Source organism: Pseudomonas sp. DCB_BI (genome assembly GCF_026240995.1).
Classification (GTDB): Bacteria; Pseudomonadota; Gammaproteobacteria; order Pseudomonadales; family Pseudomonadaceae; genus Aquipseudomonas.
Genome location: NZ_JAPFCG010000004.1, coordinates 57,672 through 170,567, shown reverse-complemented (window position 1 = coordinate 170,567; position 112,896 = coordinate 57,672). Strand labels below are relative to the sequence as shown.

Sequence of the window (112,896 nt, the reverse complement as noted above, 5' to 3'; positions counted from 1 at the left end):
CGCTGCGCTATACCGCCATAAACGCAGCATTGGCGGGCGTGAGCAATGTGTCCGTGGAGCCCAGTAACTTGCTCGACGGCGTTACTGGCACATTCGACCTGATCGTCGCCAATCCCCCCTACATGCTCGATGCTGGCGAGCGGACCTACCGGCATGGCGGTGGCACCCTGGGGGCCGAGCTGTCCCTGCGTATCGTCGAACAAGCACGTGAACGGCTCAGCCCAGGCGGGTCGTTGCTGTTGTATACCGGCGTGGCGGTGGTCGATGGGCGTGACGCCTTGCTTGAAGCCATCCGCCTACGCCTGGCCGGGCCTGATTGGTCGTGGGTGTATCGCGAAGTCGACCCGGACGTGTTCGGCGAGCAACTGGCCGAGCGCGGCTATGAGCAGGTCGAACGCATCGCTGCCGTTGCGCTCACCGTTACCCGTATCGGCTGAGCCCCATGGTTGAGCGCTGTACGTTCGGTATCGAGGAAGAATACCTGCTCGTCAGCTTGGCCTCCGGACGCGTAAAGGCCGCGCCCTCGCCAACGCTGATCGGCCGCTGTCGCGAAGTGATGGGGCAGTATTTTGCCCAGGAAATGTTCCGTAGCCAGATCGAGGTTGCATCGCCAGTGTTCGCCAACCTGTACGAGGCGCGCGAATTCTTCCAGCACGGCCGCTGCGCGCTGCGCTCGGCATTGGCCGAGGAGGGTTTGGGGCTGTACGCCGCAGCCAGCCACCCCAATGCCGACTGGCTAAGACAGCGGCCTGCTGCATCGGCCCACTACCAGCAGTTGTTCGATGACTACGGCCACGTGGCGCGGCGTAGCTTGCTCAATGGCCTGCATGTGCACGTGGGCGTAGGGCCCGGCTGCGACCGCATGCAGCTGATCAACCGGTTGCTGGGCTGGCTCCCGCTGTTGCTGGTGCTGAGTACCTCATCACCTTTATGGCAGGGTCGGAGCACCGGCTATATGAGCTATCGCCGGGTAATTTGCGGGGAGTGGCCGCACATGGGCTTGCCCGAAGCGCTGCCGGACTGGGGCGCATACCAACGTTACCGCGCACTGTTGCAACGCACAGGTGCGATGGCAGAGAAGGGCGATTTCTGGTGGGCGATTCGCCCCTCGCGACGCTACCCGACGGTTGAATTGCGCATTTGCGATGGCTGCCCTCACCTGGAAGATGCTTTATGCATCGCCGCACTTTTCCGCCACCTGGTGGAGCACAGCATCAACCACCGTCATCAACCGGCCGCCTGCAACCGCGAGTTGCGTTGGGTTGCCCAAGAAAATTATTGGCGCGCAATGCGTCATGGGCGCCGTGGGCAGTTCATCGGCACGCACGAGCAGCAGCCGGTCACAGCCGAGGGCTGGCTGGCCCAGTTGCAGGAGCAGGTTCCCATCGATAGCGCCGACGCCGAGCGCGCCTGCCAGCATGCCCGTGAACTGCTGCGCAATGGCACTCATGCCGACCTGCAGTTGCAGTGCCTGGCACAGGCCGGCGCTGACGGGCTGGGCAAGGCGCAGGCACTGCACGCCGTGGTGGCCGCCGGGGCTTGCAATTAGGCGGCGTTGGCCGACAATGACCGCGCCCATTGCAGCCATTCGGAAACACCTGCTCCATGATGCTGATCAAGCAATTCCCCGACATTTCCCTGGATGACACATTGTTCGTCTTCGCCCTCGAAGCCGAAGCAGGCGATGTTTTCCAGGCGCTCAACACCGTGTTCACCGGTATCGGCAAGGTCAATGCTGCCATCGCCCTGACCAAGGCCATCGCGGTTCACAAGCCCAGGCTGATCGTCAATTTGGGCTCTGCTGGCAGCCAGCGCCACGGTAAGGGTTCGGTGGTGTGCTGCAACCGTTTCGTGCAGCGCGACATGGATGTGACGCCTTTGGGCTTTGCCCGTTACGAGACGCCGCTGTCGGACATCCCGGTGGTGCTGGAACACGGCGCGGCCATTCCTGGCCTGGCCTTGGAGACCTGCGGCAGCGGCGACAGCTTCGAGGTCAACCATGGCGACGCCCCTTATGACGTGGTGGACATGGAAGCCTATGTGCTGGCGTTGATCGCACGCGGCGAAGGCATTCCGTTCGTGTGCCTGAAATACATTTCTGACGATGCCGGCAGCGAGGCGGCAGGGGATTGGGCGGTGCAGGTGCATCTGGCCGCCGAAGCGTTCAGGCGGGTGCTGTTCAGCGAGGTTTGATCACGGGCGGCGTTGCCGTAGGGCAGGGCAGCTAAACCTTCGTGGCTTGCCGCAGTCACTTCTGGTATCGGCAGGCAACCCTGGAGCAGCGTCATGGCTCGTGCAATCTGGAAAGGCGCCATCAGCTTTGGCCTCGTGCATATCCCCGTAGCCCTCAATACCGCCGTACGCAGCGAGCGTGTGGATTTCGACTGGCTCGACAAGCGCAGCATGGAGCCAGTGGGTTACAAACGGATCAACAAGGTGAGCGGCAAGGACATCGACAAGGACAACATCGTCAAAGGCGTGGAGTTCGAGAAAGGCCGCTATGTGGTGATCAGCGAGGAAGAAATCCGCAAGGCCCGGCCCGAAGCGACGCAAACGATCGATATCTTTTCCTTCGTCGACGCCAGCGAGATCCCGCTACAGCATTTCGATACGCCGTACTACCTGACGCCCGACCGGCGTGGCGGCAAGGTGTATGCCTTGCTCCGCGAAACATTGCAAAAGACCGGCAAGGTGGCGCTGGCCACCGTGGTGCTGCACACCCGCCAGCACCTGGCGCTGCTGCGGCCGCTGGAAGATGCGCTGGTGATGATTACCCTGCGCTGGCCGGACGAAGTGCGCGGGCTGGAGTCGTTGGAACTGGACAGTAGCGTGACCGACACCAAGGTGGAGAAGCGCGAGCTGGACATGGCCAAGCGACTGGTGGAGGACATGAGCGGGTCCTGGCAGCCCGAGAATTACCATGACGCTTTCCGCCAGACCATCATGGATCTGGTGGAAGAGAAGGCCAGCAAGGGCAAGATCGAGACCGTGGAGAAGGGCGAAGCGGGTGGCTCGGACAAAGGTGCGGATATCCTCGACCTCACCGAACTGCTCAAGCGCAGCCTCGGTGGCAAGAAACCGGCGAAGAAGGCCCGCAAGGCCTCCTAGTCCCCGGGCGATTACCGGGGCGCCTTGCGCTCCGGCTGACCTGTGGGCATCACTGGAGGTGCGCCTGTAATCCTTCGAGATAATCGCCGAAACCCTCCCGGGCACGGCTGTCTCGCCGGCTGCTGGTCACCACGCTGTGCCTGGCGGTCCAGACGATCTGCGCGCCACTGGCCTGCAGGTCGCTGACCAGTTGCACATCTTCGTGGGCCGCCAAGGGCTGAAAACCGCCCACGCGCTGGTAGGCGTCCGCGCAGATGCCCAGGTTGGCCCCGTGCACATGCCGGTGGCCTTCGCAGGCCGCGTAGCGGCTTTGGTACAACTTGCGCAACGCCGCGGTCTGCCACGGCTGCCAATATTCCACATGCACCGTGCCGCAAACCACCTCGGCGCTACAGCCCAGCTGGGACACCAACCAGTGCGCCGGCACACGGCTGTCGGCATCGGTGCACGCCAACCACTGCGCGCCGCGCTCGACCATGTGCGCGGCACCCACCCGCCGGGCCATGCCCACATTTCCCGCATCCACGGCCAGCACCTGCACGCCGAAGCGCCGCGCCACGGCCGCACTGCCATCGCTGCAGCGATCCAGCACCACCAGCACTTCCACCCGATGCCCCGCCTGCTGCGCCTGCGACGCGGCAATCAGCACCGCCCGCAAGCACCGGCCCAAGCGGCGCGCCTCGTTGTGCGCCGGAATGACGACGGCAATCATGGGCATGTCTCGTCGAGGTCGACCACGCTTGGCTGGCACGACCAGTATTCCAGCACGAAGTCCGCCTCCTCGTGCTTCAACTGCTGATACAACGGCAGGTGCCGGGCGAGCATGCGGTGCACTTCGCGGCCGTCCTGCGGGCAACCGGCAATGGGGTGCTTCCAGTGGCAGACCAGCAGCGCGCCATCGTAGGTCAGGCTGGCCACTGATTGTTCGATCACCTGCAGCCAGTCGGTGGAGTCCAGGTAGTAGCCTACTTCGCTGAGCACGATCAGGTCGAAGCGCCCGCCCGGCCAGTCAGCCGGTAGCCGGGCCAGTTCCACCGAAGCATTGCGCACCTCTGCCAGGCGCTCGCGGGCCAGGCGCGCGGCGGTGGGGTCGAGGTCCTGGCACAGCAGTTCTGCGCAGCGTTCGGCCAGCAACGCACTGAGTTCGCCATTGGCGCAGGCTGGCTCGAACACGCGCTGGTAGCACTGGCGCGGCAAGCAGGCCATGACCAGTTCGCGCTTGCGCTTCTCGTACCAGCGGGTGCGGAAGGCCCAAGGGTCCTCGCTGGTGGCGTAAAGGTCGGCAAAATATTGTGGGCTGAGGCTCATGACAACTCCATTCACAGGAACACCAGTTCGAAAGGTTGTAACAGGCAATCCAGTAGGTGCGGTGGGAGCACGGGCGGCTGGTCACCGTCTGCCTCCAGTTGGCTGGTATGCGCATTCAGTGCCTTGCGCTTGTCCGCCACCCGGGTTTCATCCAGTTGCAGGCGGTGCGCGCGGGGCCAGGGCAGGCGAGGGTCGTCGGGTTGTGCCCAGTGCCAGGCCCATACCGGCACTTCGGCCAGTTGCACCTGGCGGGCCTGCGCTGCGTGCGCGGCAGCTCGGCCTACGGCCTCGTGATCGCAATGGCCATCGCCTCGCCAGGTGGCCATCAACAGGTCCCCAGGGCGTAGCAACTGGGTGAGATGGCTGACCAGAAAGGCTTCTTCACGCGGCAACTGGCCGTCCTTTAGATGCAGCCGCCGCCAGTCCAGGCGGTTGGGGTCCAGGCCCAGCTGTTTCAGGGCCTGTCGGCTCTCCAGGGGGCGCTGGCGGCGCAAGCGGTGCTCGGTCCAGTGGCTGGAGCCCGGGTGGCTGCCTTCACCGTCAGTCGCGGAGATCAGCATCAGGTCTTGCTCGCGTCCCTTGAAACCCGCCAACAACCCACCCGCCATGAGAATTTCGTCATCTGGATGCGGCGCGATCATTACCAGCCGGCGCCCCGGCGGGCAGAGTTGACGCGGATCTAACCAGGTGGCGCGCGCCAGATGCGCGGCCTGCTGCCAGGCTGCCCAAGGCGTGCCGCGGGTGGACTGGATCAGGTTCGCACTCATAGCTGCCAGGCTCCTGCAGGCACTTGGGCCAGCTGTTGGCCCAACACTGCCAGGTCGCGCTCGGCATGGCTCTGACGCAGGAATACCGGCAGGTCGGCGTTCAGCCGGGCAAAATGGCTGCTGCGGCAGAAAGGGGTGGCACCCAAGGCACGGCCAACATGGCTGATGACTTGCTCAACAGCCTGCTCGACCTGAGCGCGGGTACGGCGCACTTGGAAACTGGCATCCACGCCCGGCTGCCGGTCGATCCAGGCGGCGCATTCGCGCAGTGCCGCCCGGGCACCGTACAAGGCTGCATCCACCGCGCCCAGGTGCGCATCGGCATGCGGGTCGGGGCGCGGCTTGCGGCAGTGCTCACGTAAGTAATCCGCCAGCGCCTCGGCCGCACCGTACCAGCAGGCGGCGATGCCGGCACCACCTTGCCAGAAGCCGGGGCGTGCGAGGTATTGCCCGGGCTTGCCGACAAGCGTGCCAGGCGTATCATTGAACGCCACTTCGACGCTGGCGGTGGTAGCCATGCCAACGGCCTGCCAATGTTCGATGTTCAACCCTTGACTGGGTTGCGACAATTCAATGGCCACGAGTTGCGGTCGCTCAGCCTCATCCCATGCCGTGATCAGCGCGCGGTCGATCTGCAAGGCACCTGAACACCAGGCTTTTCGGCCCCCCAAGCGGACCTGGTCGCCGTCCCGCGCCGTGATGTAGGCACGCGCATCGGGTGGCTCGGCGGCCCATACCCCCCAGATGCCGTCTTCAGCCTGGTGGGCCGCGCCACATTCAGCAAGAATCGCCAAGGCATCGGTGTGGCCCTCGTAGAGCTTGGCCAGTGCCAGGTCGCAGCCGGCCACCCGCGCCAAGGTCTGCCAGCGGCGCAAGGTGTTGCCTTGCCCTGGCAAGGGCAGCAGATCGAGGTGATCCGCCTGCAGCGCCTGGATCAGTTGCGGTAGCTGGGTGTCGAGGTTGAGCGGTTGCAGGCGTTCGCTGAAGGTACGTAGCAAGCGGTCAAGGGTGGTCAGGTTGAAGTCCTGGACGATGCTCATGGGCGTATCTCCCGGGTCATGGCCATCATTCGAGCCCCAGTTGCCTGCGCATGCGGGCGGTAATGGACTGGCGCACCTTGCTCATGTCCGCCCAGGGGTCTTCGACCTCTGCCAGGCGCTCGTGCAGATTGGCGATGTTCCACTGGTTGGCCGCCTTGATCTTGGGCAGTTCCTCGCGCCAGATCGGCACCGACACCGGCAAGCCGTCTCGGGCCCGCAAGGAATAAGCGCATGCCGTGGTTGCGCCCTTGCCGTTGCGCAGGTAGTCGATGAAAATCCGCCCGACCCGGTTCTTTGGCCCCGACACCGCACTCAGGCGCTCTGGGAACAGCCCGGCCAGGTGTTTGACGATGGCGTGACTGAAATCCTTGACCTCGTCCCAGCCCGCCCGCCGGGTCAACGGCACGACTACATGCATGCCCTTGCCGCCGCTGGTTTTCAGAAACACCTGCAAACCCAGTTCATCGAGCAGGGTGAGCGTGAGCTGGGTCGCCTCCAGCATGGCCTTCCACGGCAGTGCGGGGTCAGGGTCCAGGTCGAGCACAAAGCGGTCGGGCTTGTCGAAATCCTTGTCGGTGGCGTTCCAGGTGTGCAGTTCGAGCATGTTCATCTGCACCGCGCCGAGCAGCGTGTCGGCTCGATTGATGACCATCGCTGCCTGGCCGGCCTCGGCCTTCTCGTAGTTGAGCACGTGGGGTATGTGCAGCTGCTCCGCGTTTTTCTGAAAGAACAGCTCGCCGGCCAAGCCGTCTGGGGCACGCACCAGCGCTACCGGCCGATGCTTGAGCTGGGGCATGAGGTACGGGCTGACGGCGGCGTAGTATTCGGCCACCTCGCGCTTGGTTACCCCGCTAGTGGCGTCGATCACCCGGTCGGGGTGGGTCAGGCGCAGTTCGCCCAACGTATCAGGCGCCTTGGCCTGCTTGCGTTTGGCTACGGTCTTGGCGGGCATGGCGCGCATGGCGCGCTCCAGGTCAATGGCAGTTGGCGGCTTGTCATCACGCAGGCCGTGGAACACCGCATGGCGCACGATGCCGTCCCGGGTCATCTGGGCATAGGCCACTTCGGCCAGCAGTTGGGGCTGCAGCCAATGCACGCCACGGGCTTCGGCACCAGTGGGTGGCCTGGACAGGGCTGGCCCGGTGGTTTCCAGTGGTGTTAGCCGGGCATGGATGGTGGCCAGGGTGGTGGCACTGAACCCGGTGCCCACCTTGCCGGCATAACGCAGCTCGCCAGTGTCGTTGTCGTGCAAGGCCAGCAACAGGGCACCGAAGCCACTGCGGCTGCCTTTCGGGTCGGTGTAGCCGACGATCACGAACTCCTGGCGCTGCTTGCACTTGAGTTTGACCCAATCGGAGCTGCGGCGACCGCTGTAAGGGCTGTCGGCACGTTTGCCGATCAGGCCTTCAAGCGCCAGCCGGCAAGCGCTGTCGAGCAACGACTCGACGGGCTGGTCGAAGTCATCGGAGTACTTGAGAAGCTCCGATTCGTTGTGTTCCAGCAAACGCCGAAGGGCTTCACGGCGGTCCTGCAACGGCCGTTGGCGCAGGTCCTGGCCGCCGAGGAAGGGCAGGTCGAACAGGTAATAGGTCATGTTCTCGTCATGCTGGGTGTCAAAGGCGTTCTGCAACGCCTGGAAATCTGCGGCGCCATGTTCGTCAGCCACGACCATTTCACCGTCGAGCCAGGCCGAGTCGATGCCAAGCGCGCGCAGGGCAGCGACCTGGCCAGGCATCTTGCTGCTCCAGTCATGGCCGTTGCGGGTGAACAGGCGGATGTCTTCGCCGTCTATGCGGGCGAGGATCCGGTAGCCGTCGAACTTGACCTCGTAGCGCCAGTCGCCACTGGGGGGCGAATCCACCAGGGTGGCCAGTTGTGGCTGCAGCTGTGCCGGGAGTACCGCCTTGCGGGCATTACCAGCGCGTTTACGGCTGGCCCGCGGTGTGGCTGCTGCCGTGTTGGCAGTTTTGCGTGGGACCAGCGTGCGGTCGCTGAGTACGCTGTCGGGCTGGGCCTCGACAATACTGTAATCGGCTTCGCTACGGGCCTGGCTATCGTGCGATTTCACCAGCATCCATTGCTCTTTCTTGCCGGCCAGGTGTGTGCGAAACAAGTTCCACACGCCACTGAGCTTTTCGCCTTGCAGGCGAAAGCGCAGCTTGCCCTTGGCATAGGCCTCCCGCGCATCGCCTTCCGGCTCCCAGATACCACGATCCCAGACGATGACATCCCCGGCGCCATAATGGCCTTCGGGTATATGGCCCTCGAAGTCGGCGTAGTCCAGTGGGTGGTCCTCGACGTGTACGGCCAGGCGGCGGACCTTGGGGTCCAGTGAAGGGCCCTTGGGGATCGCCCAGCTTTTAAGCGTGCCGTCGAGCTCCAGGCGGAAGTCGTAGTGCAGGTGACTGGCGTCGTGTTTCTGAATGCAAAATTGCAGCGCGTGAGCCCGCTTGCCCCGACCGCGCTTGCCGCTGGGCTCGGGCGTTGCGTTGAAGTCGCGCTTGCGCGCGTATTCCTGCAGGGGCTTGGCCATGGCGGGCTCCGGGCGAATCACAGTCTGTAGAAATGGGAGGCAATGGCCCGGCGGGTAGTTCAAAAAACTCTGAATCTTCTGCAGTGCGACGTAGTCGACCACATGAAGCCACCTGATGGAGAACGCACATGGCCAGAGCAGATGAACCGAAGCCCTACACCCCCAGTGAAATCGACGACACTGAAGACCGCATGGGCAGCGTCCATGAGCTGGACTTCGACGAGCGCCTGGACGAGCGCGAAGGGCGCGTGGGTGACCTTCGCCCCGCCGACGAGGTCGCCCGCGAATTCCCGCCACGGCGCGTAGCTGAAAGTGGCATGACCGGGGGCGAGGCGTTGAGCGACAGCCTGCATGAGGACAACGTCACCTATGACGACCTGAGCCCGGACACCCTGCTGGACGAAACCGGCGCCCGCGACCCACACGAACCGGGTGGCAGTGGCGGCCCGGCAGACCAAGTGCTGCGGCGAGTGGATGCCGACGAGATTGGTGGCGGGATCGGCCTGGACGAGGCGGAGCTGGCACGGTCTGCACCGCTGGATGGCGAACCGTGGACCGATGACGTGATCGATGAAGAGGAGGGCAAGCCATGAACGAGCAGCGTTGCGCGTGTGCGCACTGTTCCTGCAGCGTAGATGCCAATGCCTTGCAGCGCGACGGCAAGGCCTACTGCTGCGAAGCCTGCGCGAGCGGGCATCGCCATGGTGAAGCGTGCCGGATGGGGGATTGCCATTGCGGTGAAAAGCCGGGGGAGAGTGCCGTGGACAATGCGCTGGATGAAACGTTTCCGGCGAGCGATCCGATTTCGCCCTGAAGCCTCCTGGTGCTCAGGGCAAACGAGTGCGCTGTAGCACGCTGCCTTGCGCTGCGATGACGCCATTATTGCCAGGGAAGGTCGTTGGCTTGACCGGCCTCTTCGCAGCACACGGCGCCTGACAGCGATTGGCATGCCAGATCAATGGGTTTGCCAGATGCCGTTGTTGCGTTCGCAATCGGTGCGGGCCTGGCCGAGGCTGGGGGTGTCGTAATAGTAGGTGATCACCCGGGCATCCTTGGGCATCGCGGGTTGCTCACCGCCGGTAGCCTTGGGGTTGGCCAGCGCTTCCTGGGTCAGTGGCGCAATACAGCTGCCGACACTGCCATCGGCACATCGCGCAACCTTGTGCTTCTCGCTGTTGAGCATGTCTTTGCTCTCGTTGCTGCATGACCAGTTGATCGCTTCGGCGGGCAGGTTGCTGTAGCTGTAGCAGGTGTGCCGCTCAACTGGCGTTACCGCGTCGCTGGAGGAGCGGGTCAGTACGTTGCAGGCTTCGGCCAAGGCCTGGCCGCTGGCCAGGCTGGCAACCATCAACAGCATCACTCGAATACGCACTTGCCACCTCCCGGGCCAATGGCCCTTGTCAGGTCTGGGCGGGCTTGTCGCGCCGGCGCATGGCCTTGGCGCGCTTTTCCAGGATCAGGTAGGTAACCACCGCCAGCAGCAGCGGCAGCAGGTAGTACAGCGTGCGGTAGCCCAACAGCGCAGCCACCAGGGTGCCTTGGGCCATTTGCCCGTGCAGCAGGGCGAGGAAGACCGCTTCAAGCACCCCCAGCCCCGCCGGGATATGGGCGACCACGCCTGCCACACAGCTGATCAGCAAAATGCCCAGAATCGAGGGGTAGAACGCGTCTCCCGGCAGTAGCCAGAAGATCAGCAACGCCATCAGGGCCCAGTTGCTGGCACCCAGTGCCACTTGGCACAGCGCCAGTCGCAACGAGGGCAGCGTCACTTCATGGTCACGCCAGCGCCAGGTCCGTTTTTTGGCCAGGCCACAGGCTAGCAGGTAGCCCGTGGCAACAGCCAGCAACACCAGGCCGATCAGGCGTAGACCGGTAGCGCCCACCGCCCAGCTGCTGGGCAGCTCGACCAAACCCAAGGCAAACACAGTACCGGCCAGCAGCATGTAGCCCATCCAGTTGGTCAGCAGGCCCAAGGTGAGGATGCGCGTAATGGTCGGCGTATCCAGGCCCAGGCGGCTGTACAGCCGGTAGCGCAAGGCAACACCGCCTACCCAGGTGGTGAAGTTGAGGTTGAAGGCATAGCAGACAAAAGCAATGGGCAATACTTGCCTTGCCGGCAGGTGGTGCCCGGTATACGCCCGCGCCAGCAGGTCGTAGCTGGCGAAGGTCAGGTAGCTGCACAGGGCGATTGCAAGGCCTATGGCCAGCGTCCCGGGCTTGTACGCCAGCAAGGACTGACGTACCTCATTCCAGTCCAGGTTACGCGCCAACAGGTATAACAGCACCGGAATGAAGACCAGAAAGGCCAGTGTGAGCAGGCGTTTGCCCCAGGTTTGCCAAGCTTTGCGCGCCATCAGGTATTGCCCTCATGCAAATCGCCCTGGGACGACGCCTCTGGTTGCACCGAGCGCAAACGCTGACGGTGCGCCGGGAACCAGCCGGCAATGCGGGGGAAGTGGCGGATTACATGGAAGCACACGAAGATCAGCGGTGCCCGCCACCAGTAGCCGCGGATCATGCGTTCCAGTGTGACCGGCTTGCACTGCTTGCTAGCCAGGGCTTGCAGATGCTCGTGCAGTTGCTGGTTGAACGCGGGGTCGCGGATGAACAGGTTGGCCTCCAGGTTGAACGACAAGCTCAGCGGGTCCAGGTTGCTGGAGCCGACGGTGGCCCACTGGTCGTCCACCAGGGCAACCTTGCCGTGCAAGGGCCGCTCGCAGTACTCGTGAATGGCCACACCGTCGCGCAACAGGTAGTTGTACAACAGCCGCGACAGCGCGCGGACCCAGCGCATGTCTGGCTGGCCTTGCAGGATCAGCCGCACCTCCACGCCACGCCGGGCCGCGTTGCGCAGTTCCCGCATCAGGCGATAACCCGGGAAGAAATAGGCATTGGCTACCACGATGCGCTGCTTGGCGGCGCGAAATGCCTGCAGGTAATGAGCCTCGATATCGGTACTGCGTACCCCGTTGTCGCGCTCGACCAGTACGGCACTGCTGGCGCCAGCCGGCTCAGTGACCGGCCTTACGGCGCTGGGCGGCTGCAGGACCGGCGACATCAGGCGCTTGCTGGCGGCGTGCACCTGCGCCACCACCGGGCCTGTGACTTCCACGGCGTAGTCCTGCTTGGCCATGGCGCCAAAGTCACCCAGATGGTCGGCGCTGTAGTTGATACCACCGATGAATGCCCGTTCACCGTCAACCACCACGATTTTGCGGTGCAGGCGACGAAACAGGTTGGTACGCATGCCCACCAGCCGCGGTTGCGGATCGAAGGCATGGAAGCTGACGCCGGCATCGGTCATCGCCGCGATGAAGGCTTCGGGCAAGTCAGCGGTGCCGTAGCCATCCACGGCCACCTCGACCCGCACGCCTCGGCGCGCCGCGTCTATCAACACCTGCTGTAGCTGCCGGCCGACCTTGTCATCGAAGATGATGAACGTTTCCAGCAGAATCTCTTCCCGTGCCTGGGCCATGGCCTCGAACACCCGGGGGTAATATTGTTCGCCGTTGATCAACAGCTCCACGTTGTTGCCATCTACCCAAGGTCGGTTCACAGGTTTATCTCCGCGGCCAATGGGGCGTGGTCGGAAAGGTGCGACCACGGATACGTGGACAACACCTTGGCATTGTCGGGTACGGCGTTGCGCAGGTAGATGCGGTCCAGGCGCAACAGCGGCAAGCGCGCCGGAAAACTCCGCGCGGGGGTGCCGGAACACGCGCCGAACGCTTCGACCAGGTGCTGGCTGAGCAGCGCGTCCGCCTTCAGCCGCCAGTCATTGAAATCCCCGGCAATGATGACGGGGGCTTCGGGCGGCAAGCTGGCCAGCAGATCGAGCAGCAGCTTCACCTGGCTTTGCCGGTGGGCCTCGCGCAGGCCCAGGTGCACGCACACTGCATGCACCTGGTCATGCCCGGGTACGTCCAGCCGGCAATGCAGCAAGCCGCGCTGCTCGTTACCCTGTACCGAAACATCGAGGTTGTTGAAGCGGGTAATCGGAAACTTCGACAGCAGCGCGTTGCCGTGGTCACCGTGTGGGTACACCGCATTACGCCCATAGGCGAACTGCGGCCACATGCTGTCGGCAAGGAACTCGTACTGCGGTGTTTCCGGCCAGGCTGGGTGCCGCAGGGCGTGTTGCTGGTGGCTGCCGTGCACTTCTTGCAAGAACACCAAATCAGCGCCGGTGGCGCGCACGGCCTCGCGCAGTTCAGGCAGGATGAAGCGCCGGTTGAAGAAGGTGAAGCCCTTGTGCACGTTCAGGGTCAACACATTGAGCCGGCGTACGGCGGTGACCTTGTCGATGGTGCGGCGCGGGGCGGGGAGGGTCTGGTTCACAGGGCCACCTCCGGCACCACGCCAGGCTCAGTCATCAGTTCATGGTCCAGCGACAGCTTCTGCAGCAGCCGCCGGGCGTCGTAGGGCGCATGCACTTTCTGGTCATTGTCGAAATAGCAGTAAACATCACGCGCGGCGCGCCTAGGTGGCGGCCCGGGCACGATCAAGCGGGCATCTTCCACTTGGCTACCCCGGCTCCAATGCTGGATGCGCTCCTTCCAGCGCCGCAACGCACGAGCGGTATAGCCGCTGCTGTACAGCTCCACATCCCCATGCAGGCGCATGTAGACGAAGTCGGCGGTCACGTCCTCGACATAGGGCCACTTGCCAGCGCTGTCGGCCACCACCAATGCCACCTGATGCTTGCGCAGCAATTTGACAAAGGCGTCGCAGACGAAGCTTTCGTGGCGGATCTCCACGGCGTGGCGCAAGCGCGCGTTGCCTTTGATCGCCAAGCCGCCATTGCCCTTCAGGCGCTCGGCGCAGCCCTGGGCACACTCGCGGGCGGCCTGGCGATTACGCGGCAACAACGCCAGGAACCGGGCAAAGCGCGCCTCATCGAACTTCATGTTCGGCGGAAACTGCCACAGGAACGGGCCGAGCTTGTTGCCTAGCAACAGCGGCCCCGAGGCAAAGAAATTGGCGACGGGCTCCTCGATGTCCTTCAACCGCCGCACATGGGTAATGTAGCGCGGCCCCTTCACTGCAAACACGAAACCCTCTGGTGTTTCGTCACGCCAGCCCAGATAGCGCTCGGGGGTTTGCAGGCTGTAGAACGAGCCATTTATCTCGATGCTGTTCACCGCCCGCGAAGCGAACGCCAGTTCGTCATCCTGGCGCAGGCCTTTGGGGTAGAAATCCTTGCGCCAGGGGCCATAACGCCACCCGGAGATACCGATGCGGATATCACTCACGCTGCCGCCCTCATTGCCGGTTCCTTGTTCGGTCGCTCTGAAAGTGCGACTCACAAAGGGCAGCGCGGGTTCAGCAGGATTGACCAACGGAAAACACCTACGGCAGGTTGAACTTTGCGGCCCCTTACGTTTCCACCGCATACCCGCGTCATGGAAGGGTACCAGGATGAAATTCGACCGTTTCGCCCACTGGCTGTCAAACTGGGCCGGCCGCCCGCTCAGCTTCGGCATCGCCTGCCTGCTGATCCTGACCTGGGCGGTTACCGGGCCGTTGTTCGGTTTCAATGATACCTGGCAGTTGGTGATCAACACCTCAACTACCATCATCACCTTCCTGATGGTGTTCCTGATCCAGAATACCCAGAACCGCGATAACGACGAACTGCACATCAAGATCGACGAGCTACTGCGCACCACGCGCCGGGCGCACAAGGCCCTGCTGGACCTGGAAGACATGGACCCGGCCGAGCTGCACGCCCTGCGCAAACACTACCAGCAGATGGCGGGGCAGGGTGACGATGGACAGAACGCCAAGGAATGACCTGCCAACCGTGGAGGCAAGCATGGCCAGACATATCATTCACTTCACCGGGCCGATCAACTCATCGACGTGTGGCAACCTGATCAACACCTGTTCGCGGGTATTGCAGCAAGGGCCCGAGGTGCTGCAATTGAACATCGCTACGATGGGCGGCGAATGCAGTTACGGGTTCACCCTGTACAACTTCCTGCGGTCCTTGCCGGTACCGGTGCATACCCACAACCTTGGCACGGTCGAGTCAATGGGCAATATTCTGTTCCTCGCCGGGGAGCGGCGGACGGCGTGCAGCCACAGCAAGTTCCTGTTCCATCCGTTCCACTGGACCTTGCATGGTTCGGTCGACCATGCGCGCATGGCCGAGTATGCAATGAGCCTGGATTACGACTTGCAGCTGTATGCACAGATCGTCGCCGAGCGGACCCAAGGCGCGACCCAGGTACTGGATGTGCCGCGGTATCTGATGGCCTATCCGCGGATACTGGGGCCTGCGGAGGCACTGGAGAACGGCATGATCCATGCCATTGACGAGATGCCGATCGAGTTGGAGGCGTGTCAGTGGAGTGTGCACGCCTAGTGCTTGCCTGTGCCGGCCCTTGCGCGGATGAACCTGCGTGAAAGGCCGGGACAGGCAACCCACCCGCCTTCAGTACGGTACCGTACCGCTCAACGCCTCGATGGCCTCGACCAGCTCGTCATAGCCGACCGGTTTGTTCAAGTGGCGATCGAACCCTGACTGCCGCGACTTGTGCTGGTCAGCGCTGGCGCCGTAGCCGGTGAGCGCAATGGCCGGTGTGTGGCGCAGGTGCACATGGCCGCGCAAGGCCTTGATCAAGGCATGTCCGTCCATGACCGGCATGCCGATGTCGGAGATGATGATGTCGAACTCTTCGCCCGCAGCCGCAGCAAGGGCCTCGAGCGGCTGACTGAAAGCGTTGACGCTGGCGCTCTCCATCTCCAGCAACTCCTGCATCACCTCGAGCACCGCCACGGAGTCATCCACCAACAGCACGCGGATGCCGTTCAAACGGCCTTCACTCTGCACTTCCACACCTGGCACCGCCTGTGGCCCCTGTACATCGCACAACGGCAAGCAGACGGTGAAGGTGCAGCCCAGGCCCAACCCAGGCGAACTGGCCTGAACGCTACCGCCCTGTGCTTCGGCCAGTTGCCGCACCAACGACAGACCGATGCCCAGGCCTTCACGGTTGTGGCTGGCCAGTTGCGGTGCAGCTTGGCTGAACAGGTCGAAGATATGGTCCAGGCTGTCGTGGCTCAAGCCCACGCCATGGTCGATCACCTGCAAACATGCCTGATGGTCGTCGTGGCTGAGCACCAGGCGTATCTCGCCGCCGGCCGGGCTGAACTTGATCGCGTTGTTCAGCAGGTTCCAGATGATCTGCTCCAGGCGCGTGACATCGCCTTCGATCATCACCGGTAGCCCGTCGGCGGGCATTTCCAGGTGCACCGGGCAGGCATGCTGCTCGTTCAACACCACGCCATGGATGCCTTGCAGGACGACGCCGAGGTCTACCGGTTCGGTCTTGAGCTTGAGCTTGCCGGTGCGAATACGGGCCACATCCAGCAGGTCGTCGATGATCCGCGCCTGGCTCGAGACCGCCTCGCAGATGGTGGCGACAGCCTTGCTGGCTGCCCCGATGTTCTTGATCGATGGCAAGCGACGCAGAATTTCGGCATTGAGCTGGATCAGGTTCAGCGGGTGCTTGAGCTCATGCGACATGACGGCGAAAAACTCATCTTTCATGTGGCTGGAGCTCTGCGACTCTGCCAGTTGCCTGCTCAGCTTTTCTTCACCCTGGCGCACCCGTTCCTCGGCAGCATGGCTGCTGCTGATGTCGATGAACGTCAGCACCGTGCCATCGATTTTTTGTTCGCTGGACCGATACGGCAGCAGGCGCGCCAGGTACCAGTGGTCGTTCTGGCCGCCGATTTCTCGTTCAATGATGGCTGCACCCTGGGCCACGGCGCGGGCATCGTCGGCCAGCGCGGGGTAATCCAGGCGGTGGGTGATGTCGAGCAGCGAGCGGCCGGTGTCGACGGCCAGGATATTGAACAGGTCGGTGGCGCGTGGGGTGAACCAGCGGATATGCAGGTTGCGGTCGACGAACACCGTGGCGATTTCGGTGCAGGCAATCAGGTTGCTGAGGTAGTCGTTGACCTTGTCGGTTTCCTCGACCTTGTTCTTCAGCTCGTAGTTGACCGTCAACAACTCCTCGTTGATCGACTGCAGCTCTTCCTTGCTGGTTTCCAGCTCTTCGCTGGCCGAACGCAGTTCTTCGTTGATCGCCTGCATTTCTTCGTTGGAGGCGGTCAGCTCTTCGCTGGAAACTTCCGACTGCTCGATGGTTTCCTGCAGTTGCAAGCGGGTGCGCTGCAGTTCGCGCTCAAGGTTGTGCAACACCATGCTGTCGGTCTGGCGAATGACCCCGGGCAGTGGCAAGGACGGGTCCGGCGCGCGCTGTTCAAACACTACCAGCAGGCAATCGCTGCCATGGAGGTCGTCCCTGTGGGGCTGAACGGTGATCTCTACCTGTAACCTGTGCTCGCTGTCGACCAGGTCGACCGGGCGGGAAGTCACTGCCTCGGTACCTTGGCGAGCCTGGAACAGCGTGCTACGCAGGGCCAGCCGCAAGCTGGGCAGTACCAGGCTGAGCAGGTTGCGGCTGGGCTCGCCACCGGCCAGCTGCAGGAAGCGACCGACGCCATCGCTCATGTGCAGGATATGGCCTTCGGTATCGACGATCAGGCTAGGCGGCATGCGCTGCGCCAGTGCCCGGTGGTGCAGTTCGGCATACGACGATCTGCGCCCGGGCTTGACCTTGACCACGGTGTCCAGGTTGGTACTGCTGACGGACTTGCCCGGTAGCTGGCGTTCAGCGCGGCGCCCGGCATTGCTGACATCGCGGGCACGGAAGATGCGGTTGCGCTTGTCGACGGGGGCGAACAGTTCGCCGGCCACATCGGCCGACTCGGAGGAGCCAAGGAACAGGTAACCCCCTGGGCGCAAGGCAAAGTGGAACATCTGCAAGATGTCGCGCTGCACCTCACGGTCCAGGTAAATCAGAAGGTTGCGACAGACAATCAGGTCGATCTGCGAAAACGGTGGGTCTGACAGCAGGTTATGGCGGGCGAACAACACCTTCTCGCGCACCTCCTTGCGAACCCGGTAATGCTGGTCTTCCTTGACGAAGAACGGGCGCAGGCGACTCGGCGGCACGTCGGTGACGATCGCCTCAGGGTATGAGCCAATGCGGGCGATGCCGATGGCACGCTCATCAAGGTCGGTGGCGAACACCTGTACCTTGCGTGCGCGCTGCTCCAGCGCCAGCTGTTCGCACACCAGCATGGCCACGCTGTACGCTTCTTCACCGGTGGAGCAACCGGCTGACCAGATGCGGATCTCGTCATTGCCGTCGGCGGGGTCACGCTCGCAGGCCAGTTGCGGCAACACATGCCGCTCCAGTGACTCGAAGGCTTCGCGGTCGCGGAAGAAATTGGTCACGCCGATCAGCATGTCGGCGAGCAATGCAGTGGATTCGGCCGGATGCTGCTCCAGATAACGCAGGTAGCCGGCCAGGTTGCTCTGCCCGGTCACATGCAAGCGTCGCTCGATGCGCCTTAACACGGTGGCGCGCTTGTAGTGCTGAAAATCATGGCCGGTGTTGCTGCGCAACTGCAGAAGAATCTCTTCGAGCAGTGGTTCGCTTGCCTGGGCGTCACCCGCGCGGGTGCCCAGGGCGGGTGGCAGGGTGTCGTCTTCGATTTCGGGCAGCTTTACCTGGCGTGCATTGCGCCACAGTTCAAGCAGCTTTTGCGGCATTTCCGCCGCTGGCAGCACCAGGTCGACCATGCCGGTTTCGATGGCTGCACGGGGCATGCTGTCGTACTGGGCGTCACCCGGGGTCTGCACCAGGGTCACGCCGCCCTGTTCCTTGATCCGCGACAGGCCCACCGCACCGTCGGCGCCCGTGCCGGACAACACCACACAAAAGGCGTGGTCCTTGTGCACGTCGGCCAGGTCACGGAAGAACAGGTCGATGGCGACGTGGTCGCCGCGCCGGCGGTTGGCCGGGGCCACGCGCAGGTAACCGTCGTTGGTGGACAGGCGATTGGCGGGTGAGATCACGTAGACGTGGTTGCGTTCGATCGGCACCGGCTCGGTTACCTGGCGCACCGGCATCTTCGTGGTGCCCTGGATGATGCGGTCGGCCACGCTCTGGTGGTCGGGCGAAAGGTGCAGGACCACGACAAACGCCATGCCGCAATCGCTGGGCATTTGCCGGAACAGCGTACAGATGGCTTCCAGTCCACCTGCCGAAGCACCGATGCCCACCACCGGAAAATTCAGGTGGCTTGGGCTGAGCGCCGGGTTGTGCGGTGAGGCGGGTTGCTTGGGAGACGTCATCGGCGGAGCCTTGTGCAAGAGCCTTTGGTACGGCCCGTGACAGCAGCGCCGGGCATGTGGTGTGGCGGGATTATAGGCCGTCACCCGGCAATTGTGACCGCGGCCCGCGGGCCAAAGTGCAATCCGCTTGCAGCCAACACGCAAACATTTTGCCTGCGTGAGTTTCGTGCCACTGGTCAGGTACTGGCAAAACCATTGAGCAGAGCCGGTGATCGGCGGTTCGGAAATAATGCATGGCACAGATCCATGCCACACGCGACCAGCCAAACCATCGCAAGGAGAAACGACATGGCGCAGGACCAAGAGCGTACCCGCCAGCGTGGCGGCACCAAGGAAACCAACCCAGGCAACTTCGCCAATGACCGGGAACGCGCCTCGCGCGCTGGCCACAAGGGTGGCCAGGCCTCGGGTGGGAATTTTGCCAACGACCGCCAACGGGCATCCGAAGCCGGCCGCAAAGGTGGGCAGAACAGCCACGGCGGGGGCCGCAGCCAGTGAAGGGCCCACTCGTTTGAGGTTGGGTACCCGATAGGTGCCGGGCCGCGATTCCGGGTGTGTCGACCCGGAATCGCGCCAGGACTTGCCAGGGAGATACAAGCATGCGCGCACTGACCTACCACGGCGCGGGCGATGTCCGCGTCGATACCGTTGCAGATCCCGACCTGCAGGAGGACGACGATATCCTGCTTCGGGTTACCGCAACTGCCATCTGCGGGTCCGATTTGCATCTTTACCGCGGCAAGATCCCGATGGTCGAGCAAGGGGACATTCTTGGCCATGAATTCATGGGCATCGTCGAAGAGGTTGGCAGCGCCGTTACTGCCGTGCGCCCGGGTGACCGGGTAGTGATCCCGTTCGTGATTGCCTGCGGGGATTGCTTCTTCTGCCAGCACGCACTCTTTGCGGCCTGCGAAACCACTAACACCGGTCGTGGCGCGTTGCTCAATAAAAAAGCGATCGCGCCGGGCGCTGCACTTTTCGGCTACAGCCACCTGTATGGCGGCATACCCGGTGGGCAGGCCGACTATGTGCGGGTACCGAAGGGCAACGTGGGACCATTCAAAGTGCCGGGGCACCTGGCCGACGACCAAGTGTTGTTCCTCTCGGACATTCTGCCCACAGCCTGGCAGGCATTGCTCAATGCCGAGGTCGGCCAGGGCTCGTCACTGGCGATCTACGGTGCCGGTCCGGTCGGGCTGCTGTCGGCGGCCTGCGCGCGCATGCTGGGCGTTGAACAGATCTTCATGGTCGATGAATGCGGCTACCGGCTGGACTACGCCCATCAGGCCTACGGTGTGATTCCAATCGACTTCGCCCACGACGATGACCCGGCCGATACCATCGTGCGCCAGACTGCCGGCATGCGCGGGGTGGATGCCGTGATTGATGCCGTGGGGTTCGAGGCCAAGGGCAGCACCGCCGAGGCCGTGTTGACCGCGCTCAAGCTCGAAGGCAGCAGCGGCAAGGCGCTGCGCCAGAGCATCGCGGCCGTGCGCAGGGGCGGGGTGGTCAGCGTGCCGGGGGTGTATGCCGGCTTCATTCACGGCTTCCTGTTTGGTGACGCCTTCGACAAGGGCCTGACGTTCCGCATGGGCCAAACTCACGTACAGCGGTACCTGCCGGAATTGCTGGCACACATAGACGCGGGCAGGCTCGACCCGCAAGCAATCGTTACTCACCGCATGGCCCTGGAAGACGCCGTGCGCGCCTATGAACTGTTCGACGAGCAGCAGGAGCGTTGCCGCAAGGTCATTCTGGTGCCTGGCGCGGCTGCGGACCCGCTGTATTAGCCCTGAATGGCCATTGGTACACATTGTTCGACAAAATTTTGAATCTTCTGACCATGGCCCGATCAATGAGGTGTCATCCATGGAGAAGAGGAGGCCCCTGCGATGCCTAGCCCACAGCTGTACATCATCGATTACCAACTGCATGGCCAGCCGCGCAGTTTCATCATTCGTCTTGAGCGCCTGGACAATGCCGAGGCCTGGCATTGGGCAAGTTGCGATGCGGGCATCGGCATCATCCCGAAGTTCGGGCGCGAGAAAATCAGGAAGGTCAGCCGGCCAATGGCCGAGCGCTACGGGATCACCGCCGTGAGCTGGCGAATTTCCGGGAGCAAGCCGAACCAGTCGGTGGGCGACCCAGCGGCGATGGTGTAATAACGCACCACGAACATTGCCCAACCCCCTGCTTCGTGGGTCCGCCCTGGCCTGCAGGGGGCTTGCCGGCCTGTCGGGTTGGCATCAATTGCCGGTGTACTTCACCGCCGCTGCCGTCCGCGAACTTACCCCCAGCGCCTTGAGCAACGACGATACATGGATGCGCACGGTAAACGGCGAGATAGCCAGTGCCTTGGCGATCTCCTTGTTGGTCTTGCCCAGGGCAATCAGCCGCAAAACGTCCTGCTGACGCTGAGTAAGCAGCTCCGCTGCGTATTCGCCGCCGAGGTTGGGCAGCAGCCCTGAGGGGGCGTACCTGACCAACACCTCGCCATCACGGATGGCAAGTATCGTTGCACCGAGCTCGTCGGCGGCGATGCTTTTGCCGATGAACCCGTCCACGCCTGTCGCCATGACCTGTTCGACAACACCGGGGTCATCGACCATCGACACGATGATCAGCGTGGTGCGCGACAGCTGGCGGCGCAAACGCGCCAGGCACTGGACATCGGACAGCCCCGGAAACCGCAGGTCGAGAATCAGGGTATCGGGCGCCTCACCGGCATCGGCCAGGGCCAGCACTTGCGCCAGGCTACCGGCTTCCTCCACGCGGGCATCCGGCAGCACGCGCTGTACGGTACGCGCCAGGGCCTCCCTGAATAGCGGATGGTCATCTGCGACAATGATCCGGCACGTCACGCCTGGCTACTCCCTGTGGCCGCGGGTGGTATGGAGCATGTTAATTTAGCAGCCACGGGCAAAGGGTGCTGCCTACGGATGGCGGTAATGCGACCCCGTGCACAAGGGAACCGGCCATGGAACTGGACAACAACAACGAGCTCGATCAAGCCAACCTGCGCGTTATCGTCGCCTGCTGTGCCATGGTCTACATCACCGTGCTGGGCTTTCTGCCAGGCAGCACGCATGGGCCTTACCTGCCCGTCATCTACTACATCAGCGGTTTCGTGCTGGTGTCCATCGCTTTTCGCCAGGCCATCGCCCACTGGCCTGGTCATTACCCTTGGCGCCGGGTGCTGGGCATGGTGCATGATTACACCGGCACCTGTTTCGGCCTGGTAGTTGGTGGCGAGGCAGCGCTGCCTATCTATGCGGTCATGGTGTGGGTGAACCTGGGCAATGGCATGCGCTTTGGCTCGCGTTACCTGGTGATTGCCACAGTGCTGGCGCTGGCGGCCTTGCTGGTGGTCTACCGGATTACCCCTTACTGGCAGGCCAACCCGTTCATGGTGCTGATGCTGCTCACCACCAGCACGGTCATCCCGATTTATGCGCATCTGTTGCTGGAGCGCACGCGCAAGGCTTCTGAGCAGGCTGCGGCAGCCAACCGCGAAAAGTCCCGCTTCCTGGCCCAGGCCAGCCACGACCTGCGCCAACCAATCCATTCCATCGGGCTGTTCACCGCCTGCCTGCGCGAATCCCGGCTGGGCCATGAAGAACGGCGGCTGGTGGACAGCATCGACCGCTCGCTGCTCAATGTATCGCAGCTGTTTCGCTCCATTCTCGACCTGTACACCCTGGACAACGGGCGCGTGCAACCGCGCAGTGAAACCTTCGCCTTGGCTGGGTTCCTGGCTGAACTGGTTCGCCAGAACGCCGAGGCGGCCCGCTGGGCCGGGGTGGAGATACGTTTGCGGCCCTGTGCGTACTGGACGTGTGCCGACCGCGGCATGCTGGCGACCATGGTGCAGAACGTATTGTCCAACAGTTTCAAGTATGCGGCCCATCGGCCACTGCTGCTGGGGGTACGGCGTCGGGGCCACGGCCTCGCGATCGTGGTCTACGACCAAGGGCGCGGCATAGATGAAACCCATCAGCGGCTGGTGTTCGAAGAGTTCTACCGGGTACGTCAGGTGCGGCACAAGGATGTCGAGGGTGTGGGCCTGGGGCTGTCGATCGTACGCCGGCTGGGCCACCTGATGGGGCTGGAGGTTCAGTTGCGCTCGCGACCCGGCCATGGCACGGCGGTGAGCCTGCAAGGGCTGCCACGGCTTGCGGCGCAACCGGCCCAGGCCACGGGTGAGCACTCGCCGGCAGCAGCGGGCTTGCTGGGTGGGGTGCGGGTGTGCCTGGTGGAAGACGACCGCAACGTGCTGCGGGCGACGTCGGCGTTGCTGCAGCGCTGGGGTTGCGAGGTGCAAGCCCACAGCTCGCCGGTTGGCCTGAGCAGCGATTGTGAGGTGATCGTCGCCGATTACGACCTTGGACAGGAGGAAACCGGGGTCGACTGCATCGACCGACTGCGGGCTCAGCGCGGTTGGGCTGTGCCGGCGTTGATCATGACCGGGCATGATCCGGAGAAAATTCAGGCAGTGGTGCATGGACGCAATATCACGGTGCTTTCCAAACCGGTGCGCCCCACCGAACTGCGGGCTGCCCTGCGCGCCTTGCGCGAGGAGCCTGCGGCGCCGGTCGGGTAGACCGGCAGGGCGCAAGGGTTGTGCGGGGGGTTATTGCAAGATGATGGCCTGGCCTTCTTTCATGCAGGAAGGCGTGGGCTGGTAAAGGCCCATGCTGCCGACCGCAACAATGGCGCCACTGGGCATCTGGCACTCGTACTGGCCTTTGGCGGTGGTGGCGGTGTAGTAGGTGAGGGTGCTGTCATTGCGCACGTCGGACACTTTCGAGACCTTGGTGTTGAGGATGAACGCTGTACGCTGCTTCAGGGTGTCTTCGGTAGGGTTGATGGTCTGGCAGCCGGCGATGCCGACCAGCAAGGTGGCGCTGAGGACAAGCTTGAAGGGTTGCATGGTGGGGGCTTCCTTGGCGTTGTTATCACTGGACTATAACGCCGAGGGGGTGAGGGGGCGATTAGGGCAGATGTACGAGATGGCCCTTGGCCTTTATGTTGCGGTCGCCAAGGTTCACTCGGGCCCATAGGCGCTCCGAAGAGGCTGTCACGGCATGGGATCGTCCATACCGACAATGACCTCTTCGCAGCAAGGGCCTGCTGCTACACAGGTATTGCACAGGTTCGGGACGCTGTGCATACCTGCGTAGGCCCGCGAGGTCGAAGCATTACTGCGGCTGCTTCAACACCAGGGTCAGGATGTCATAGCTGGCAACCAGGTCACCCAGCTGGTTGGTCACTTCTACATCCCAGGCAACGACACCCTGTGGCTGCCCCAACGGGCTGGTCTTGCCCTGGTCGATCTTGCGCTTGCAGGTCAGCCGCGCCTGGATGGTGTCGCCGATGCCCACCGGGTTGATGAAGCGCAGGGTATCCAGGCCATAGTTGGCCAGCACCGGCCCGGCCCCCGGCGACACGAACAACCCAGCCGCCGCCGAAAGCACGAAGTAGCCATGGGCGATGCGTTTGCCAAACTGCGATTCCTTGGCGGCAATCTCGTCGAAGTGCATGTAGAAGTGATCGCCCGACAGGCAGCCAAAGTTGACCAGATCGGCTTCGGTCACGGTGCGGCGGTGGGTCAGCAGCGACTCGCCGATACGCAGCTGCTCGAAGTAGCGGCGGAACGGGTGTACTTCGGTTTCGATCACATCGCCGCCGCGCACGTATTCGCCGGTCACCGCCGTGAGCATGCTTGGCGAACCCTGCACGGCGGCACGCTGCAGGTAGTGCTTGACCGCGCGCAGCCCCCCCAGTTCTTCACCGCCACCTGCACGGCCCGGGCCGCCGTGCTTGAGCTGCGGCAGCGGCGAGCCATGACCGGTGGACTCCTTGGCGGCCTCACGGTCGAGCACCAGCAGTCGGCCATGCCACGCAGCGGCCACGGGGATGGCCTTGGCTGCCACATTACGGTCGGCGGTGACCAGGGTCGCTACCAGGCTGCCCTTGCCACGGGCGGCCAGGGCTAGCGCTTCGTCGAGGTCATCGTAGGCCATCAGCGTGCTGACCGGGCCGAACGCCTCGATGTCGTGGGCGCCACCTTCGGCATGCGGATTGCGAGCCTGCAACAGGGTCGGGGCAAAGAAGGCACCCTCGGCCACACCTTCACCCCGGGGGGCAAAGCCGTCGCTGGCGCCGAACAGCTGGTCACAGCTGTGCAACAGGCTGCGTACCCGCTCGGCCACATCGCGCTGCTGGTCGTGGGAGGCCAGGGCGCCCATGCGCACGCCTTCCAGCGACGGGTCGCCAACCACCACCTTGCTCAACCGCTCGCGCAGGCGCGTGGCGACGGCATCGATATGTTTGGCCGGGACGATGGCGCGGCGAATGGCGGTACATTTCTGCCCGGCCTTGGTGGTCATTTCTCGCACCACTTCCTTGATGTACAGGTCGAACTCTTCACTGTCCGGGGTAACGTCCGGGCCCAGGATGGCGCAGTTCAGCGAATCGGCCTCGGCGGTGAACGGGACCGAGTTACGGATCAGGTTAGGCGTGACCCGCAATTTGGCAGCGGTATCGGCAGAACCGGTAAAGGTCACCACGTCCTGGCCTTGCAGGCGGTCGAGCAGGTCGCCGGTGCTGCCGATTACCAGTTGCAAGCTGCCTGCGGGCAGCAGGCCGGAGGCGTTCATCAGGCGCACCACGGCTTCGGTCAGGTAGCTGGTAGAGGTCGCCGGTTTGACGATGCACGGCATCCCGGCCAGGAAGGTCGGGGCGAACTTTTCCAGCATGCCCCAGATGGGGAAGTTGAAGGCGTTGATGTGTACCGCTACGCCAGCCCGCGGTACCAGGATGTGGCTGCCGGCGAAGTGGCCTTGCTTGCCCAAGGGGATGGCCGGCCCCTCATGCACCAAGTTGCCCGAGGGCAACTCGCGGCTGCCGATTCCAGCATAGGCAAACAGCGTGGCGTTGCCGCCTTCGATGTCGATCCAGCTATCGGCGCGCGTGGCGCCGCTGTGATGTGACAAGGCGTAGAGCTGCTCTTTGTGTTCGGCCAGGTACAGCGCCAGCGCCTTCAGGCATTGCGCCCGCTGCTGGAAGTCCATGGCCATCAGGCTGGCCAGGCCGCGGGCGCGGGCGAAGTCCACGGCTTCGGCAAAGTCCGGGCGCTCTTCATGGCTGTAGGCCAGCACGTGGCCGTCGAGGGCGCTGCGCAGGGCCTGGGCGCCGTGCTGGCCGAGCCAGCGGCCGGCGATGAAGCTTTGCAGGGTAGGGGCGACAGACATGCGGTTCTCCAAGCTGTTCATGAGTGAGGGCGCGGTTACCACAGCGCCAGGGTGTAGCCGATGATCAGGCGGTTTTCGTCAACGGCATTGGTCAGGCCATTGCCGGAACGGAAGGTGACATTGCGCCAACGCAGACTCACGTCCTTGAATGGGCCGCTTTGAATGACGTAGGTGATATCGGTGTCGCGTTCGCGCTCGCGGCCGTTGCTGACGGTGGCGGTTTCCGCGTGGCGGCCGTCGGTGTAGCGGGTCATGAAGCTCAGGCCGGGAATGCCCATGGCAACGAAGTCGTAGTCGTAGCGCACCTGCCACGAGTCCAGGCCGGCGCGGGTGAAGGTGTTGTAGGTGACCAGGTTGACGGTGAACGGGTCGCCGCCATTGACGAACGGAAAGGCGCTGTCCCCGGACATCTGCTGCCAGGTGGCGGTGAACTTGTGCGCGCGTACGCCGAGCGTGAACATGGCGTTGAAGTTGCGGTTATCGACAGTGCCAGCCCGTTCGGCGCCGTCGTTACGGCTGTCGAAATAACGCAGGTCGCTGCGCAGGCTTATGCCCTCGGCCAGCGGGCGGGTGTCGATCAGGCCGACGAACTGCTGGCGGTAGATGTCCTGGAGCTTGGCGTAGTAGTAACTGACGCTGGTTTGCGGGGTGATGGCGTAGCTGCCGCCGCCAAAGTCCAGGTGATCACTGGTCGCGGCGCCATAACCGATGTCGTCACGGCCCGACGAGTCGCGCAGGTTGGCCTTGGTCAGGCGACCGGCGTTGAAGGTAAGGCCTTCATGGTCCTGGCTGGTCAGCAGCCCCCCCTGGAAGGTCGATGCCAGCAGCCGGGTGTCGTTGTAGACCACCACCGGCAGGATCGGCTGCAAGGTGCCCAGGCGCAGGGTGCTCCTGGACACACGCACCTTGCCGGTCAAGCCCAGCTCGCTGTAGTCGTCGACCGGCGCCTGGCTGTTCGGCCCGAACGGCAGCAGGCCCGTGTTGCGCCGGTCGCGGCTGGAATCGAGCTTGATACCCAGCTGGCCCATGGCGTCGACGCCAACGCCGACCGGGCCGTCGGTGAAGCCTGACTCCAGCTTGGCGGTGAAGCCTTGGCCCCATTCCTCGGCTTTGGCTTGCGGGGCATTGCCCTGGCGGAAGTCGCGGTTGATGTAGTGGTTGCGCAGTTCCACCCGTGCGTGGCTGTCACCGATAAAATCGGCCATGGCCGGCAGCGGCAGGGCGAGAGCAGCCAGCCAGGTGGCTGAGATGAAGTGCGTGCGGTTCATTGTTGTTGTTTTATCCGACATGCTTGTGCGTCCTTGAAGTCAGTGCTTGCTGGCGCCGGCGGCGCCGATACCGGTCATGGAGCGGATGAACTGGCCCAGGTAGCGACCGCGTTCTGCGGTGGCGCGCTCGGAGCTGTCAGTGACCGAGAACAGCCATGCCCCGAGGAAGGCCAGACTCATCGAGAACAGCGCCGGGTTGCTGTAAGGGAACAGCGCTTTGTCGTTATGCAGCACGTTGACCCACACTGCCGGGCCCAGCACCACCAGCACTACCGCCGAGACCAGCCCCGCCATGCTGCCGCACACTGCGCCGCGGGTGGTCAGGCCCTTCCAGAACATCGAGAGCAGCAGCACAGGGAAGTTGACGGAAGCAGCCACGGCCAGCACCAGTCCAGAAAGGAAGGCGATGTTCTGCGACTCGAACATCAGGCCGAGAATGACGGCCAGCAGGCCGATGATCAGCGTGGCGATACGCGACACGCGCATTTCCTCTTGCTCGGTCGCCTGGCCTTTGCGCATGACGCAGGCATACAGGTCGTGGGACACCGCCGATGCGCCAGACAGCGCCAGGCCGGCGACCACGGCAAGGATGGTGGCGAATGCCACGGCGGAAATGAAACCGAGGAACAGGTTGCCACCCACGGCCTGGGCCAGGTGCACGGCGACCATGTTGCCGCCGCCGATGATTGCCCCGCTGGCATCGCGATAGGACGGTTCGGTGCCGACCATGACAATGGCGCCGAAGCCGACGATGATCAGCAACAAGTAGAAGTAACCGATGAAGCCGGTGGCGTAGAACACGCTCTTGCGTGCTTCCTTGGCGTCACTGACCGTGAAGAAGCGCATCAGGATATGCGGCAGGCCGGCGGTACCGAACATCATGCCCAAGCCCAGGGAGATGGCATCGACCGGATTGGACAGCAAGCCACCGGGCGCCATGATTGCCTGGCCCTTGGCATGCACGGCCACGGCGCTGGCAAACATCGCTTCGGTGCTGAAGCCGAAGTGCTTGAGCACCATGAACGCCATGAAGCTGGTGCCGGACAACAGCATCACGGCCTTGATGATCTGCACCCACGTGGTGGCGAGCATGCCGCCGAAGGTGACGTAGGCGACCATCAGCAGGCCGACCAGCATCACCGCGTACAGGTAACTGATGCCGAACAGCAACTCGATCAGCTTACCGGCACCGACCATCTGCGCCACCAGGTACATCAGTGCCACCACCAGCGTGCCAAAAGCCGAAGTCAGGCGCACCGGGGTTTGTGCCAGTCGGTAGCTGACCACGTCGGCGAAGGTGTACTTGCCCAGGTTGCGCAGGCGTTCGGCGATCAGGAACAGGATGATCGGCCAGCCCGCCAGCACGCCCAGGGCATAGAGCAGGCCGTCATAGCCGTTCAGGAACATCATCGCCGATATGCCCAGGAATGACGCGGCGCTGATCATGTCACCGGCAATCGCCAGGCCGTTCTGCATACCCGTCAGGCCACCGCCGGCGGTGTAGAAGTCGCTTGCCGAACGGGTGCGCAGCGCGGCCCAGCGGGTAACCAGCAGGGTGAAGCAAACGAACACCATGAACATCGAGATGGCGGTCCAGTTCATTGTGCGCACTCCTGCTTGACCTTGTCGTTGAGCGGGTCGAGCACGTTGTTGGCGCGGTGCACGTAGATGCCGGTAAGGGCGAAGGACAGCAGCACCATCAGCACGCCGACCAGCATGCCGACCGTGGTCACGCCACCACTGAGCGACTGGCCGAGCGTGCTGGGCGAGAACGCCACCAGCAGCACAAAGCCGTAGTAGATCACCAGCATGGCCAGGGTCAGGCTGCCGTTGAGACGGCGCTTGCGTCGTACCAGGTGCTGGAAGTCGGGGTGGTTGGCGATGCTTTCTATGCGTTCGGGTGTCATGGGATGCGATCTCTGGGTGTTGTAATTGTTTTGTTGAGGTCACGCGGGTGTTGCAGTGCTGCTCACGGCCTCTTCGCGGGCACGCCCGCAAAGGAGGCAGCTCGGTCTCAGAGCTGGTCGAAATCGAGGACTACCTTGGCGCTCACCGGGTAGCTCTGGCACGAAAGCACGTAGCCGGCGGCCACTTCGTAGTCTTCCAGGGCATGATTGCTGTCCATTTCCACTTCGCCCTCGATCACCCGACACTTGCAGGTCGAGCACACGCCGGCCTTGCACGAGTAGGGCAGCTCGGCGCCAATGGCATTGCCGGCGTCCAGCACGTTCTGGGTGTTGCGCGGCAAGTCGAAACTCAGTGCCCGCCCGTCACTGATCACGGTGATGTGGCTGAGCGCTGCATCCACCTGGCGCGCTGCCTCGCGGGCCTCGCGGCGAGCTTCGCTGCCGGCCGCCGCGAACAGTTCGAAGTGGATGCGCTCCTTGCCAAGGCCATTGGCCTGCAGGCTGTCGCGCACGGTCTCGGTCATCGCCTGCGGGCCGCAGATAAAGGCCGCGTCCAGGCCGGGAACGTCAAGCCAACGCGAGAACAGCTGGCCACACTTGTCGGCGTCGATCCGGCCGTTGTACAGGTCCACGTCCTGCTGCTCGCGGCTGAACACGAAAATCAGGTTGAGGCGGTCGAGGTAACGGTTTTTCAGGTCTTCGAGCCTGTCGCGGAACAGGGCGCCCGAGCTGGAGCGGTTGCCATACAGCAGGGTAAAGCGGCTGTCGGGCTCAGTTGCCAGGGTGGTTGCGATGATCGACAGGATCGGCGTGATGCCGCTGCCAGCGGCCACGCCCAGGTAGTTGCCCTGGCGGGTCGGGTCAAGCGGTACGTGGAAGTTGCCCGAAGGCGGCATCACTTCCAGTTGCTGGCCGGCCTTGAGTACTTCATTGGCAAACGCCGAAAAACGACCGCCCGGCACGCGCTTGACAGCCACGCGCAGCTCGCCGTCCTGGACCGCGCTGCAGATCGAGTAAGACCGCCGGACTTCTTCGTTGTCCAGCAGGGTACGCATGACCAGGTACTGGCCCTGCGTGAAGCGGAATTGGCCCTGCAGGTGGTCGGGTACGTCAAAGGCAATCGACACCGCATCACGGGTCTCGTTGCGTACTTGCTTGATGGTCAGGCTGTGAAACTGGCTCATGGCGTTCTCCACGGCTCAAATGCATTTGAAATAGTCGAACGGCTCCAGGCACTCGCGGCAGCGGTACAGCGCTTTGCAGGCCGTGGAACCGAACTGGCTGAGCAATTCGGTATGGTCGCTGCCGCACTGGGGGCAGCACACCTGGGGGGCTTCGCCTAGCAGGGTGCGTTTGCTGGCGCTGCCCTGTGGCGGTGCGATGCCATAGGCACGCAGGCGTTCGCGGCCCAGTTCGCTGATCCAATCGGTGCTCCAGGCCGGGGTCAGCCGGCGCTCGAGCGCCGGCGCGGAGAAACCGGCCTGTTCCAGCGCCTGGCGAATGTCTCCCTCGATCACCTCGGTTGCCGGGCAACCGGAGTAAGTCGGGGTGACCACCAGGTGCAGGTGGCCGGCGCGCCAATCAAGATCACGCACGATCCCCAGGTCGACCACACTGACCACTGGCACTTCCGGGTCCATCACCAGGCCCAGCACTGCCCAGGCCCGGGCCAGATCGTCGCCTTGCTGCGCCCGCGCACCGCGGTCGCCGGCAATCAGCTCACCAGGTTGCATCGGGGTAGGCCCTTGGCAGGAACTGCATTTCGGCCAGTAGCAGGCCCAGGTGCTCGGTGTGCAGGCCTTTGCGGCCATCCAGGTAGAAGTGGCTGGCAGCCTTGGGCAGCGGCAGTTCAACCGAGGCGAAGATCGCGGCCACCTGCTTGAGCCAGGCGGCGCCCACCGCAACCGGGTCGGCGGCAATGCCGGCGTTGGCCAGACGCACTTCATGGTCGCTGGCAGCGCTGAGCTCGACGGTGAAGCGCCACAATGCCGGGATGGCGGCGAGCATGCGCTGGCGGCTTTCTTCGGTGCCACCGCCCAGGCGCTGCACCCACTCGCCAGAGCGGCGCAGATGGTAGGTCACTTCCTTCAGGGCCTTGGCGGCGATACCGGCAATACGGGCATCAGCCGACTCGGCCAACCCCTGGAGCACCGCGAAGTGCCAGGCGTCGTAGAGGAACTGCTTGGCCATGGTCACGGCAAAATCACCGTTGGGTTGCTCGACCAGCAGCAAATTGCGGTAGGCGCGCTCGTCGCGGCGGAAGGCGAGAGCATCGGCATCGCGTCCATCATCAAGCAGCTCGGCGGCGTACTCCAGCCAGTTGCGCGCTTGGCCAACCAGGTCGAGGCCGACATTCATCAAGGCCAGTTCTTCTTCGATTGCCGGGGCGCGGCCACACCATTCGCAGAGGCGCTGGCCCTGCACCAGGGCACTGTCGCCGAGCAGCAGCAGGTAGGGGACAAGGGCTTCTTTGTGCATGACCAACCTCACATGTGTCCGACTTCGTCGGGGAGCTCGTAGAAGCTGGCATGGCGATAGACCTTGTCGTCTGCCGGGGCGAACAGCGGGTCTTTTTCGTCCGGGGAGGAGGCGGTGATCAGTGCCGAGGGCACCACCCAAAGGCTCACACCTTCGCTGCGGCGGGTGTACAGCTCGCGGGCGTTCTCCATGGCCATGGCGGCATCGGCGGCATGCACGCTGCCCACATGCTTGTGGTTGAGGCCGTGCTTGCTGCGCACGAACACTTCGTAGAGGGTCCAGACAGACATTTTCGATCTCCGCATCAATCGCCGCTCAGGCGGCGTTCTTGTTCTGTTGCTTGCGCGCATAGGCCACGGCGGCCTCGCGTACCCAGGCACCGCTCTCGATTGCGTTGCGCCGGGTGGCGACGCGCTCCTGGTTGCACGGGCCATTGCCCTTGATCACTTCGTAAAACTCGTCCCACTGGATTTCCCCGAAGTCGTAGTGGCCGCGTTCGGCGTTCCACTTCAGCGCAGGGTCGGGGGCGGTGCAGCCGAGGAGCTCGAGCTGTGGCACGGTCTGGTCGATGAAGCGCTGGCGCAGTTCGTCGTTGGTCTGGCGCTTGATCTTCCAGGCCATCGACTGAGCGCTGTTGGGTGAGTGTTCGTCGCTGGGGCCGAACATCATCAGCGCCGGCCACCACAGGCGGTTGATGGCGTCCTGGACCATGTCGCGCTGGGCTTGGGTGCCCTGGCGCATCATGGTCAGGAGCATTTCGTAGCCCTGGCGCTGATGAAAGCTCTCCTCCTTGCAGATCCGGATCATCGCGCGGGAGTAGGGGCCGTAAGAGGTGCGCTGCAATACCACCTGGTTGACGATGGCGGCGCCGTCCACCAGCCAGCCCACAGCGCCCATGTCGGCCCAGCTGAGGGTGGGGTAGTTGAAGATGCTCGAGTACTTGGCCTTGCCGCTGTGCAGTTTGGCGATTTCTTCGTCGCGGTCAGCCCCCAGGGTTTCCATGGCGCTGTACAGGTACAGGCCGTGGCCGGCTTCGTCCTGGATCTTGGCCATCAGCTGCAGTTTGCGCTTGAGGCTGGGGGCACGGGTGACCCAGTTGCCTTCGGGCAGCATGCCGACGATTTCAGAGTGGGCGTGCTGGGAGATCTGCCGGACGAGGGTCTGGCGGTAGGCCTCGGGCATCCAGTTCTTGGCTTCGATCTTGATTTCGGCGTCGATTTTTTCCTGGAAGTTACGTTCCTCGGGGGACATTTCTTCCAGCGACTTGATGCGCTTGACTCCGGTTTCCACTAGCTGTGCGTACATGGGTTCAGACTCCTGCTGAGGCATGAGTCATTTGTAAGCGATACAAAACAGGACGTCAAACGCTTTTGCATGTATCAAATAATATTTGTGTATCGCTTTCCGCCGAAGCAACCGCTGCGCAGCCCGGGTCCAGCGCAAGGCTGCACAGCGCCACGGCGCTGTGACAGGCAAAAAAAAGCCCCGGACTGTGCCGGGGCCTGGACAGGCAGCCGAATGGATCAGCTGGCCAAGCGTTTGTCGAACACGTGGCAAGCCTTGCCTTCTGAACGCTTCAATGCGCCGCAGGGTTGCAGGTGTACCTGGGTGCTGATGCCGATGTAGGTCTTGATCTGTTTGCTCAACTCGGCGATCACCAGCTTGCGCTGGCCCTCATCGAGATGCTGGCACTCGGCACGCAACTCCACGTGCACCTCAACGCTATCCAGGTTTCCATTACGATACAGGTGTATCTCATAGAGCTCGGAAAGCTGTTTTATTTTTAGCACCTGTTCCTCGATCTGGGTTGGGAACACGTTGACCCCGCGAATGATCAGCATATCGTCGCTGCGCCCTGTGATCTTGCCAATGCGCCGCATCGGTCGCGCGGTGCCGGGCAGCAGGCGGGTAAGGTCGCGGGTGCGGTAGCGCACCATCGGCAGCGCCTCTTTGCTCAGGGACGTGAACACCAGCTCGCCGAGCTGGCCGTCTGGCAGCACCTGGCCGCTGACCGGGTCGATGATCTCAGGGTAGAAATGGTCCTCCCAGATAGTCGGGCCGTCCTTGGTCTCTATGCACTCCATTGCCACCCCGGGCCCCATGATTTCTGAAAGGCCGTAAATATCGAGGGCATTGATGCCCAGGCGCTGCTCGATCGAACGGCGTAGCTCGTCGGTCCACGGCTCGGCGCCAAAAATCCCCAGGCGCAGCTTGAGGTCGTGGGGGTCGATGCCCTGCCGCTCGATTTCATCGGCCAGGTTGAGCATGTAGGACGGCGTAACCATGATGATGTCGGGCTGGAAGTCACGAATCAGTTGTACCTGTTTCTCGGTCTGGCCACCGGACATGGGAATCACCGTGCAGCCCAGGCGTTCGGCGCCGTAGTGCGCGCCGAGCCCGCCGGTGAACAGGCCATAGCCATAGGAAACGTGCACCTTGTCGCCCTTGCGACCGCCGGCCGCACGGATGGACCGGGCGACCACGTTGGCCCAGGTGTCGATGTCGTTCTGGGTGTAGCCAACCACGGTCGGCTTGCCGGTGGTGCCGCTGGAGGCGTGCAGGCGGACTACTTCCTGCTGCGGCACGGCAAACATGCCGTAGGGGTAGTTGTCGCGCAGGTCGTTCTTGCCGGTGAAGGGGAACCTGGCGAGATCATCGAGGCTGTGGAGGTCATCGGGGTGCGCACCGCACTCGGCAAAGCGTTGACGGTACAGCGGTACGTTGTCGTAGGCATGCTTCAGGCTCCAGCGCAGGCGCTCCAGCTGGTGCTGGCGCAGGGCGTCGACGCTGGCAGTTTCCATCGGGTCCAGCAGGGCACGATCGGCATCATGGTACATGTTCATGGCTTCACTCGAATTGTTCTTGTACGCCGCGCAAGCCCCATTGCGGGCCGCGCGGTGAGTGTCATGGAGGCAGCATATACGGCTGCGTTCAGTTCGGTAACAAGCGGATGGTCGGAACCGCTCAGAGGCGCTCGATGACCATGGCAATGCCCTGGCCAACGCCGATGCACATGGTGCAAAGGCCATAACGGCCGCCGATCTCTTCCAGTTCGTGCAGCGCCGTGGTCACCAGCCGGGCACCGCTCATCCCCAGTGGGTGGCCGAGGGCAATGGCGCCGCCGTTGCGGTTGACCCGCGCATCGTCATCAGCCAGCCCCAGCTCACGCAACACGGCCAGGCCCTGGGCAGCAAAGGCTTCGTTGAGCTCGATGACGTCCAGGTCAGCCAACGACAAGCCGGTCAGCTCCAGCACCTTGCGCGTTGCCGGTACTGGGCCGATGCCCATCAATCGCGGTTCGACACCGGCCACCGCCATGCCGACGATGCGGCCGCGCGCCTTCAGGCCATGGCGGCGGGCCGCGGCGCTGCTGGCCAGCAACAACGCGCAGGCACCATCATTCACCCCCGAGGCATTCCCCGCTGTAACACTGCCGCCCTCGCGAAACGGGGTACCCAGCCTGGCCAACTGCTCCAGGGTCGTGTCGCCGCGCGGGTGTTCGTCATGTTCGATCACTTTCGCCGGGCCTTTACGCTGCGGAATCTCGACCGGCACGATCTCCCTCGCCAGGCGGCCACGGGCCTGGGCCGCAGCGGCCTTGTGCTGGCTGCGCAGGGCAAAAGCATCCTGGTCTGCACGGGAGATAGCGAACTGCTCGGCGACGTTTTCGGCTGTTTCCGGCATCGAGTCGGTGCCGTAGGCGGCCTTCATCAGCGGATTGACGAAACGCCAACCGATGGTGGTATCGAACAGCTCTGCGGCACGGCCAAATGCTTGCTCGGCCTTGCCCATCACGAACGGCGCGCGCGACATTGATTCCACGCCGCCGGCCAGCATCAGCCCAGCCTCACCACAGCGCAAGGCGCGGGCCGCATTGCCGATTGCATCCAGGCCCGAGCCGCACAACCGGTTGATGGTAGTGCCCGGCACTTGATGCGGCAGCCCGGCAAGCAGGCTGGCCATGTGCGCCACGTTGCGGTTATCTTCACCAGCCTGGTTGGCGCAGCCGAGAATGACGTCATCGACGGCTTTCCAGTCCAGTTCCGGGTGGCGCTGCAATAGCGCCTTGAGCGGGATGGCAGCCAGGTCATCGGCACGCACGCCACTCAAGGCCCCAGCATAACGGCCAATCGGCGTGCGTACAGCGTCGATGATCAAGGCATCGGCCAGGGTGTGTTCAGTCATCTTGCGTCTCCTGCGCCAGCACGGTGCCGCGCACTTTGTAGGATTTGCCATGGAACATCGCCACCAGCTCACCTCGCTGGTTGTCGATGCGCACGTCGTACAAGCCAGTTCGGCCTTTACGGCTGACCTCGCTGGCGTAGGCGGTAAGCACGTCGTCGCGCAACGCCGGTGCCAGGTAATCGATGCTGCAACCCAGCGCCACGGTGGCCTGGTCGTAGCTGTTGCAGGCGAAGGCGAAGGCCGAGTCGGCCAAGGCGAACATGAAACCGCCATGGCAGGTGCCGTGGCCCTGGATCATGTCGCCGCGTACCGGCATGCGCAGGGTTGCCCGGCCTGGCCCGGCATCCAGCAGGGTGATGCCCAGGCCCTGGGTAGCGTGGTCGCGGGCGTACATGGCGTCGGCACAAGCTTGTGCCAGTTGCACGTCAGTCATGCAGGGTGCCTCCTTTGGCTTCGCAGCGGCGTAACAGCAGGGAAGGGCGATAGCGGCTTTCACCGTAGCTGCGCTGCAGGTTGTCGAGCACGGCCAGGGTGTGGGCAAGGCCGATGTCTGCGGCCCAGGCCAGCGGGCCGCGGGGGTAATTGACACCGGCACGCATGGCCAGGTCGATGTCGGCAGCGCTGCCGACACCCTGCAGCACCGCATCGGCGGCTTCGTTGGCGAGCATGGCCACGGTGCGCAGTACCACCAGGCCGGGCAGGTCGGCGACGCCGGTCACCTTCAGGCCGGCACGCTGCAGCAGGGCTACGGCTTGGTCGCGGGCGCTGCTAGTGGTATCGGCGGACCAGCTGATGGCAAGGCGGGTGGCGCTGCTGTAATCCAGCGCCAGGTCGAGCAGCACCAGGTTGCGCAAGCCGTCTTCGCGGGCGCGCTGGCTGGCCAGGCGGCCATCGGACAGGGCCAGGGTGGCATCGCCCACCTGGATCAGGCCAGTACCGGCACGCTGGGTCACGGCAATGCCGCTCTGGCGCAGGCGCTCGACCAGCGGCTGCATCACCCCGAGGCTACCCTCGATGACACAGGCCGCAACGCTGGCATTGCTGGTCAGCTCGGCTGGCTGGGGGCGTTCGGCACCCTCGGCATAGCTATAGAAGCCTTGGCCGGCTTTGCGACCAAGGCGGCCAGCGTCTACCAGTTCTTTCTGCACCAGCGAAGGCTGGAAGCGGAAATCGCCATAGAATGCCTCGAATACCGAACGGGTCACGGCATAGTTGACGTCGTGCCCGATCAGGTCGGTGAGTTCGAACGCGCCCATGCGAAAACCACCCGCGTCACGCAACAGCGCATCGAGGCTGGCACAATCCGCAGCGCCTTCTTGCAATAGCCGCAGGCTTTCGGCATAGAACGGCCGCGCCACACGGTTGACGATGAAGCCAGGGGTAGAGCGCGTGTGCACTGGCTGCTTGCCCCAAGTCTGGGCAGTCGCATGGATGCGGGCGGCCACCTCAGGATCGGTTGCCAGGCCGGACACTACCTCGACCAGCGCCATCAACGGTGCCGGGTTGAAGAAGTGCATGCCAACCACCTGCTGCGGGCGCTTCAGGCCGGCAGCGAGGCTGGTGATGGACAGCGACGACGTATTGCTGGCGAGGATGCAATCGGCGGCGCACAGGGTTTCAAGCTGACTGAACAGTGCCTGCTTGACCTGCAGGTGCTCGACAATCGCTTCGATCACCAGGCCGGCGTCAGCCAGCGCCTCAAGGCTATCGACTGGGCATAGCCGGGCGCTGATGGCTTCGCGCTCATTGGCTGACAGCTTGCCTTTTTCTACCAGCCGACCCAATTGCCGATCAATGCCTGCCATGGCTTGGGCGGCAGCGCCCGGCCGGTTGTCGTAGAGCTTTACCGGGTGGCCGGCCTGGGCCGCGACCTGTGCGATGCCGGCCCCCATGGCGCCGGCACCGATCACCGCCACCAGCACATTGCTTGCGAGTGCTTCCATGTTCAGTGCCCCTTGAAAGCCGGCGTGCGTTTGTCCATGAATGCACTCACGCCTTCGCGGTAGTCCTCACTACGCCCGGCCAGGCGCTGCAGGTCGCGCTCCAGTTCAAGCTGCTCATCGAAACCGTTGTCGAAACTGGCATTGAGACCGCGCTTGATCAGCGCCAGGCCGTAGGTAGGCTGGGTCGCAAGCTGGCGGGCGAGGGTGAGGGCTTCGTCACGCAATGCGGCATCGTCTACCACACGATGGATCAACCCCCACTGCTGGGCCTGTTCGGCGCCAAGACGCTCGCCCAGCATGGCCAGTGCTTTGGCCCGCGCCATGCCGACCAGGCGCGGGAGCAACCAGGTACCGCCGGAGTCCGGCACCAGGCCGATCTTGCAGAAGGCCTGGATGAAGCTGGCAGAACGGGCGGCCAATACCAGATCACAGGCCAGAGGGATATTGGCGCCTGCGCCAGCAGCCACGCCGTTGACCGCACAGATCACCGGCAGCGGCAGGTCACGCAGGGTGCGCACCAGCGGGTTGTAGAACTTGTCGATCGACTCGCCGAGGTCTGGGATTTCGGCACCCGGTGCGACGTTGCGGTCGGACAGATCCTGGCCAGCACAGAAACCGCGGCCTTCGGCTGTCAGTAACAGCACGCGCGCTTCACTGCTCTGGCGTACTTGCTTTAGCGCCTCACGCACCTCCCGGTGCATGGCGGTGTTGAAGCTGTTCAGTTGCTCGGGGCGGTTCAGTGAAAGGAAGGCAACGCCGTCGTCGATGGAAAACAGGATGTGCTGGAAAGTCATGACAGACTCGCTCCGTCAGTCGAGGGGTTGATGATCAGTGGCCCTGGAAGCGGGCCTGGCGTTTTTCCTGAAAGGCCCGGATGCCTTCATCGCGGTCGGCAGTGCCGGCCAGCAGGGTGAAGGCATGGCGTTCAAAGCGCAGGCCGCTGGCCAGGTCTGTATCACCGGCCTTGAGCACAGCCTCCTTGGCCAGGCGCACGGCCAGCGGCGCCTTGGCGGCAACGCAGCGGGCAACCTGCAGGGCGCGCTCCACGGTGAATTCGGGCTGGGTGACTTCACCGACCATCCCGGCCTGTTGAGCGTGGCGGGCGGTTATCGCTTCGCCGGTCAGCACCATCTGCATCGCCAGCGGCTTACCTACCGCCCGCAGCAGGCGCTGTGTGCCGCCAGCGCCGGGAATGATGCCGAGGTTGATCTCCGGCTGACCGAAACGGGCGTCTGTGCCGGCAATGACGATGTCGGCGCACATCACGAGCTCGCAACCGCCACCCAGGGCATAACCGTTGACTGCAGCAACCAGCGGCTTGGCGAAGGCAGCGATGCTTTGCCAGTGGCCTACGCGTGGGTCATTGAGAATCCCGACCAGATCTCGCTCGGCCATCTCGCGGATATCGGCGCCGGCAGCGAACGCCTTCGTGCTACCGGTAATAACGACGGCGCCAATCTGCTCGTCGTGCTCGGCGACCTTCAGCGCAGCGGCCAGCTCTTCCAGAAGCTCGGTACACAGAGCGTTCAACGCCTCGGGCCGCTGCAGGGTGATGAGCTGTACGCCGAATTCAGGCGCCTGCACGTCGAGATATCGGGGCATAACGGGTTCCTCTGGCTGCACGCACGGCACGTCGTGATGCCGGCATTTCTTGGAGTTTTTTTGCAGAGGCGTGATCGGGAGCACGCTCAGGTGCAATGAGTATATGCACCACACGATACAGATATGCAACATTGAAATTCGTTTCGCGTATCTGTTTGTACTGCGCCTGAAGTCTGATCTGGTCACGTGCTCCGGCTATTACTACGACCATATACTGCATGATCAAAGCATTTGGCGGCATTTGCCAGCCTGGACTCATAATCGCCCGAAATGATACAAAAACTGTAATTGACGTGTCGCTATATTGAGATACAAGATCAAGTGACACATCAAATCACTTGAGGAGCTTTTGGCATGCCTTGCTATCGCCTGGACGGGCTGACGCCCGTGGTCCACCCAACAGCCTATGTGCACCCCAGTGCGGTACTGATCGGTGACGTCATCGTCGGCCCCGGTTGCTACATTGGCCCACTGGCGTCGCTCAGGGGCGACTTCGGTCGTATCGTGCTGGAGGAGGGCGCCAACGTGCAGGACACCTGCGTGATGCATGGATTCCCGGGTGGCGACACCGTGGTAGAACGCAACGGCCACGTCGGCCATGGCGCCGTGCTGCATGGCTGTCGTGTGGGCGAAGATGCCTTGATCGGCATGAACGCGGTGGTGATGGATGGCGCGCATGTCGCACCACGCTGCATTGTCGCGGCCACGGCCTTCGTCAAAGCCGGCTTTGAATGTGCAGCGCAAAGCCTGTTAATGGGTTCACCCGCGCAGGTCAAACGCCCATTGACTGATCAGGAGCTAGCCTGGAAACAGCGCGGGACGGCGGAGTACCAGCACCTGGCGCAGCGCTGCATGCACAGCATGGTCGAATGCCCGCCACTGAGCGAAGCCGAGCCAGGACGGCCACGCATGGAAGACACTGGGGTACGCCCCAAAAGCCAGGCAAGCGCATGAGCCTGGCTGCGACACGCAATGGCCAGGCGGCCCGCCGCGCAGGTATAGTCGGTACTTTATCCGCGCACAGTTCGCCCATGAGCAATCTTGCCCCACTGAATACGCTGATCACCCGCTTCCAGGAGCAGACGCCGATCCGCGCCAGCTCCCTGATCATCACCCTGTACGGCGATGCAATCGAACCTCACGGCGGGACCGTCTGGCTGGGAAGCCTGATCAACCTGCTGGAGCCGATCGGCATCAATGAACGCCTCATCCGCACGTCGATTTTCCGGCTGACCAAGGAAGGCTGGTTGACCGCTGAAAAGGTTGGCCGGCGCAGCTACTACAGCCTGACGGGCACGGGGCGCCGGCGCTTTGAGAAAGCGTTCAAACGCGTCTACAGCCCAAGCCAGCCAGCTTGGGACGGCGCCTGGACCCTGGTGCTGCTGTCGCAACTCGATGCGGGCAAACGCAAGGCCGTGCGCGAAGAACTGGAATGGCAGGGCTTCGGGGCGATGGCACCGAACCTGCTCGGCAGCCCGCGCGCCGATCGCGGTGACCTCGCCACCACTCTGCGCGAACTTGAAGCCGACGACGACAGCATCGTCTTCGAAACCCACACCCAAGAAGTCCTGGCATCCAAGGCCATGCGTGCACAGGTAAGGGAAAGTTGGCGCATCGACGAACTGGGGCAGCAGTACAGCGAATTCATCCAGCTGTTCCGGCCGTTATGGCAAAGCCTGAAGGAGCAGGATGAGCTGGGGCCACAGGATTGCTTCCTGGCGCGCACGCTGCTGATCCACGAGTACCGCAGGCTGCTGCTACGTGACCCACAACTCCCTGACGAACTGCTGCCCGGTGATTGGGAGGGAAGGGCTGCGCGCCAATTGTGCCGCAACCTCTATCGCTTGGTGTTTGCCAAGGCCGAGGCATGGCTGAATGCCGCGCTGGAGACAGCGGATGGGCCGTTGCCGGATGTTAACGAGAGTTTTTACAAGCGGTTTGGCGGGCTCGCATGACAGGAATTTAGACAGTAGCGCACCTGAAGTTCTTCCGGGCGAGGACTTTTCGGGTTTGGCGTCCAGGGTGCTCTGCGTCTCGCGATCAGTGATTCATAGTGAATGGGTCAATTTGAATCACTGCTGACGTAATGGCCAAGCGGGAAGAAGCTCGTCCTCTGGAGACCTTTCTTATTGGCTTTATCTTACTGAATTTAAAGGATTTAATTTGTCTTGAGTTGAACAGTCAAGTTGGCATTCGTGTTGCTATCGAGGTTTTGGGAAGCAGTGAACCGTTCCCGAAATACTGATTACGGTCGGCATACACCTAGAGAAGGAAACTTCGCATGACTGAACAACTCCAGCATCTCTACGCCAGGCCACTGAGCGGCGGGACCGTGCCGCTCATGGAGCCTGCAACGCAAAGCGTTCTGGCAGACCTGACGCTCGCAACGGCTGCTGATGTGAACAATAGTTCATCACGGGCGGCGGTAGCTCAGCGGAGCTGGGCGGCAGCGCCCTTTGACCAGCGGGCGAAGGTCTTACGTAAGGCAGCTGAACTTCTAAGCGACCGCCAGGCGCTTTTCAATAGTTGGAATGTGCGTGAATGCGGCTCTATCAAGGCCAAGGCTGCGTGGGAGCTCGAGGCGTCCTGTGAGCAACTCTACCTAGCGGCAGGGCTGGCTGCGCAGCCCCACGGGCAAATCATCCCTTCAGCCATCCCGGGCCGGCTCAATCTGTGGACCCGTATTCCAATCGGCGTAGTCGGCGTGATCACCCCCTGGAACTATCCGCTGCTGCTGGCTATGCGCTCTATTGCCCCAGCATTGGCATTAGGCAATGCGGTTTTGCTCAAGCCGGCCATCCAGGGGTCTGTTTGCGGGGGGCTACTGTTGGCCGAACTGTTCAAGGATGCTGGCCTGCCTGACAGCGTGTTTCAGGTCCTGCCGGGTGAGGCCGAAGCAGGCGAGGCGCTGGTCAATGATCCCAATGTGCATATGATCTCGTTCACTGGGTCTACCGCCATCGGGCGTCGTATCGGGTCGGTTTGCGGAGGGTTGCTGAAAAAGGTGGCCCTGGAGCTCGGCGGTAATAATGCATTTGTCGTGCTGCAAGACGCCGACATCGAAGCGGCAGCGTCGCATGGCGCTTGGGGAGCCTTTCTGCACCAAGGGCAAATCTGCATGCAAGCCGGCCGTCATCTGGTTCACGCGTCGGTAGCGGATGCTTACGCACAAGCGTTGACCCGGCACGCGGAGGCGCTGCTCAGCGGCGACCCGAACGTCGACCAGGTCCATCTGGGGCCGCTTATCAATGCTCACCAACATCAGCGTGTTGATGCTCTGGTTCAAGACTCGATCGCTCAAGGGGCGGTGTTGCAGGTCGGCGGCTCAGGACCAGGCTTGCTCTACAACGCGACTGTACTGACTGGGGTCTCGCCAGACATGCCAGTGTTTACCGATGAGGTGTTCGGCCCCGTGGCGCCAATCATGCCATTCGAAACGGACGATGAACTGGTCGCGCTGATCAACTCTTCGCCATATGGGTTGGCAGCGGGTATTCACACGGCCGATATGGCCAGAGGGATGAGTATCGCGGCTCGCCTCAATACCGGAATGGTGCATATCAATGATCAGACCGTGAATGCCGAGTACAACGTTCCGTTCGGCGGCATGGGGGCCTCGGGAAATGGGGGGCGATTTGGCGGTTCTGTCAACGCCGAAGAGTTCACGCAGAGCCAGTGGGTTTCTGTCGCTGCAACGCCTGCCATTTATCCATTTTGATTTTCCGGGAGTAACAGATGGACGAACAAGACGTAAACAAACTGGCATTGAATGAGCAAGTCAACCGGATGGAAAGCGAACTGCTCATGGGCCGTGGAAGCCGACGCGAATTTCTCAAGGCGTCAGTTGCCGCGGGATTCACATTGGCGACCGCTACTGCGATGGCAGGTTTCGCTTCCAAAGCGTTTGCTCAGCAAACCGAGAACCGCGCGGGGCTGACGTCCGAGTATGACTTCATTGTGTGCGGTTCGGGTTCTGCAGGTTGTGCAGTTGCCCGCCGCCTGGCAGATAACCCCGAAGTGAGAGTGTTATTGCTGGAGGCCGGGGGATCGGACGATGTACCGCAAGTGATGGATGGTACGCGCTGGCCCGAAAACATGGGCAGTTCGCGTGACTGGGGTTTCAAAGGCCAGCCCACACCGACGCTCAATGGCCGCACGCCGCCTTTCCCCATGGGCAAAGTGTTGGGTGGCGGTTCAAGTATCAACGGCCTAGTCTGGGCCCGGGGGCACAAGAATGACTGGGATATGTGGGCTGACGTCTCCGGGGAGTCGGCCTGGAATTATGAATCGGTTCTGGGGATCTACCGGCGTATCGAAGACTGGCAAGGCCCGGCCGATGCAAAGCGTCGCGGGAAGGGAGGGCTGGTACATGTCTCTCTACCTGAGGCGCCTATCAATCCGATCGCCCCGGCGCTGGTCGAGGCGGCGGGCGATTTCGGCATGCCTAAAGTGCAAGACCTTAACGGCGAAACCATGGAAGGCGCCGGCGGCGCTGGCATGCCTAACCTCATCGTAAAGAACGGGCGCAGGGTGTCGATGGCCGTGGCCTATATTCACCCTATTCTGGATCGTCCGAACATCACCTTGTTGCTTGGGGCGCATGTCAACCGCCTGACGTTGAAAGGCAAGCGCGCAACGGGGGTCGAGTTCGTCTATCAGGGCAAACTTCATCGGGTGAGCGCCAAGCATGAAGTCATCCTTTCCACGGGGGCCATCAACACGCCCCGAATTCTGATGCTCTCGGGCATTGGGCCGGAGGCTGACTTGAAGAAACACGGCATTCCGGTAGTGCAGAAGCTGGAAGGCGTCGGCCAGAACTTTCAAGACCACATCCTGCTAGGGGGATGCATGTGGGAATATAATACCCCTGAGCCTGGCCGCAATAACTCGGCTGAATTTACATTCTTCTGGAAAAGCGATTCGGCACTTAAAACTCCAGACTTACAGCCATTCCTTGAGGAGTTCCCGTACACCAGCGAGGTGACGCGCGAGCAATACACCATTCCGAAGGCAGCCTGGGTGCTCGCCGCGGCTATTGTGCAGCCGACGAGTCGCGGCCATATGACCATCAGTGGCCCTAACCCGGAGGACCCACCACTGATCTATCCCAATTTCCTATCCACCGATCAGGATATGAAGGCGCTGACCAAATCCGTGGAGATTTGCCGGGAGCTGGGTAACTCGTCACACCTCAGGCCCTACGCCAAGCGCGAAATCATGCCAGGGGAGCTGAAGGGCAAGGAGCTGGAGCGCTTTATCCGCAACGCGGCGGGTACTTATTTCCACGAGACATGTACTTGCAAAATGGGCACGGACAACATGTCGGTCGTGGACGGCAAGCTTCGTGTCTATGGGATTCAGGGATTGCGTATCGCTGATGGTTCCATCATGCCTGCGATTACTACGGGCAACACCATGGCGCCCTGCGTGGTGATCGGTGAACGCTGCGCCGAGGAAATCAAGGCGCAGTACCGGATCTAGTCGCTGCTTCTTCCATCATCACGGCTCCGCAGCAACCTCGGGTTGCTGCGGATTCGCCGTTGTAGCGTAGACCGACTGATCCCTAGCCGCTCTGCAGCAAGCGAAACATTGCCATGAACACTGCGCAATATGGCGCTGATGCTTTGCTCTTCCAGATCCGCTAGCAGCATTTCGCTGGCAGGGGGCTTCAGAAGAGGCTCGGTACACGCGGAGCGCGTCTCTGATGGCAGCGCAAAACGAACGTGCTCCGCCGTGATGGTTTCATCAGCTTCGCACATAAGCGTTGCGCGTTTGAGCACCGCCACAGCCTCGCGTGCATTGCCCGGCCATGGGTATGAGCTTAACAGGTGCAGTGCTTGCGTCGACAAGGGGCCAGTGTGATCGCATTTGTCGTGTAACAATGCACTGAAGAGTTGCCCGAGGTTGGTTCTGTCACGAAGCGGTTTTAGTTGCACTGTCATGCCACAGATGCGGTAAAACAGGTCCGCACGGAATCGCCCTGCCTCTACTAGCGTCTCCAGGCTTTGATGGGTAGCGCAGATCAGATTGAATGAAACTTTCCTCGCCTTGCCGCTGCCTAGCCGGGTCACCTCCTGAGCGTCCAGTACCCTCAGCAGTCGGGCTTGTAAAACCACCGGCATGTCACCGATCTCGTCGAGAAACAGCACCCCGCCGTCCGCTTCTTCGATGCGTCCGGTAGCGCCGCCTTTTTTGGCGCCTGTGAAAGCGCCGTCCATATAGCCGAACAACTCCGATTCAATAAGGGTCTCAGGAATGGCTGCACAATTGATGGCTACAAATGGCCGGCTCGGACAATGGTGAGTATGGAGGCTGCGTGCGATCACCTCCTTGCCAGTGCCCGTCTCGCCGCGTATCAGAATCGGCAATCCGCGCCCGATAGCCTTGAGCGCCAAATTGAAATTGCCATCGAACGAGGGATCGCCCATCTGGGGGAGAGTCAGCCGGGGCGAAGGCGCAGGCAATGTAGATTTGGGTTGCGAGTGGTTGCGCGCCTCGATAAATACGAACAGGCCGGATTTAAGCTTGATGGGAAGAGGGCGGCAGGCTCGGCGCAGCAGGTCGTGCCAGTGGCCAAACTCACCGTCAAAGACTTTTTCGAACGAGAGCCAACCCAGGGCTTGAGCCAGCGGGTTGAGAATCCGGCTTGCTTCTCGTGTCATGCCAAGGATTTGCCCATCCTCGCCGAACGCAACGGTTGCGTTGCGTGATTCACCATTGGCCGTCCAGGAGATGCGGATCGTGAGGTGAGCCAGCAGGCGCTCCAGCTGGCGGTGCTCTATCGCGGTGGCGCAGCTTTCGACGAAGCTCAATGCGCCAAATTCCCGGCCTTGGGTATATTTTGTCAAGTTCACCGCGCCGAGCAGACGGCCATCAAAGCCGAAGATAGGGGCAGCAGCACAGGAGAATGACGCGTTGGCGTCGAAGTAGTGCTCATGACCAAACACCTGCACAGGGCGATGTGACGCCAGCGCACAGTTCATCGCAGCCGTACCAATGGCCGCTTCTGACATATCGCTACCTAATTGCAATGCATCGTAGAGCGCACCCGCCGAGCGCAGAGGATTATGTGAGCGAGCGATGGTGGTCGCGTGCGTATCGACGAGTACCGGATGGAATCCTGAACTGTCCAGTACACGTGCGAATGCCTCAAGCACGCTGTTGAAATCCTGGATCAACCCTGAATTGGCTTCTTGTACCGTTGAAACGATGCTGCGCTCCCTCACATTGAACACGACATCCCCGCCGGTCCGACGATGAATTTGCGCGCAGCGCCTCCACGACTCCAGCACCGTCGGGTCGATGAGCCCTGCTGGATCGGTACCGTCTTGAAAGAACATCGCGCGGGCACGCTGGATATCGAACACTGAGGATTGTGTGATCGGTAACATTTTAACTTGCCCCTGTTGTTAGAATAATTCGACCGGTAACGAAATGGGGGGCTCCTTCCGCGCTGCCGTTACTGAATCGCGACGTTTGATTAGGAAAGCAAGATTGATGCCTGCGCATCCAGGACAGTGCTCCGTAGGTCAGAGCACTGCCTTACTGATGTTGGATACCCGGTTAACGTCAGCTAATACCGCAAGCGCAATGTAGGCAGGTGTTTTGCTGTCTACAACGCGGGCGTGAATTCGGACAAGTCGTTGCCGATCAATCTTCCCCAGCCGACGAAGGCGATCCAGGCGGCCTTGCGAGGTGCGAATCGAAGCCATTGCACCAATATAGAGCGCGGGGGGGGCTGGACGGCTTCAAGGGTGAAATCATCCAGCCTAGGGCCCTGGGTCAGCGCGACTACCGCGGCCCTGTAGTGGCAATGATGCGGCCGAGCTGTCAGCGGGCCGAGCGCACCTGGCTTGCAAGCAGCGCTTGCGGTAGCGGGGACTTACATCTCTTAGTATTCCCCATTTCGCCCCGGCGCAATATCAGTTTCCATCGAAGTCGGCTTCTCGTTCGTGGCACTTTCATCAGCAATGGAGCGACGAAAACCTTTGATGGTTTCGCCGAGATCGGACCCCAGTGATCTTAAGCGTTTGCCGCCAAAAAGTACCAATACGATAAGCAGGATTACCAGCCAATGCTTCCAATCGAAAATACCCATGGGTGAAGGCCCTTATTATCCAAGCTAAGCGTTTGATTAAGCAAGGACTGTATGGACAATATTGTACTTTCGTCAAGTGTGGAGTGAGTGATTTATTGTTTTAAAGTTGGGTTTTCTGGGCGGTGGTTCAGCCTGACCCAGTGACTCGTTGGTGCGCGGTTCAATATGACCCGAACGAATGTGGCTGCATCAGTCATGGGCGTAAGAAAATGCCTCTGGGACCGCGTTGTGGATTGCCTATATTCATGAATTGAAATGAAATTCATGAATTGTTACAGGTGCGAATACCGTCTTTTTTGTAATGGCACCCTGGTTGCTATAGGGCTATGCCCTCTAAACCAATCCTGGAGTCTGTTATGAAAAAAGTACTGTTGCACGCGCTTAATCAATGGGCCCATCACCTAAGGAGAGCGTCCCTATGCTTCATGCTGTTAAGCGAAGGCGCAAGCGCAATCGATATTGATGCCGGAGACTATACTGCGGCCCCGGCTGGTACCAATGTCGGCTTGCTGTATATGCAGCATAGCGAGAGCAAGAAGCTATATTCGGACGGCCACGATGTATCAGGCGACGGTCGCCTGCGTACAGATGTCGGGATCCTGCGGGCCATCCATTTCATGGATGTCAAAGGTTACATCATCGACCCGCAAATTCTCCTGCCGTTCGGAAACTTGAAAGCAACAGGGGACTATGGCAGCACCCTGGGTGCCAACGCCGGGGTAGGGGACCCAATCCTCGCTGCCACTGTCTGGACATTGAATGATCCAGTGAATAGGCGGTATTTCGGTATTACTCCATTCATCTACGTCCCCGTCGGTAGTTATGACCACAACGAGGCGCTGAATATGGGCGAAAACCGTTGGCGCTATGCGCTACAAGCAGGCTACATCCATGGGTTGGGTTCAAAGTTCACGGTAGATCTGGCAGCGGATGTTACCGCCTATGGCGCAAACGACGAGTACGGCCCCCAAAAGCTGAAGATGGAGCAGGACCCTACCTATCAAGTTCAGGCGTTCGGTCGATACCACGTCAGCCCTGCACTCGACCTAAGGGTGGGCATCGCTCATTCGTGGATCGGCGCGGTCGATGTCGATGGGAATCAAGCTACTGGGCAAGCCACCGAAACCAAATTTACCGCTGGGGTAGGCTATCAGCTGGATCCGCGGCTGCATCTTATGGCTCTTTATGGAAGGGATATAAACGTCAGTGACGGCTTCAAGGAGCAGAACCGAATAAACCTGCGTGTAGCCGTCGCTTTCTGATTGAGGGCTTTAGCGCATGGCTGTAGAGGAATGTAACTACACTAAATGACTATTTAGCGTAGTTATCCCTTGCGTTCATATTATAAGGGCAGGGTAGCTCATCTATTTAGCTAGGGGTAGCTCATGCGTTATCGCTAACGTCCACGTTTGCACGCTAGCCTTCAAGAATGAGCTACCCTCGGCTGCAGTCACTATCGAGTAGCACCATTTAATGACTCACTTTCTAGGCTGGATGCTTGAAAGCGCCCATAACTACCTCAAGGCCGCTGAGCTTCTAGACGTCCAAAACCTCCCGCATGTCGCCATGGACAATGCACCGATCGGTATGGCAATCCTGCTAAAAAGCTTGATTTCCGTGCCAGATCAGCATGAAGGTACGTCCGGCGAAACCTATAGCTTGACGTCGAAGCACTCAAAATGGCTCACCAGTACCTGCAGTCGATCGGCAAGATTCCACCCAAACAAAAGCGTGGCGCTCACGATCTGCTGATACTATTTCACGCGATGCCTGCAGCTATTCGCAAGAGCCTAGCCCTGATCAGCCAGGAACACTCATTCGAGAAGTATCGCGCTGTGTTCACCAATAGCCGGTATCAGCAGGAGTCGGCCAGCTGGAAATTTTCTGAGCCAGTGCTGATGAGTTTGCTGCGGTGGACGTTGGCAAACGTAGGTGGCTACTACAAGGAACGAGGCTCGCAGGATCCAGTCGTGCTGAGTTACATCGCTGAGGTCCAAGCTCGATCTGCGACCCAGTGATTGAGCCCAGGGGCCTGGCTTCAAATCTACCCACCCACGGCCCTGGCACCTCCACACGAAACTGCCCATAATCCATATTATGTTAAATCGTGTGTATGAGTAATGGTGCCTGCAGTTGTCCATCCCACATCACCGCTGAGTTACGACGTCACAGTCCTAATCGGTCGTAGGCATCGTGAACGCATCACTTCTCCAGGGTCTTTGCTTCAAGGCGTGCAAGATCTAACCGAGCCACTGCTCGGCTAGACCTCACGAGAGATACCTCATCACCTAACCCCCGCGCCCCTTGTTGTGTTTGAGCCGGCGTGGTGTGGCGCGATCATGGCTCAGAATGGCAGTCGAGCCTGCAGCCAGATGCGTGTACCTTCAGCCTTGTTCTTTGCCCCGAACTCTTCCTGCAGCTTGGCCACTACGGCGAAATCCTTGGTGAAACGGTACATCGCATAAGGCCCGAGGGCGTTGACCGAGCCGCGATTGCCGTTGCCATTGACTTCATCGCCATCAAGCTTGTCGTCGGTGGTCTGTCGATACAGATAGCCGTTGATACCCGCACTGAACGCCTGGCTGAAGCGATACCCTCCGCTGAACTCCAATGTCAACTCATCCCCAGAGCTGTAGTCCGTTTGTTCATTTCGGGTGTTGATGCCGTAGCGCAGTTTAGCGCTGGCTTCCCACTTCTCCGACGGAAGCCAAGTGACGGCGTAGAAAGGTGCAAACTGGTAGTAGTTGCGTCCCGTGTTCACCGGCTCGTCCTTGTCGTAGTCGCCGGTGGGCAAGAATGTTTCGATGCCTGCTGTTTGGTGCAAGGTTTTGGCATGCCAACCAAGCAGAACCGGTGCGAAGCTGAGGTCGCCCAGGTTTGTAGACGTGCCGCCTTTGTCCAATGGGGCCAAGGGCGCTGGACGCGCGACGTCCAAGGTCAAATCGATTGTTGGGACAGCGAGCGCCGCTCGGGTTTCGACGTTTGCGCCCAACCATTTCACCCCGGGCCATACATAGCTCAGGCGCAAGGACACGACGTCTGACTTAAGGCGATATCGAGCAATATTGGGATTGTCACGACCGTCGTTGGCTTTGACGTGTGCGGCTTCGTAGTGGGTGTAATACAACAGGGTATTGAGGCCTTCAGGCAGCATCATCCCAGACATGTTGGTCTCCACACCCAACGGGTAGGAGTTGCCATTTCCCTCGGTTGCGCTGGCAGTACCTTGTAGACAAATCAGCAAACCGGCGGCCTGCATAACACGAACGTGTACAGCATTCATTGGTAGTCCCTCTTTTTGTTGTTGTAGAGACACAGCGATGAGTGATGCCTGTTGTCAGCCGTCAGTCATGACACACCTCAAAGAGCGCTGCGGCACCCTGCCCGCCTCCGACGCACATGGTCACCACGACGTACCGAGCCCCCCGCCTGCGCCCCTCGAGCAGAACATGCCCCGCCATGCGCGCACCCGACATGCCGTAGGGATGTCCCAGCGCGATGGCACCGCCGTTGACGTTTAGCCGCTCCAATGGAATGCCCAACTGGCGCTGGCAATACAGCACCTGAGACGCAAAGGCTTCGTTCAACTCCCATAAGTCGATGTCGCCGATACCCAGCCCATGCCGAGCCAACAGCCGGGGTACGGCTAAGACCGGGCCTATCCCCATCTCATTCGGGGCGCAGCCAGCGCTGGCAAATCCCCTGAAGACTCCCAGCGGCTTGAGGCCGCGGTCGCGTGCGTGATCGGCGCTCATCAATGCGCACCCTGCAACGCCATCACTGAGTTGTGACGCGTTGCCAGCTGTGACCGAGCGTTGTGTGCCGTCAAGCACCGGCGCCAGCGCAGCCAACTGATCCGCCTGGGTTCCTGGGCGGTTGCATTCGTCTTTGTCCATACGCACAGGCTTGTCGTAATACTCGTATGAGGCCTTGTCCAAGGCGCGAGTGACCACATCCAACGGCACGATTTCATGCGCAAATAGGTCATCACGCTGTGCCTGGGCGACCCTTTGCTGGCTGATCACTGCGTATTCATCCTGGTCAGCACGCGTTACGCCGTAGCGCAGAGCGACTCGCTCTGCCGTCTCTAGCATGCTGATGTACGCGTCAGACCTGTGCTGCAACAACCACGGATCCTGGCCGTAGTGCTCATTGGTATGCGCGTTCTGCACCAGACTGATGGATTCGCCACCGAGCGCCAGCATGATTGAGCACTCGCCGAGCTTAATGCGCTGGGCTGCACTGGCGATCGCCTGAAGACCAGACGCGCAATGTCGGCTGACTGTCTGCGCGGCCACGCTGTCCGGCAATCCAGCACGCAGCGCACTGAGCCGGGCGACGTTTTTGCCCTGGGTCCCCTCGGGTCGACCGCAGCCCATCACCAGCTCTTCCACCTCGTCACCCTTCAGCTGCGAACGCTCGAGAATGGCTTGGATGATCGGCGCGGCCAGGCTGGGCATTGGCGTGTGATTGAACGCACCTCGATACGCCTTGCCGATGGCAGACCGGGCGTATGCAACGATTACCGCGTCATGCATGGGGTTCTCCTGCCGGGCGCTGCTGCCAGCACCCGGCCATGATCAAAGCGCCTGGACGATGGCCTGGTGAGCTTCGGTGTGATGGGAAAGTGCCTGATAGGCTGCCGACAGCTCCAGCAAGGGTTCAAGGCGGGTGTGCTGCCCTTCACGCAGCAGCTTCTTGGTCAGCCTCAAGGCATGGCCAGGATTGGCGGCAATGCGCCGGGCAAGATCGAGCGCGGTGGCCATAAGCGCGTCCGGTTCGACTACTCGCGACACCAAGCCGTACTCGAGCGCCTGCTGCGCCGAGATGGTATCCCCGGTAAAGGACAGCTCATATGCTCGGGAAAGGTTGTTCAATGCTCGGGGTAGCAGCCAGGCGCCACCGTCACCGGGAACAATGCCAAGGCGGACGAAGCTTTCGGCAAAGCGGGCCTGCTGCGAAGCGATTCGGATATCGCACATCAGGGCCAGATCGCAACCGGCACCGATCGCGGCGCCGTTCACCGCCGCGATGGTCGGTACCTCCAGGTGATAGACCGACAGAGGAATCTGCTGGATGCCATGCCGATAGCCGTCGCGCAGCTCGTAAGGGCTGCCAGCGAAGAGCCCCGTTCGCGCCTTCATGTCCTTGACGTTGCCGCCGGCGCAGAACGATTTGCCGGCGCCGGTGAGTATGACCACTGAAACACGACGGTCGCGATTGATCCGCCCACACACGTCAGCGAAAGCATCGAACTGCGTCTGATGGCTCAACGCGTTGTGCTGATCAGGGGCGGACAGGGTCAAGGTGACAATGCCCTCGTCGAAGCTGTACTCAATAAAGTCGCTCATATCAGGCAGCCTCTTCCTTGAGTTTTGCACTGACGCGCTCCACCAAGTCCTTCTTGGACACCTTGCCGAAGGTCGACAACGGGAAACTGTCTACCAGCTCAAGGCGTTCAGGGAGCTTGAAACGGGCAATTTCCTGGGTCTGCAGATAGCTGACCAGCTCCTCAAGGTTGAGCTTCGCTGCCGGTTTGAGGATGACAAAGGCGCACATTTTCTCGCCCAGCACCGGGTCAGGCATGGCCACGCAGGCAACATTAGTCACCGCAGGGTGCGCTAGCACCAGGTTTTCGATCTCCTCGGCAGAGATCTTCTCACCCCCTCGGTTGATCAGATCCTTCTTGCGGCCCTCGACCACGTAGTTGCCGGAGGGCAGTTCACGCATCATGTCGCCGGATCGGTAGAACCCATCCGGGGTGAAGGCCCGTGCATTATGTTCGGGTGCATTGAAATAGCCGCGCAGGGTGTAAGGGCCGCGACAGCACAGCTCTCCCGGCACTCCCAACGGCACGGGTTGGTCGTCCTCCCCCAGCAACATGACCTCATCGTCTTCGCACACCGGTCGCCCCACCGATTCACGACGCACATCCAGCGGGTCATCGAGTCGGACAAACATCAGAAGGCCTTCGGCCATGCCGAAGTTCTCCTGCACTGTACAATTGCGCAGCACATGCTCGGTGAGTGCGCGTGTTTCTGGTTGCAGTCGCTGACCACCGGACTGGATCACCCGAACGCTGTCCAGGTTGAATTCGTTTACCTGTGGGTCGTTCATCCACATGATCAACAGCGCTGGCACAACATGGATGTGCGTCACCTTGAATCGCTCGATCAGTGCGAACACCTCGCCCGCGCGGGTACTGCCATGCAGCACTACCTTGGCACCACAGAGCATGAAGCCCTGCAGCCCCGGGCAGGCCAGCGGCAGGTTGTGGGCGATAGGCAATACGTTGAGCAGTACGGAGTTCTCGGTGATGCCTGTGTAGCGCGAAGCCAATCGCGAGTTGCAGGCGTAGTCATTGTGCGAACGAGGGATCATCTTCGGGATACCGGTGGTGCCTCCCGAAAGCAGGAACAGCGCTGGACTACAAGGGTCAATCGCCGCCTGAATGGCATCGATCTCAGCGGCATCACGCTCAGGCTCACGCCCCAGCAGCTCACTCAGTGAGACAAATCCTGGGGCAATGTCACCTAGCACGAACTTGCTGCGAATGCTGCCAGTGTCGGCTTCGACGCGATTGATGATGTCGATGAAGTCGCAGTCCTTGGAGCGATCTGCAGTAATGGTTGCGGTGGCACCGGACAGCTCGACGAACTGGCGTAGCTCGCGATAACGATGTGTGTGCAACGCCAGAATGGGGCGCACGCCAATCTTCTGTAGGGCGAGGTAAACGAAAACAAACTCCAGCACGTTCCCTAATTGAAGCACCACGATGTCACCTGGTACCAGGCCAGCATCCAGCAGGTTCAGGCCTAGACGCGTAGCAATCCGATCGAGTTCGGCGTAGCTGACTTCCCGACTTGCGTCACATACAGCAATGCGGTCGGCGTACTGACGGCACACTTCGCTGAACACGTTGGCAAGGGTCTGGTCTTGCCAGTAACCTTTTGAGCGGTAGTGTGCAGCGAAGCTTTCTGGAAACGGCACGAATCCCATCATGGAGAAATCCTCGATGTTGTCGTTATTGTTGGAAGGATGACGCGAGGCCGGCGCGCAGCGACGGCCTTGAAGGCAGAGGTCAGGTCGTCTTGGCGAAGCCGCCATCGATTACGATGGTTTCACCTGTCACGAAGTGCATGTGCTCGATCAGCGTCAGCACCACTTCGGCGACGTCAGGCATGGTTACGCAGCGTTGCAACGGTGTGGCACGAGCACGTCGGGTCATCAGCTTGTCGTAGTTGTCGCCAAGCATCCATTCCATCCACGCCCCTTCCATCCAGCCTGGCGCGATTGCATTGACCCGCACCTTCGGCCCCATGGCATTGGCGAGCGTCTGAGTCATACTGATCACCGCCGCTTTGGAAGCGGAGTACGGCAGCGGTTGAGCACCGGGGCGCATGCCAACGATCGAGGCGGTATTGACCATGCAAGGGCGCGGTGCTTCAAACAACAGGGCTTTTGTGTGCTTGGCAATGAGGAACAGCCCACGCACGTTCACTGCAAACACGCGATCCCAATCTTCAACATCGATCAGGTCGAACTTCTTTGGCGGCGTGTCGATCGATACGCCGGCATTGCTGCACACCACATCCAGGTGGCTGTAGCGTTCACTGATTGCCGACACCATAGCTTTGACACTGGCTTCGTCCGATACATCGCACTGCAGGAGCATGGTCTGCGCCCCAACTGCTTCGCAGGCCTCGACAGTGGCCCTGGCCGAGGCTTCGCTGCGGCTGTAATTGATGATCACGTCGTAGCCGGCTTTGGCCAGCGCCACGGCAACCGTAGCCCCTATGCCAGAGGCGGAGCCGGTGACCAGTGCGACTTTTTGAGCTGTGGACATGTTCTACCTCGTTTTTGTTTTTAAAAGAACATGTTCATTTTTAGACGCGATCAGAATGTTTGTCAACATGGGGGGCATCACTTAAGATGAGACCTACAAAGCGCAAGAAAACCAGAACAATCAAAGGTCTGATATGAACGAGAAACCGCCTGCGCCGTTGGGTTTGCGTGAACGCAACAAGCTCGACAAATTTTTGCGGATCCGTGCCGCCTCAAAAAAACTCTTCACCGAACAGGGTTTCGAGCCGACGACGACTCGGCAGATCGCTCAGGAAGCAGACGTGGGCCTGTCGACCCTGTTCCTCTATGCAACCGACAAGCGCGACCTGCTCTTTCTGGTGTTCAACGATGACCTGGACGACCTTACTACCCGCGCCTTCGCTGATTGCCGGGCCGATGCCCCACTCTTGGACAACCTGCGCCAGGCCCTGCGGCATTTCTTCGTGTTTTACGGGCAAGACAAGGTGATCGCGCGCGACCTGACTCGCGAGATCACCTTCTACACGACGGGGATGCAGAGCGAACGCTTTCAGGCGACCCGAGCACGTACCATCGACTCTATCGCCACCCTCCTCGCCTACGCGCGCGCCCAAGGAGAGGTACGCTGCCAGGAGGACGATGCCATGATTGCAAAGACCATGTTCTACCTACTGGCAGCGGAGATCCGGATGTGGTTGGCCAGTGACTCTGAGTCACCGGAAGATGGCGTCAATGAATTGATGATGCGCCTGAACCTGATAATGCATGGTCTGCAGGCGGGTTGACCTCAGGCGCCTTTCCCTGTGCACACAGGTTCGGATAGCGCCCCACCCCCAGCATTAGAACGCATGCCAGCACCATGCACCCGGCGAACAACAGCAGCACGCTGTCATAGCTGCCCTGTAAGGTTTGACCTACCCCCATAAGCAGTGGGCCGAAAGCCGTACCCAAGCAGAACAACCCGAACAGGTAACCATAGATCTCACCAAATGCTCGCAAGCCGAAGTACCGTGCAATCAAGTAGGCGATCAAGTCTACCTCCGCACCGACACCAAGGCCGATCAGCGCCGCACAGAACATCGCTGTGGTGCCCGTGGCGCCACTGTAGAGCAGGAGGATGCCAACCACAGGGCCGATAAAGAAGAAGACCGTCACGAACGGGGCAAACAGATAGTCAAGGAGGTAGCCTGCCCCCACTCGGCCAACGATCAACGCAATCCCGATGATAGATGCAATCTGCGCTGCTTCAGCGGCTGGTACCCCCCGGTCGGTTAGCAAGGGCACAAAGTGCACTGAGCAGCCATTGATGGCCAAGGCTGCCAGGAAGAACGCGCTGCCTATCAACCAGAACGACCGGCTCCGTATGGCCTGGCTAACGCTCATGCCGATCCTGTCTGGCGCATGCGGCAGACCATCAGCAGTAGGCTGGTTATCGGGGGAAAGTCCAAGATCTGAAGGCTTGTTCTTGAGTCGCATCGCCACAATCGCCGCGCCTAGCACAATTACCAGGCCCATCACTACATAGGCCCAGCGCCAGCCCAAGGACGCCACGGCATGCTGCGCCAGCATGGGCATCAGGGCAGCCCCCACGCCGATCCCGGCCATGCTCAAGCCCAACGCCAATCCACGACGACGTACAAACCAGCAACTCACTGCCATGGCGTAAGCCGTCGGGGTGCCACCGGTCGACAGCAATCCAATCACACAGAACGCCAGGTAGAACAGCACGAGGTTGGCAGGTAAAAGCCCTAACGCCATGACCCCTACACCAAAGAGCAGCAGCGCTGGAATCGCCACCTGCCGTGCACCTTTACGATCAATGAGTCGACCTATCCAGGGCGTGCATAGCGCAGCAGATAGGATTGCAACGGTCAGTCCGAGCGACACTTGAGAACGGCTCCAGCCAAACTCGGCAGTCAGCGGCTTCATGAAGATGCCGAATGTAAATACCAGGACAGGGCCCTGGCTAACGATCATTCCAACGATCGAAGCCAACACGACCCACCAGCCGTAAAACATGCGCGACGTATTCATTGCCTGTTACCTGTGATTATTTTTATTCAGGTACCGGTACCCATTGTGAGGGTACCGTATCGGGTGAAAGCCGGTGCAGCGGTTCAACATCCTCGCCAATGAGGTCGCCGTTTTTCAGCGAAGGCTCGGGGCCCTTCAAGGCTGTCCGCGCTGAGTTTGCGACGTTCTTCAGCCTCGTAGCGTTGGCTGACCGCCTGGGCAAGTGGCAAGTCCAGGCCTTGCATGGCACAGGCCTTGGTGGCGCGCACCGCTAGCGGTGCGCAGGCGAGGATATCTGCCACCCACTGTTCCACGGCCTCATCAAGCAGGTTCGCAGGCACTACTTCGTTGATCAGCCCCAACTCGTACCCACGCTGTGCAGTCATCGCTCGCCCGGTCAGCAGATAGCCCATTGCAGCCTTCAGACCGATCTGCCGAGGTAGACGATGTACTCCGCCCGCAGTCGCTATTAGCCCGCGACGGGGTTCTGGCAGACTCAATTGAGCATGCTCGGCGGCAACGATGATGTCGCACGCCAAGGCAAGCTCCAGCCCTCCTCCGTGAGCGGAGCCGTTGAGACGCGCAATCAGAGGCTTGGTGAAGTTGAAGCGGTCAGTCAGTCGCGTGGTGCGCTGCCATAATGCAGCCTCGGCATCCAGCTCTTCCTGTGATGCCGTGCTGGTCGCAGCCAGTTGCTTAAGATCGCGACCGGCGCTGAACGCATGCTCGCCTTCACCTGTCAAGACCCCGAGCCAGAGCTCTGGGTCAGCTTCGAGCTCATCGCAGGCCAGGCTCAACTGATGGTAAGCCAGCGGATCGAGCGCGTTACGCACCTCGGGGCGGTTGATTCGTATATGGAGCACATGCCCGCGCCGCTCGGTCAGCACATGCTTCTGCTCGCCGCCCACTTCAGAGCCCCAGCACACGTTCGGCGTTTTTGTGGAAGAACAGTTCAAGGACTTCTTCGGAGTAACCCAACTCGTTCCATTCCTTGAATAGCCGCTCATGGGGGATGCTGGGGTAGTCACTGCCGAACATCACTTTGTGCTTGAGGCGGCCTCGGATATCACGCTTCAGCGCTTCTGGCAGGTATTTAGGTGCCCAGCCGGACATCTCCCAAAAGACATTGCCCTTGTGCAGCGCGCAGACGGTGGTTTCATCAATCCATGGATAACCAGGGTGGGCCATGATGATTGTCAGATCAGGGAAATCTGCCGCCAGGTTATCGATGGAAGAAGGATGTGCATGGCGAGTCTTGGCACCCATGCCACCTGGCATGCCGGCCCCCATTCCAGTCATTCCAACATCGATCATCACGGGGACTTTCAGCGCGTTGATCTCCTCCCACAGTGGGTAATAACGCTGATCGTCGACGCTGAAGTGCTGCATGATGGGGTGAAAGTGGAAGCCGAGCATGTCCAGGTCCCGGATCGCGTGCTTCGCTTCATCAATCGCGACTTGCCCCAGTGCCGGCTCGACAGCGCCCCACGCCTGAATGATGCAGTCGTGACGGTCGCGCATCCCGGCGACGTAGTCGTTGTCACATGGCACGGTGTTGATAGTGGTACGAAGATCCAGTGCAACCAACACCGCCTCAATGCCTGCGCTTTGAAACTCACGCACCACTTCTTCTTCGGTCTTGGCCTTCCACTCGCGATGCCAATACTTGGCCAAAGCCTCCACATAGGGGCCCTGACAGTCGATCCAACGTTGAGTGTTCGGGTAGCAGTGCAAGTCGATACGTCGCATATGATCATAGCCTTTTTGTTGTTGATCATTTATGAACACGTTCTTTATAGGGGCGATTTGAATCGCTGTCAAATGCTTGCACAGCCTGGGTAAGGGCTAGAATTTGACGCCTGCAGGCCGGTCATTCCTGAGATTCAGGCCCAGCGGATGTGCGACTTTCGGCATTTCAGCTATGCAGGGCGAGGCTGTGCTGACGCAATTAGTCGCGGCGAAAACGGCAGGCTCGCCTAGATCGAAGCGCGCCTGCCTGAGTGAGCGGGTCTGCCGTCGGCAGGCTCTGGGGGACTTACCCTTTGCGCTGGAGAGTGTGGTAACCGTGGTCCTCGCGGGCCTGCTTCAGGGTCTTGCCCTGACTGATGGCGGCGCGGATATCGGCCTCCACGGCTTCGATCTGGCGGGCAAGCTGGGCGACATCACGGGCACGCCCGCGTGGCACCACCACTACGCCATTCGCGTCGGCCACGACGATATCCCGAGCGCAGACTCGCGCCTGGCCGATGGACACCGGCTCGTTGACTGCGCCGACCTCGACCCTGTCCTTGCCGGTGCGCATGAAGCGGCCCTTGGTGAACAGCGGATAGCCATCGCCCAGCGCCTTGTTGACATCTCGGCAAACGCCGTCAATCACCGTGGCGGCGACTTTTCGTGAGCCAGCGTACTGGGTCATTATGTCGCCCCAGACGGTGCAATCAGTCCGGCCGTCATTGTCGATCACCACCACATCGCCCTCGCCCACGTCCTCGACGAAGTCACCGACAGTGCCCGGCGGCACGCTGGCGGACACATAGCGGACGGTAAACGCGGGGCCGACCACGACCTGCTTGTAGTCGGCCAGTGGCATCACGCCAAAGCAGTGCCCTGGCAGGCCCAGCTTGTCCATGGCATCGGATACGCCGGGGGTGTCGAGCCCCTCGAACAGCGCGACCAATTCTTTGTCTTCGGTATTCATCAGCAGCTCCTTGGTACGGTCATCAAATTAAAGAATGTGCAGGGCAAAAAGCTTCAGGTCGTAGCCGTTCTGGGGACCGGTTCGATAATGGTCAACAGCAACATGAAACTGACGAACGAGCCGATCGCCAAGTAGGAGAAGACGTAGCTCCAGCCGTAACTGTCGAGCAAAAGGCCGGTCAGGAATGGAGTGGCTGCGGCGCCCAACTGGCCGACCATGTTGACGATGGCATTGGCGATCGGGAAGGTCTGTTTGCTGGCCAGCGCCATGGGGTAAACCATATAGGACGAAAAGCCCAGGCTCAGCACCACCCCCGTGGCCATCAGCAGTAGCCCATACGCCAATGGGTCGGCGGGCGAATTGATCAAAAGGTACATCATCACCGAGGTACCCAGCGCCGACAGCAGCATTCCGGGCTTGCGCCGTCCGGCCAGCCAGCGGTCCGAGCAGTAGCCGCCCAGCAGGTTGCCCAACACGGCGCCGACCCAGGGCGCTGCCGAGACCAGGCCCATGTTCATTACAGAGAAGCCCTTGACGGTCATCAGATAGGTCGGGATCCAGGCCAGAAGCACGCTGGACACGCCCAGCTGGAAGCAGTAGCTCAGCGCGCTGCCCCATATCTGCCAGGAGCCGAACACCTGGCGTCGGGTTTCAAGCTGTGGTACTTCGCGTCGACGAATGAAGGCATCCAACCGAGCAAAGCTGCGCGCCTTAGGTCGCCCGGTATTGCTCGCAGCGGTTCCGGTGCCGCCGGCCACTGCCGGATCGCTGATGTAGTCCAACTCGGCCTGGTTGACGAACCCGCTCTTGGAGGGGTGATCGGCAACCAGGAAGTACCAGGCAATTGACAGCAGGATCCCGGGTACGGCAAAGAAGTAGAACACCTCGCGCCAGCCCCACACCGAAATGATCACGGCGCACAGGGGGGGGACGATGACTGGGCCGAACTTTACCGCAGACAGAAAGATGCCCGAGGCGATGCCTTTTTCCCGGGGCGGGAACCAGTTGTTGATGGTGGTCGTCATGCTGATCGGTAACGGGCCCTCCGCCACACCCAGGCCCAGGCGATAGAGCTTCAATGCCAGCAGCGAGCCTGCCGTGCCGACCAGGCCGGTTAGCACCGAGGTCATGATCATTGCGCCGGGCAGGATTCGGCTTACGCCGTATTTGCTGAACGCCAGCCCGGCGGGAATCTGGGCCAGTGCGTAGGCCAATAGGAATAGGCTCATGAGGCCGCCGGCCTGGGCGTTGCTCATCTCGAATTCCTGGCGGATGAACGGCAGCGCGACACCGAGATTGGCCCTGTCCGCCGCTGCGATGGTGTAGATGGAAAAGATCATCCCGGCAACGATCCAGCGGTAACTGCTGCGCCCTTTGGCATGGACTGTTTCAGCGGTCAACATAATGTGCTCACCCTTTTTGTTGTAATTCGCGGGTAATCTAGGCACGGTAATACAAGAAAAAAAGCGACAAAAACTCAACTCAAATCATCGCTTTAAGTGAACAATCTGAGTTCCACTCGCCGTAGACGGCAGCCGTGCCGAGGTAATAAACGTGATCACCTTGAAGCAAATCGAAGCCATTTACTGGATTGTCGAGCTGGGCAGTTTCGAGGCCGCCGCCGTCAAACTGAACATGTCACAGTCGGCGATTTCCAAACGGGTCCAGGAGTTGGAGGATGCCTTCGGCGTATCGATCTTCGATCGTTCCAAGCGCACTGCCCGGCTTACGCAAAAGGGCATCGAACTGTATGGCTGCGCGGTGGACATGCTGCGCCAGCGTGACGACTTGCTCGAACGCATCAGCTCGAAGGAAACCCTGATCCGGCGGTTTCGCCTTGGGGTGACGGAACTCACCGCGCTCACCTGGCTGCCCTCGCTGGTCGAGCGCATACATCAGACCTACCCACGGGTCGACCTCGAGCCTTCCATCGAACTCAGCACCGACCTATTGCGGCGGCTGGAGAACGATGAGATGGACCTCATCGTAGTGCCCGACATCTTTCACGATCCGCGCTTCATCAGCACGCCCTTGAACGCCGTAGAGAACGCCTGGATGTGTGCACCCGCCTTGTATCCAGGCGACAGCGCCATCAGCCTGAACGCGCTGGCGAGCTTCACCGTATTGACGCAGGGCGGCAGCTCTGGGACCGGCCTGACCTACGAGCGCTGGCTGGCAGAACACGACATTCGCCTTGGCAAGACCCTGACCAGCAACTACCTAGTGGCGCAGGTTGGCCTGACCATCTCAGGTGTGGGCATCAGCTACCTGCCGCTCGCCTGCATGGGCGCACTTATCACCCAGGGGCGCTTGAAGGTGATCCAGACGCAGCAGCCACTGCCAACCATCAAGTATGTCTGCGTTCACAGGGCCGACCGCTACCAGGGGCTAACGGTCGAAGTAGCCCGTCTCGCCCAGCAAACCTGTAATTTCAACCAGCTAATCATCACCTGAGTCGATGGTTTCTGATGTAAAAATATCGCTAAAAGCAAAGCCAGTTCTCTCCTAACATCAGCGCACGCCCCGATGGTTACCTCTTGATTAGGAGATTGAACATGTCGTTACCCGGGTCCCGCATCCTCGCTTCACCTGCTCCGGCCCCCGCGTCAGTCATCGAAGCTTTCGCTTCGGTGGTCACCCCGCACATCAGCGACAACCTCGGCCGCCACATTGGCGCCCGAGGCCTGACCCGCTACAACACCACTGGCAAACTGGTGGGTACCGCACTGACCATCAAGACCCGGCCTGGTGACAATCTCTATATCTACAAGGCCCTGACCTTGCTCGAGCCGGGTCATGTATTGGTGATCGACGCCCAGGGCGACACCAACAATGCGGTCATCGGCGAGCTCATTAAGCTCTACGCCGAACAACGCGGCTGTGTGGGGTTCATCGTAGACGGTGCGATTCGTGATGTGGATTCCTTCCGTTCGAGCCCCTGTTACGCGCGGGGTGTCGTGCATTGCGGTCCCTACAAGACTGGCCCAGGCGAAATCAACGTGCCGGTGTCGGTTGGCGGCATGCTGGTGAACCCGGGTGACATCATCGTCGGTGACGAGGATGGCGTCGTGGCGTTCCCCCTCGCAGCGGCCGAGCAGGTGCTGGCTCAGGCCCGCGCACATCAAGCCCATGAAGAGCGGGTAAAGGCCGAAATCGCCACTGGAGCTGTGGAACAATCCTGGCTGGACAAGGTGCTGGAAAAAGCCGGGTTGGCGGATTGAAACCCGCTGCCGATCAGCCCTCCCGTGGCGGACCGTCTGACCGCCACGTTAACTTCCCCATATCAGCGCACGCATCAACTCTTATGGCAGGTGGCAAAGGCCGTTTCTGCACAAGAGCAGTCAATTCATGAGCGTCCGCTACCTGCTGGAACTCAATTTTATTCCAGACTTGTCAGGAAGTTGAAGAGATTCGCGGCTTCAGGGGACAGTCGCGTATTGACCGCGACACCTGCGAATAAAGTTCGAGATGCCCAAGCGTCCACAAGCGGAACAGCTTTCAATGTAGTCTCAAGAAGCCCGTGCCTCACCGATTCCAAAGGCAAAATTCCGATACCCAACCCAGCCTCGATCATTCGGCAGATGCCATCGAAGCTGGCCACCTGAATTCTGACCTTCAACAGTTTTCTCGCCTCATGGGCAGCATCGTTAATGCGCTGCAATAGCGAGCTGCCTTGATTCAGCGCGACGTAGTCATAATCGAGCGTGTCAGCAAAGCTCAACTGTGAAAATTCGGCCAAGGGGTGATCGTTTGGCACCAAAAGCACCAATTGGTCTGCGCGGTAGGGTCTTACCTCCAGATTGGGTGCCAGTACATTGTCAGCGAAGATGCCTATATCGGCACGCCCGTCCTCAACGGCCTGGATCGTCGAGTCGCTAAGCGCTTCTTCCATGCCGATACGCACGTGCGGGTTCGCCGCAAGGAAAGTGTTGAGGTCCTTGGGAAGGAATTGGATTACAGCTGACGTATTGGCGAACAGCCTGACGTGCCCGCGGATGCCATGAGAAAAATCATTGGCATCATGTGCCATACGTTCGACACCTTCGAGGATTAACCGAGCATGTTCGGCCAGGCCTCTCCCGGCTGGCGTTAACTGCAGTCCTCTCGGAAGTCGAATGAACAGGGTGCAGTCGGTGACGCGTTCGAGTTCGGCGAGCCGCTTGCTGGCTGCCGATACGGTCATGTGCGCGCCATCCGCAGCCTTCGTCAGGTTCTGGCTGTTCGCCGCCAGTACCAGCAGCCTCAGAGACGCCAGGTCGAGTTGAAGAAGATTCAGCACGCATCGCCCCATCGTTTCCATTTTGGAAAGTGTAATGGAAAACTTTGAAATTCTCACGCCGGCGCTTTAGAGAGATGATCCAAGCAGAACCTCCAACAAGAACGGAAAACGTCATGAGCCTACCGCTGGATGGCATCAAAGTCGTCGAAATGGGACAGCTGATCGCTGGGCCTTTCGCTGCAAAAATCCTCGCCGAGTTCGGAGCCGAAGTCATCAAGATTGAACCCCCGGTGACGGGCGACCCTTTGCGTAAATGGCGCTTGCTGCACAATGGCACTTCTGTGTGGTGGGCCGCCCAGTCTCGTAACAAGCAATCCGTCACGCTGGATCTTCGCCAGGCAGAGGCGCAGGACGTCGTGAAGCGACTGATACAAGACGCTGACATCCTCATAGAGAATTTTCGTCCGGGAACCCTCGAAAAATGGGGGCTTGGATGGGATGTGCTGAGTGGCATCAATCCAAACCTGATCATGTTGCGTGTATCAGGCTACGGGCAGACCGGACCTTATCGCGATCTTCCAGGCTTTGGGGTCATAGGTGAAGCAATGGGCGGGTTGCGGCATCTATCCGGTGAGCCAGGGCGCACGCCTGTGCGTGTAGGCGTGTCGATGGGTGATTCGTTATCGGCGCTGCATGGCGTGATCGGGGTCCTCCTCGCCCTGCGTCACCGGGAGCAAAACCATGGTACAGGTCAGCAGGTGGACGTGGCGCTTTACGAATCAGTCTTCAACATGATGGAGAGTCTGATTCCTGAACATTCCGTGTTCGGCACGGTACGCGAGCCAGCGGGCAGTAGTCTTCCAGGGATTGCCCCTACCAACGCTTATCGTTGCCAAGACGGAAAGTACGCTCTGATCGCAGGTAATGGCGACAGCATCTTCAAGCGTCTGATGGAGAAGATCGACCGGCACGATCTGGCCGACGATCCTGAGCTTCAGCAAAACGACGGACGTGTCCGCCATGTCGCCAGGTTGGATGCTGCGATTTCTACTTGGACGGCTGAACGTCCACTGGACGAAGTACTTGCTGCGCTGAAAGACGCCAACATCCCCTCCGGTAAAATCTACGATGCAGCCGATATCGCTGCCGATCCCCACTACCAGGCCCGCGGCATGTTGGTCCGCAGCGAGCTGGATGACGGTACGCCGGTCACTTTGCCTGGAGTCGTCCCCAAACTTGAAGCAACGCCCGGGCAATTCCGTTCGCCCGCCCCGAGGCTGGGCGAACACACCGACGCGGTTCTCGGCCGTTTGGGCATCGATGCTCCCACCCTTGAGCAATGGCGGCAGCGCGGCCTAATCTGACTAGCGGAGTATCTTGAATGAAACGCCTGTTCATGCAGGAAGTTGCGACCCGTGACGGCTTCCAGAACGAAAAAAACTTTATACAAACCGATGATAAGATCTCGCTCATCAATGAGTTGAGCCAGTGTGGTTACGCCAAGATCGAAGTCACGTCGTTCACGTCGCCCAAGGCCATCCCGGCGCTGCGTGACGCCGAAGCGGTCATGGCCGGCATAGCTCGCCAACCTGGCGTCGAGTACACGGTGCTTGTGCCGAACGTTAGGGGGGCTGAACGCGCATTAAGCTGTGGCATTGATGAGGCCAACTTGGTGATGTCAGTCAGCGAACCGCACAACCGCTCTAACTTGCGAATGACTCGAGAGCAATCGTTTTCCCAACTCAAGGATGTGGTTGGCGTTATTGGCTCTGGACCCGTGGCAGTAAACGTTTCATTGTCGACAGTTTTCGGTTGCCCAATGCAGGGTGACGTCTCGAGTGCTGATGTGCTTCGCTTCGTTGAACGCTTCGCTGCACTGGGGGTGCGAGGTGTGACGCTCTGCGACACCACTGGCATGGCTTACCCGTCACAGGTTGAAGCGTTGTCCCGGCAAGTGCTCGAGCGCTTTCCCAGCCTGCAAATCACCCTGCATTTTCACAATACCCGTGGCATGGCCTTGGCCAACACGCTGGCCGCACTTGCCGCAGGCGTTGACCGTTTCGATGCTTCTCTGGGCGGCCTCGGTGGCTGCCCATACGCGCCGGGAGCGAGCGGCAACGTCTGCACAGAAGACCTGGTGCACATGCTCGAACTGATGGGTTACGAAACTGGCATGGATCTCCACCGGGTACTGGCAGCATCAGCGCGCCTGCCAGTTTTAATCGGCCACGATACGCCCAGCCAGATCCTCAGGGCAGGCAGGCGCCTGGATTTGCATCCGATACCGGAGCATGTGCATACGCTCACCAAGCAGATGACCAACATCGAGTTGGAGCGTGCGCAATGATCGATCATCTCGACCACCTGGTCCTCACCACAATCGACATCCAGGCTTGCAAGGACTTCTACGTCCGGGTGCTGGGGATGCGCGCCGAGACCTTCGGCAGCGGTCGGTTGGCGCTGTGTTTCGGCAATCAGAAAATCAACGTCCACGAGCGCGGACGGGAGTTTGAACCCAAGGCACACTTGCCTGTGCCAGGTGCTCTGGATCTGTGCTTTATCACAAGCATTGGGCTCGATGCCGTGATTGTCCGCCTGGAGTCGGAGGGCTGGCCAATCACCGATGGCCCCGTACAAAGAACGGGTGCAACCGGGCCTATTCGCTCCGTGTATGTACGTGATCCCGACCTGAATCTGATTGAAATCTCCGAGCTTCTCGCACCTAATCGCTGAAGAGACCCATTGCCATGAATATCGTCTTTCTTGACGGCGCCAGCCTGCCGTCCACGTTAGCACGTCCGCTCGAAGCCACTGAGTGGAGCGAGCGGGAGAAAACACCCCTGGATCAATTGGTTAAAGCACTGGCCGGGGCAGACGTCGCAATTACCAACAAAGTGCGCATTGATCGAGTTGCCCTGGAACAACTGCCCCAACTCAAACTGATCTGTGTGGCTGCCACTGGCTATGACTGCGTCGATATTGCAGCCTGCCGCGATCAAGGCGTGACCGTGTGCAACGTACCGGCATACAGCGCGGTGAGCGTTGCCGAACACGTCATGTGTTCGTTGTTTGCGCTGCGCCGTCAACTGCTTGCCTACCGAGCCGCTTCTGCATCCGAGTGGCCCGCCTCATCGCACTTCTGCGTTCATGGGGAGCCGATTCAGGATCTGCAAGGTTCGACGCTCGGCATCATTGGTCGTGGCGATATTGGCAGTCGCGTCGCCCGCCTTGCCCGCGCTCTGGAGATCAATGTGTTGTTCGCCGAACACCGCGGCGCCCATAAGGTGCGAGAAGGCTATACCGCATTCGACGAGGTACTGGCCCGGTCAGACGCACTCACACTTCATTGCCCGCTGACACCGCAAACCCGATACCTGATTGGCTCTGCGCAGATAGCCCGGATGAAGCCCGGTGCAGTTCTCATCAACACCGCGCGAGGCCCTCTGGTCGACGAAAACGCCGTGCTGGCAGGGCTCGCCAATGGGCAGTTGGGCGGGGCGGCATTGGACGTGCTCTACGCCGAACCACCCAGTTCGGATCATCCCCTGCTCCACTGCACACATCCCAATCTGATTATCACCCCGCACGTTGCCTGGGCGAGCCAGAGCAGCGTTGCACGGCTTAAGAGTGTACTTGCCGCGAATATCACAGCATTTGCCAAAGGTGAACCGGTCAACGTGGTGACTTGAACCCAATATCGATTCAATCAGACCAAAAGGTAGAGCCATGACAAAAACAATTAGCTCTTCGATAGAAACCGCTGACGTCGCCTTGCCATGTCGCAAACCCTTCTATCACCATCTGTACGTTCAGGTGCTGGCCGCCATCGTCCTGGGTGTCATTCTCGGGCATTACAGTCCAGGGCTGGGTGAGCAGATGAAGCCGCTGGGTGATACGTTCATCAAGCTGATCAAAATGCTCATTGCGCCGATCATCTTCTGTACGGTGGTCAGCGGGATCGCCAGCATGCAAGACCTCAAGCGCATCGGGCGGATCGGCTTCAAATCTTTGGTGTATTTTGAGGTGCTGACCACCATCGCATTAGTCGTCGGCCTCATCGGAGTCAACCTGCTAAAGCCGGGAGTTGGCATGCACATTGACCCTGCGACACTGGATGCATCAGCGATTGCCGGGTACACCAAGGCGGCTCATGACCAGAGTGTTGTGGGATTTCTGACTCATATCATTCCCAGCACGGTATTCGGGGCGTTCACAGACGGTGACATCCTACAGGTGCTGTTCATTTCCGTATTGTTCGCGTTCGGGCTGCAACTAATGGGCGAGGTGGGCAGACCGCTGCTGAATACCATCGACCTGATCGCCAAGGCGTTCTTCCGGATGCTCAAGATCGTCATGTACCTCGCACCGCTTGGGGCGTTTGGTGGTATGGCATTCACTGTGGGCAAGTATGGTGTCCAGTCGCTGGGGGCCTACGTAAACTTGCTGGTGTGCTATTACATCACTGGCTTGGTATTCGTCTTCGTGGTCTTGAACATCGTGGCGCGTCTGGCTGGATTCAGCCTCTGGAAATTCCTCAAATATATCCGTGAGGAATTGGTCCTGGTGCTAGGCACTTCTTCCTCGGAGTCTGCTCTCCCACGCCTGATGGGCAAGCTGGAGAGGCTTGGCTGCGAGAAGTCCACTGTTGGCCTGGTCGTACCATCGGGCTACTGCTTCAACCTCGACGGCAGCTGCATCAACATGACGGTGCTCGCGATCTTCATCGCCCAGGCGTTGGACATTGACGTGTCGCTCTACCATCAGGTGACCTTGCTTTTGATCCTGCTGCTGACGTCCAAAGGAGCAGCGAGTGTGACAGGTGGTGCATTCATAACACTGGCCGCGACCTTGGGTTCAATCGACGTCATTCCCGCTGCCGGACTGGTGTTAGTACTAGGGGTTTATCGCTTTATTTCCGAAGGTGGCGCTTTGATTAATGTGATCGGCAACGGCGTGGCCACGCTATTCGTTGCACGCTGGGATGGCGCGCTGGACAGAGAACAACTCAAACGCGAGCTGGGTTAACAGTTTGCTCTCAGCCCTTCAGCAGGCTGCCACGCACAGTGAGCTGAAGGGCTGCGAGCATCTGGAGTCGGTCATCCTTTGACTGCGTCCAAACAAAAAGGCTGCACCACCGGTACCGCACATAGGCAATTGATGAGGTGCAGCCTTCCGCTCGTCTACTTCGGAGTGGTTATCCCGCTATCGTGCGTCCTCGCAGAAGCGGTGGATGGCCTGGCACGCTGCACGCAGCGAGTCATCATCGAGCGCGTAAGCGATGCGCAGATAGCCTGAAAGGCCAAAAGCACTGCCATGAACGACTGCAACGTTGGCCTCCTCTAGCAACGCCACGGCCACCGCCTCATCATTGAGCAACTCACAACCGGCGGGAGAACGCTTGCCAATCAGCCCAGAACAGTCGGCAAAAGCATAAAAAGCCCCACCTGGGACCTCGCAACGGATGCCCGGCGCCTGGTTGAGCAATTCGACCATGAAATCACGACGCCGCTGGAACACCTCGCGACTGAGAGCGATGAAGTCTTTCGGGCCGTCGAGGGCAGCGATTGCTGCGTGCTGCGAGATGGAACACGCGCCTGAGGTCTGCTGACCCTGAAGCTTCTCCATCGCCTCGAGCAGCCAGCGAGGCCCAGTGGCGAACCCGATTCGCCAACCCGTCATGGCATAGGCCTTCGACACGCCGTTCATGGTTAATGTCCGTGCAGCCAGCCGCGGTTCAACCTGGGCAAGCGTGAGAAAGTCACGGCCGTCGAAGATCAGGTGCTCATAGATGTCGTCAGCCAGAATCAGAACTTGCGGATGGGCCAGTAACACCGCAGCCAGAGCGTGCAATTCATCGCGTTCGTACACGGCACCCGTGGGGTTGGACGGCGAATTCAGGATCAGCCAGCGGGTGTTCGGGCCTATCGCTTCGGCCAATGCTTGCGGGGTCAACTTGAAGCTGGTCTCGGCGCCGCAAGCAACAATACGCGACTCGCCGCCACACAGCTCAACCATTTCTGGATAGCTGACCCAGTACGGCGCAGGGATCACAACTTCGTCGCCCTCGTTCAAGGTCGCGGCCAGGGCATTGAAGATGACTTGCTTGCCACCGCTGCAAACCAGCGTGTCCTGCCAGCTGACGTCGAGACCATTTTCACGCTGGTATTTGCGCGCGATGGCTTCACGCAACGCGCGAAGTCCGGCCACCTGGGTGTATCGCGTATGGCCATCGTTGATCGCACTGATGGCCGCGGCACGGATGTGCTCCGGCGTATCGAAGTCCGGCTCACCCGCGCAAAGCGAAATGATCTTCGCCCCTTCTGCGCGCCGCGCAGCCACGCGGTCGATGATCTTGTAAGTTGCCGAAGGCTTGGCAGCCTCCAAGCGACGGTTCAGCATTTCCAGGCTCACGCGTGCTCCTCCGGGTGAGTAAGGCCCATCAGGTCCATGGTGCTGCGACCCTCGCGCAGCTTGGCGATGAACAATGCCTCTTTGTCGGAAGGCTCATGGCTGCTTGCTCTGCAGGGAGTGATAACCGAGCGCCGCACGCGCTTCTTTGAGGCTCTTGCCAGTGGCGATCTGTTCGCGGATCTGCGTTTCAACGTGTTCGATACGACGTGCCGTTTCAGCAACTTCCTGGGCACGACTGCGTGGGACAATGACGACACCATTGGCGTCAGCGACGACGATGTCGCGGGCGCAAACTCGCGCCTGGCCAATCGACACCGGCTTGTTGACAGCCACGACTTCCACGCGGTCCTTACCGGTACGCATGAAACGGCCTTTGCTGAACAGCGGGTAACCTTCCCCCAGCGCCTTGTTCACATCGCGGCAGACGCCGTCAATGACCGTGCCGGCAATACCCCGGGCCAGTGCGTACTGGGTCATGATGTCGCCCCACACCGTGCAATCGGTACGGCCCTCATTGGCGATGACGACCACGTCGCCTGGTGCTACTTCATCAATGAAGTCACCGACAGTGCCGGGCGGTGTGCTCGCACTGACGTACTGAACAGTAAAGGCTGGGCCGACCACGACCTGGCTGTAGTTTGCCAGCGGTGCGATCCCGAAGGCCTGGCCAGGAAGGCCCAGCTTGTCCATCGCGTCGGATACACCCGGGGTATCCAAGCCTTCAAACAAGGCAACCAGGTCTTTATCAGAGAGGGTCATATCAGTGCTCCACCTTGATGGCTTCGAATTGCGTGTCGTGCATCACTTCCTCGACCGAGCGGCCGGCCCGAACGGCATCGACCATGCCGGCCTGGCGTCGGTCGATACGTTCGGCCAGATCAAGCACCTTCTCGATTGCATTGGCGGGGACGAAAACGGTGCCGCATTCATCGGCGATAACGTAGTCGCCTTCATCAACGTCAACACCCGCCATGCGAACAGTGACGGCCGCATCGATCTGAATGAGCCTATGGCGCGCGCTGATCATCGTTACGCCGCGACCGAAGACGGGGTAGCCAATATCGGCGCTGCCGCGGATGTCACGACTGAAGCCATCAATGATTGATCCACGGATACCTTTGCGCTGGGCTGCGTTGGCCAGAATGTCGCCCCAGCTGGAGATCCCGTCGACGCCACCCGCGATCACCAGTACGCGGTCGTCGGTGGAGACTTGCTCGACTACCGGGGTAATAAGGTGGACAGTGGGCGCCACGTCTTGTTTGGGTCCCAGTTGCACAGTGCTGGCTCGGCCCACAATTTTGGGGCAATTCCAGAGTGGCATCAGGCCGTTAGTAGCGCCGGGCAGTTCGAGGAAGTCCAGGGCGTCCGACACTGTGTTGGTGTCGAGCGCGAACAAGCGTTCCAGCGGGGCTTTCAAGCTCATCGGTTGCAGGCCTCTTGTTGGATGAGGCCTGAGTATCTGCGCCGCCATTTGATACGTATATTACGAAGAAGCTAAGCTTGTTATATCCAAAACCTATGGAAAAGCGCCGTGATCAACTTTCGCTTGATACGCCACCTCTGGCTGTTCCTGGCAGTGGCTGAAGACCAAAACTTCAGCCGCGCGGCCAAGCGGCTGGGTATGTCGCAACCGCCGTTGACCGAGCAAATCCAGGCGCTCGAACAATCCCTTCGCGTTCAACTGTTCACCCGCTCTCGCCGCGGTGCGCAACTGACCGCCGCTGGCGCTGCGATTCTCCCCGCGGTCCGAAAATTTGCTGATCAGCTGGAACGATTAGAGTTGGCGGTTCACGAAGCCGTCGCAGGCCATGCCGGCGTGGTGACCATCGGAGCGATCACATCAGCCATGATCGACGTGCTGCCCCCACTGATCGAGCGCTTCAAGCAGAACCATCCATTGATCACGGTTTCGGTTCGTGAGATAGACAGCGCGGAGGCCATACCCGCACTGGAAGCAGGTGATATCGACATTGCATTCGCACGCCTGGAAGGGAATCTTGGCCGACATATTCAAGCATTGCCGTTGTCCGAAGACAGGCTTGCTGTCGCGTTACCCAAAGACCATCCCTTGGCTACGAGGGAGTCCATCTCCCTGCAAGCGCTCGCGGATGAGACCTTGGTGATGGCTTCGCGGGATGTGAGTCCTGTGTATTTCGACTATCTGGTTGGGCAGTGCAAAGCCAGCGGCTTCGCACCGCGCATCGTTCACCAGGTGCGGTCCGTATCATCCCAAGTCGCCTTCGTCAGCTGCGGCCAGGGCATCGCATTGGTACCGACGTCCATGGGTAAACTCGCGCCGGAGAACGTCCTCATCCGCCCCCTGTATCCCGAAGTCAAAGTGGTAATCACAGCCGTGGCCTGGCACAACGAGCGTAACAATCCACTGGTGGAGGCAATGATCGAGCATGCAAGACAAGATTTGCTGTCATAGGCCAGACGTATGACAGGGTTCGTGGCTTCGTATTTTACAAATCATGTGACGCGTTCAACATTGGACACTCTGTTATAGGAGTTAGTAGCCGTGCCCCATGCAGCTCGCTTCACCTACGAAAAAGTCCCACTGAACATCGATGGCGTACAGCTCGACCTGGCGGTGATACACCGCACTGGGCCTAAAACCCCCATCCTGTTCCTTCACGGTTTCGGATCGACCAAAGAGGATTACGCCGATATCACGCTGCAGCCGGCTTTCGAAGGACACCCCTTCATTGCCTACGATGCACCAGGTTGCGGCGAAACGGACTGCGCCGACCTCTCGCACATCAACATCGCTTTTCTGGTGAAAACCGCGCAAGCCGTGCTCAAGCGTTTTGGAATCGGCAAATTCCATCTGGTAGGGCATTCCATGGGGGGACTGACCGGCTTGATGTTGGCGCACGAGGAACCTGATCGCATTCGATCGTTCGTTGATATCGAAGGCAACATTGCGCCTGAGGATTGTTTTCTTAGCCGTCAGATCCATGACCATAACCGTAGTGACGACGCGGGCTTCTTCCGTGACTTTATCGATCGCACTCGGTTGGCTTCGGATCCTGCCAGTGCTCTCTATGCGGCCAGCCTCGCGCATAAAGTGCGAACCGGCGCAGTGCGTGGCATTTTCGAGTCAATGGTGGAGTTGTCCGACAACGCTCAGCTGATGGACAAGTTCCTTGCGCTACCCTTCCCGCGCCAATACATGTATGGCGTCACCAACTCACACTTGTCCTACCTCGACCACATCGCCGCACACGGCGTGGAACTGGCGTGCATCCCTGATTGTGGTCATTTTCCGATGTACTCGAATCCCTCTCTGATGTGGAAGCACATCAAGGCCTTGCAAGACCGCGCCTGAGCGAATCATTTCTTTTTTTCACGCGGCTGCGCCAGCCGCGTGAGGCTGCACTCCCCTAGTAAAAATAACAATGAGGTTGCGCCAAGCTCGAAGCCATCGGTGGTGCTGTGACAATGGGGGGCCGGGTGCTGTCTTCAGGATGAGGGTCACGGCTCTGGTGGGTGTGCGGCTAGAGCAGGCTGCGAATAATTCCGAAGTCATAGGGCCATCCATCATCTTCGATCCGAATGAATCAAGTATGAGGATGACGCAGGGGAAATTTGTTCGCTATTTAGCCTGGCCGACGACATCAGGCCTAGATATTCCAAAGCTCCCGCCGATCTGGGAGGTCTACAGTCAGGGCGTCCTCTTTCCACGCTGCAACGGTCATGCCCATCGACTCGCAAATGGCAATTTTCGCAAGCGCATCAATACTGTCAGCAACTCTGGACTGCTCGATTTGTTGAGCAAGGACGGGCACGCGGTGGTCGCCACTGGACGCGACCCTGCCAAAGTAGAGGCTGCGCCAGGCTCCCACCCTGATCTCCTGGTCGTGAAACTCGACGTCATTAAATCTGACGACGCCGACACTGCTGTAGCAGCTGCCATCACCCGTTTCGGCAAGCTCGATGTGCTGATTATTAACGCTGGCAACTTCTACGCAGGCTTTTTCGAAGAGCTGACACCGGATCACGTACGCAACCAAATCGAAACATTGCTGTTCGGGCCGATGAATGTAACACGCGCGGTCCTCCCGGTTTTTCGCAAGCAGCGCTCAGGTCTGGTAGTTTCCGTTTCTTCGACTGCCGGCATCGTCGGCGGCACGTTCTGCAGCGCCTACGCCGCCGGCAATGCACATCGCGCACTGTCGTCAGACATGGCACACGAAGCCTGACACGAATGGGCCAGCCCGGCGACGCGGTCAAACCTTCCCGGAGGCACTGCATGATTGCACTTGCAATAGTGGCTGTCGCCGCCGACGTAAGCGCCTTTACCGCCATTTACGGTGAAAGACAGAACCTACGTTTTCGCCCATGGCCACAGCCGCGAAAGGCAATGTCGTTTAGTACTACTCGCGCGCCGGTCATTCAAAGGCCGTTGCGCGAGAGGTCGCCCGAAAATTAGATGCGCCTGCGACATCTGCTGGCCTCACTTTGCCTTGAGAACTTTCGGGTTGGAGTTTCCCCAGACGGTGTAGAGGTCCGCCAACAACGCGCCGTTGAAGGACTCCAGTTCCGCCTGGGTGATTTCTTCGTTGCCCTGCTTTCCGTACAGCACCACTTCATCACCAGGCTTTACCCCCGGTACGTCCGTGACATCCACCATCATGGTGTTCATGGTGACCTTGCCAATGACTGGCGCACGCTTGCCATTGATCAGCACTGAGGCCTTGTTGGAGAACGCCCGGCGATAGCCGTCCGAATAGCCCGCTGGAATATTGGCCACCAACGAGTCGCGCTTTAGCGTAAAGATGTGGTCATAGCTGATGCCGGTGCCCGCCGGATACGGGTTGACCGCCGCGACGCGCGACTTGAACTGCATGACGCGCTCGAACTCCAGGTGCCGACCCACCGGATAGCCGTACAACGCAGCACCCGGGCGGACCATGTCCATCCTAGCTTCGGGCACTTCCAGTGTGGCGAAGGTATTGGCGCAGTGCAGCAGCAGTTTGCTGCGGTCCAGGTTGGACGCCTTGATCAACCAGCTGGATTGTAACTTGAACTGCGCCAGCCCTTTAAGCACATCCTCGCGTTCCTCAACCGGGAAGTGGGTCATGATGCCGACCAGTTCCAGGTTAGTCAGCGCCACCAGCGTTTGCGCGTCTTGCTTGCCCTGCTCGGTCGACATCTCCAGGCCATTGCGGCCCATGCCCGCAGAGTTCAGAGCCAGGTGGACGCGCAGCTTTTTCCCGGCGGCATGCGCCAGCGTATCCAACTCACGCGCCACGGTCAGGTTGCCGACCATTTCATCGAGGTTGTACGCCAGGCCACCTTCCACCTCGGCCAACGTGGCGGTACGCAAGCGCATCAGTCGCCCCTTGAAACCTTGCTCGCGGGCCACCCGCGCCTCTTCGTTACTGGTGATACCGATGCATTCGATCCCCATCCTGATCGCTGACGGGGCCAGCAAGGCAAGGCCGGTACCGTAGGCATCGGCTTTCATGACTGCACAAATCTTGCTTTTACCGTCCACCAACTTCTGCAGGCGCGCAATGTTGTTCTCGAACGCAGCTTGATTGATCTCGAGCCAAGCGTTGCTTTCAGTCGCACTCGCCGAAGCTACAGGGTCGGCGGTTTGGGTGTCTAGCAGTGGCGCAGCGATGCTGACACGGGTGCACGCGACGAGCGCTAGGGCAAGTGTTAGGTGGCTCAGGGTGTGTCGCTTCATGGGAGTCGTCCATAGCAAGTCATGCGGCGGATTGTGTTTCAGCGGGCGTTTTGCCCGACGCCACAAGTCTCCAGCACGCGGGCAGACGACAAATGTCGTACTGGTGTGCAATGACGACGCCAATCGCTGTAATCGGACGCTTAACGACAGTTTGCGCTGTGTCGGTGGCCGACGGTGCAGAATACCCCGCGTGTGTGCTGCCGCTCAGCCAAACGCGGCCCCATGGCACAGCAAAAGGTGAAGCGGCTCCAGGAAATGTGCCCTTTCACATGGCATCAGCCGATTCCGCTGTGGACAACAACTTTACAGCCGAAACCGTCACCCGAGTCCACTTCAAACAACAAAAAAGTCCGGCGCGGCTCACGCATGCTGAGCCATGACCAACGTGTTAGCGACAACACCTATAACAACAGCAAAACCGCGACTTTCTTTCTACTGCCCTATTACAAACAACAACATCCAGGGACCTAACCCATGACCTCTAAACGAATTCGCCTCGGCGCCTTGCTGTTCTCACTGTGCGCCACCGCCGCTGTCCAGGCTAAGGAATGGACTGAGATCCGCTTCGGCGTCTTTCCCCAGTATCCCCCCTTCGAATCAGTCGCCGCCGATGGCAGCCTGCAGGGCTTCGACATCGAGTTAGGCAACGCCATCTGCAACAAGCTGCAAGTCAAGTGCACTTGGGTGCACAACGAGTTCGACGGGATGATCCCGGCCCTGCGTGCACGCAAGTTCGACGCTATCATGTCGTCCATGGCAGTAACCCCCGCGCGACTCAAGCAGATCGCCTTCAGTGACCGTTTATACCTCAGCCCAACCTCGGTGATAGTGCGCAAGTCGGCCGATTTCGGTGATACCCCCGAGTCTCTCAAGGGTAAGCAGATCGGGGTGCTCCAAGGTTCGCTGCAGGAGGCCTACGCTCGCGCCAAGCTCTCCCCGCTCGGTGCCCAGGTCAAGGCGTACCAGTCTCAAGACCAAAACTACGCAGACCTGCTCAACGGTCGCCTGGACGCCACGGTCACAGACAAGCTTGAAGCCCAGCTTAACTTCCTGACCAAGCCTGAGGGCGCCAACTTCAAGAGCGGCCCAGCTATCAAGGATCCTTCGCTGCCCCTGGACATCGCTATAGGGCTGCGCACCACCGACGCTGAACTCAAGGCGTTGCTGGACAAAGGTATTGCCGCGATCCACGCCGACGGCACCTATGCTTCGATCCAGAAGAAGTACGTCGGCGAGCTGGACATCTACAACGAATGATCCCCTGATCTGATCGCCAGCAAGCCTGCTGCCGCACTTGCACGTGAGGCGGGCTTGCTCGGCGATGAGTCGCCTCCAGCGAGACCCTTTTGCGATGAACGACTTCTTCTCGAACGGCCTGCAAGGCTACGGCCCGATGCTGGCCCAAGGCACCTGGATGACCGTCAAGCTGGCCCTGTTGTCACTGGCCCTGAGCCTGTTTCTCGGCCTGCTGGGTGCATGCGCCAAGCTTTCGCGTTTGCCCCTGATGCGCGTGCCGGCCACCCTCTACACCACGCTGATCCGTAGCGTCCCGGACTTGGTACTCATCCTTCTTCTGTTCTACAGCCTGCAGATCTGGCTCAACGACCTGACCGAATCACTGGGTTGGGACTATGTTGAGATCGACCCCTTCAGTGCAGGCGTGCTGACCCTGGGTTTCATCTACGGCGCGTACTTTACTGAGAACTTTCGCGGGGCGATCCTCAGTGTCCCCGCCGGCCAGTTGGAAGCAGCCACCGCCTACGGCCTGAGCCGCTCCCAGCGGTTTCGGTTGGTGTTGTTTCCACAGTTGATGCGCTTCGCTCTGCCGGGGCTTGGCAATAATTGGCTGGTGCTGCTCAAGTCGACCGCGCTGGTGTCGATCATCGGCCTGTCAGACCTGGTCAAGGCTGCGCAAAACGCAGGCAAGACTACCAATGAGATGCTGTTTTTTCTGAGCATCGCCGGTCTCGTGTACCTGCTCATCACCACACTCTCAAACCGCCTGCTCAAGTACCTTGAGCGGCGCTACAACAATGGCATCAAGGAGCTGGCCCGATGATCGAACTCCTTCAGGAATACGGCCAGGCCTACCTCTACAGTGATGGCAACGGCCTGTCCGGGCTGGCCATGACCCTATGGCTTTTCGTGGTCAGCATGGTGCTCGGCTTTGTGCTGTCGCTGCCACTCGCCCTGGCGCGGGTTTCACAGAAAATGTGGCTGCGCCTACCGGTGCAACTGTATACGTTCGTATTTCGCGGCACCCCGCTGTATGTCCAACTGTTGATCTGCTACACCGGTCTGTACAGTCTGGAGGTGGTGCGCGATCACGCCCTGCTCGACCAGTTTCTGCGTGATGCCTTGAACTGCACCTTACTAGCGTTCGTGCTCAACACCTGCGCCTACACCGTGGAGATCTTTGCCGGCGCCATCCACAACATTCCCCATGGCGAGATGGAAGCAGCCCAAGCCTATGGCCTGCGTGGCTGGAAGCTCAACCTGTTTCTGGTTCTGCCAGCGGCCTTGCGCCGCTCTCTTCCAGCCTACAGCAACGAACTGATCCTGATGCTGCACGCCACGTCGCTCGCGTTTACCGCGACAGTTGCCGACATTCTTAAAGTAGCACGCGATGCCAATGCCGCGACTTTCCTGACCTTTCAGGCGTTCGGCCTTGCCGCTCTCCTGTATATGCTGCTGTCGTTTGCGCTGGTTGGCTTGTTCCGGCTGGCCGAGCGCCGCTGGATGCGCTTCCTGAACCCTGCCCGAGGCTGATCCGATGACCTTCCCTGCCCTGTCCGTGCCAATGACCGAAACCACCTTCACCGTCCCAACCCTCACTACCGCCAGCAAGCTCAGCGTCGACGGCCTGCACAAATACTATGGTGACCACCAGGTGCTAAAGGGCGTGTCCCTGCAAGCACGCAAAGGCGACGTGATTAGCCTGATCGGCGCCAGCGGCTCGGGTAAAAGCACGTTTTTACGCTGCATCAACTTCCTGGAACAACCTGACGCTGGCAGCATCACGCTCGACGGCCAGACTCTGCAGATGCGCCCTGGAACACGTACTCCTCCCCCCGCGCAACTACAGAACCTGCGCACGCGCCTAGCCATGGTGTTCCAGCACTTCAATTTGTGGAGCCACCTGACGGTGCTGGAGAACATCTGCTTGGCACCACGCAAAGTCCTAGGCATCAGCACCAAGGAAGCTGAAGCACGCGCGCGCATCTACCTGGACAAAGTCGGCCTGCCGGCGCGTGCCGCCGAGCAGTATCCCGCGTTTTTGTCTGGCGGCCAGCAGCAGCGCGTTGCGATCGCCCGCGCTTTGGCGATGGAGCCGGAAATCATGCTGTTCGATGAGCCCACCTCTGCACTCGACCCTGAGCTAGTGGGTGAAGTGCTTAAGGTGATACAGACGCTCGCCGAGGAAGGACGTACCATGCTCATGGTTACCCACGAGATGGGCTTCGCTCGCCAAGTGTCAAGCCAGGTGCTGTTCCTGCATCAGGGCCTGGTCGAAGAGTGCGGCGGCGCCGAAATCCTTGACCAGCCCCAAAGCGAGCGCCTACGCCAGTTCCTTTCCAACCGCCTTAAGTGAAACCACACCAATCATGGATACCAAGGCCAAGACGCCCCACTCAGGGGCACTGGACCGCATCGACGAAGCCATCATCAACGTGCTGCGCCACCAAGGCCGGATTACCTATGAAAAGCTCTCGACCCTCGTTCACCTCACGCCCAGGCCCTGCCTTGAGCGGGTGCGCAAGCTCGAGCAGCGTGGGGTGATTCGTGGATATGGTGCGATAATCGACTTACAAACAGTCTCGCCGGGCTTGTTGCTGTTGGTCCTGGTGGCCTTGTCCAACCAGAGCGGGCGCGCCGCGCAAAGAGCCTTCGAGGCCACCGTGCGCGCCTGCCCAGAGGTGTATGAGTGCCAACTTATCAGTGGCCACTTCGACTACAGCCTGCGCATGCGCTGCCGAGACATGGAGCATTATCGGGTGCTGACCGAGACCTGGATGAGCGACGACGAATTGCACATCGACAAACTGGTCGCCCATCCAGAGCTCGCAGCGATCAAGAGCACCGCAGTGCAGATCTGAACCGCCGAACACGCGCCGGTCCTGGTCCGGCCGTAACGCGTGAAGCACTCCCCCAGTGCGCCCGGCCAAACATCACCGGCTCAAGTCAGGAAATACAGAGTCAGGTGTGTGTTTCTCGCCGAAGTCATCAAAGGGATGCGAGGTACCTAGCCACGCTCTGTTCTCAACGCATCGCCAAAACACACAAAGCGTGCGACGGCGCTTACTTCTGGACAACAACCGAAGCTGTGTCGTGGCGCCGCAAGAGCTCTAGCGGCGCCACACCAAAAGCCTTCCGGAAAGAGTGACTGAAATGGGAGAAGTCGCTGAACCCAAAGTCCAGTGCGACCTGCGAAATACTACGCGCCTGCCCTCGTTCGATCGCATCACGACTGGCTAACAAACGCTCGTGCCAGATCACCGCCGCAGGCGTTTTCTGATGGCGAGCAAACGCACGTGTCACCGTTCGCGTCGAGCAATTGTGTTCCTGTGCAATGCGCTCAATGGTCAGTTCATGATCACCAAGATGAGCCTTGATGAAATTCATCGCCTTGCCGTAGAGATCCAGCTCAACGTGAGCCTGTTGTACATCCTGCAGCTCCAGACTCAGCACCAGCAGATCGAGCAACGTCTGGGAGTAACGTGCCCCGATACTCTGTGCATGCATGATCTGCGGAATGCTCACTGCCTCGCGCAGCATCTCGCGTAGCGGCATGACACCCGGTCGACGATCATCAAGTACGCAACCTGTCAGTTGCTCAACCCCAGGCAGGCGCGAAGCCACGAGGTGACGGGGAATTCGTACAAGGTGGGTTGCACTGCCCCCGACGCTAAAGCGAAAGGATTGATCGGCGTCGTAAATGAACAAATCGTTGGGCGACAACGTCGCGCTGCGACCATTTTGTTCCAGCAGTCCGTAGCCATTCCTGGTGAAGCCGAGCCAGAGGTCATCATTGGGCCCTCTACGCAGATGCTGAGGTGCACGCTCCCAGTGGTGCAACGGTGCAGACAGTGTGCTGATGTCCAGCATTCCCAGTGCTCGCACCTCCAGCTGGCCATCGAAGCTGGCCTCAGCGCCTGGCGTGCTATCAGCAAGCAGGCAGTGTCGGCACACCACCTCTTTCCAGTAGTCAAAACGGCGAGGGGCAGTAACTGCGAGAGTTGAATACTGAGATTGTTGCATTTTCGTTCATCTCACTCGTCAGGCTTGTGCCGGGTGGGTCAAGGCGGTGTTGGCTGCGCAAAGCAATTTACACGCCACTCTCCAGTTGGGTACTGGTGACGGCCTTGAACATGACACCTCTTCAATTGCAAAGCACCCGGACTAGAGGCTCACCATAAGTTTCGCTGCGCCCTTTAGGCGAGGCCCTTTCAGCAATATGATCGCGGCCCCATTTTGGGGCGCCCACTATCCGTCACAAAAATACACGCACCGCGACAGTTCAAGTCGATCTTTTGGGTAACAACCCGCCACCCACTCGCTTCTCTGGCCTGTCCGTCTCAACCAATCGATTGTCCGGAATAGCCAAGCGCATCGATGCCCCACGCCTTAATTTTTTCACATCAACAGCGTGCACCCGCCGCTTCCGATGAGGGACGACCATGAACAACCTAAAACCGTCGCGTCACTTCAACTCGACCCAACTGTCCAGCCACCGCGATTTAGCACCGGAAGAGTACGCCGTGTTTCTCATTGAATTATTGAGCTTAGTGGTCTGCTTGCATTGGCCGGTCTTCAGGCAGTGGAAGCAACGCCATAAATGAGTTGTTCACCTCCTCCTAAAAATCTGCCCAACCCTCTAACAAATAATTACACAGTAGGCGCTCACATGGAATCCGCGATAGATAAGCATCTGAAATGTCCTCGCACCCTGTCTCGTCGTGTACCTGACGAATACAAACCGCCCTTTCCTATGTGGGTGGCACGGGCCGACGAAAAACTGCAACAAGTCGTGATGGGTTATCTGGGCGTGCAATTCCGGGGCGAAGACCAACGGGCTTCCGCACTACACGCGGTCCGTACCATCGTGGCAAGTTTTCAACATGACGACGGGCCTGTTAACCACGACATTACCCACCACACCGATAACAGCGGCTACGAGAACCTGATTGTAGTGGGGTACTGGAAGGATCCGGCCGCACATTGCCGCTGGCTGCGCGCACCTGAAGTGAACGAGTGGTGGGCCAGTGACGATCGCCTGAGCGATGGTCTGGGCTATTTCCGGGAAATCGTTGCACCTCGAGCCGATCAGTTCGAAACCCTGTACGCGTTTCGCGACCAACTCCCGGGCGTCGGCGCATTGATGGACAACATCAGTGGGGAAATCGAAGAGCATGGCTACTGGGGATCCATGCGCGACCGCTTCCCGGCGTCACAAACAGACTGGATGCAGCCAAACGGTGAACTTCGCGTGGTCATGGGAGACCCCATTAAAGGTGGGCGTGTGGTCGTGCTAGGCCATGACAATATTGCCTTGATTCGCTCTGGCCAAGACTGGGCCGATGCCGAAGCGGAAGAACGATCACTGTACATAGACGAAATCCTTCCGACGCTGCAGGCCGGCATGGACTTCCTCGCTGATAACGGCCAAAGCGTGGGCTGCTATAGCAATCGCTTCGTGCGCAATATCGATCTGGATGGAAATTTCCTCGACATCAGTTACAACATTGGACACTGGCGCTCGCTGGAAAAACTCGAGCGTTGGGCAGAGTCTCACCCCACTCATCTTCGCATCTTTGTCACTTTCTTCCGCGTTGCAGCTGGCCTGGAGAAACTACGCCTATACCACGAGGTTTCGGTATCAGCAGCCAGCAACCAAGTCTTTGAGTACATCAACTGCCATCCGAATACCGGAATGCTCCGCGACGCACAGCGCTAAACCGGACAGCCCCATTTACTTTTCCGTGCTCGCCTGACTCAAAGGCGAAGCAGCCCGCTTTTTTGAGGAAGTTACATATGACCACGTTGCGGCCAATACTCTTCAGTGCCCTGCTGCCGACCCTTCCAGCCTATGCGGTTGAGGTCACACCCGGCGACTATGAGCAATATCCCGTCGGCGCAACCATAGGCGCGATCTACTATCAGCACTCCAGCACCGATGCTTTGTATAGCCGCGGCCATAAAAGCAGTGACGATTTCAACCTGACCTCTGATGTCGGCATTCTTAGGCTGCTGCACGTGTACGCCCTGAGCGACACTCTCACCATTGATCCACAGTTCCTGCTGCCCTTTGGACATGTAAAAGGGGGTGGCGATGCCGCAGTGCTGGGTAGTACCAGCGGCGTCGGTGACCTGATCCTCACGGCCCCGTTGAAATGGCGTCTAAACGACGCCAGGGATACGTTGAGTATCGGCCCCTACGTCTACGTGCCAACCGGCAGCTACGACAAAAATGACGCAATCAATCTTGGCGAGAATCGCTGGAAGTTCGATCTCCAAGGTGCCTACGTCAAGCACTTCACTGAGAAGTGGGCGATGGATCTTGTGGCCGATGCTATCTGGTACGGCGACAACACCGACTATGGCAAAGGCTCTTCGCGATTGGAGCAAGACGTGTCCTACGCCGCCCAGATCATGGGCCGCTACATGCCTGATGCCACCACCACCTTCGGCCTGGGTTTCGGACATTCCTGGGGAGGAGAAACTCACGTGGCCGACGTTGCTCAAGACGATCGGCTAGGCACAACGAACGTGCGGTTGACCGCAACCAAGTTTGTAACCCCCAAGGATCAGCTGCAGCTGCAACTGGGCCGTGACCTGTCGGTGGAGAACGGAGCGCGCGAGGACTTCCGCATGAACTTGCGATACGCCCACATCTTCTGAGCGTCGAAAATCAGAGCGCCTTGAGCTTATCAACATCGATTCCCGTGCCTGCCTACCAGCACGCTCGGCATTAAACAGGACTTGATCATGGCCATCCTTCGCCCTACTGCGGCGCAACTTCAAGAGATCGCTAAACGGCTTCACATGCAACTCACTGAGGAGCAAGCCACCGAATACCTGACACTCATGCAAGGCAGCTTCGACGCTTACGACATCGTCGACGAACTCCCTGACAATATTCCAGCTGTCGTCTATCCGCGGACCGCCAGCTATCGACCTGAGCCTGCACAAAATCCCCATAATGCCTGGTACTACAAGACCGAGATCAAGGGAAATCCAAATGGCCGCTTGTCCGGCCACACCGTTGCCCTGAAAGACAACGTAGCTTTGGCGGGAGTGCCGATGATGAACGGGGCAGCATCATTGGAAGGCTTCGTTCCCTCCTTCGACGCCACTGTCGTGACCCGCCTCCTGGATGCCGGTGCAACAATCCTCGGCAAGGCTACGTGCGAACACTTCTGCGTCTCCGGGGGTAGCCACACGTCTGATCCGGCACCCGTGCACAATCCACGTCGCCACGGTTACTCAGCCGGGGGGTCCTCCTCAGGCAGTGCAGCACTGGTTGCTGCCGGCGAGGTCACTATGGCCATTGCCTGCGATCAGGGCGGATCTATCCGAATTCCATCAGCATTTTGCGGCACCTACGGCATGAAACCTACGCACGGGCTGGTGCCTTACAGCGGCATCATGCCCATCGAAGCCACTATCGACCATGTCGGCCCCATTACCGCCAACGTGCGCGACAACGCGTTGATGCTCGAGGTATTGGCTGGGCCGGATGGGCTTGATCCACGCCAGTATTACCCGCGAGTAGAGCCTTACAGCAAAGCGCTCGATCGAGGAATCAAGGGCATGCGGATCGGCGTGGTGCGTGAGGGGTTCAATCTGAGCAACATGGATTCACGGGTTGCTGATAGCGTCATGGCCGCCATTGCTGGCTTAGGGCAACTAGGCGCGCGGATCAGTGAAGTATCGGTACCGGAGCACAGCTTGGCAGGTGCCCTGTGGAACCCGATCGGCTGCGAAGGGCTGACCGCACAGATGATGCACGGCAACGGCATGGGCTTCAACTGGAAGGGCCTGTATGACGTTGAACTGCTGAAAAAACATGTCGGGTGGCGGGATAGCGCTGACGATCTCTCGGCTTCTCTCAAGATGTGCATGCTGATTGGCCAATACGGCTTAGAGCAGTACAACGGCCGCTACTACGCCAAGGCTCAAAACATCGCACGCAGTGCTCGCGCAGGTTACGACAGCGCCCTTGAGGACTTCGATGTGCTTGTTATGCCGACGGTGCCAATTACCGCGCAACGCTTGCCAGAGCCTGGTTGCTCGATTACTGAGTACGTGTCTCGCGCTCTCGAGATGATCGGCAACACCGCTGCGATGGATATCACTGGCCACCCCGCCCTATCGATTCCATGCGGAACAGTCGACGGTCTACCCGTTGGGCTGATGCTGGTGGGTAAGCACTTCGATGAAAGCACGCTGTACCAGGCAGCCAGTGCCTTCGAAGCCTCTTACGACTGGCAAAAACTCTGATCTGAGGGCAATGCCTGCGGATCGAGCCCTACAACACAAGCACAGACCGTTACCGAAACGTGAGGAGATACCAGATGAGCGCCTCCCTGCCACCCAGCAGCGACTCGACGCCTGGCGACCGCGCCTGGGCACTGTTCCAGGTTTTCAAACAAAAAAACCTGATTCCCGATGGTTACGTTGAAACCATCACCCGTCTGATGGAGTACGAGTGGAAACCTGAAAACGGCGCCCGCGTGGTGGCCAAAGCGTGGGTTGATCCATCTTTCCGTGAATTGTTACTGCGGGACGGCACCGCTGCATGCGCCGAGTTCGGATATACCGGCCCGCAGGGCGAGTACATAGTCGCTTTAGAAGACACTGCAACGGTGAAAAACGTCATCGTCTGCAGCCTTTGCTCCTGCACCAATTGGCCGGTTTTGGGGTTGCCGCCCGAGTGGTACAAGGGATTCGAATTCCGTGCCCGTCTGGTACGCGAAGGGCGCACGGTGCTTCGGGAACTGGGGACTGAGCTGCCTCCCGAAATGACAGTAAAGGTCTGGGACACCAGCGCCGAAAGCCGTTATCTCGTACTGCCAGTGCGCCCGGCCGGCACTGAGCACATGAATGAAGAAGAACTACGCGCCTTGGTAACCAAGGATGTGTTGATAGGTGTTGCCCTTCCGAACCTGGGCTGAACCGCCCGCCCCCATGACCCGCAATTTTCGGAGCACTCAGTATGGACGGTTTTCATGATCTCGGCGGATTTCAGGGTTTCGGCCCTGTGCCCCATCGCATCAACAGCCTGGATTACAAACGTGTATTCAAAGCCGACTGGGAACATTTGGCATACAGCCTGATGTTCGTTGGCGCTGACCACCTCAAGCTGTTCACCATTGACGAAGCACGTCACGCCGTTGAGCGTTTGGACGTGCGTCAACATGTCGGTACCACCTACTACGAACGGTATGTGATCGCGACGGCGACCTTGATGGTCGAGGCTGGCGTGATTACCCAGGAAGAACTCGATGAAGCCTTGGGATCGCGCTTCAAGCTTGCCAACCCTCCACACTCAAAAGGTCGGCCTGGGATCGGTGGTCGTCCACCTTTTCAAGTTGGCGAACGTGTTCGTGTGCGAGATGAATACGTGGCGGGCCACATCCGTGTACCCGCCTATGTACGGGGCAAGGAAGGCGTGATCCTCCATCGCACGACAGAACAATGGCCTTTTCCTGACACCATCGGTCATGGAGACCACAGCGCAATTCACCAATCGAGCTACCACGTCGAATTCCGAACCGAGGATCTTTGGGGTGAGGCCTGTGACAAAGGGCTGGTGGTTGTCGACTTGTTCGAAAGCTACCTGGACAACCTAGTCGGTGTGCCGGTGGGCCTATGAACGAGAGTTGTCATGCGCCACGTCTGCCAGTGACGGTACTTTCAGGCTTTCTTGGCGCAGGAAAAACCACACTGCTCAACCATGTCCTGCGCAACCGCGCAGGGCTACGGGTCGCAGTGATCGTGAATGACATGAGTACCGTCAATATCGATGGCGAGGAGGTGCAGCGAAACGTGACTCTGCACCGCGGTCATGACCAGCTGATCGAACTGAGCAATGGGTGTATCTGCTGTACGTTGCGCGCCGATCTACTGGAGCAGATAAGCCAACTCGCCCGGCAACAGCGCTTCGATTATCTACTGATCGAGTCAACCGGCATTTCCGAGCCGATGCCAGTTGCTGAAACCTTCGCCTTCCTCGATACCGAAGGCTTCAGCCTGAGTGAGCTGGCACGCCTGGACACCCTGGTCACTGTAGTGAACGGGTACGATTTCCCGGCGCTACTGGAAAGCCGGGATCTCGTAGGAAGTGAAGACGGACAGGGCACGCCATTGCGGCCTCTGTCAGACCTGTTGATTGAACAGGTTGAGTACGCAAATGTCATTCTCGTGAGTCGTATGGATATGCTCAGTGAGCAAGCCTTTCTTGAGCTGAAAGCTCTGCTGAGGGGCCTGAACCCCTTAGCGCGAATTCTCCCCATGGCACATGGAAGCGTTGCATTGTCGTCCATCCTGAATACCGGGCTGTTTGACCTGCCTCTCCTGATGCAATCACCAGGCTGGATGCAGCGCATGTCACACACCGACAGCCATCCCAGCGAATCCGATACCTACGGCATTGCTTCTTGGGTATATCAGGCACGCACGCCTTTCCACCCTCAACGCCTGCTTGCTTTCTTGCAACAGTCGTGGCGCAACGGTCGCCTGCTGCGGTGCAAAGGCTACTTCTGGGTTGGTCATCGTTACCTGGACATCGGCATGCTCGTGCAAAGTGGTGGGCAGTTTTGCTGGGACTATGTCGGCCAATGGTGGCGCTTTGTGGATCAAACCCAGTGGCCACAAGATGACTACCGGCGGCAAGGGATACTGGCCAAATGGGAAGAGACAGCCGGTGACTGCAGACAGGAAATTGTGTTCATAGGCCAACGTATCGACTTCGCGCACCTGAAAGAGCAGCTCGACGGCTGCTTGATGAGTGCGCAGGAAATTCTGCAAGGCCCAACCGGTTGGGCTCAACTTCCAGGCGCAGAGGCGTTTGAGGCTTTCCCCAATCGCGCGAAGCATGCCCCCAACCCAACAATCAGCACTCCTCAGTCAACGCTTCACACTGCTAATAATCAGTCTCTTTAAGGAAGCGGCTATGTGGTTTTCCCATCGGTTTAACCTGAGGGCGCTCACCGCTCTTGCTGCCTGGCTTGATCAGGACGATTCCTCACCAGCGCCAGCCTTTGACCATCCCCTGGTGCAACGACTGCTGCACAGCATCAACAGGATACGTAGGGAGAGAGAGGAGTCACGAAAGCAGGTTGAAGCGCTCACGGAGCAGTTGCGTCACTGCAGTTCAACCCTCATAGCCCGCGACGCTGAGTTGCAGCACTTACAAGCCAGTTGGAATCTCGCCGCGCAAGGTGCCGGAGAGATTTTTTGGGTGCTTGAACTAGATCACCCTCTGACACCCAGCGGTAGGAGCTCAATGCGTTGGAGAGGACTTGCTCTACAGGGATCAGACATGCCCGAGCAGCTTGGTGCGTGGGATAAATGCCTGCATCCAGAAGATCAGCGGCGGTTCTTGAGCGCCCTGGCGAACCACCTCGCCGATGGCAGCGAATCTCGATTCAGCGTTGAAATGCGAGTATCGCTGAACCACACAGGATATCGCTGGTATCTCGTGGGCGGGTCTGCGATGCGAGACACACAAGGACGCGCGTCGATGGTCGTCGGTGTAATCCGTGACATCCATGATCAAAGCCTGCGCAACGAAGACCTGGAGTTGGCCGCTACACGATTTGAGATCGCCCGCGAAATGCTACATGACGGCCTTTGGGACATTGAGGTAGTAGCAGGAGACCCAGCCAATCCAAAAAACGCTATCTGGTGGTCTTCACAGATGCGACGCTTGTTAGGCCATACATCCGTGGAAGATTTCCCAAACACGCTACAGGCTTGGTCGTCTCGCTTGCATCCGGAGGACAGTCAAAGGGCAATCAGTGCCTTCGTGGCCCACGTCAACGATCGCACTGGAAAGACTCCTTTTGATGTCGAGTATCGACTCCAGCATAAGAGCGGCGAGTATCGCTGGTTTCGTGGTCGCGGTCAGACCCGTCGCGCGCTTGATGGCGAACCCCTGCGTGTCGTCGGTGCAATTACTGATATCCATGCCAGCCGGGAAGAAGGCCAGTTACGCGCAGTCCAAGCAAGACAACACCAGGTCATGCAAGAGAACCTCGCTCAGCTCACTCAAATCGTCGCTGCAATCCAGGGGATTGCCAACCAAACGAACCTACTGGCGTTGAATGCGGCGATTGAGGCTGCCCGGGCAGGCGAAGCCGGCCGCGGCTTTGCAGTGGTGGCGGATGAAGTGCGAAAACTGGCAACCCGAACCACCGAAGCCACCCTACAGGCAACCACCATGATCAGCGGATAGGCACCGCTGTAGCGGGTTCAAGACTGGCAGAGTGCCGCCATTCACTTGGAGAGCACCCATAGAACTCACGGAACGCTCGATTGAAGTGCGAGAGGTCATTGAACCCCCAGGCGTAGGCGATATCCGACACCCGACGCATCATGTGTGACGCGCTACGTAAATCCATACCGCAGCGTTCAAGGCGCCGACGAAGAACGTAGCGCATCAGCGACAACCCTTCTGACTCGAACAGTCGGTTGATCTGCCTACTGGACAGCCCCGACGCCGACGCAATCTGACTGACATTCAGACCGGGTTCCCGCAAGTGGTCGTTGACGTAGATTTTCACACGCACCAATGCCAGCGTCTGACAGCCGGAGTGCTCAGCGTCCAAGGGGTGAAGGTTACCCATGGCCAGTGAAATGAGGTTGGTTGCAGACTCGGAAAGGCTGGCCATTTCCGATGACGTGAATTGGCCTATCTGGGCAGCCACCCCTTGAAGGAATAACCGCATCACGCGGCCTGTCGGGGTCTCAGTAGAAATAGCCGTCGCGGTGCGACGCTCCATATTCATGATCCGCTGATTCAGGCTGGCACGTGGAACGCTGACTATGATCTGTCGCCAGCTCTCGGTAAAACTCAAGTAATGGGGTCGGGTTGCGTCGTATACAGCGAACTCGCCTGGACGGATGATCACCCTGTTGCCGTCCTGCTCTAACGCCTCGGTTCCCTCCAGCATGAGCACTGCGAAGTATTTGTCTTCGTCACGGCTGCGAGGTTCCAGGTGGCGGCGGTTGACTGACTGCGACGCCGCACTCACGTCACTGATGCGGAGCAGATCGCACTTCTGAGACTTGACTTTCCCAAAAAAATCCGACGTGCCTACAGATCCTATATCAACATCTGCGAACAAGCGCAGGATCATTTCGCGCCAAAAATCGACACGCTCACCGTGTGAGTTGCTGGAGGTAGACACCTCGATACTTTCACTTGCCCAGTCGTTATTAGGCCCCCGCTCGCAACCAGCCTTTTGGCCATAACCAGGTGATGACTGACTCATTTCCCCAAGCGTTCGAATCACGGTATGCCCTCCCTAGAAGGGAAATGTCTTATAAGAATGGTGAAAGGCATCCATGCTTCAAAGACAGCATCCAGCTCAGGCTTCGGCAGTAAATAACAGCGTTAGATGGAGCGTCGGTGTGCGCTCTGGCAGAGGTTTCAGCGCTAGGCACGCGCTTGTGTGCTTCATTTCTACAACGAATCAGCACCGAAAACCACTCACCCAAAGCAAAAAACACCCCTACGTAGCAACCCAAACGGCCAGGGTCGGCATGCGAGCGCGCTGGGTCGATAGCTTCAGATTTAGGTAGGTAACACCTGTTTTCCTGCATCAGTAGACAGCCGCATGGCATCGACCACGCTGGCGCAGGCAATCAGCGCAACCCCGATCAGCGCCCAGTGGAAGTCGCTGACAGTGATACCGCCGTCAGCGTCGCGCACCATCATCGACACCCTCAAAAGCAACGCCACCACAGCCACGCCCAACGCCATCGCCAGCTGGAAGAACATGCTGAACAGCGTCGACGCCTCGCCCATTTGCTGTTTGGGCACTTCGGAAAAGCCGACAGCGTTGTAAGTAGTGAACTGCATCGAGCGTGACAGCCCACCAATGAACAGCACCAGCGCCATCCAGTACCAAGGCATACCCTGCTGCAGGCCCAGGCATGCCAGAATGGAGCCGATACCAATAAGACCATTTACCAGCAGCACTCGGCGGAAACCATAGCGACATAGTAAGACGGTGGTAAATGGCTTCATCGCCAAGTTTCCAGCGAAGATCGCCAGTACCAGCAGACCGGTATCTACGGGTGACAAGCCAAATCCGATTTGTAGCATCAGCGGGATCAGAAACGGCAAAGCACTGATCGAGAGGCGGAACAGCGTTCCCCCGACAATACTGGACCTGAAGGTGGCGATACCTAGCGTCGCCAGTGGCAACAATGGCGTTGGGTGGCGCTGGCAATGGCGGATAGACAACCAGGTCAACAGTGCGCCCAGGGTAACCAGCGCCGCCCCGGCCGAAAAGCTGCCAGCGGACAGCGACCCGAGCATCTCCAGGCCTATCAGCCACGCGGCACAGGCTGATGCGAGGAAGATGAAGCCCACCAGGTCGAAACTGCGCGCTTCGCTGCAGGGTGTATCGGGGATCAGCCACCCTGCAGCCGCGATGGCGAGCACGCCGAGCGGAATGTTCAGGTAGAAGATCCAAGGCCAAGACAAGTGTGTGACGATCAGACCGCCTATGGGTGGACCAAGCACTGGCGCTACCAACCCCGGCCAAGTGATCACCGCGAGCATTTTCACTAGGTGCTTCTTCTCGGTGGCGCGCAGGACCACCAGCCGTCCAACCGGCACCATCAGCGCACCGCCAATACCTTGCAGCACCCGCGCCGCGATGAAGGTTTCGAGAGTGGATGCCAGGCCGCATAACCACGACGCGAAGGTAAACAGGCCGATGGCTCCGGCAAATACATTCCGGGCACCGAAACGGTCGGCCACCCAGCCGCTAAGCGGAATGAATACCGCCACCGCCAGCAGGTAGGCGGTGATGCCTATGTTCAAACTCACAGGGTTCTCTGCGAAGTCACCCGCCATCCGTGGCAGCGCTGTGGTGATCACGGTGGCGTCGAGGTTTTCCATGAAGAAGGTGATGGCGACCAGCAAGGCGATGCAGGTAGCTTGTCGTGAGGTGTGGGTTGCTTCTTGGATAGCCAAGTTAACAAATCCTTCTGGGTGAAGAGTCATAAGCTGGCTGACCTGATCCCGTGGAAACGGGCGCCGCCGCGAAGCGGATATGGGTGCATGGTACAGGCTACAGTGGCGTTTCCTGCAAGCCTGCACCCATAGTTTCAACACTGCATCTCAGAACATGCGCATGGCCGCCCGTAACGCCAGCAGGTAGCTCTCAACGCCAAACCCACAGAGTTGTCCACGCACCACATCTGCAAACACCGAGTGGTGGCGGAACGGCTCTCTGGCATGGATGTTCGACATGTGCACTTCAACCACCGGCGCCTCGAGGATGGCCAACGCATCGCGGATGCCATAGCTGTAGTGCGTCCATGCCCCGGCATTGATCAGCACAGCATCCACCCGATCTTCAAATGCCTGATGGATTCGCTCGCACATGGCGCCTTCGAAGTTGGTCTGGAAGCTCTCGACCCGCGCCCCCAGTTCCTCGCCCAGCGCCTGCAAGGCCTGGTCGATATCGGCCAGCGTCACCGTACCGTACTGGCGCGGGTCGCGTTTGCCGAACATGTTGTGGTTGATACCATGCAACATCAGCACATTGGCAGCCATGGGCTTACTCCAGAGGAATGGTCAGTCGGTCGATCACGGCGCGGGTTTCGGGACGCACCCCACGCCACCAGGCAAACGCTTCCGCCGCCTGCTCCACCAGCATGCCCACACCGTCGGCCAAGCGCGTCACGCCTTGTGCTTGCGCCAGACGCAGGAATGGCGTCAGGCCTTTGCCATAAGCCAACTCATACGCCAGCCGCGTCGCGCCCAACACATCAGCAGGCAACGGCGGCAGTTCACCGGTAAGGCTTGCAGAGGTGGCATTGACAACGATGTCGAACGCCTGCCCTTCCAGCTCCTCGTAGCGGCTGATACGTAGCAGCGGGTGGCCCAATTCATTGCGTAAAGCCACCGCCTTGGCCATGTCGCGGTTGGCGATCACCAGCTCGCTCGGGCCCGCTTGGAGGAACGGCAGTAACGCCCCACGAACCGCGCCACCGGCGCCGAGCATCAGCACCCGACGGTTGCGCAGCGGCTCACCGAGGTTCTCTTCGATGTCACGCAACAAACCAATGCCATCAAAGTTCTCGGCGAAGATATGGCCATCCTCGAACTTCAGCGCGTTGGCCGCCCGTGCCAGCTGAGCCCGCTCGCTGCGCCGATCGGCCAGCTCGAAGGCGCGCAACTTGAATGGCGCAGTGATGTTCATGCCCAGCCCGCCATCGCTGCGAAATTGCAGCACCTGGGACTCGAACCCCTCGAGTTCGCCCTCGATGGCGCCGTACGCCAGGGTCTGGCCGCTGGCCTGGGCAAACAGGCCGTGGATCAAGGGGGATTTGGTGTGGTTGATCGGTCGGCCGATCACTGCATAGCGGTCGCTCATCGTGCATCTCCGTGGGTGAACAGCACACCGTCCGCTTGCATGGCGGTGATTTCTTCGAGGCTGAAGCCAAGCCCGGCAGCGACTTCGGCGTTATGCTGGCCAAGGTCCGGGGCCACCTGATGGATCGTGGTATCGCAATCAGAAAAGCGGAACGGCAGATTGGGCAGGCGCAAGGTGCCGTAGCGCGGGTGCTGCTGTTCGATGACCATGTTGCGAGCCTGGATCTGCGGGTCGGCCAGCACTTCGTCGATGCGTTGCACCTTGGCGCTGGGAATGTCGATGCCATCGAGCAGTTGCAGGATGTCGGCGACCCGACGCGCGCCGACCCAATCGCGGACCACGGCGAGAATCGCCTCGCGATGTGCATTGCGGCCATTGAGGTTATGGTAGCGGCTATCGCTGCCGAACCCGGGCGGGCCGCCATTGGCCTCGACCATGGCAGCGAAACGCTGCCAGGCGTCGTCGACCTGAGCGGCGATGACCAGGTCACCATCGCCTGCGCGGAAGACGCCATACAGGGTCGAGGTCGGCATGTCATGGCCGGTCTGCTCCGGTAGCACCGTGCCGTCGGACAACGTGTAGCACTGCACCGCATACTCGTGCATCGACACCAGCGTGTCATACAGGGCCATGTCGATATGTTGTCCGCGTCCAGAGCTGACCCTGCCCAGCAACGCCGCGTTGATCGCCGCAACAGCATGAATACCGGTGTACATGTCGCCCAGGGAAATGCGCAGCAACGGCGGCGCCTCGCCCGGCACGCCAACCATCTGCATGATCCCGCTCTTGGCTTCGGCAATCAGCCCGAAGCCGGCGCGGTGGGCATCCGGTCCGGTGTGACCGTAGGCTGAGATCGAGCAGTACACCAGACGCGGGTTGCGCGCCGACAGCTCGGCATAGCCAAGCCCAAGCTTGTCCAGGGCACCTGGGCGATAGTTTTCGATGAACACATCGGCCGAATCGGTCAGGCGTTGCATGAAGGCTTTGCCACGCGGGTCCTTCATATTGACGCTGACGCCCTGCTTGCCCATGTTCAGTTGCAGGAAGTAGCCGCTCTGCTGGTCATCTAGGGTGAACGCATGCTGACGGCCGGCATCGCCGCTACCCGGCCGTTCGACCTTGATCACCTCGGCACCCAGCGCGGCCAGGCAGCGCCCCACATAAGGGCCGGCGAGGAAGTGGCTGTAGTCGATGACGCGGATACCCGCCAATGGCAATGCCTGGCTCATGCTTCTGCCCTCCTCGGCACCATCAGGCGGTGCTCGCCGCGCTGCACGACTTCGCCATTCTGGTTGATCAGTTCCGACGGCAGTACCACGATGCCCCAGCCCGGGCGACTTTTGCTGGGACGCATCGCCCCCACGCGCATGCGTACATGCAGCACATCGTTGACCTTGATCGGCAGCACGAAATCCCACGTCCAACCCAGCGACATGCCAGGCACGAAGCGGTATTCACATTGGGTCTTCAGGCCGTCGGCGATCGACAACCCGAACAAGCCGTGGGCGACCAGGCAGCCGAAATGGCTGGCATTGGCGTATGCCTCATCGACATGGACCGGGGTGTGGTCGCCGGTAAGGTCGGCGTAGGCCAGGATGCGCTCGCGAGTTACCGTGTAGGTGGGGCTGAGGCATTCATCGCCTTCGCGGGCATCGTCCCAGAATTTTTCCACTACGCTCATGCCGATGCCTCCGCACGTGGGTCGATGGCCAGTGCCTGGGCGACGCATTTGGCCGGCGAGGCCTGGATGAACTCAACCGCCAAACCGTCGGGCAGGCGCAGCCAGTTGCGGCCCTGAGGCATTTCGCTGACGCCGAAGCGCTGGGCTGTGGCCAGGGCGGCTTCGAGGTCCTCGCACATGATGCCCAGGTGGGCCATGCGACCCTCCGGCCCAGTGAAGTCAGGCTGGTGAATGAACTGCAGGCCGCCCAGCGTCCAGTACTGCGTCGGCTGCTCGACGTCGCCCTGCACTTCCCGCATGGTCATACCGCACACTTCGTTGAAGAAACGGATATGCCACTGAATGTCCCGCACCCAGAAGGCAACGTGTTCGAGATAGGCTTTCGGCTGACTCATGGAGTATCCCTTTTCTGGTGATCGGCCATCGCGCGTTCGATGCCTTTGATACAGGCCACCAAGGTCGCGTTGACGGGTGTGGCAACGCCATGGCGCTGGCCCCAGCGCACGACGGAGCCGTTGATGAAATCGATTTCGGTGATCGAGCCCTTTTCCAGGCTTTGCAGCATCGAGGTACGAAAGCTTGCCGGCAGGCCCTCGGCGGCCAGCGTCCATGCCGCTTCGGGACTGGTCAGGCCCAGGCGAATGCCCGCCCGTTCGGCAACGGCGATGGCCTCGGCCACGGCCGCCTTTGCGGTGCTTTCGAGCAGTGGCTCGCTGTACAGCTGGCCATAGCTGAGCATGGTGATGCCGCTCAACGCGCCCGTCGCGACGTTGACCAGCAGCTTGTCCCACATGGTGCCGAGGATGTTGTCGCTGACCGTGGTGACCAGACCGGCGCCGTTGAAAGCCTCTGCAATGGCCTGCACGCGCGGCGTTATCTGGCCGTCGAGTTCGCCAATGAAGGTCTGCTTGCCTGCTACGCCGGCGCTTATCGAACCGGGTGCCAGCAGCACGCCGCCGACGTAGGTCTTGCCGGCCAGCACCCGCTCGCGGCCCACGGCCTCTGCCAGGATGTCCTCATGGCCGAGGCCATTCTGCAGCGACAGCACAAGGGTTTGCGGCCCGAACAGCGCAGTGGCACCAGCGATGGCATCGGCGGTGTGGAACGATTTGACCAACACCACCACCAGGTCGACCGCGCCTATGTCTTCGGCGCAGGTCGTCGCGTTGACCCGTACCGAGCGCTCGCCGCGTTCGTCCTGCACCTGCAGACCTTTCAGGTTCATCGCCTCGACATGCGCACGGCCACGGTTCAACAGCCAGGTTTCATGCCCCGCCTCGCTCAACGCCGCGCCAATGGCGCAACCCAGGGCACCGGCACCCAGAATGCAGATTTTCACGTCGCAGACCTCCTGTGATTTGCGACCACCTTATGCATACGGGCTTATTTAGACTATACAATGAGCTCAATACCGCTATTGAGAATCGCAATAATGAGCGCATTGGAGCCACTGCCTGAACCAAAGCTGCTGCAGTTGTTCGACATGCTGTATCACTGCCGCAGCGTTACCCGCGCGGCCGAGCAGCTCGGGCAGAGTCAGCCGACCATCAGCATCTGGCTGGCGCGGCTGCGCGAACAATTGAACGACCCGCTGTTCGTGCGCACGCCGACCGGCATGGCGCCTACCCCCCGTGCCGACCAGTTGATCGGACCCTGCCGTGAAGTGTTGGAATCCCTGCGCCGTCTGACCGCCTGGGAACCCCAATTCATTCCAGCCACAGCGCAGCGGCGCTTTCGCCTGTGCGTCAGTGATGCCAGCCATATCACCTTGCTGCCGAGCATTCTCAACCACCTGCGTTCCCATGCGCCGGGAATCCACCTGGAGGCAGCACGCATCGATGGCAATACCGAAAGCGCGCTGGAGTCCGGCGAGGCGGACCTTGCGATCGGATTCGTGCCGTGGCTCGGTGGGGGAATGTATCAACAGGTACTGTTCGACCAGGATTGGGTGTGCCTGAGCAATGCTCAGCATCCACGCCTGGCAAATGGGCTGACCGTGGCGCGCTACCGTGCCGAAGGGCATGTACAGGTCAGCGCCGGGACCGGACAGAAGTTACTGGAGGCCGGCTTGGCGCGCGCTGGCATCGAACGCAGGATCATGCTGGAGCTGCCGGCGTTCCTTGGATTAGGGATGATTGTCGGCTCGACGGATCTTGTGGCAACGTTGCCGCGACACATCGGGCAGACGCTTGCCGATATACACGGGTTAAGGGTGCACGACTGCCCGTTTACCGTCGATGGGTTTACGGTCAAACAACATTGGCATGCGCGATATCATCAGGACCGTGGCAATCAGTGGTTAAGAGAGGCGGTACGCATGTTATTTCGGCCCGACACGTAGCTCTGGTGGTACCGGTGATCACCATCCCGGCCAATCAATCCGGTAACGGATACAGGCTTTGCAGCAGCCGGTCCTGGTCGGAAAGCGGGCCTAGATAACGAACGAACAAGGCCTCGCCCTCAACCGCGGAGAGCGCCTTGCTCAAGGCGCTGTCCACTAGCAGCCGGAATTCATCATCACCCCGACGCATCGGCAGCGCTACCCGGCTTATGACGAACAAACGATCCGGCACCACCAGCTGTTCCCGTTCGGCCTGTCGGGCCTGCAGCGCAAGCAGGATGACCCGGTCTGCGAAGAACGCGTCGACCTTGCGTTCGGCCACACGCCGTACGCCCTCCTCATACGTCGATACTTCCTCCAGCGTGGATTGCAAACCCAGCTGGCGGATCCGCCCTTGCGCCCAACGACTGCTCAATGACCCACGCAATACCGCAAAGCTATGCTTGCTCAGGCCCGCGTTGATTGTCGCACGCCAACGTGGACCGTTATCGCCCGACCGGCCACTGAGCGGCCCCAACAAGGTATCCGGCGCATCGCGCCTTACCAGCACAGCCAGGCCAGAGGTAAACACCGGAATGGAAAAGTCCGCAACTCCGCGGCGGCTGACGGTTTCCACCATGGGTGTGCACAGCAGGTCGATGTCGCCCGCCGCCAAGGCTGTAAGGCTCTGTGGCTCTGACAGAGCGCGCCAGCGCACCTGCAGCCCGGTCATCCCTGGCAACTGGCGAAGGTGTTTGGCGACTGCATCGCAAAGCTCCACGGAATACCCTTGCGGGGCCTGCTCGCTGCCTGACGAGAAAGGCGCGAAGCCCTCCATGTAGCCAAGGGTGAGCACCTGGCTGTCACGCAAGCGGTCCAGCCCTTCAGCGGCGACCGCCTCGCCGTCGATTGCCCCGCCCAGGAGCAAACTCGCAAGGCACAAACCGGCAAGTTTCGACAGCTTGATCATGATGCACCTCCGATCATGTCCAGAGCCTTGACGAAACGCTTGGCGATAAAGCCAAACAGCAGATAGCCCAGCGCCATGATCAACGCCGCGCCGAACACCGCTTCCAGGCCCGAGGCATAAAGCGCATAGAAGCAATAGCACACCGCAAGCACCATGATGGCGGCATTACGGCGAAAAATGGCCATTTCAACCTGTGCCTTGTACATGATCACCAGCAACCCGGTCAGCGAGGTGATGTAGGGAATGATATTGGTCACGGCAGCCAGGTTGACCAGTTTGCTGAACTGGGCACTGGCGTTTGGCGAGAGTGTCGACAGCGCAATCAGACTCTGCAGTACGGCGCAAGTCAGCATGCCGGCCAACGGCACGCCACGGGCCGTGGTGCGGGTGAACAGCCTTGGGAACAGCCCCTGCCCGGCTGTGACCTTGGCGGTTTCAGCCAAGGTGAATTGCCAGCCGAGCAACGAGCCCACACAGGCGATCACCGCCAACCCCATGATGACGTTGCCGACACTGTCATTGAACATCCGCGCGTACACCATGGCGAACGGGGCACTGGCATTGGCCAGGTCCGGGTTGGGCACGATGCCTTGAATGACACTGGTCGAAAGAATGTACACCACGGCTGCGCCCAGGGTGCCGAGTAAACAGGCCAGGGGCACATTGCGCTTCGGGTTTTCCACCGCATCGGAGTTCTGCGCGGCTGACTCCATGCCCAGGAACGCCCACAGCGTCAGAGGGATGCTACTGGTAACGGCCTGGGCGACGGGTATGTGCCCCGGGTTCCAGGCCTCTTGAAAGAGGGTGGGGCTGAACCAGTGCCAACCGATCAGGCTCAGACCGGCAACGGGCACAATCACGCCCCATACACTGATGGCGCCCAGCCGGCCGGTGATCTCGGCCCCCCCTAGGTTGGCCAATGTGGTAAACCAGATCAGCGCGACCGCCCCTGCCAGCAGCGGTATGGCACCACTCCCAAGCCAAGGAAAGAACGGCGTGAGGTAGCCCACGGCGGAGATACCGATGGCTACGTTGCCGATCATCAATGAAAGAAAGTAAAGGTACGAGCACAAGAAGAACGCCGACTTGCCATGGGCCTCCTCACTGTAGGCTGACATGCCACCAGGACGCGTGCAGTAGATGCCGCATTGGGCGAAACAGTAGGCGATAGCCATCGAGCCCACTGCCGTGACAACCCAGGACAGCAGCGAGACCGCGCCGATCTGTGCCATGCTCGCCGGCAGCATGATGATACCCGAACCCATCATGTTCACCGTTACCAGGGTCGTGAGCCCGACCAAGCCCATTTTCTTTGCTGGATCACTCATGATGCTCTCCTGCACGCAAGTGTTTCGATGGAATTGGTCGATCGCCTGTCACGCCATTATTATCGGGCGCTGCGCCCCAGTCGGCGCGCCCCCGGCAATGCACTCACGCCGTGCAATACCACGCTGAGCATGACGCAAGCGATGGCGCACGCGATGATCGTGCCACCCTCTTGCAACGGCGCATCCAGTATCAATATCGCGAAAACGATGGAAGCGAGACCACGGGGGCCGAACCAGCCGATGAACAAGCGGTTCTCGGCGCTGAGTGTGCTGCCCGCCAGGCTGAGCCAGACGGGCAGCATCCGCACCAGCGACAGGCTGGCGAGTGCGTAAAACCAGACGGAGGGCGACAGGATCTGCGAAGCCTTGGGCGCCACGTAGGCACCGAACACCACCCAGGTCAGCAACGACAGCGCTTCACCGCACGACTCACCGGTGACGATCAACGGCTGCGTTTCCCGGTTGAACAGGTAACCTGTCAGCAACCCTGCGCAAAACGCGGCGATGAAGCCGCTCCCCCCCAATGCCTGGGCGCACGCGAAGCTCAGTAATGCCAACGCGGGCATCACCAACTGCTGCCAGGCCTCGATCTGCAGACAATGGCGTTGCGACAGACGGAACAACCCGCCCACCAACAGAGCAAGCGCCGCCCCCGTCAGCACACCTATGCCCAACTCCTCCACGAAGAAATAACCCGCCAAGGCAAACGGCATCGTCGAGTGAGCCTCCATCAACAATGCCAACAGCAAGAGCAGTACCGGCACGCATATGCCGTCATTCAATCCGCTTTCGACATTCAGGCTCTCGCGCACATTGGCCGGCACCTCGGGGTTGCTCACGACTGCCTTGCCAAGGGCCGCATCGGTCGGCGCCAGTATCGTCGACAACAGCGCCATCTCAAGCCAGGGCATCTGTGGGAACAGCAGCCACGCGGCAAGCCAGCCCGCAATCAATGTCAGCGGCAGACCCAGGGCCAGCAGACGCAGGGGCAGGCTACTGGATTGGCGCAATTGGCCCAGGTCGGCCTTGGCGGCATCGTTGAACAGGACGATTGAGAGGGTAAGCTCGGCCAGCAATCGAAGATCGTTGCGGTCCAACGAGAGGTTCAACAACCCAAGCCCGGACGGCCCCGCCGCCAGGCCCGCCAGCAGAAACACCAGCGGCCCATTGACAGGTTTGGATTCAAGCGCGCCGGCCAGGCTGGCGTACAGCACCAGCAAGGCGGTGAGAACAGCCAGGTTCTGATACATGGGCACGCCTCGGGACGATAAGCGTATGTATGAACGCTATCACTGTGCGCGCAATGCAACGATCTGAAAGGCGGCAGAAGTTATCTTAGGTCAACTATGCGGGAAATAAAGATCCGACGAGGCCGCCAGCAGCCATCCCCCACGCTTCAAGAACAAAATATTTCGGACAGTTCCACGCGCAGTACCTTGCGACTACCTACGCCATGGCCGGACCCGCGATTGCGCCTGACTCAACTGCCGGCTGCGGGCCTGATCGTCAGGATGCTGCACGGCGCCCGACTGACAAGCCGTTCGGTGGTATCGCCGATCAGCTTGGCCCACCGTCGGGCCTGCACGGCGCCGACCACCACCACATCGATCCCCTGCGTCGCGATATGGGACTTGATGACGCGCAACGGCGCACCTTCCCTGAAGAACCGATGACTGTGGGCGATGCCATGGGCGTCGGCCAACGCATCGAACGGGAACTGCAGTGATTCACGCATTTCGTCCGCCCAAGGGCCGGCGAGGTGCGGGTTGGCCAGCATGGCGATGGGCAGGTCGTAAGCCGAAAGCAGCTGCAACTGGCTGTGGCATTGCATCGCCAGTTGCTGACCGGCCGCGACCAGCGCGTCATTGAGCGGCGAGGGATGGGAGACATCCACCGCGACAAGCACGTTACCTGGCAGGGGTGGGGCATTCTCCGGCACGAACATCAACGGCACCTCGCTTGCATGCAGTAGCACTTGGTCAAGCGAGGTGCGGGCCAGCTGATCGATCAGCGAACAGCCCGTGCAGCCCTTGATCACCAGGTCGGGCGCGTAGCGGGCGATGCAGGCCGGCACGAGGTCGCGGGGATCGGAGGTTTCCACGGCCTCGAAACTTGGGCGTCCCCCCCTTGCCGGGTGTTCGTCGAGCAGTGCCTTGAGCGCTGTGCTGAAGTGCACGAAGGAAACGGACGGCAGCGGGGCTGCCTGCAACTCGTGGCGCAAACGTAGTTCGCCGGGCTCATGAATACCGAGCACGTGCAGGGCAGCGCCAGACGCCAAAGCCAAGGCCATGGCACGGGACAGCGCGGCATTGGGCTGGGCCTCGGTCATGATCAGCAGAATCCGGCGATACGGGTTCATCGGGCACCTCCCGGCGCGGCTGTTGGTTGGCGTACGCTTGTCATTATCGAAGCAGTTGCCGGTGCGTTCTTGATAAAAATCAAGGCCCCCAGGCGCCATCGCGCCACCCTAGGTCTGAGCCCGTGTGCCGTCATTGCGGCGGCCCGTCGCTGCGGAGGCCATCATGAACGCTTTGACGCGACTGCTACTGATATGCCACCCGGACCTGCACGCCTCGCCAGCCCTGGCGCGCGCACAAGCGCTGGCCAAGGCCACAGGCGCCACGTTGCACCTAGTGGTGCTGAGCCAACTTCCGTCACGCCTGACCACCCTTGACCAGCTGCTGCGCAGCAGTGCCCGCAAGCAAGACGCCGAGCACCGCAAGGCATGGCTACACGAGCAGGCGAAAGCGCTTGGCGAGCAGGGCATTACCGCCTATGCCGAAACACTGGATGATGATGATCCACTCAAGGACCTGATCCGCCTGGCGCAACTGCACCGCGTGGAAATGCTGATCAAGGACATCCGCCACGAAACCGTCGTCAGCCGTGCCCTGCTCACGCCACTGGACTGGCAGTTGCTGCGCCACTGCCCGATTCCGTTGCACCTGGTAGCTCAGGCTGACGCAGCACTGCCTGTGCGGGTGCTGGCGGCCGTGGATCTGGTCGAAGATGACCCTGCGGTGCACAAGTGCAACGACCGAATCCTGCAGGCTGCACAGGTACTGGCGCAGCGCTGCAGGGCACAACTGCATGTGCTCCAGGCCTACGAACCCAGCCCCAGCTTCGTCGCCTACGCCGCCGCCCCCGTGGCATGGACCAACGAAGTGATCGAAGACTTGGCGGGTAGAGCGCGGGAGCGCCTGACCCGGTTCGCGGGCCACTACGGCATCAAGCCGGACCACTTGCACCTGATACGCGGGGCTGCCCGCAGTGCCATCAGCGAGTACGCCAACCAGCATGGCTTCGATGTGGTTGTCATGGGCACGCTTTACCATGAAGGGTTGGCCAAGGTCATCGGCAGTACCACCGAGCAAACCCTGTACAAGGTGCATTCGAGCATCCTGGCAATCCACGGCTGATTGGCAACGCCGGCCGGCTGGCACCGAGCAAGTAGACCGGGACCGGGCAGCGGCGCAACAGTTGCCAGTCAATGTTGGTCAAGATAACGGTACAAGGCCTCTTCCTGGTCGAAATGCAGGTTCACCAGGGTATCCAGGCGTATGAGCTGGTGCTGGATTTCATCGGCGCTCGGGGTGGCGCCGGCCTGGGCGAAATCCTCGTTCATGCGTGTCAGCAAATGGATCAGCCTGAACATTTCCCGGTGGGTATGGCTGAGCGCCGAGAGCGGGTCCTCGCCCCCCAGGTACCGGCTCAACAGCGGGTACAGCCGCTGCTCGTCGTCCCGCTCATGGCGTTCCAGCAAGCCATGCAGGGCGGCGACCAGGTGCCTGAGGTCGGCCCGCGCCTGCTCTGCAGGGCGGCTGGCAAAGTCCCGCGCCATCTGGCTCAGTTCGGTCAACAACCCGTCCAGTTGCCGATGCTCGTCCTGCATGCGCAGCAGGTTCGCGGCCGGCAACCCGTTGCGGCCATCGCCGTTAACCGGGCCGAGGGCGCGCAGGGCATTGAGGATGATCAACAAGTCGATGCCTTCCTGCAGTACCGCCCCCATCACCGCAGGCAGGTAGCCGGCCGCAGCGCACAGCATGGCCAGCAGCGAGAGGCTCATGCCCACCCACACGCCTTGCCGGGCGATGTGCACGACGTGCCGGGCGATATCGAGCGCTTCGACCAGACGGTCCAGCCTGTCGACCAGCAAGACCACGCCGGCTGACTGCGCCGAGGCAGTCACGCCGGACGCGCCCATGGCAACCCCGACATCGGCGGCAGCCAGTGCCGGCGCATCATTGATGCCGTCCCCGACCATCAGCGTGCGGCCTCCTCGGCAACCTTCCTGCACCAGACGGACCTTGTCCTGCGGTGAAAGGCCAGCGTGAAGCGCATCGATACCCGCCGTCAATGCGATCATTTGCGCCGTCTGGGGGCAGTCGCCAGTCAGCATGACAATCTTGTCGATCCCGCGCGCTCGAAGCCGACGCAGGGTCTGGGGTGTTTCCCGGCGCACATCGTCGGCCAGCCGCAGCATCGCTTTCAATTCACCGTCCACGGCCACGAAACTGCCACTGCTGGCCAGATAGTCGAGCTGCTGCAAGCACGCCTGTGCCCAAGGGCCCGCCGCCCTGCCCTGCTGCACGTAAGCCAGCTGCCCCAAGCGCACGGCTTTGCCTTGTACCTGGCCGGCCACCCCTTGGCCTGGAGCCTCCTGCACCAGTTGCGGCGCCGCCAGGCTCAGGCCCCGCGCAAGGGCCGCGTCGACAATAGCCCGCGCGATCGGATGGGTGGATGCCTGGGCCAACGACGCGACCCACTGCAAGATCTGCAGCGGCGCGCCCTCCCCGTTAAGCTCGATCGATTGCAATCGGGCATGGCCGCTGGTCAAGGTACCGGTCTTGTCGAGAAAGACCTGACGGACCCCGGCGAGCGCCTCCAGTACCGCCCCATCGCGCACCAGAATGCCACGCCGCGCCGCTCGCGAGATGCCCGACAGCACGGCTATCGGCACCGCCAATATCAAGGGGCAAGGCGTGGCGACCACCAGCACCGCCAGCACGCGTTGCGGGTCGCCACTGACCCACCAGGCGAGCGCGGCGACCAGCAACGTGAGCGGGATGAAGGCCAGCGCGTAGCGGTCAGCCAGGCGCACGAAAGGCGCCCGTGACTGACGTGCCGTCTCGGCCAGACGCACGATGCCAGCGTAGGTGCTCTGCGCCGCGGTCTGCGTGGCCACTAGCACCAACGGCGCGCCGACGTTGCACACCCCGCTGGCCACCGACTCGCCGCACTGGCGAGTGACGGGTAACGACTCCCCGGTCAGTGCCGCCTCGTCCAGGGTGGCCTGTGGACTCTGCAGGCGCCCGTCCACTGGCACGATCTCACCCAGGCGCACCAGCACGGCTTGACCTGGCCTGACCTGGTCCACCGCAACCTCGCGCAGCCCGTCTTGTTCCTGGATCCAGGCACGTTGCGGCGCCCGGTCGATCAGCGCGCGCAGTTCGCGCTCGGCATGACGCACGCTGAACGCTTCAAGGGCTCGGCCGGTGGCCAGCATCAGCGCCACCACCGCAGCCACTAGCATGTTCTCCAGCGCCAGCGCGGCGGTGATCGACAACAAGGCAATCAGGTCGATACCGGCCTCCCCCCGGGCCAGGCGCCTGAGCATTTCCACCGCCAGGACTCCGGCCATGACCAGGCCGCCAGTTGCCCAGACCAGCGCGGCCCAGGCAGGTCGCTGCGCAGCATAGGCCACGCCGCCAGTCAGCAAGGCCAGCAGGCAGACCATCAACAGTGTGGGGTCGAGCCATCGACGTAGCATGGCGGGCTACTTGCGTCTGGCTTGCTGGCGCAGCTGCTGCACCTCGTCCTGAGCCTGGATCGCCCGTCGCAGTGCCTCGTTGGCGGTCTGCTCGACCAGATCGATGCGGTAGCACACTTGATCGGCGCGCAACCGTGCGGTGGCGGCATTGTTCTCCGCCGATTCCAGGCGCGCATCGTACTCCTCGGCGCGCCACGCCGTGCAGCCGGACGCGGTCATCAGCAGCAGGCTTGCCCACCCGCAAAGCACATAGCGTCGCATTACCATACCCTCGTGCATGTCCAAGACACGCTGAGTATCGGTTGCGGCATGCGCCGCAGCCTGACATTTGTCAACCGCGAGCGCCCTGTTCACCGGGTTTGACCTTTATCAATCGCGCTGGCCGGCACAAGGGTAAAAACAAGGGCTCAGGGCACTTCAGCCCCTCCCCCAGCCGCTACCGGAGCCGATCATGAACGACCTTGACTTGCGAGACCTTGTGCTCGAAGAGCTGGAATTCACACCCGATATCAACGCCGCCAGCATCGGTGTGACGGTGCAGGACGGCGTAGTCAAGCTGGAAGGCAAGGTGCACTTGCTGCGCGAGCGAGAAGTGGTCGAGCGTGCGGCCTGGTCGGTGCCGGGCGTCAGCAAGGTCGAAGATTATCTGTTGATCGCCTAGCGTCGCGCGCCGAGGAGAGTTGGTCATGAACAAGGATCAGCCCTGGAAGCTCTACTTCCTGGCAGCCGGCCTGGCGGTGCTCGCTGCCCTGCAGTTCGGCCTGTTCAACCAGCCAGCCGTGCTGGCCATCCCTTACAGCCAGTTCCTGCAATTGCTCGATCAGCAGAAGGTCAGCGACCTCCATATCGAGCACGACCGTATCCTCGGCAGGCTGCAGGAGCCGATCGATGGCCGCTCGGTATTCTCCACCGTGCGCGTCGACCCGGCACTGAGCGAGCAGCTGGGGCGTTCTGGAGTGGCATTCTCTGGCGTCGTCGAGGACAGCAGGGTAGCGACCGTGGTGGCCGCGTTGATGCCGCTGGTGATGATGCTGGTGCTGTGGTACTTCCTGTTTCATGGCCTGGGGCAGAAACAGGGGCTGGGCGGGTTGATGGGGGTGGGCAAGTCGCGCGCGCGGGTCTATGTCGAGCATGACACCCAGGTGACCTTCGCCGACGTGGCCGGTATCGACGACGTCAAGGGCGAGCTGACCGAGATCGTGTCCTTCCTGAAAAACAAGGCGTGGTATGCGCGCCTTGGCGCCCATGTGCCCAAGGGCACGCTGCTGGTAGGCCCACCCGGCACCGGCAAGACCCTGGTCGCCAAGGCCATCGCCGGGGAAGCGGCGGTTCCATTCTTCTCGATCTCCGGGTCGGAGTTCGTGGAGATGTTCGTGGGCGTCGGTGCCGCGCGGGTGCGTGACCTCTTCGACCAGGCCCGCCATGCCGCACCTTGCATCATTTTCATCGATGAGCTGGATGCGCTGGGCAAGATGCGCGGCGTCGGCAGCTTTGGCGGCAATGACGAGAAAGAGCAAACCCTCAATCAGTTGCTCGCCGAGCTCGACGGCTTCGACCCGCGTGAAGGCGTGGTGCTGCTGGCAGCGACCAATCGCCCGGAAGTGCTGGACCCGGCGCTGCTGCGTGCCGGGCGCTTCGACCGGCAGATTCTCATCGACCGACCCGACCGCAAGGGCCGCCTGGCGATCCTCAAAGTCCACCTGCATAAGATCATCTACAAGAACGACCTGGACTGCGAGCGGATTGCCGAGATCACCCCGGGCCTGACCGGCGCCGACCTGGCCAACCTGGTCAACGAGGCGGCCATCGTTGCCACCCGGCGCTCCAGCCAGTGGGTCGAGTTGCAGGATTTCACCGCGGCGGTCGAGCGCCTGGTGGCAGGCGTCGAACGCAAAGGCAGCGTGTTGCGCAGCGACGAGCGCCAGGTGGTGGCATACCATGAAATGGGCCATGCCCTGGCCGCCAGCAGCCTGCCGGCGATGGACCCGGTTCACAAGGTGTCGATCATTCCCCGCGCCGCGGGTTCACTGGGCTACACCCTGCAGCGGCCGACCGATGACCGCTTCCTGATCAGCGCGCAGATGCTGCGCGACCGCCTTGTCGTGCTGATGGCCGGGCGTGCCGCCGAGCACCTTGCGTTCGGCCAGGTCTCCACGGGCGCCGCCGACGACCTGGGGCGCGCCACCGACATAGCCCGCCAGCTGGTCACCCGTTTCGGCATGAACCCGGTGTTGGGCCAGGCGGTACTGGAGCGGCAACAAGCCGGCTTTCTGGGAGACTCGATACTGCACCAGGCGCACAAGGACTACTCCGAGCAGACTGCGCGCGAGATCGACCTGGCCATCCGCGGCTTGCTCGAAGAAGCCTATGGCCGTGCCCGGTCTTTGCTGGAGCAGCGCCGCAACGACCTGGATGCAGGCGCGCGGCTGTTGCTGGCCAAAGAGAGCATCACCCCCGAGGAGTTCCCCGCGTTGCTACCGCAGGCCAATGAGCCCGCCACCTATGTGTTGGTCGAGTCCACTAAATGAACCGCCGATCCTGCCCGGAATACCCACGATGGTGTTGATCACCTGGCCCGCATTTTTCCTGGACCTCGGAATGCAGAAGTACTGGAAGGCCAAGTCAGGATGCGTCAGGCACCTGGTGGTGAAGCCCAACGCCATTGCGCAACTTCAGGCAAGTCTTCGCCATGTTCGATGAGGTAGAGCTTGTGCCTTTGCATCATTGCCCAGTAACGGACGCGGGCCTGTTCGAGCTGGGGCTGCAAGCGTGGCACGCGCTCGAACACATCGAGCAGCAGCTGGTAGCGGTCGAGGTTGTTGATGACTGCCATGTCGAACGGCGTGGTGGTTGCGCCCTCTTCGCGAAAACCGCGCACATGAAAGCGTTGCGGGTTGGCACGTTTGTAGATCAGGCGGTGGACCAACGCCGGATAACCGTGGAAGGCGAAGATGACCGGTCGATCTTCGGTGAACAGCCCATTGAAGTCGCTGTCGGACAGCCCGTGAGGATGCTGTTGCGACAGTTGCAGCGCCATGAGGTCAACGACATTCACCACCCTCACGCGCACATCAGGAGCCTGCTCCCGCAGCAGTGTAACCGCCGCCAGCACCTCCAGTGTCGGCACATCGCCCGCGCAGGCAAGCACCACCTCGGGCATCTCGTCATCGTGGGAGGCCCAGCCCCAGCGTCCAATACCTGACTGGCAATGCACGGCGGCCGCTTCGCTATCGAGCCATTGCCACTCCATCTGCTTGCCGGCGACGATCACATTGATGTACCCACGGCTGCGCAGACAATGCTCAGCCACCGACAACAGGCAATTGGCGTCAGGTGGCAGATAGATCCGCGCAAGATTGGCCTTCTTGTTTGCCAGCAGGTCGAGCAAGCCCGGGTCCTGGTGCGAGAAACCATTATGGTCCTGCCGCCAGACATGCGAAGTCAGGAGGATGTTCAATGAGGCGATCGGCTTGCGCCAGGGCACCTCGGCAGCTGTCTTGAGCCATTTGGCATGTTGGTTGATCATCGAATCGACAATATGGATGAAGGCTTCGTAGCAGGAAAACAGGCCATGGCGGCCCGTCAGCAGATAGCCCTCCAGCCAGCCTTCGCAGATGTGCTCACTGAGGATCTCCATGACCCGCCCCTGTGGCGAAAGGTTTCTATCATCGCTGGCCCGAGCATCCAGCCACACCTTGTCGGTCGCCTCAAATACCGCATCCAGACGGTTGGACGCCGTTTCGTCGGGGCCGAACAGGCGGAAATTCTGCGACGCGATGCTGTTCTTCATGACATCGCGCACATAACCGCCCAGCACTCTGGTTGCCTCGGCCCGCACCTGACCGGGGCCCGGTATCGGCACGCAGTAATCGGCGTAGTGCGGCAAATCCAGTGCCCGCAATAAGAGACCACCGTTGGCATGGGGGTTCGCGCTCATGCGCCGCCGGCCAGTCGGGGTCAGCGCGGCCAGCTCAGGCAGCAACGTGCCCTGTGTGTCAAAAAGCTCATGGGGACGGTAACTTTCGAGCCATTGTTGCAGCTGCATCAGGTGCGGCGCTTTGTCAAGGTCCGCCAAAGGCAACTGATGGGACCGCCAGGTGCCCTCTACGCGTTGCCCATCCACGTACCTGGGCCCCGTCCACCCTTTGGGGGTACGAAGAATCAGCACCGGCCACAATGGCCTATCGACCGCATGCGGGTCTTCGGCATGTCGCGCCAGGCGCTGTATCTGGCTGATCTTCTCGTAGATGACATCCAGCGTCCTGGCCAACGCGCGATGGACCTCCATAGGCTCGTCACCCTCGACAAAATAGGGATCATGACCATAGCCATACATGAGGCTGGTCAGTTCCTCCTCGCTGATCGTCGACAGCACGCTGGGGTTGGCGATCTTGTAGCCGTTCAGATGCAGGATGGGCAGCACCGCACCGTCGCGGGCGGGGTTGAGGAACTTGTTGCAATGCCAGCTGGCAGCCAGTGGCCCGGTTTCGGCCTCACCATCACCAATGACGCACGCCACGATCAGTTGCGGATTGTCCAGGGCGGCACCATAGGCATGGGCCAGCGAATAGCCCAGTTCGCCCCCTTCGTGAATGGACCCAGGCACATGGGGACCGACATGGCTGCCAATGCCATAAGGCCAGGAAAACTGCCGAAAGAGCCGGGCCATTCCAAGTGCGTTGCGCTCGACCGATGGATTGAGCTCGGTGTAGGTACCGTCGAGGTATGCCTGAGCGACCAGGGCAGGACCGCCGTGGCCAGGGCCAGTTACGAACAGCACATTGAGGCTGTACTGGCGAATCAACCGGTTCAGATGGGTATAGACGAGGTTGAGCCCCGGCGAAGTCCCCCAGTGGCCCAGCAGCCGAGGTTTGACATCGGTCAAGGTCAAAGGCCTGGTCAACAAGGCATTGTCCTGCAGATAGATCTGGCCAACGGTGAGGTAGTTTGCCGCCCGCCAATAGGCGTCCAGGCTTTCGAGCTCTTCAGTACCGGGGAAATCACTCATGCCAGCCTCCTATCGTCATCACGCACGGGGGCGCTCAAAGGTCTTCGCCGCGAAGATCTTCCTCACGCCGGCTCTGTTGACGGATCAGCAGTGACAATTCGTGCAGGTGGTCCGACAGCAGGCCCACCAGGTCGTCCGCCGTAGCGATTCCGACCAGCAAGCCGAAATCATCGACTACCGGAATACGTCGAATATTGGCGCGGCGCATATTGAGGATCACATCGAACAGGTCCTCGTTCTGGTTGGCGGTGATCAGAGGCCGGGGCAGCACATCGACCGCATGCAGGTCTTCCTCATCTGGTGGGTTGCGCGCAATGATCCGCAACGCCAGGTCGCGATCGGTGATCAGGCCGATGGGCCGACAACGCTCGCGGTCGACATCTTCGGCCAGCACAAGATCCCCGACATGGTACTGATTCATCATCCGCGCCGCGGCATGGATGGAGATACCGGGTGGTGCGGTGACCACGTCCCGGTTGCAGTATTTGCCAATGGACATCATGTTCTACCTCCACAGGCGGAGCCTCCCTGCTCCTCGATGCAGCGTGGATGGGTGCTCATTTACCGCTCTTGATCGGAATCACCTTTTCCGGATGGATGGCTTCGGCGCGTTTGGGCAGGTGCACCAGCAGCACGCCCTTGTTGAACTGGGCGTTGATCTTCTCAGCGTCGACTTCACGTGGCAGCTGGAACACCCGTTCGAACCTGCCGTAATGGCGCTCGGACAGGTGATATTCCTTGCGTTTTTCGTCCACTTCTTCCTGTTTTTCGCCGCGGATCAACAGGTTGCCATTGACGAGTTTGATCTCTATATCCTTGTCCTCCACGCCAGGCAACTCGGCGCTGATGCGGTACTCCTCGGCCAGCTCGCTGATGTCCATGGCCGGCATCCCGTGGGTGAACAGGTCACGCCGCCAGAAAGGTTCGACATCGAACGGTGTGTGGCTGAACGGCATGCGCATCGGCCGCCGGCCGAAATCTTCGAACAGGCTGTCGATCTGACGGCGCAATTGCTGGAAGGGCCGCCACAGCTCCGAAGGTTCGAAGCTGGGCGGCGAAGCTTTGGTTGGCTGGGTGGCGGCGGGGGTAACAGGCACTTTCTTGGCAACTTCTGACATGGCGTCCTCCTCGAATGAGTAATGCCTCCCAGGGAGACGCCTTGATCATGCGCCGTGGCGCAGCAGCCCATTTGACCTTTATCAACAACGTGAAGTCCCTGCCGCCCGCTGGTTTGATCCTGGTCAAAGTGCCAGATTGGCCACCGTCTAGGCTAATTACAGCGAGTCATCATTACAGTGCGAGGCAGTCATGGACCGGGAGGGTGCCAGCGTCCGCTTGCTACAGACATTGCCCGGCCTGGGCATTCAGCAATTCGTGCGCCTGGCCCTTTCTAGCCAGCCATGCAGCGAGGCAATGGCTGGCCAGTACTGCGTGCTCAGTGGTCGTACCGCGTGCTGGCCATGCAGTTACGTGACCCTACCTGGCGTGGCCGGGCAATTTATCGTCAGCACCCAGAGTGCGCAGCCCCTGGGCCGGACGGGGGAGCTGTTCGACTATTCCGGGCCGCTTGGCAGCGCTTGGCCGCTGCCCCTGCAAAGTACAAAGTTGCTGGCCATCAGTCGCGCCGAC

General features: G+C 60.7%; 109 protein-coding genes and 3 pseudogenes (2 of these 112 running past the window's edge). 48 read left to right on the top strand and 64 right to left on the bottom strand.

The genetic code is table 11. The features are described 5' to 3' along the window. The 4 genes from OO258_RS06270 to OO258_RS06255 all read left to right on the top strand — a co-directional run. Positions 1-437, top strand: partial view of a class I SAM-dependent methyltransferase gene (locus OO258_RS06270; RefSeq protein WP_266029264.1) — the 3' end only. It extends 517 nt beyond the left edge of the window; 437 of the gene's 954 nt are visible here — the last part of the coding sequence; its start codon lies beyond the left edge, outside the window; its stop codon occupies positions 435-437. Positions 438-442: 5 nt separating this feature from the next. Next, on the top strand, positions 443-1,549 hold the full coding sequence (locus tag OO258_RS06265; RefSeq protein WP_266029263.1) for a carboxylate-amine ligase: 1,107 nt from the start codon (positions 443-445) through the stop codon (positions 1,547-1,549). Between the two features lie 56 nt (positions 1,550-1,605). Next, positions 1,606-2,193 carry a nucleosidase gene (locus OO258_RS06260; RefSeq protein ID WP_266029262.1) on the top strand — a complete coding sequence of 196 codons (588 nt, stop codon included), beginning with the start codon at positions 1,606-1,608 and terminating at the stop codon, positions 2,191-2,193. Positions 2,194-2,286: 93 nt separating this feature from the next. After that, positions 2,287-3,108 (top strand): Ku protein, encoded by an 822-nt coding sequence (locus OO258_RS06255; RefSeq protein ID WP_266029261.1) that lies wholly within the window; start codon positions 2,287-2,289, stop codon positions 3,106-3,108. Between the two features lie 49 nt (positions 3,109-3,157). Here the strand turns inward: OO258_RS06255 and OO258_RS06250 are convergent, their stop codons facing one another. Genes OO258_RS06250 through ligD form a run of 5 tightly spaced genes read right to left on the bottom strand, consistent with a single transcriptional unit; the run spans position 3,158 to position 8,756 of the window. After that, complete coding sequence (locus OO258_RS06250; protein ID WP_266029260.1) at positions 3,158-3,820, bottom strand: glycosyltransferase; 663 nt, start codon at positions 3,818-3,820, stop codon at positions 3,158-3,160. After that, positions 3,817-4,416: a class I SAM-dependent methyltransferase gene (locus tag OO258_RS06245; RefSeq protein ID WP_266029259.1), complete on the bottom strand. Its 600-nt coding sequence runs from the start codon at positions 4,414-4,416 to the stop codon at positions 3,817-3,819. Before OO258_RS06245 ends, OO258_RS06250 begins: the two co-directional genes overlap by 4 nt. Before the next feature lie 11 nt (positions 4,417-4,427). Next, on the bottom strand, positions 4,428-5,183 hold the full coding sequence (locus OO258_RS06240; protein ID WP_266029258.1) for a PIG-L deacetylase family protein: 756 nt from the start codon (positions 5,181-5,183) through the stop codon (positions 4,428-4,430). After that, positions 5,180-6,223, bottom strand: a complete 1,044-nt coding sequence (locus OO258_RS06235; protein WP_266029257.1) for an acyl-CoA dehydrogenase family protein — start codon at positions 6,221-6,223, stop codon at positions 5,180-5,182. The genes OO258_RS06240 and OO258_RS06235 overlap by 4 nt, the downstream gene beginning before the upstream one ends. Before the next feature lie 25 nt (positions 6,224-6,248). Then, positions 6,249-8,756, bottom strand: coding sequence for a DNA ligase D (gene ligD, locus OO258_RS06230; RefSeq protein ID WP_266029256.1), 2,508 nt, complete (start codon positions 8,754-8,756; stop codon positions 6,249-6,251). Positions 8,757-8,884: 128 nt separating this feature from the next. On the opposite strand from ligD, the gene OO258_RS06225 reads away from it, so the two are divergent. Both OO258_RS06225 and OO258_RS06220 read left to right on the top strand, forming a co-directional pair. Continuing rightward, positions 8,885-9,349, top strand: coding sequence for a phosphotransferase system, HPr-related protein (locus tag OO258_RS06225; protein ID WP_110745397.1), 465 nt, complete (start codon positions 8,885-8,887; stop codon positions 9,347-9,349). Then, positions 9,346-9,570: a metallothionein gene (locus OO258_RS06220; protein WP_110745396.1), complete on the top strand. Its 225-nt coding sequence runs from the start codon at positions 9,346-9,348 to the stop codon at positions 9,568-9,570. Before OO258_RS06225 ends, OO258_RS06220 begins: the two co-directional genes overlap by 4 nt. A gap of 141 nt (positions 9,571-9,711) precedes the next feature. Here OO258_RS06220 and OO258_RS06215 read toward each other — a convergent pair whose 3' ends face one another. The 5 genes from OO258_RS06215 to OO258_RS06195 are packed head-to-tail and all read right to left on the bottom strand — an operon-like array spanning position 9,712 to position 14,008. Continuing rightward, on the bottom strand, positions 9,712-10,104 hold the full coding sequence (locus tag OO258_RS06215) for a hypothetical protein (RefSeq protein ID WP_416309194.1): 393 nt from the start codon (positions 10,102-10,104) through the stop codon (positions 9,712-9,714). 52 nt (positions 10,105-10,156) lie between these two features. Then, on the bottom strand, positions 10,157-11,110 hold the full coding sequence (locus tag OO258_RS06210; protein WP_266029254.1) for a lysylphosphatidylglycerol synthase domain-containing protein: 954 nt from the start codon (positions 11,108-11,110) through the stop codon (positions 10,157-10,159). Next, positions 11,110-12,312, bottom strand: a complete 1,203-nt coding sequence (gene clsB, locus OO258_RS06205; protein WP_266029253.1) for a cardiolipin synthase ClsB — start codon at positions 12,310-12,312, stop codon at positions 11,110-11,112. The genes OO258_RS06210 and clsB overlap by 1 nt, the downstream gene beginning before the upstream one ends. Further along, entirely contained in the window at positions 12,309-13,094 is a 786-nt protein-coding gene (locus OO258_RS06200) for an endonuclease/exonuclease/phosphatase family protein (protein WP_266029252.1), read from the bottom strand. Before OO258_RS06200 ends, clsB begins: the two co-directional genes overlap by 4 nt. Continuing rightward, positions 13,091-14,008 (bottom strand): DUF72 domain-containing protein, encoded by a 918-nt coding sequence (locus tag OO258_RS06195; protein WP_266029250.1) that lies wholly within the window; start codon positions 14,006-14,008, stop codon positions 13,091-13,093. Before OO258_RS06195 ends, OO258_RS06200 begins: the two co-directional genes overlap by 4 nt. A 166-nt stretch (positions 14,009-14,174) precedes the next feature. Between OO258_RS06195 and OO258_RS06190 the strand changes: the two genes are divergently transcribed. After that, entirely contained in the window at positions 14,175-14,549 is a 375-nt protein-coding gene (locus tag OO258_RS06190) for a low affinity iron permease family protein (protein ID WP_110745390.1), read from the top strand. A 22-nt stretch (positions 14,550-14,571) separates the two neighbouring features. Continuing rightward, positions 14,572-15,123, top strand: a complete 552-nt coding sequence (locus OO258_RS06185; RefSeq protein ID WP_266029249.1) for an ATP-dependent Clp protease proteolytic subunit — start codon at positions 14,572-14,574, stop codon at positions 15,121-15,123. A 69-nt stretch (positions 15,124-15,192) separates the two neighbouring features. Here OO258_RS06185 and OO258_RS06180 read toward each other — a convergent pair whose 3' ends face one another. After that, complete coding sequence (locus OO258_RS06180) at positions 15,193-18,972, bottom strand: CheR family methyltransferase (RefSeq protein ID WP_266029248.1); 3,780 nt, start codon at positions 18,970-18,972, stop codon at positions 15,193-15,195. A gap of 288 nt (positions 18,973-19,260) precedes the next feature. On the opposite strand from OO258_RS06180, the gene OO258_RS06175 reads away from it, so the two are divergent. The 3 genes from OO258_RS06175 to OO258_RS06165 all read left to right on the top strand — a co-directional run bounded on the left by OO258_RS06175 (position 19,261) and on the right by OO258_RS06165 (position 21,134). Continuing rightward, positions 19,261-19,470 (top strand): general stress protein, encoded by a 210-nt coding sequence (locus tag OO258_RS06175; protein ID WP_110745387.1) that lies wholly within the window; start codon positions 19,261-19,263, stop codon positions 19,468-19,470. Between the two features lie 101 nt (positions 19,471-19,571). Beyond that, the gene (locus OO258_RS06170; protein WP_266029247.1) at positions 19,572-20,762 is read left to right on the top strand and encodes a zinc-dependent alcohol dehydrogenase; all 1,191 of its coding nucleotides are present in this window, start codon (positions 19,572-19,574) and stop codon (positions 20,760-20,762) included. A gap of 102 nt (positions 20,763-20,864) precedes the next feature. Then, entirely contained in the window at positions 20,865-21,134 is a 270-nt protein-coding gene (locus OO258_RS06165; protein WP_110745385.1) for a DUF6555 family protein, read from the top strand. A gap of 84 nt (positions 21,135-21,218) precedes the next feature. Here OO258_RS06165 and OO258_RS06160 read toward each other — a convergent pair whose 3' ends face one another. Continuing rightward, on the bottom strand, positions 21,219-21,833 hold the full coding sequence (locus OO258_RS06160) for a LuxR C-terminal-related transcriptional regulator (protein ID WP_266029246.1): 615 nt from the start codon (positions 21,831-21,833) through the stop codon (positions 21,219-21,221). Positions 21,834-21,949: 116 nt separating this feature from the next. Between OO258_RS06160 and OO258_RS06155 the strand changes: the two genes are divergently transcribed. Next, on the top strand, positions 21,950-23,572 hold the full coding sequence (locus tag OO258_RS06155) for a hybrid sensor histidine kinase/response regulator (RefSeq protein WP_266029245.1): 1,623 nt from the start codon (positions 21,950-21,952) through the stop codon (positions 23,570-23,572). Between the two features lie 30 nt (positions 23,573-23,602). Here OO258_RS06155 and OO258_RS06150 read toward each other — a convergent pair whose 3' ends face one another. The 16 genes and pseudogenes from OO258_RS06150 to paaF all read right to left on the bottom strand — a co-directional run bounded on the left by OO258_RS06150 (position 23,603) and on the right by paaF (position 39,608). Continuing rightward, positions 23,603-23,902: a hypothetical protein gene (locus OO258_RS06150; RefSeq protein WP_266029243.1), complete on the bottom strand. Its 300-nt coding sequence runs from the start codon at positions 23,900-23,902 to the stop codon at positions 23,603-23,605. A 268-nt stretch (positions 23,903-24,170) separates the two neighbouring features. Continuing rightward, positions 24,171-26,225, bottom strand: coding sequence for a phenylacetic acid degradation bifunctional protein PaaZ (paaZ, locus tag OO258_RS06145; RefSeq protein WP_266029242.1), 2,055 nt, complete (start codon positions 26,223-26,225; stop codon positions 24,171-24,173). 35 nt (positions 26,226-26,260) lie between these two features. Next, complete coding sequence (locus OO258_RS06140; protein ID WP_266029350.1) at positions 26,261-27,493, bottom strand: OprD family porin; 1,233 nt, start codon at positions 27,491-27,493, stop codon at positions 26,261-26,263. 39 nt (positions 27,494-27,532) lie between these two features. Further along, positions 27,533-29,101, bottom strand: a pseudogene (locus OO258_RS06135) (cation acetate symporter); the annotation flags it as partial. Beyond that, positions 29,092-29,400 (bottom strand): DUF485 domain-containing protein, encoded by a 309-nt coding sequence (locus tag OO258_RS06130; RefSeq protein WP_012272262.1) that lies wholly within the window; start codon positions 29,398-29,400, stop codon positions 29,092-29,094. The gene OO258_RS06130 and the pseudogene OO258_RS06135, both read right to left, overlap by 10 nt. Positions 29,401-29,507: 107 nt before the next feature. Next, positions 29,508-30,584: a 1,2-phenylacetyl-CoA epoxidase subunit PaaE gene (gene paaE, locus OO258_RS06125; protein WP_266029241.1), complete on the bottom strand. Its 1,077-nt coding sequence runs from the start codon at positions 30,582-30,584 to the stop codon at positions 29,508-29,510. Positions 30,585-30,599: 15 nt separating this feature from the next. Further along, complete coding sequence (gene paaD / locus OO258_RS06120; RefSeq protein WP_266029240.1) at positions 30,600-31,133, bottom strand: 1,2-phenylacetyl-CoA epoxidase subunit PaaD; 534 nt, start codon at positions 31,131-31,133, stop codon at positions 30,600-30,602. Continuing rightward, positions 31,120-31,878, bottom strand: a complete 759-nt coding sequence (gene paaC / locus OO258_RS06115) for a 1,2-phenylacetyl-CoA epoxidase subunit PaaC (protein WP_110745377.1) — start codon at positions 31,876-31,878, stop codon at positions 31,120-31,122. Before paaC ends, paaD begins: the two co-directional genes overlap by 14 nt. An 8-nt stretch (positions 31,879-31,886) precedes the next feature. After that, positions 31,887-32,168: a 1,2-phenylacetyl-CoA epoxidase subunit PaaB gene (gene paaB / locus OO258_RS06110; RefSeq protein ID WP_110745376.1), complete on the bottom strand. Its 282-nt coding sequence runs from the start codon at positions 32,166-32,168 to the stop codon at positions 31,887-31,889. 25 nt (positions 32,169-32,193) lie between these two features. Continuing rightward, the gene (paaA, locus tag OO258_RS06105; RefSeq protein ID WP_266029239.1) at positions 32,194-33,183 is read right to left on the bottom strand and encodes a 1,2-phenylacetyl-CoA epoxidase subunit PaaA; all 990 of its coding nucleotides are present in this window, start codon (positions 33,181-33,183) and stop codon (positions 32,194-32,196) included. Between the two features lie 218 nt (positions 33,184-33,401). Then, positions 33,402-34,721 (bottom strand): phenylacetate--CoA ligase PaaK, encoded by a 1,320-nt coding sequence (gene paaK, locus OO258_RS06100; protein ID WP_266029238.1) that lies wholly within the window; start codon positions 34,719-34,721, stop codon positions 33,402-33,404. A 121-nt stretch (positions 34,722-34,842) separates the two neighbouring features. Continuing rightward, a complete protein-coding gene (gene pcaF / locus OO258_RS06095) occupies positions 34,843-36,063 on the bottom strand; it encodes a 3-oxoadipyl-CoA thiolase (protein ID WP_266029237.1) in 1,221 nt (406 codons plus the stop codon). After that, positions 36,056-36,496, bottom strand: coding sequence for a hydroxyphenylacetyl-CoA thioesterase PaaI (paaI, locus tag OO258_RS06090; RefSeq protein ID WP_266029236.1), 441 nt, complete (start codon positions 36,494-36,496; stop codon positions 36,056-36,058). The genes pcaF and paaI overlap by 8 nt, the downstream gene beginning before the upstream one ends. Then, on the bottom strand, positions 36,489-38,006 hold the full coding sequence (gene paaH, locus OO258_RS06085) for a 3-hydroxyacyl-CoA dehydrogenase PaaH (protein ID WP_266029235.1): 1,518 nt from the start codon (positions 38,004-38,006) through the stop codon (positions 36,489-36,491). The genes paaI and paaH overlap by 8 nt, the downstream gene beginning before the upstream one ends. 2 nt (positions 38,007-38,008) lie before the next feature. Beyond that, positions 38,009-38,800 carry a 2-(1,2-epoxy-1,2-dihydrophenyl)acetyl-CoA isomerase PaaG gene (gene paaG, locus OO258_RS06080; RefSeq protein ID WP_266029234.1) on the bottom strand — a complete coding sequence of 264 codons (792 nt, stop codon included), beginning with the start codon at positions 38,798-38,800 and terminating at the stop codon, positions 38,009-38,011. A 34-nt stretch (positions 38,801-38,834) separates the two neighbouring features. Beyond that, complete coding sequence (gene paaF, locus OO258_RS06075; RefSeq protein ID WP_266029233.1) at positions 38,835-39,608, bottom strand: 2,3-dehydroadipyl-CoA hydratase PaaF; 774 nt, start codon at positions 39,606-39,608, stop codon at positions 38,835-38,837. A 354-nt stretch (positions 39,609-39,962) separates the two neighbouring features. Between paaF and paaY the strand changes: the two genes are divergently transcribed. The 4 genes from paaY (at position 39,963) to OO258_RS06055 (ending at position 45,089) form a co-directional block, all read left to right on the top strand. Beyond that, on the top strand, positions 39,963-40,562 hold the full coding sequence (gene paaY / locus OO258_RS06070; protein ID WP_266029232.1) for a phenylacetic acid degradation protein PaaY: 600 nt from the start codon (positions 39,963-39,965) through the stop codon (positions 40,560-40,562). Between the two features lie 77 nt (positions 40,563-40,639). Next, a complete protein-coding gene (gene paaX, locus OO258_RS06065) occupies positions 40,640-41,563 on the top strand; it encodes a phenylacetic acid degradation operon negative regulatory protein PaaX (RefSeq protein ID WP_266029231.1) in 924 nt (307 codons plus the stop codon). Positions 41,564-41,889: 326 nt separating this feature from the next. Beyond that, positions 41,890-43,326: a benzaldehyde dehydrogenase gene (locus OO258_RS06060; RefSeq protein WP_266029230.1), complete on the top strand. Its 1,437-nt coding sequence runs from the start codon at positions 41,890-41,892 to the stop codon at positions 43,324-43,326. A gap of 17 nt (positions 43,327-43,343) precedes the next feature. Beyond that, positions 43,344-45,089 (top strand): GMC family oxidoreductase, encoded by a 1,746-nt coding sequence (locus OO258_RS06055; protein ID WP_266029229.1) that lies wholly within the window; start codon positions 43,344-43,346, stop codon positions 45,087-45,089. Here OO258_RS06055 and OO258_RS06050 read toward each other — a convergent pair. From OO258_RS06050 to tatA, 3 genes are all read right to left on the bottom strand, one after another. Further along, positions 45,086-46,999 carry a sigma-54-dependent Fis family transcriptional regulator gene (locus OO258_RS06050; protein WP_266029228.1) on the bottom strand — a complete coding sequence of 638 codons (1,914 nt, stop codon included), beginning with the start codon at positions 46,997-46,999 and terminating at the stop codon, positions 45,086-45,088. The two genes, OO258_RS06055 and OO258_RS06050, sit on opposite strands and share 4 nt — an antisense overlap. Positions 47,000-47,137: 138 nt before the next feature. Further along, positions 47,138-47,320, bottom strand: coding sequence for a hypothetical protein (locus tag OO258_RS06045; protein WP_266029227.1), 183 nt, complete (start codon positions 47,318-47,320; stop codon positions 47,138-47,140). A gap of 179 nt (positions 47,321-47,499) precedes the next feature. Next, on the bottom strand, positions 47,500-47,706 hold the full coding sequence (tatA, locus tag OO258_RS06040) for a twin-arginine translocase TatA/TatE family subunit (RefSeq protein ID WP_266029226.1): 207 nt from the start codon (positions 47,704-47,706) through the stop codon (positions 47,500-47,502). Positions 47,707-48,062: 356 nt separating this feature from the next. On the opposite strand from tatA, the gene OO258_RS06035 reads away from it, so the two are divergent. Next, positions 48,063-48,968 carry a transporter gene (locus tag OO258_RS06035; RefSeq protein ID WP_266029225.1) on the top strand — a complete coding sequence of 302 codons (906 nt, stop codon included), beginning with the start codon at positions 48,063-48,065 and terminating at the stop codon, positions 48,966-48,968. Positions 48,969-49,385: 417 nt separating this feature from the next. Further along, complete coding sequence (locus tag OO258_RS06030; protein ID WP_266029224.1) at positions 49,386-49,724, top strand: hypothetical protein; 339 nt, start codon at positions 49,386-49,388, stop codon at positions 49,722-49,724. A 326-nt stretch (positions 49,725-50,050) separates the two neighbouring features. On the opposite strand, the gene OO258_RS06025 is transcribed toward OO258_RS06030, so the two are convergent. From OO258_RS06025 to OO258_RS06005, 5 genes are all read right to left on the bottom strand, one after another. Continuing rightward, on the bottom strand, positions 50,051-50,989 hold the full coding sequence (locus OO258_RS06025; RefSeq protein ID WP_266029223.1) for a SphA family protein: 939 nt from the start codon (positions 50,987-50,989) through the stop codon (positions 50,051-50,053). A 61-nt stretch (positions 50,990-51,050) separates the two neighbouring features. Then, positions 51,051-52,244, bottom strand: a complete 1,194-nt coding sequence (locus OO258_RS06020; RefSeq protein ID WP_266029222.1) for an acetyl-CoA C-acyltransferase — start codon at positions 52,242-52,244, stop codon at positions 51,051-51,053. Positions 52,245-52,286: 42 nt separating this feature from the next. Then, entirely contained in the window at positions 52,287-53,057 is a 771-nt protein-coding gene (locus OO258_RS06015; protein ID WP_266029221.1) for a crotonase/enoyl-CoA hydratase family protein, read from the bottom strand. A gap of 1 nt (position 53,058) precedes the next feature. Continuing rightward, positions 53,059-54,708, bottom strand: a complete 1,650-nt coding sequence (locus OO258_RS06010; RefSeq protein WP_266029220.1) for a (2,3-dihydroxybenzoyl)adenylate synthase — start codon at positions 54,706-54,708, stop codon at positions 53,059-53,061. A 79-nt stretch (positions 54,709-54,787) separates the two neighbouring features. Beyond that, positions 54,788-55,552 carry an SDR family NAD(P)-dependent oxidoreductase gene (locus OO258_RS06005; RefSeq protein WP_266029219.1) on the bottom strand — a complete coding sequence of 255 codons (765 nt, stop codon included), beginning with the start codon at positions 55,550-55,552 and terminating at the stop codon, positions 54,788-54,790. A 133-nt stretch (positions 55,553-55,685) separates the two neighbouring features. Here OO258_RS06005 and OO258_RS06000 point away from each other — a divergent pair, with 133 nt between their 5' ends. Further along, on the top strand, positions 55,686-56,315 hold the full coding sequence (locus OO258_RS06000; RefSeq protein WP_266029218.1) for a TetR/AcrR family transcriptional regulator: 630 nt from the start codon (positions 55,686-55,688) through the stop codon (positions 56,313-56,315). On the opposite strand, the gene OO258_RS05995 is transcribed toward OO258_RS06000, so the two are convergent. From OO258_RS05995 to OO258_RS05975, 5 genes are all read right to left on the bottom strand, one after another. Continuing rightward, positions 56,260-57,564 (bottom strand): MFS transporter, encoded by a 1,305-nt coding sequence (locus tag OO258_RS05995; protein ID WP_266029217.1) that lies wholly within the window; start codon positions 57,562-57,564, stop codon positions 56,260-56,262. The two genes, OO258_RS06000 and OO258_RS05995, sit on opposite strands and share 56 nt — an antisense overlap. 83 nt (positions 57,565-57,647) lie before the next feature. After that, positions 57,648-58,499: an enoyl-CoA hydratase-related protein gene (locus OO258_RS05990; protein ID WP_266029216.1), complete on the bottom strand. Its 852-nt coding sequence runs from the start codon at positions 58,497-58,499 to the stop codon at positions 57,648-57,650. Then, a complete protein-coding gene (locus OO258_RS05985) occupies positions 58,453-59,292 on the bottom strand; it encodes an amidohydrolase family protein (RefSeq protein ID WP_181097912.1) in 840 nt (279 codons plus the stop codon). Before OO258_RS05985 ends, OO258_RS05990 begins: the two co-directional genes overlap by 47 nt. A 286-nt stretch (positions 59,293-59,578) precedes the next feature. After that, positions 59,579-60,241 carry an RraA family protein gene (locus OO258_RS05980; RefSeq protein ID WP_266029215.1) on the bottom strand — a complete coding sequence of 221 codons (663 nt, stop codon included), beginning with the start codon at positions 60,239-60,241 and terminating at the stop codon, positions 59,579-59,581. Between the two features lie 53 nt (positions 60,242-60,294). Beyond that, positions 60,295-61,644 (bottom strand): MFS transporter, encoded by a 1,350-nt coding sequence (locus OO258_RS05975; RefSeq protein WP_266029214.1) that lies wholly within the window; start codon positions 61,642-61,644, stop codon positions 60,295-60,297. Between the two features lie 151 nt (positions 61,645-61,795). Here OO258_RS05975 and OO258_RS05970 point away from each other — a divergent pair, with 151 nt between their 5' ends. Together OO258_RS05970 and OO258_RS05965 are read left to right on the top strand one after the other, a co-directional pair. Then, positions 61,796-62,695 carry a LysR family transcriptional regulator gene (locus tag OO258_RS05970; protein WP_266029213.1) on the top strand — a complete coding sequence of 300 codons (900 nt, stop codon included), beginning with the start codon at positions 61,796-61,798 and terminating at the stop codon, positions 62,693-62,695. A 101-nt stretch (positions 62,696-62,796) separates the two neighbouring features. Beyond that, a complete protein-coding gene (locus OO258_RS05965; RefSeq protein WP_266029212.1) occupies positions 62,797-63,462 on the top strand; it encodes an RraA family protein in 666 nt (221 codons plus the stop codon). 158 nt (positions 63,463-63,620) lie between these two features. Here OO258_RS05965 and OO258_RS05960 read toward each other — a convergent pair whose 3' ends face one another. Beyond that, the gene (locus tag OO258_RS05960) at positions 63,621-64,520 is read right to left on the bottom strand and encodes a LysR family transcriptional regulator (RefSeq protein WP_266029211.1); all 900 of its coding nucleotides are present in this window, start codon (positions 64,518-64,520) and stop codon (positions 63,621-63,623) included. A 113-nt stretch (positions 64,521-64,633) separates the two neighbouring features. Between OO258_RS05960 and OO258_RS05955 the strand changes: the two genes are divergently transcribed. The 5 genes from OO258_RS05955 to OO258_RS05935 are packed head-to-tail and all read left to right on the top strand — an operon-like array spanning position 64,634 to position 69,485. Then, positions 64,634-65,824, top strand: coding sequence for a CaiB/BaiF CoA transferase family protein (locus OO258_RS05955; protein WP_266029210.1), 1,191 nt, complete (start codon positions 64,634-64,636; stop codon positions 65,822-65,824). Positions 65,825-65,841: 17 nt separating this feature from the next. Next, on the top strand, positions 65,842-66,807 hold the full coding sequence (locus tag OO258_RS05950; protein WP_266029209.1) for a hydroxymethylglutaryl-CoA lyase: 966 nt from the start codon (positions 65,842-65,844) through the stop codon (positions 66,805-66,807). Next, a complete protein-coding gene (locus tag OO258_RS05945) occupies positions 66,804-67,193 on the top strand; it encodes a VOC family protein (protein ID WP_266029208.1) in 390 nt (129 codons plus the stop codon). Before OO258_RS05950 ends, OO258_RS05945 begins: the two co-directional genes overlap by 4 nt. Before the next feature lie 14 nt (positions 67,194-67,207). Next, positions 67,208-68,149, top strand: a complete 942-nt coding sequence (locus OO258_RS05940) for a D-2-hydroxyacid dehydrogenase (RefSeq protein WP_266029207.1) — start codon at positions 67,208-67,210, stop codon at positions 68,147-68,149. 37 nt (positions 68,150-68,186) lie between these two features. Further along, positions 68,187-69,485, top strand: a complete 1,299-nt coding sequence (locus OO258_RS05935) for a dicarboxylate/amino acid:cation symporter (RefSeq protein ID WP_266029206.1) — start codon at positions 68,187-68,189, stop codon at positions 69,483-69,485. A 177-nt stretch (positions 69,486-69,662) separates the two neighbouring features. Here the strand turns inward: OO258_RS05935 and OO258_RS05930 are convergent, their stop codons facing one another. From OO258_RS05930 to OO258_RS05920, 3 genes are all read right to left on the bottom strand, one after another. Continuing rightward, a complete protein-coding gene (locus OO258_RS05930; protein WP_266029349.1) occupies positions 69,663-70,859 on the bottom strand; it encodes a pyridoxal phosphate-dependent aminotransferase in 1,197 nt (398 codons plus the stop codon). Positions 70,860-70,964: 105 nt separating this feature from the next. Further along, positions 70,965-71,630 carry an RraA family protein gene (locus OO258_RS05925; RefSeq protein ID WP_266029205.1) on the bottom strand — a complete coding sequence of 222 codons (666 nt, stop codon included), beginning with the start codon at positions 71,628-71,630 and terminating at the stop codon, positions 70,965-70,967. 1 nt (position 71,631) lies between these two features. Continuing rightward, on the bottom strand, positions 71,632-72,294 hold the full coding sequence (locus OO258_RS05920) for an RraA family protein (protein ID WP_266029204.1): 663 nt from the start codon (positions 72,292-72,294) through the stop codon (positions 71,632-71,634). 108 nt (positions 72,295-72,402) lie between these two features. Here OO258_RS05920 and OO258_RS05915 point away from each other — a divergent pair, with 108 nt between their 5' ends. The 3 genes from OO258_RS05915 (at position 72,403) to OO258_RS27590 (ending at position 75,076) form a co-directional block, all read left to right on the top strand. Further along, complete coding sequence (locus tag OO258_RS05915; protein ID WP_266029203.1) at positions 72,403-73,302, top strand: LysR substrate-binding domain-containing protein; 900 nt, start codon at positions 72,403-72,405, stop codon at positions 73,300-73,302. 90 nt (positions 73,303-73,392) lie between these two features. After that, on the top strand, positions 73,393-74,202 hold the full coding sequence (locus tag OO258_RS05910) for an alpha/beta fold hydrolase (RefSeq protein ID WP_266029202.1): 810 nt from the start codon (positions 73,393-73,395) through the stop codon (positions 74,200-74,202). 238 nt (positions 74,203-74,440) lie between these two features. Beyond that, entirely contained in the window at positions 74,441-75,076 is a 636-nt protein-coding gene (locus tag OO258_RS27590) for an SDR family NAD(P)-dependent oxidoreductase (RefSeq protein ID WP_416309191.1), read from the top strand. 254 nt (positions 75,077-75,330) lie between these two features. Here the strand turns inward: OO258_RS27590 and alr are convergent, their stop codons facing one another. Beyond that, positions 75,331-76,569: an alanine racemase gene (gene alr / locus OO258_RS05895; protein WP_266029200.1), complete on the bottom strand. Its 1,239-nt coding sequence runs from the start codon at positions 76,567-76,569 to the stop codon at positions 75,331-75,333. A 474-nt stretch (positions 76,570-77,043) separates the two neighbouring features. Here alr and OO258_RS05890 point away from each other — a divergent pair, with 474 nt between their 5' ends. The 5 genes from OO258_RS05890 (at position 77,044) to OO258_RS05870 (ending at position 80,666) form a co-directional block, all read left to right on the top strand. Further along, the gene (locus tag OO258_RS05890) at positions 77,044-77,826 is read left to right on the top strand and encodes an ABC transporter substrate-binding protein (protein WP_266029199.1); all 783 of its coding nucleotides are present in this window, start codon (positions 77,044-77,046) and stop codon (positions 77,824-77,826) included. A gap of 94 nt (positions 77,827-77,920) precedes the next feature. Then, positions 77,921-78,628: an ABC transporter permease gene (locus tag OO258_RS05885; RefSeq protein ID WP_266029198.1), complete on the top strand. Its 708-nt coding sequence runs from the start codon at positions 77,921-77,923 to the stop codon at positions 78,626-78,628. Beyond that, positions 78,625-79,338 (top strand): ABC transporter permease, encoded by a 714-nt coding sequence (locus OO258_RS05880; RefSeq protein ID WP_266029197.1) that lies wholly within the window; start codon positions 78,625-78,627, stop codon positions 79,336-79,338. Before OO258_RS05885 ends, OO258_RS05880 begins: the two co-directional genes overlap by 4 nt. A 31-nt stretch (positions 79,339-79,369) precedes the next feature. Then, positions 79,370-80,161 (top strand): ABC transporter ATP-binding protein, encoded by a 792-nt coding sequence (locus OO258_RS05875; RefSeq protein WP_266029347.1) that lies wholly within the window; start codon positions 79,370-79,372, stop codon positions 80,159-80,161. Between the two features lie 13 nt (positions 80,162-80,174). Continuing rightward, positions 80,175-80,666, top strand: a complete 492-nt coding sequence (locus OO258_RS05870) for an Lrp/AsnC family transcriptional regulator (RefSeq protein ID WP_266029196.1) — start codon at positions 80,175-80,177, stop codon at positions 80,664-80,666. A gap of 202 nt (positions 80,667-80,868) precedes the next feature. Here OO258_RS05870 and OO258_RS05865 read toward each other — a convergent pair whose 3' ends face one another. Continuing rightward, positions 80,869-81,828 (bottom strand): helix-turn-helix domain-containing protein, encoded by a 960-nt coding sequence (locus OO258_RS05865; RefSeq protein ID WP_266029195.1) that lies wholly within the window; start codon positions 81,826-81,828, stop codon positions 80,869-80,871. A 419-nt stretch (positions 81,829-82,247) separates the two neighbouring features. On the opposite strand from OO258_RS05865, the gene OO258_RS05860 reads away from it, so the two are divergent. The 9 genes and pseudogenes from OO258_RS05860 to OO258_RS27585 all read left to right on the top strand — a co-directional run. Then, positions 82,248-82,409: a hypothetical protein gene (locus OO258_RS05860; RefSeq protein WP_266029194.1), complete on the top strand. Its 162-nt coding sequence runs from the start codon at positions 82,248-82,250 to the stop codon at positions 82,407-82,409. A gap of 65 nt (positions 82,410-82,474) precedes the next feature. Beyond that, a complete protein-coding gene (locus tag OO258_RS05855) occupies positions 82,475-83,524 on the top strand; it encodes a phenylacetaldoxime dehydratase family protein (RefSeq protein ID WP_266029193.1) in 1,050 nt (349 codons plus the stop codon). 77 nt (positions 83,525-83,601) lie between these two features. Next, a complete protein-coding gene (locus OO258_RS05850; protein ID WP_266029192.1) occupies positions 83,602-84,468 on the top strand; it encodes a transporter in 867 nt (288 codons plus the stop codon). A gap of 87 nt (positions 84,469-84,555) precedes the next feature. Then, positions 84,556-86,070, top strand: coding sequence for an amidase (locus tag OO258_RS05845; protein WP_266029191.1), 1,515 nt, complete (start codon positions 84,556-84,558; stop codon positions 86,068-86,070). Between the two features lie 74 nt (positions 86,071-86,144). Continuing rightward, positions 86,145-86,744 (top strand): nitrile hydratase subunit alpha, encoded by a 600-nt coding sequence (nthA, locus tag OO258_RS05840; RefSeq protein WP_266029190.1) that lies wholly within the window; start codon positions 86,145-86,147, stop codon positions 86,742-86,744. Positions 86,745-86,785: 41 nt separating this feature from the next. Then, complete coding sequence (gene nthB / locus OO258_RS05835) at positions 86,786-87,445, top strand: nitrile hydratase subunit beta (protein ID WP_266029189.1); 660 nt, start codon at positions 86,786-86,788, stop codon at positions 87,443-87,445. Next, the gene (locus OO258_RS05830; RefSeq protein ID WP_266029188.1) at positions 87,442-88,734 is read left to right on the top strand and encodes a GTP-binding protein; all 1,293 of its coding nucleotides are present in this window, start codon (positions 87,442-87,444) and stop codon (positions 88,732-88,734) included. Before nthB ends, OO258_RS05830 begins: the two co-directional genes overlap by 4 nt. Next, positions 88,667-89,749: pseudogene (locus tag OO258_RS27470) on the top strand (PAS domain-containing protein); the annotation flags it as partial. The gene OO258_RS05830 and the pseudogene OO258_RS27470, both read left to right, overlap by 68 nt. Continuing rightward, positions 89,729-90,019 (top strand): annotated as a pseudogene (locus tag OO258_RS27585) (methyl-accepting chemotaxis protein); the annotation flags it as partial. The pseudogenes OO258_RS27470 and OO258_RS27585, both read left to right, overlap by 21 nt. Here OO258_RS27585 and OO258_RS05815 read toward each other — a convergent pair. The 8 genes from OO258_RS05815 to OO258_RS05780 all read right to left on the bottom strand — a co-directional run bounded on the left by OO258_RS05815 (position 90,018) and on the right by OO258_RS05780 (position 97,210). Further along, on the bottom strand, positions 90,018-90,932 hold the full coding sequence (locus OO258_RS05815) for a helix-turn-helix domain-containing protein (RefSeq protein ID WP_416309193.1): 915 nt from the start codon (positions 90,930-90,932) through the stop codon (positions 90,018-90,020). The pseudogene OO258_RS27585 and the gene OO258_RS05815 sit on opposite strands and share 2 nt — an antisense overlap. 437 nt (positions 90,933-91,369) lie before the next feature. Beyond that, entirely contained in the window at positions 91,370-92,812 is a 1,443-nt protein-coding gene (locus tag OO258_RS05810) for an MFS transporter (RefSeq protein ID WP_266029345.1), read from the bottom strand. Positions 92,813-92,929: 117 nt separating this feature from the next. Next, on the bottom strand, positions 92,930-93,367 hold the full coding sequence (aroQ, locus tag OO258_RS05805; RefSeq protein WP_266029186.1) for a type II 3-dehydroquinate dehydratase: 438 nt from the start codon (positions 93,365-93,367) through the stop codon (positions 92,930-92,932). Positions 93,368-93,371: 4 nt separating this feature from the next. Beyond that, entirely contained in the window at positions 93,372-94,190 is an 819-nt protein-coding gene (gene aroE / locus OO258_RS05800) for a shikimate dehydrogenase (RefSeq protein ID WP_266029185.1), read from the bottom strand. Then, positions 94,187-95,419, bottom strand: a complete 1,233-nt coding sequence (locus tag OO258_RS05795; protein ID WP_266029184.1) for a CaiB/BaiF CoA transferase family protein — start codon at positions 95,417-95,419, stop codon at positions 94,187-94,189. Before OO258_RS05795 ends, aroE begins: the two co-directional genes overlap by 4 nt. Further along, complete coding sequence (locus OO258_RS05790) at positions 95,416-95,871, bottom strand: MaoC family dehydratase (RefSeq protein ID WP_266029183.1); 456 nt, start codon at positions 95,869-95,871, stop codon at positions 95,416-95,418. The genes OO258_RS05795 and OO258_RS05790 overlap by 4 nt, the downstream gene beginning before the upstream one ends. Continuing rightward, positions 95,868-96,266 carry a VOC family protein gene (locus tag OO258_RS05785; protein WP_266029182.1) on the bottom strand — a complete coding sequence of 133 codons (399 nt, stop codon included), beginning with the start codon at positions 96,264-96,266 and terminating at the stop codon, positions 95,868-95,870. The genes OO258_RS05790 and OO258_RS05785 overlap by 4 nt, the downstream gene beginning before the upstream one ends. Further along, complete coding sequence (locus OO258_RS05780; RefSeq protein ID WP_266029181.1) at positions 96,263-97,210, bottom strand: ketopantoate reductase family protein; 948 nt, start codon at positions 97,208-97,210, stop codon at positions 96,263-96,265. The genes OO258_RS05785 and OO258_RS05780 overlap by 4 nt, the downstream gene beginning before the upstream one ends. A 93-nt stretch (positions 97,211-97,303) precedes the next feature. On the opposite strand from OO258_RS05780, the gene OO258_RS05775 reads away from it, so the two are divergent. After that, the gene (locus OO258_RS05775; protein ID WP_266029180.1) at positions 97,304-98,212 is read left to right on the top strand and encodes a LysR family transcriptional regulator; all 909 of its coding nucleotides are present in this window, start codon (positions 97,304-97,306) and stop codon (positions 98,210-98,212) included. 34 nt (positions 98,213-98,246) lie between these two features. Here the strand turns inward: OO258_RS05775 and OO258_RS05770 are convergent, their stop codons facing one another. From OO258_RS05770 to OO258_RS05755, 4 genes are all read right to left on the bottom strand, one after another. Next, a complete protein-coding gene (locus OO258_RS05770) occupies positions 98,247-99,161 on the bottom strand; it encodes a transporter substrate-binding domain-containing protein (RefSeq protein WP_266029179.1) in 915 nt (304 codons plus the stop codon). Then, entirely contained in the window at positions 99,158-100,489 is a 1,332-nt protein-coding gene (gene potE / locus OO258_RS05765; RefSeq protein WP_266029178.1) for a putrescine-ornithine antiporter, read from the bottom strand. Before potE ends, OO258_RS05770 begins: the two co-directional genes overlap by 4 nt. A gap of 59 nt (positions 100,490-100,548) precedes the next feature. Beyond that, positions 100,549-101,739: a cation:proton antiporter gene (locus OO258_RS05760; RefSeq protein WP_266029177.1), complete on the bottom strand. Its 1,191-nt coding sequence runs from the start codon at positions 101,737-101,739 to the stop codon at positions 100,549-100,551. Between the two features lie 230 nt (positions 101,740-101,969). Then, a complete protein-coding gene (locus tag OO258_RS05755) occupies positions 101,970-102,848 on the bottom strand; it encodes a universal stress protein (protein ID WP_266029176.1) in 879 nt (292 codons plus the stop codon). A gap of 163 nt (positions 102,849-103,011) precedes the next feature. Here OO258_RS05755 and OO258_RS05750 point away from each other — a divergent pair, with 163 nt between their 5' ends. After that, positions 103,012-103,908 carry a universal stress protein gene (locus tag OO258_RS05750; RefSeq protein ID WP_266029175.1) on the top strand — a complete coding sequence of 299 codons (897 nt, stop codon included), beginning with the start codon at positions 103,012-103,014 and terminating at the stop codon, positions 103,906-103,908. A gap of 68 nt (positions 103,909-103,976) precedes the next feature. On the opposite strand, the gene OO258_RS05745 is transcribed toward OO258_RS05750, so the two are convergent. Then, complete coding sequence (locus tag OO258_RS05745; protein WP_266029174.1) at positions 103,977-106,259, bottom strand: heavy metal translocating P-type ATPase; 2,283 nt, start codon at positions 106,257-106,259, stop codon at positions 103,977-103,979. 6 nt (positions 106,260-106,265) lie between these two features. Then, the gene (locus OO258_RS05740) at positions 106,266-106,520 is read right to left on the bottom strand and encodes an outer membrane lipoprotein OprI (protein WP_266029173.1); all 255 of its coding nucleotides are present in this window, start codon (positions 106,518-106,520) and stop codon (positions 106,266-106,268) included. A 190-nt stretch (positions 106,521-106,710) separates the two neighbouring features. Between OO258_RS05740 and OO258_RS05735 the strand changes: the two genes are divergently transcribed. Then, entirely contained in the window at positions 106,711-106,920 is a 210-nt protein-coding gene (locus tag OO258_RS05735; protein WP_266029172.1) for a BON domain-containing protein, read from the top strand. Positions 106,921-106,945: 25 nt separating this feature from the next. After that, on the top strand, positions 106,946-108,787 hold the full coding sequence (gene ftsH, locus OO258_RS05730) for an ATP-dependent zinc metalloprotease FtsH (RefSeq protein ID WP_266029171.1): 1,842 nt from the start codon (positions 106,946-106,948) through the stop codon (positions 108,785-108,787). 104 nt (positions 108,788-108,891) lie between these two features. On the opposite strand, the gene OO258_RS05725 is transcribed toward ftsH, so the two are convergent. From OO258_RS05725 to OO258_RS05715, 3 genes are read right to left on the bottom strand one after another with little or no spacing between them, the layout of a single operon-like run. Then, positions 108,892-111,267: a phosphoketolase gene (locus tag OO258_RS05725; protein WP_266029170.1), complete on the bottom strand. Its 2,376-nt coding sequence runs from the start codon at positions 111,265-111,267 to the stop codon at positions 108,892-108,894. 34 nt (positions 111,268-111,301) lie between these two features. After that, positions 111,302-111,766 (bottom strand): CBS domain-containing protein, encoded by a 465-nt coding sequence (locus OO258_RS05720; protein ID WP_266029169.1) that lies wholly within the window; start codon positions 111,764-111,766, stop codon positions 111,302-111,304. A 58-nt stretch (positions 111,767-111,824) separates the two neighbouring features. After that, entirely contained in the window at positions 111,825-112,385 is a 561-nt protein-coding gene (locus OO258_RS05715; protein ID WP_266029168.1) for an Hsp20/alpha crystallin family protein, read from the bottom strand. Positions 112,386-112,575: 190 nt separating this feature from the next. On the opposite strand from OO258_RS05715, the gene OO258_RS05710 reads away from it, so the two are divergent. Continuing rightward, positions 112,576-112,896, top strand: partial view of a hypothetical protein gene (locus OO258_RS05710; protein ID WP_266029167.1) — the beginning only. 414 nt of this gene lie beyond the right edge of the window; 321 of the gene's 735 nt are visible here — the first part of the coding sequence; it begins with the start codon at positions 112,576-112,578; its stop codon lies beyond the right edge, outside the window.

Excerpts from the sequence above, each read along its gene's own strand:
- OO258_RS06265 (WP_266029263.1), top strand. The coding sequence starts at position 443 with ATGGTTGAGCGCTGTACGTTCGGTATCGAGGAAGAATACCTGCTCGTC.
- OO258_RS06260 (WP_266029262.1), top strand. The coding sequence starts at position 1,606 with ATGATGCTGATCAAGCAATTCCCCGACATTTCCCTGGATGACACATTG.
- OO258_RS06255 (WP_266029261.1), top strand. The coding sequence starts at position 2,287 with ATGGCTCGTGCAATCTGGAAAGGCGCCATCAGCTTTGGCCTCGTGCAT.
- OO258_RS06250 (WP_266029260.1), bottom strand. The coding sequence starts at position 3,820 with ATGATTGCCGTCGTCATTCCGGCGCACAACGAGGCGCGCCGCTTGGGC.
- OO258_RS06245 (WP_266029259.1), bottom strand. The coding sequence starts at position 4,416 with ATGAGCCTCAGCCCACAATATTTTGCCGACCTTTACGCCACCAGCGAG.
- OO258_RS06240 (WP_266029258.1), bottom strand. The coding sequence starts at position 5,183 with ATGAGTGCGAACCTGATCCAGTCCACCCGCGGCACGCCTTGGGCAGCC.
- OO258_RS06235 (WP_266029257.1), bottom strand. The coding sequence starts at position 6,223 with ATGAGCATCGTCCAGGACTTCAACCTGACCACCCTTGACCGCTTGCTA.
- ligD (WP_266029256.1), bottom strand. The coding sequence starts at position 8,756 with ATGGCCAAGCCCCTGCAGGAATACGCGCGCAAGCGCGACTTCAACGCA.
- OO258_RS06225 (WP_110745397.1), top strand. The coding sequence starts at position 8,885 with ATGGCCAGAGCAGATGAACCGAAGCCCTACACCCCCAGTGAAATCGAC.
- OO258_RS06220 (WP_110745396.1), top strand. The coding sequence starts at position 9,346 with ATGAACGAGCAGCGTTGCGCGTGTGCGCACTGTTCCTGCAGCGTAGAT.
- OO258_RS06215 (WP_416309194.1), bottom strand. The coding sequence starts at position 10,104 with ATGGTTGCCAGCCTGGCCAGCGGCCAGGCCTTGGCCGAAGCCTGCAAC.
- OO258_RS06210 (WP_266029254.1), bottom strand. The coding sequence starts at position 11,110 with ATGGCGCGCAAAGCTTGGCAAACCTGGGGCAAACGCCTGCTCACACTG.
- OO258_RS06190 (WP_110745390.1), top strand. The coding sequence starts at position 14,175 with ATGAAATTCGACCGTTTCGCCCACTGGCTGTCAAACTGGGCCGGCCGC.
- OO258_RS06185 (WP_266029249.1), top strand. The coding sequence starts at position 14,572 with ATGGCCAGACATATCATTCACTTCACCGGGCCGATCAACTCATCGACG.
- OO258_RS06180 (WP_266029248.1), bottom strand. The coding sequence starts at position 18,972 with ATGACGTCTCCCAAGCAACCCGCCTCACCGCACAACCCGGCGCTCAGC.
- OO258_RS06175 (WP_110745387.1), top strand. The coding sequence starts at position 19,261 with ATGGCGCAGGACCAAGAGCGTACCCGCCAGCGTGGCGGCACCAAGGAA.
- OO258_RS06170 (WP_266029247.1), top strand. The coding sequence starts at position 19,572 with ATGCGCGCACTGACCTACCACGGCGCGGGCGATGTCCGCGTCGATACC.
- OO258_RS06165 (WP_110745385.1), top strand. The coding sequence starts at position 20,865 with ATGCCTAGCCCACAGCTGTACATCATCGATTACCAACTGCATGGCCAG.
- OO258_RS06155 (WP_266029245.1), top strand. The coding sequence starts at position 21,950 with ATGGAACTGGACAACAACAACGAGCTCGATCAAGCCAACCTGCGCGTT.
- OO258_RS06150 (WP_266029243.1), bottom strand. The coding sequence starts at position 23,902 with ATGCAACCCTTCAAGCTTGTCCTCAGCGCCACCTTGCTGGTCGGCATC.
- paaZ (WP_266029242.1), bottom strand. The coding sequence starts at position 26,225 with ATGTCTGTCGCCCCTACCCTGCAAAGCTTCATCGCCGGCCGCTGGCTC.
- OO258_RS06140 (WP_266029350.1), bottom strand. The coding sequence starts at position 27,493 with ATGAACCGCACGCACTTCATCTCAGCCACCTGGCTGGCTGCTCTCGCC.
- OO258_RS06130 (WP_012272262.1), bottom strand. The coding sequence starts at position 29,400 with ATGACACCCGAACGCATAGAAAGCATCGCCAACCACCCCGACTTCCAG.
- paaE (WP_266029241.1), bottom strand. The coding sequence starts at position 30,584 with ATGAGCCAGTTTCACAGCCTGACCATCAAGCAAGTACGCAACGAGACC.
- paaD (WP_266029240.1), bottom strand. The coding sequence starts at position 31,133 with ATGCAACCTGGTGAGCTGATTGCCGGCGACCGCGGTGCGCGGGCGCAG.
- paaC (WP_110745377.1), bottom strand. The coding sequence starts at position 31,878 with ATGCACAAAGAAGCCCTTGTCCCCTACCTGCTGCTGCTCGGCGACAGT.
- paaB (WP_110745376.1), bottom strand. The coding sequence starts at position 32,168 with ATGTCTGTCTGGACCCTCTACGAAGTGTTCGTGCGCAGCAAGCACGGC.
- paaA (WP_266029239.1), bottom strand. The coding sequence starts at position 33,183 with ATGTACGCACAGCTAGTGGAAACCGGAGTCAAGCGCATCAAGTCGCTG.
- paaK (WP_266029238.1), bottom strand. The coding sequence starts at position 34,721 with ATGAACATGTACCATGATGCCGATCGTGCCCTGCTGGACCCGATGGAA.
- pcaF (WP_266029237.1), bottom strand. The coding sequence starts at position 36,063 with ATGACTGAACACACCCTGGCCGATGCCTTGATCATCGACGCTGTACGC.
- paaI (WP_266029236.1), bottom strand. The coding sequence starts at position 36,496 with ATGACTGACGTGCAACTGGCACAAGCTTGTGCCGACGCCATGTACGCC.
- paaH (WP_266029235.1), bottom strand. The coding sequence starts at position 38,006 with ATGGAAGCACTCGCAAGCAATGTGCTGGTGGCGGTGATCGGTGCCGGC.
- paaG (WP_266029234.1), bottom strand. The coding sequence starts at position 38,800 with ATGACTTTCCAGCACATCCTGTTTTCCATCGACGACGGCGTTGCCTTC.
- paaF (WP_266029233.1), bottom strand. The coding sequence starts at position 39,608 with ATGCCCCGATATCTCGACGTGCAGGCGCCTGAATTCGGCGTACAGCTC.
- paaY (WP_266029232.1), top strand. The coding sequence starts at position 39,963 with ATGCCTTGCTATCGCCTGGACGGGCTGACGCCCGTGGTCCACCCAACA.
- paaX (WP_266029231.1), top strand. The coding sequence starts at position 40,640 with ATGAGCAATCTTGCCCCACTGAATACGCTGATCACCCGCTTCCAGGAG.
- OO258_RS06060 (WP_266029230.1), top strand. The coding sequence starts at position 41,890 with ATGACTGAACAACTCCAGCATCTCTACGCCAGGCCACTGAGCGGCGGG.
- OO258_RS06055 (WP_266029229.1), top strand. The coding sequence starts at position 43,344 with ATGGACGAACAAGACGTAAACAAACTGGCATTGAATGAGCAAGTCAAC.
- OO258_RS06050 (WP_266029228.1), bottom strand. The coding sequence starts at position 46,999 with ATGTTACCGATCACACAATCCTCAGTGTTCGATATCCAGCGTGCCCGC.
- OO258_RS06045 (WP_266029227.1), bottom strand. The coding sequence starts at position 47,320 with ATGGCTTCGATTCGCACCTCGCAAGGCCGCCTGGATCGCCTTCGTCGG.
- tatA (WP_266029226.1), bottom strand. The coding sequence starts at position 47,706 with ATGGGTATTTTCGATTGGAAGCATTGGCTGGTAATCCTGCTTATCGTA.
- OO258_RS06035 (WP_266029225.1), top strand. The coding sequence starts at position 48,063 with ATGAAAAAAGTACTGTTGCACGCGCTTAATCAATGGGCCCATCACCTA.
- OO258_RS06030 (WP_266029224.1), top strand. The coding sequence starts at position 49,386 with ATGGCTCACCAGTACCTGCAGTCGATCGGCAAGATTCCACCCAAACAA.
- OO258_RS06025 (WP_266029223.1), bottom strand. The coding sequence starts at position 50,989 with ATGAATGCTGTACACGTTCGTGTTATGCAGGCCGCCGGTTTGCTGATT.
- OO258_RS06020 (WP_266029222.1), bottom strand. The coding sequence starts at position 52,244 with ATGCATGACGCGGTAATCGTTGCATACGCCCGGTCTGCCATCGGCAAG.
- OO258_RS06015 (WP_266029221.1), bottom strand. The coding sequence starts at position 53,057 with ATGAGCGACTTTATTGAGTACAGCTTCGACGAGGGCATTGTCACCTTG.
- OO258_RS06010 (WP_266029220.1), bottom strand. The coding sequence starts at position 54,708 with ATGATGGGATTCGTGCCGTTTCCAGAAAGCTTCGCTGCACACTACCGC.
- OO258_RS06005 (WP_266029219.1), bottom strand. The coding sequence starts at position 55,552 with ATGTCCACAGCTCAAAAAGTCGCACTGGTCACCGGCTCCGCCTCTGGC.
- OO258_RS06000 (WP_266029218.1), top strand. The coding sequence starts at position 55,686 with ATGAACGAGAAACCGCCTGCGCCGTTGGGTTTGCGTGAACGCAACAAG.
- OO258_RS05995 (WP_266029217.1), bottom strand. The coding sequence starts at position 57,564 with ATGAATACGTCGCGCATGTTTTACGGCTGGTGGGTCGTGTTGGCTTCG.
- OO258_RS05985 (WP_181097912.1), bottom strand. The coding sequence starts at position 59,292 with ATGCGACGTATCGACTTGCACTGCTACCCGAACACTCAACGTTGGATC.
- OO258_RS05980 (WP_266029215.1), bottom strand. The coding sequence starts at position 60,241 with ATGAATACCGAAGACAAAGAATTGGTCGCGCTGTTCGAGGGGCTCGAC.
- OO258_RS05975 (WP_266029214.1), bottom strand. The coding sequence starts at position 61,644 with ATGTTGACCGCTGAAACAGTCCATGCCAAAGGGCGCAGCAGTTACCGC.
- OO258_RS05965 (WP_266029212.1), top strand. The coding sequence starts at position 62,797 with ATGTCGTTACCCGGGTCCCGCATCCTCGCTTCACCTGCTCCGGCCCCC.
- OO258_RS05955 (WP_266029210.1), top strand. The coding sequence starts at position 64,634 with ATGAGCCTACCGCTGGATGGCATCAAAGTCGTCGAAATGGGACAGCTG.
- OO258_RS05950 (WP_266029209.1), top strand. The coding sequence starts at position 65,842 with ATGAAACGCCTGTTCATGCAGGAAGTTGCGACCCGTGACGGCTTCCAG.
- OO258_RS05945 (WP_266029208.1), top strand. The coding sequence starts at position 66,804 with ATGATCGATCATCTCGACCACCTGGTCCTCACCACAATCGACATCCAG.
- OO258_RS05940 (WP_266029207.1), top strand. The coding sequence starts at position 67,208 with ATGAATATCGTCTTTCTTGACGGCGCCAGCCTGCCGTCCACGTTAGCA.
- OO258_RS05935 (WP_266029206.1), top strand. The coding sequence starts at position 68,187 with ATGACAAAAACAATTAGCTCTTCGATAGAAACCGCTGACGTCGCCTTG.
- OO258_RS05930 (WP_266029349.1), bottom strand. The coding sequence starts at position 70,859 with ATGCTGAACCGTCGCTTGGAGGCTGCCAAGCCTTCGGCAACTTACAAG.
- OO258_RS05925 (WP_266029205.1), bottom strand. The coding sequence starts at position 71,630 with ATGACCCTCTCTGATAAAGACCTGGTTGCCTTGTTTGAAGGCTTGGAT.
- OO258_RS05920 (WP_266029204.1), bottom strand. The coding sequence starts at position 72,294 with ATGAGCTTGAAAGCCCCGCTGGAACGCTTGTTCGCGCTCGACACCAAC.
- OO258_RS27590 (WP_416309191.1), top strand. The coding sequence starts at position 74,441 with ATGAGGATGACGCAGGGGAAATTTGTTCGCTATTTAGCCTGGCCGACG.
- alr (WP_266029200.1), bottom strand. The coding sequence starts at position 76,569 with ATGAAGCGACACACCCTGAGCCACCTAACACTTGCCCTAGCGCTCGTC.
- OO258_RS05890 (WP_266029199.1), top strand. The coding sequence starts at position 77,044 with ATGACCTCTAAACGAATTCGCCTCGGCGCCTTGCTGTTCTCACTGTGC.
- OO258_RS05885 (WP_266029198.1), top strand. The coding sequence starts at position 77,921 with ATGAACGACTTCTTCTCGAACGGCCTGCAAGGCTACGGCCCGATGCTG.
- OO258_RS05880 (WP_266029197.1), top strand. The coding sequence starts at position 78,625 with ATGATCGAACTCCTTCAGGAATACGGCCAGGCCTACCTCTACAGTGAT.
- OO258_RS05875 (WP_266029347.1), top strand. The coding sequence starts at position 79,370 with ATGACCGAAACCACCTTCACCGTCCCAACCCTCACTACCGCCAGCAAG.
- OO258_RS05870 (WP_266029196.1), top strand. The coding sequence starts at position 80,175 with ATGGATACCAAGGCCAAGACGCCCCACTCAGGGGCACTGGACCGCATC.
- OO258_RS05865 (WP_266029195.1), bottom strand. The coding sequence starts at position 81,828 with ATGCAACAATCTCAGTATTCAACTCTCGCAGTTACTGCCCCTCGCCGT.
- OO258_RS05860 (WP_266029194.1), top strand. The coding sequence starts at position 82,248 with ATGAACAACCTAAAACCGTCGCGTCACTTCAACTCGACCCAACTGTCC.
- OO258_RS05855 (WP_266029193.1), top strand. The coding sequence starts at position 82,475 with ATGGAATCCGCGATAGATAAGCATCTGAAATGTCCTCGCACCCTGTCT.
- OO258_RS05850 (WP_266029192.1), top strand. The coding sequence starts at position 83,602 with ATGACCACGTTGCGGCCAATACTCTTCAGTGCCCTGCTGCCGACCCTT.
- OO258_RS05845 (WP_266029191.1), top strand. The coding sequence starts at position 84,556 with ATGGCCATCCTTCGCCCTACTGCGGCGCAACTTCAAGAGATCGCTAAA.
- nthA (WP_266029190.1), top strand. The coding sequence starts at position 86,145 with ATGAGCGCCTCCCTGCCACCCAGCAGCGACTCGACGCCTGGCGACCGC.
- nthB (WP_266029189.1), top strand. The coding sequence starts at position 86,786 with ATGGACGGTTTTCATGATCTCGGCGGATTTCAGGGTTTCGGCCCTGTG.
- OO258_RS05830 (WP_266029188.1), top strand. The coding sequence starts at position 87,442 with ATGAACGAGAGTTGTCATGCGCCACGTCTGCCAGTGACGGTACTTTCA.
- OO258_RS05815 (WP_416309193.1), bottom strand. The coding sequence starts at position 90,932 with ATGATCCTGCGCTTGTTCGCAGATGTTGATATAGGATCTGTAGGCACG.
- OO258_RS05810 (WP_266029345.1), bottom strand. The coding sequence starts at position 92,812 with ATGACTCTTCACCCAGAAGGATTTGTTAACTTGGCTATCCAAGAAGCA.
- aroQ (WP_266029186.1), bottom strand. The coding sequence starts at position 93,367 with ATGGCTGCCAATGTGCTGATGTTGCATGGTATCAACCACAACATGTTC.
- aroE (WP_266029185.1), bottom strand. The coding sequence starts at position 94,190 with ATGAGCGACCGCTATGCAGTGATCGGCCGACCGATCAACCACACCAAA.
- OO258_RS05795 (WP_266029184.1), bottom strand. The coding sequence starts at position 95,419 with ATGAGCCAGGCATTGCCATTGGCGGGTATCCGCGTCATCGACTACAGC.
- OO258_RS05790 (WP_266029183.1), bottom strand. The coding sequence starts at position 95,871 with ATGAGCGTAGTGGAAAAATTCTGGGACGATGCCCGCGAAGGCGATGAA.
- OO258_RS05785 (WP_266029182.1), bottom strand. The coding sequence starts at position 96,266 with ATGAGTCAGCCGAAAGCCTATCTCGAACACGTTGCCTTCTGGGTGCGG.
- OO258_RS05775 (WP_266029180.1), top strand. The coding sequence starts at position 97,304 with ATGAGCGCATTGGAGCCACTGCCTGAACCAAAGCTGCTGCAGTTGTTC.
- OO258_RS05770 (WP_266029179.1), bottom strand. The coding sequence starts at position 99,161 with ATGATCAAGCTGTCGAAACTTGCCGGTTTGTGCCTTGCGAGTTTGCTC.
- potE (WP_266029178.1), bottom strand. The coding sequence starts at position 100,489 with ATGAGTGATCCAGCAAAGAAAATGGGCTTGGTCGGGCTCACGACCCTG.
- OO258_RS05760 (WP_266029177.1), bottom strand. The coding sequence starts at position 101,739 with ATGTATCAGAACCTGGCTGTTCTCACCGCCTTGCTGGTGCTGTACGCC.
- OO258_RS05755 (WP_266029176.1), bottom strand. The coding sequence starts at position 102,848 with ATGAACCCGTATCGCCGGATTCTGCTGATCATGACCGAGGCCCAGCCC.
- OO258_RS05750 (WP_266029175.1), top strand. The coding sequence starts at position 103,012 with ATGAACGCTTTGACGCGACTGCTACTGATATGCCACCCGGACCTGCAC.
- OO258_RS05745 (WP_266029174.1), bottom strand. The coding sequence starts at position 106,259 with ATGCTACGTCGATGGCTCGACCCCACACTGTTGATGGTCTGCCTGCTG.
- OO258_RS05740 (WP_266029173.1), bottom strand. The coding sequence starts at position 106,520 with ATGCGACGCTATGTGCTTTGCGGGTGGGCAAGCCTGCTGCTGATGACC.
- OO258_RS05735 (WP_266029172.1), top strand. The coding sequence starts at position 106,711 with ATGAACGACCTTGACTTGCGAGACCTTGTGCTCGAAGAGCTGGAATTC.
- ftsH (WP_266029171.1), top strand. The coding sequence starts at position 106,946 with ATGAACAAGGATCAGCCCTGGAAGCTCTACTTCCTGGCAGCCGGCCTG.
- OO258_RS05725 (WP_266029170.1), bottom strand. The coding sequence starts at position 111,267 with ATGAGTGATTTCCCCGGTACTGAAGAGCTCGAAAGCCTGGACGCCTAT.
- OO258_RS05720 (WP_266029169.1), bottom strand. The coding sequence starts at position 111,766 with ATGTCCATTGGCAAATACTGCAACCGGGACGTGGTCACCGCACCACCC.
- OO258_RS05715 (WP_266029168.1), bottom strand. The coding sequence starts at position 112,385 with ATGTCAGAAGTTGCCAAGAAAGTGCCTGTTACCCCCGCCGCCACCCAG.